At 60.7% G+C, this 115,343-nt stretch carries 99 protein-coding genes and 2 tRNA genes (2 of these 101 only partly in view); 67 read left to right on the top strand and 34 right to left on the bottom strand.

Going from position 1 to position 115,343, the window contains the following annotated elements; all coding sequences use genetic code 11:
* Positions 1-962, top strand: the 3' portion of a protein-coding gene (aroC, locus tag ACSQ8V_RS11880; RefSeq protein WP_436205830.1) for a chorismate synthase. 142 nt of this gene lie to the left of the window's left edge; 962 of the gene's 1,104 nt are visible here — the last part of the coding sequence; its start codon lies beyond the left edge, outside the window; the stop codon is at positions 960-962.
* A 62-nt stretch (positions 963-1,024) separates the two neighbouring features.
* Here the strand turns inward: aroC and ACSQ8V_RS11875 are convergent, their stop codons facing one another.
* On the bottom strand, positions 1,025-2,698 hold the full coding sequence (locus ACSQ8V_RS11875; RefSeq protein WP_436205829.1) for a 4Fe-4S dicluster domain-containing protein: 1,674 nt from the start codon (positions 2,696-2,698) through the stop codon (positions 1,025-1,027).
* Positions 2,699-2,916: 218 nt separating this feature from the next.
* Between ACSQ8V_RS11875 and ACSQ8V_RS11870 the strand changes: the two genes are divergently transcribed.
* Together ACSQ8V_RS11870 and ACSQ8V_RS11865 are read left to right on the top strand one after the other, a co-directional pair.
* Positions 2,917-3,690 (top strand): SDR family oxidoreductase, encoded by a 774-nt coding sequence (locus tag ACSQ8V_RS11870; protein ID WP_089160973.1) that lies wholly within the window; start codon positions 2,917-2,919, stop codon positions 3,688-3,690.
* Positions 3,687-4,166, top strand: a complete 480-nt coding sequence (locus tag ACSQ8V_RS11865) for an acyl-CoA thioesterase (protein WP_436205828.1) — start codon at positions 3,687-3,689, stop codon at positions 4,164-4,166. The genes ACSQ8V_RS11870 and ACSQ8V_RS11865 overlap by 4 nt, the downstream gene beginning before the upstream one ends.
* On the opposite strand, the gene ACSQ8V_RS11860 is transcribed toward ACSQ8V_RS11865, so the two are convergent.
* Complete coding sequence (locus ACSQ8V_RS11860; protein ID WP_436205827.1) at positions 4,163-4,708, bottom strand: LuxR C-terminal-related transcriptional regulator; 546 nt, start codon at positions 4,706-4,708, stop codon at positions 4,163-4,165. The genes ACSQ8V_RS11865 and ACSQ8V_RS11860 overlap by 4 nt on opposite strands.
* A 205-nt stretch (positions 4,709-4,913) precedes the next feature.
* Here ACSQ8V_RS11860 and ACSQ8V_RS11855 point away from each other — a divergent pair, with 205 nt between their 5' ends.
* The 14 genes from ACSQ8V_RS11855 to ACSQ8V_RS11790 all read left to right on the top strand — a co-directional run bounded on the left by ACSQ8V_RS11855 (position 4,914) and on the right by ACSQ8V_RS11790 (position 18,635).
* Complete coding sequence (locus ACSQ8V_RS11855; protein WP_213761702.1) at positions 4,914-5,618, top strand: CoA transferase subunit A; 705 nt, start codon at positions 4,914-4,916, stop codon at positions 5,616-5,618.
* A 2-nt stretch (positions 5,619-5,620) separates the two neighbouring features.
* Positions 5,621-6,262, top strand: a complete 642-nt coding sequence (locus tag ACSQ8V_RS11850) for a CoA transferase subunit B (protein ID WP_436205826.1) — start codon at positions 5,621-5,623, stop codon at positions 6,260-6,262.
* A 275-nt stretch (positions 6,263-6,537) separates the two neighbouring features.
* Positions 6,538-7,455 carry an alpha/beta fold hydrolase gene (locus tag ACSQ8V_RS11845; RefSeq protein ID WP_436205825.1) on the top strand — a complete coding sequence of 306 codons (918 nt, stop codon included), beginning with the start codon at positions 6,538-6,540 and terminating at the stop codon, positions 7,453-7,455.
* A 48-nt stretch (positions 7,456-7,503) separates the two neighbouring features.
* Positions 7,504-7,857: a RidA family protein gene (locus tag ACSQ8V_RS11840; RefSeq protein ID WP_436182044.1), complete on the top strand. Its 354-nt coding sequence runs from the start codon at positions 7,504-7,506 to the stop codon at positions 7,855-7,857.
* A 33-nt stretch (positions 7,858-7,890) separates the two neighbouring features.
* Positions 7,891-10,125 carry a RelA/SpoT family protein gene (locus tag ACSQ8V_RS11835; RefSeq protein ID WP_213761699.1) on the top strand — a complete coding sequence of 745 codons (2,235 nt, stop codon included), beginning with the start codon at positions 7,891-7,893 and terminating at the stop codon, positions 10,123-10,125.
* A 174-nt stretch (positions 10,126-10,299) separates the two neighbouring features.
* Positions 10,300-10,376, top strand: a tRNA-Val gene (locus tag ACSQ8V_RS11830).
* A 280-nt stretch (positions 10,377-10,656) separates the two neighbouring features.
* Positions 10,657-12,564 (top strand): threonine--tRNA ligase, encoded by a 1,908-nt coding sequence (gene thrS / locus ACSQ8V_RS11825; protein WP_436182043.1) that lies wholly within the window; start codon positions 10,657-10,659, stop codon positions 12,562-12,564.
* A gap of 50 nt (positions 12,565-12,614) precedes the next feature.
* Positions 12,615-13,139, top strand: a complete 525-nt coding sequence (gene infC, locus ACSQ8V_RS11820; protein WP_075583340.1) for a translation initiation factor IF-3 — start codon at positions 12,615-12,617, stop codon at positions 13,137-13,139.
* A 227-nt stretch (positions 13,140-13,366) separates the two neighbouring features.
* A complete protein-coding gene (gene rpmI / locus ACSQ8V_RS11815) occupies positions 13,367-13,564 on the top strand; it encodes a 50S ribosomal protein L35 (protein WP_089160899.1) in 198 nt (65 codons plus the stop codon).
* 29 nt (positions 13,565-13,593) lie between these two features.
* Positions 13,594-13,953, top strand: coding sequence for a 50S ribosomal protein L20 (gene rplT / locus ACSQ8V_RS11810; protein WP_007585475.1), 360 nt, complete (start codon positions 13,594-13,596; stop codon positions 13,951-13,953).
* Between the two features lie 210 nt (positions 13,954-14,163).
* Complete coding sequence (pheS, locus tag ACSQ8V_RS11805) at positions 14,164-15,177, top strand: phenylalanine--tRNA ligase subunit alpha (RefSeq protein WP_179258303.1); 1,014 nt, start codon at positions 14,164-14,166, stop codon at positions 15,175-15,177.
* 88 nt (positions 15,178-15,265) lie between these two features.
* Positions 15,266-17,701 (top strand): phenylalanine--tRNA ligase subunit beta, encoded by a 2,436-nt coding sequence (gene pheT / locus ACSQ8V_RS11800; RefSeq protein WP_436205824.1) that lies wholly within the window; start codon positions 15,266-15,268, stop codon positions 17,699-17,701.
* Between the two features lie 46 nt (positions 17,702-17,747).
* Complete coding sequence (locus ACSQ8V_RS11795) at positions 17,748-18,158, top strand: integration host factor subunit alpha (RefSeq protein WP_031359001.1); 411 nt, start codon at positions 17,748-17,750, stop codon at positions 18,156-18,158.
* Positions 18,159-18,245: 87 nt separating this feature from the next.
* The gene (locus ACSQ8V_RS11790) at positions 18,246-18,635 is read left to right on the top strand and encodes a MerR family transcriptional regulator (protein WP_213761696.1); all 390 of its coding nucleotides are present in this window, start codon (positions 18,246-18,248) and stop codon (positions 18,633-18,635) included.
* A 148-nt stretch (positions 18,636-18,783) separates the two neighbouring features.
* Here the strand turns inward: ACSQ8V_RS11790 and ACSQ8V_RS11785 are convergent, their stop codons facing one another.
* Positions 18,784-19,110, bottom strand: a complete 327-nt coding sequence (locus tag ACSQ8V_RS11785; protein WP_436182041.1) for a hypothetical protein — start codon at positions 19,108-19,110, stop codon at positions 18,784-18,786.
* 133 nt (positions 19,111-19,243) lie between these two features.
* Here ACSQ8V_RS11785 and ACSQ8V_RS11780 point away from each other — a divergent pair, with 133 nt between their 5' ends.
* From ACSQ8V_RS11780 to ACSQ8V_RS11760, 5 genes are all read left to right on the top strand, one after another.
* Positions 19,244-20,368: a Gfo/Idh/MocA family protein gene (locus ACSQ8V_RS11780; RefSeq protein ID WP_436205823.1), complete on the top strand. Its 1,125-nt coding sequence runs from the start codon at positions 19,244-19,246 to the stop codon at positions 20,366-20,368.
* Between the two features lie 363 nt (positions 20,369-20,731).
* Positions 20,732-21,199 (top strand): VOC family protein, encoded by a 468-nt coding sequence (locus tag ACSQ8V_RS11775; RefSeq protein ID WP_436205822.1) that lies wholly within the window; start codon positions 20,732-20,734, stop codon positions 21,197-21,199.
* A 128-nt stretch (positions 21,200-21,327) separates the two neighbouring features.
* Positions 21,328-21,801, top strand: a complete 474-nt coding sequence (locus ACSQ8V_RS11770; RefSeq protein ID WP_213761692.1) for a VOC family protein — start codon at positions 21,328-21,330, stop codon at positions 21,799-21,801.
* Positions 21,802-21,933: 132 nt separating this feature from the next.
* Complete coding sequence (locus ACSQ8V_RS11765) at positions 21,934-23,430, top strand: MFS transporter (RefSeq protein WP_436205821.1); 1,497 nt, start codon at positions 21,934-21,936, stop codon at positions 23,428-23,430.
* A gap of 132 nt (positions 23,431-23,562) precedes the next feature.
* Positions 23,563-23,889 carry an NIPSNAP family protein gene (locus ACSQ8V_RS11760; protein WP_213761690.1) on the top strand — a complete coding sequence of 109 codons (327 nt, stop codon included), beginning with the start codon at positions 23,563-23,565 and terminating at the stop codon, positions 23,887-23,889.
* Between the two features lie 127 nt (positions 23,890-24,016).
* Here ACSQ8V_RS11760 and ACSQ8V_RS11755 read toward each other — a convergent pair whose 3' ends face one another.
* Positions 24,017-24,358, bottom strand: coding sequence for a hypothetical protein (locus ACSQ8V_RS11755; protein WP_255631102.1), 342 nt, complete (start codon positions 24,356-24,358; stop codon positions 24,017-24,019).
* Positions 24,359-24,858: 500 nt separating this feature from the next.
* Between ACSQ8V_RS11755 and ACSQ8V_RS11750 the strand changes: the two genes are divergently transcribed.
* A complete protein-coding gene (locus tag ACSQ8V_RS11750; RefSeq protein WP_436182036.1) occupies positions 24,859-25,098 on the top strand; it encodes a hypothetical protein in 240 nt (79 codons plus the stop codon).
* Between the two features lie 159 nt (positions 25,099-25,257).
* Here ACSQ8V_RS11750 and ACSQ8V_RS11745 read toward each other — a convergent pair.
* The 4 genes from ACSQ8V_RS11745 to ACSQ8V_RS11730 form a co-directional block, all read right to left on the bottom strand.
* Positions 25,258-25,334 (bottom strand) — tRNA-Pro (locus ACSQ8V_RS11745).
* Positions 25,335-25,532: 198 nt separating this feature from the next.
* Positions 25,533-25,907, bottom strand: coding sequence for a hypothetical protein (locus ACSQ8V_RS11740; RefSeq protein ID WP_436182035.1), 375 nt, complete (start codon positions 25,905-25,907; stop codon positions 25,533-25,535).
* A gap of 118 nt (positions 25,908-26,025) precedes the next feature.
* Positions 26,026-26,994: a LysR family transcriptional regulator gene (locus tag ACSQ8V_RS11735; protein WP_436205820.1), complete on the bottom strand. Its 969-nt coding sequence runs from the start codon at positions 26,992-26,994 to the stop codon at positions 26,026-26,028.
* Between the two features lie 88 nt (positions 26,995-27,082).
* Positions 27,083-27,883 carry an IclR family transcriptional regulator gene (locus ACSQ8V_RS11730; RefSeq protein WP_436182033.1) on the bottom strand — a complete coding sequence of 267 codons (801 nt, stop codon included), beginning with the start codon at positions 27,881-27,883 and terminating at the stop codon, positions 27,083-27,085.
* A gap of 235 nt (positions 27,884-28,118) precedes the next feature.
* Between ACSQ8V_RS11730 and ACSQ8V_RS11725 the strand changes: the two genes are divergently transcribed.
* From ACSQ8V_RS11725 to ACSQ8V_RS11690, 8 genes are all read left to right on the top strand, one after another.
* Positions 28,119-28,835, top strand: a complete 717-nt coding sequence (locus ACSQ8V_RS11725; RefSeq protein WP_213761685.1) for a 3-oxoacid CoA-transferase subunit A — start codon at positions 28,119-28,121, stop codon at positions 28,833-28,835.
* Positions 28,836-28,905: 70 nt separating this feature from the next.
* Positions 28,906-29,574, top strand: coding sequence for a 3-oxoacid CoA-transferase subunit B (locus tag ACSQ8V_RS11720; protein ID WP_436205819.1), 669 nt, complete (start codon positions 28,906-28,908; stop codon positions 29,572-29,574).
* Positions 29,575-29,598: 24 nt separating this feature from the next.
* Complete coding sequence (gene pcaF / locus ACSQ8V_RS11715) at positions 29,599-30,801, top strand: 3-oxoadipyl-CoA thiolase (RefSeq protein ID WP_436205818.1); 1,203 nt, start codon at positions 29,599-29,601, stop codon at positions 30,799-30,801.
* Positions 30,801-32,186 (top strand): 3-carboxy-cis,cis-muconate cycloisomerase, encoded by a 1,386-nt coding sequence (locus ACSQ8V_RS11710; RefSeq protein ID WP_436205817.1) that lies wholly within the window; start codon positions 30,801-30,803, stop codon positions 32,184-32,186. Before pcaF ends, ACSQ8V_RS11710 begins: the two co-directional genes overlap by 1 nt.
* Complete coding sequence (pcaD, locus tag ACSQ8V_RS11705; protein ID WP_436205816.1) at positions 32,186-32,974, top strand: 3-oxoadipate enol-lactonase; 789 nt, start codon at positions 32,186-32,188, stop codon at positions 32,972-32,974. Before ACSQ8V_RS11710 ends, pcaD begins: the two co-directional genes overlap by 1 nt.
* A gap of 1 nt (position 32,975) precedes the next feature.
* Complete coding sequence (gene pcaC / locus ACSQ8V_RS11700) at positions 32,976-33,362, top strand: 4-carboxymuconolactone decarboxylase (RefSeq protein WP_165091834.1); 387 nt, start codon at positions 32,976-32,978, stop codon at positions 33,360-33,362.
* Positions 33,363-33,950: 588 nt separating this feature from the next.
* Positions 33,951-36,497: a YadA family autotransporter adhesin gene (locus tag ACSQ8V_RS11695; protein WP_436205815.1), complete on the top strand. Its 2,547-nt coding sequence runs from the start codon at positions 33,951-33,953 to the stop codon at positions 36,495-36,497.
* Positions 36,498-36,591: 94 nt separating this feature from the next.
* Positions 36,592-37,656: an OmpA family protein gene (locus tag ACSQ8V_RS11690; protein WP_436205814.1), complete on the top strand. Its 1,065-nt coding sequence runs from the start codon at positions 36,592-36,594 to the stop codon at positions 37,654-37,656.
* A 265-nt stretch (positions 37,657-37,921) separates the two neighbouring features.
* Here ACSQ8V_RS11690 and ACSQ8V_RS11685 read toward each other — a convergent pair whose 3' ends face one another.
* A complete protein-coding gene (locus tag ACSQ8V_RS11685) occupies positions 37,922-39,250 on the bottom strand; it encodes a DUF3443 domain-containing protein (protein ID WP_436205813.1) in 1,329 nt (442 codons plus the stop codon).
* A gap of 8 nt (positions 39,251-39,258) precedes the next feature.
* Positions 39,259-39,753 carry a DUF2844 domain-containing protein gene (locus tag ACSQ8V_RS11680; protein WP_213761678.1) on the bottom strand — a complete coding sequence of 165 codons (495 nt, stop codon included), beginning with the start codon at positions 39,751-39,753 and terminating at the stop codon, positions 39,259-39,261.
* 508 nt (positions 39,754-40,261) lie between these two features.
* On the opposite strand from ACSQ8V_RS11680, the gene bamC reads away from it, so the two are divergent.
* Together bamC and ACSQ8V_RS11670 are read left to right on the top strand one after the other, a co-directional pair.
* Complete coding sequence (bamC, locus tag ACSQ8V_RS11675) at positions 40,262-41,473, top strand: outer membrane protein assembly factor BamC (RefSeq protein ID WP_213761677.1); 1,212 nt, start codon at positions 40,262-40,264, stop codon at positions 41,471-41,473.
* 645 nt (positions 41,474-42,118) lie between these two features.
* On the top strand, positions 42,119-42,406 hold the full coding sequence (locus ACSQ8V_RS11670) for a putative quinol monooxygenase (RefSeq protein ID WP_213761676.1): 288 nt from the start codon (positions 42,119-42,121) through the stop codon (positions 42,404-42,406).
* A gap of 110 nt (positions 42,407-42,516) precedes the next feature.
* Here the strand turns inward: ACSQ8V_RS11670 and ACSQ8V_RS11665 are convergent, their stop codons facing one another.
* The 3 genes from ACSQ8V_RS11665 to ACSQ8V_RS11655 form a co-directional block, all read right to left on the bottom strand.
* Entirely contained in the window at positions 42,517-42,780 is a 264-nt protein-coding gene (locus ACSQ8V_RS11665; protein WP_031358965.1) for a hypothetical protein, read from the bottom strand.
* A 193-nt stretch (positions 42,781-42,973) separates the two neighbouring features.
* Positions 42,974-43,213, bottom strand: coding sequence for a hypothetical protein (locus tag ACSQ8V_RS11660; protein ID WP_213761675.1), 240 nt, complete (start codon positions 43,211-43,213; stop codon positions 42,974-42,976).
* A gap of 291 nt (positions 43,214-43,504) precedes the next feature.
* Positions 43,505-44,233, bottom strand: a complete 729-nt coding sequence (locus ACSQ8V_RS11655; protein WP_436205812.1) for a YdcF family protein — start codon at positions 44,231-44,233, stop codon at positions 43,505-43,507.
* Between the two features lie 304 nt (positions 44,234-44,537).
* On the opposite strand from ACSQ8V_RS11655, the gene ACSQ8V_RS11650 reads away from it, so the two are divergent.
* On the top strand, positions 44,538-44,852 hold the full coding sequence (locus ACSQ8V_RS11650; protein ID WP_213761673.1) for a hypothetical protein: 315 nt from the start codon (positions 44,538-44,540) through the stop codon (positions 44,850-44,852).
* A gap of 343 nt (positions 44,853-45,195) precedes the next feature.
* Here the strand turns inward: ACSQ8V_RS11650 and ACSQ8V_RS11645 are convergent, their stop codons facing one another.
* Both ACSQ8V_RS11645 and ACSQ8V_RS11640 read right to left on the bottom strand, forming a co-directional pair.
* Positions 45,196-45,456 carry a hypothetical protein gene (locus tag ACSQ8V_RS11645; protein ID WP_436182021.1) on the bottom strand — a complete coding sequence of 87 codons (261 nt, stop codon included), beginning with the start codon at positions 45,454-45,456 and terminating at the stop codon, positions 45,196-45,198.
* A gap of 412 nt (positions 45,457-45,868) precedes the next feature.
* Complete coding sequence (locus tag ACSQ8V_RS11640; protein ID WP_213761671.1) at positions 45,869-46,267, bottom strand: transposase; 399 nt, start codon at positions 46,265-46,267, stop codon at positions 45,869-45,871.
* Between the two features lie 413 nt (positions 46,268-46,680).
* Here ACSQ8V_RS11640 and ACSQ8V_RS11635 point away from each other — a divergent pair, with 413 nt between their 5' ends.
* From ACSQ8V_RS11635 to truB, 9 genes are all read left to right on the top strand, one after another.
* Positions 46,681-47,595, top strand: coding sequence for a LysR substrate-binding domain-containing protein (locus ACSQ8V_RS11635; RefSeq protein ID WP_436182020.1), 915 nt, complete (start codon positions 46,681-46,683; stop codon positions 47,593-47,595).
* Between the two features lie 192 nt (positions 47,596-47,787).
* The gene (locus tag ACSQ8V_RS11630) at positions 47,788-49,053 is read left to right on the top strand and encodes a pyridoxal phosphate-dependent aminotransferase (protein ID WP_436182019.1); all 1,266 of its coding nucleotides are present in this window, start codon (positions 47,788-47,790) and stop codon (positions 49,051-49,053) included.
* 433 nt (positions 49,054-49,486) lie between these two features.
* Positions 49,487-50,767, top strand: coding sequence for an SMC-Scp complex subunit ScpB (scpB, locus tag ACSQ8V_RS11625; protein WP_436205811.1), 1,281 nt, complete (start codon positions 49,487-49,489; stop codon positions 50,765-50,767).
* 101 nt (positions 50,768-50,868) lie between these two features.
* Positions 50,869-52,848 (top strand): 23S rRNA pseudouridine(2605) synthase RluB, encoded by a 1,980-nt coding sequence (gene rluB / locus ACSQ8V_RS11620; protein ID WP_436205810.1) that lies wholly within the window; start codon positions 50,869-50,871, stop codon positions 52,846-52,848.
* A 447-nt stretch (positions 52,849-53,295) separates the two neighbouring features.
* Positions 53,296-53,757 (top strand): ribosome maturation factor RimP, encoded by a 462-nt coding sequence (gene rimP / locus ACSQ8V_RS11615; protein WP_047898052.1) that lies wholly within the window; start codon positions 53,296-53,298, stop codon positions 53,755-53,757.
* Positions 53,754-55,229, top strand: coding sequence for a transcription termination factor NusA (gene nusA, locus ACSQ8V_RS11610; protein ID WP_213761667.1), 1,476 nt, complete (start codon positions 53,754-53,756; stop codon positions 55,227-55,229). The genes rimP and nusA overlap by 4 nt, the downstream gene beginning before the upstream one ends.
* Before the next feature lie 93 nt (positions 55,230-55,322).
* Entirely contained in the window at positions 55,323-58,337 is a 3,015-nt protein-coding gene (gene infB, locus ACSQ8V_RS11605) for a translation initiation factor IF-2 (RefSeq protein ID WP_436205809.1), read from the top strand.
* Positions 58,338-58,450: 113 nt separating this feature from the next.
* Entirely contained in the window at positions 58,451-58,870 is a 420-nt protein-coding gene (gene rbfA, locus ACSQ8V_RS11600; protein ID WP_436182015.1) for a 30S ribosome-binding factor RbfA, read from the top strand.
* Positions 58,871-58,873: 3 nt separating this feature from the next.
* Positions 58,874-59,803, top strand: coding sequence for a tRNA pseudouridine(55) synthase TruB (truB, locus tag ACSQ8V_RS11595; protein ID WP_436205808.1), 930 nt, complete (start codon positions 58,874-58,876; stop codon positions 59,801-59,803).
* A 70-nt stretch (positions 59,804-59,873) separates the two neighbouring features.
* On the opposite strand, the gene ACSQ8V_RS11590 is transcribed toward truB, so the two are convergent.
* The 4 genes from ACSQ8V_RS11590 to ACSQ8V_RS11575 form a co-directional block, all read right to left on the bottom strand.
* Positions 59,874-61,433 carry a DHA2 family efflux MFS transporter permease subunit gene (locus ACSQ8V_RS11590; RefSeq protein ID WP_213761663.1) on the bottom strand — a complete coding sequence of 520 codons (1,560 nt, stop codon included), beginning with the start codon at positions 61,431-61,433 and terminating at the stop codon, positions 59,874-59,876.
* Positions 61,434-61,464: 31 nt separating this feature from the next.
* Entirely contained in the window at positions 61,465-62,721 is a 1,257-nt protein-coding gene (locus ACSQ8V_RS11585) for an HlyD family secretion protein (protein ID WP_213761662.1), read from the bottom strand.
* A gap of 42 nt (positions 62,722-62,763) precedes the next feature.
* A complete protein-coding gene (locus tag ACSQ8V_RS11580; RefSeq protein ID WP_436205807.1) occupies positions 62,764-64,296 on the bottom strand; it encodes an efflux transporter outer membrane subunit in 1,533 nt (510 codons plus the stop codon).
* A gap of 133 nt (positions 64,297-64,429) precedes the next feature.
* Positions 64,430-64,951 carry a MarR family winged helix-turn-helix transcriptional regulator gene (locus ACSQ8V_RS11575; RefSeq protein ID WP_213761660.1) on the bottom strand — a complete coding sequence of 174 codons (522 nt, stop codon included), beginning with the start codon at positions 64,949-64,951 and terminating at the stop codon, positions 64,430-64,432.
* A 414-nt stretch (positions 64,952-65,365) separates the two neighbouring features.
* On the opposite strand from ACSQ8V_RS11575, the gene typA reads away from it, so the two are divergent.
* From typA to ACSQ8V_RS11545, 6 genes are all read left to right on the top strand, one after another.
* The gene (gene typA / locus ACSQ8V_RS11570) at positions 65,366-67,192 is read left to right on the top strand and encodes a translational GTPase TypA (protein WP_213761659.1); all 1,827 of its coding nucleotides are present in this window, start codon (positions 65,366-65,368) and stop codon (positions 67,190-67,192) included.
* Positions 67,193-67,505: 313 nt separating this feature from the next.
* A complete protein-coding gene (locus ACSQ8V_RS11565; RefSeq protein WP_436205806.1) occupies positions 67,506-70,364 on the top strand; it encodes a 2-oxoglutarate dehydrogenase E1 component in 2,859 nt (952 codons plus the stop codon).
* Between the two features lie 225 nt (positions 70,365-70,589).
* A complete protein-coding gene (gene odhB / locus ACSQ8V_RS11560) occupies positions 70,590-71,882 on the top strand; it encodes a 2-oxoglutarate dehydrogenase complex dihydrolipoyllysine-residue succinyltransferase (protein WP_213761657.1) in 1,293 nt (430 codons plus the stop codon).
* Positions 71,883-72,011: 129 nt separating this feature from the next.
* Positions 72,012-73,442, top strand: coding sequence for a dihydrolipoyl dehydrogenase (gene lpdA, locus ACSQ8V_RS11555; RefSeq protein WP_436205805.1), 1,431 nt, complete (start codon positions 72,012-72,014; stop codon positions 73,440-73,442).
* 118 nt (positions 73,443-73,560) lie between these two features.
* Positions 73,561-74,658 carry a cell division protein ZapE gene (zapE, locus tag ACSQ8V_RS11550; RefSeq protein ID WP_213761655.1) on the top strand — a complete coding sequence of 366 codons (1,098 nt, stop codon included), beginning with the start codon at positions 73,561-73,563 and terminating at the stop codon, positions 74,656-74,658.
* A 166-nt stretch (positions 74,659-74,824) separates the two neighbouring features.
* Positions 74,825-75,301, top strand: a complete 477-nt coding sequence (locus tag ACSQ8V_RS11545) for a transposase (RefSeq protein ID WP_436182007.1) — start codon at positions 74,825-74,827, stop codon at positions 75,299-75,301.
* Positions 75,302-75,411: 110 nt separating this feature from the next.
* Here ACSQ8V_RS11545 and ACSQ8V_RS11540 read toward each other — a convergent pair whose 3' ends face one another.
* The 3 genes from ACSQ8V_RS11540 to ACSQ8V_RS11530 all read right to left on the bottom strand — a co-directional run bounded on the left by ACSQ8V_RS11540 (position 75,412) and on the right by ACSQ8V_RS11530 (position 80,216).
* Entirely contained in the window at positions 75,412-75,885 is a 474-nt protein-coding gene (locus tag ACSQ8V_RS11540; RefSeq protein WP_436205804.1) for a DUF2147 domain-containing protein, read from the bottom strand.
* 160 nt (positions 75,886-76,045) lie between these two features.
* Entirely contained in the window at positions 76,046-77,749 is a 1,704-nt protein-coding gene (locus ACSQ8V_RS11535) for a ShlB/FhaC/HecB family hemolysin secretion/activation protein (protein ID WP_436205803.1), read from the bottom strand.
* Positions 77,750-78,278: 529 nt separating this feature from the next.
* On the bottom strand, positions 78,279-80,216 hold the full coding sequence (locus ACSQ8V_RS11530) for a collagen-like triple helix repeat-containing protein (RefSeq protein WP_436205802.1): 1,938 nt from the start codon (positions 80,214-80,216) through the stop codon (positions 78,279-78,281).
* Positions 80,217-81,075: 859 nt separating this feature from the next.
* Here ACSQ8V_RS11530 and ACSQ8V_RS11525 point away from each other — a divergent pair.
* The 13 genes from ACSQ8V_RS11525 to ACSQ8V_RS11465 all read left to right on the top strand — a co-directional run bounded on the left by ACSQ8V_RS11525 (position 81,076) and on the right by ACSQ8V_RS11465 (position 94,783).
* Entirely contained in the window at positions 81,076-81,237 is a 162-nt protein-coding gene (locus tag ACSQ8V_RS11525; protein ID WP_213761650.1) for a Flp family type IVb pilin, read from the top strand.
* A 239-nt stretch (positions 81,238-81,476) separates the two neighbouring features.
* Positions 81,477-82,040 carry an A24 family peptidase gene (locus ACSQ8V_RS11520; RefSeq protein ID WP_436205801.1) on the top strand — a complete coding sequence of 188 codons (564 nt, stop codon included), beginning with the start codon at positions 81,477-81,479 and terminating at the stop codon, positions 82,038-82,040.
* 110 nt (positions 82,041-82,150) lie between these two features.
* Complete coding sequence (locus ACSQ8V_RS11515; RefSeq protein WP_436206643.1) at positions 82,151-82,570, top strand: TadE/TadG family type IV pilus assembly protein; 420 nt, start codon at positions 82,151-82,153, stop codon at positions 82,568-82,570.
* Between the two features lie 33 nt (positions 82,571-82,603).
* Positions 82,604-83,569 (top strand): Flp pilus assembly protein CpaB, encoded by a 966-nt coding sequence (gene cpaB / locus ACSQ8V_RS11510; protein WP_436205800.1) that lies wholly within the window; start codon positions 82,604-82,606, stop codon positions 83,567-83,569.
* Between the two features lie 132 nt (positions 83,570-83,701).
* The gene (locus ACSQ8V_RS11505) at positions 83,702-85,225 is read left to right on the top strand and encodes a type II and III secretion system protein family protein (protein ID WP_436205799.1); all 1,524 of its coding nucleotides are present in this window, start codon (positions 83,702-83,704) and stop codon (positions 85,223-85,225) included.
* A 150-nt stretch (positions 85,226-85,375) separates the two neighbouring features.
* Positions 85,376-86,728, top strand: coding sequence for a fimbrial protein (locus tag ACSQ8V_RS11500; protein WP_436205798.1), 1,353 nt, complete (start codon positions 85,376-85,378; stop codon positions 86,726-86,728).
* A gap of 3 nt (positions 86,729-86,731) precedes the next feature.
* A complete protein-coding gene (locus ACSQ8V_RS11495) occupies positions 86,732-88,108 on the top strand; it encodes a CpaF family protein (RefSeq protein WP_213761644.1) in 1,377 nt (458 codons plus the stop codon).
* The gene (locus ACSQ8V_RS11490; RefSeq protein ID WP_436205797.1) at positions 88,101-89,117 is read left to right on the top strand and encodes a type II secretion system F family protein; all 1,017 of its coding nucleotides are present in this window, start codon (positions 88,101-88,103) and stop codon (positions 89,115-89,117) included. Before ACSQ8V_RS11495 ends, ACSQ8V_RS11490 begins: the two co-directional genes overlap by 8 nt.
* A 2-nt stretch (positions 89,118-89,119) precedes the next feature.
* Positions 89,120-90,142, top strand: a complete 1,023-nt coding sequence (locus tag ACSQ8V_RS11485) for a type II secretion system F family protein (RefSeq protein ID WP_436205796.1) — start codon at positions 89,120-89,122, stop codon at positions 90,140-90,142.
* 133 nt (positions 90,143-90,275) lie between these two features.
* On the top strand, positions 90,276-91,094 hold the full coding sequence (locus ACSQ8V_RS11480; protein WP_436206642.1) for a pilus assembly protein: 819 nt from the start codon (positions 90,276-90,278) through the stop codon (positions 91,092-91,094).
* Between the two features lie 11 nt (positions 91,095-91,105).
* Complete coding sequence (locus ACSQ8V_RS11475; protein WP_436205795.1) at positions 91,106-91,507, top strand: DUF3613 domain-containing protein; 402 nt, start codon at positions 91,106-91,108, stop codon at positions 91,505-91,507.
* Between the two features lies 1 nt (position 91,508).
* Positions 91,509-93,254 (top strand): TadG family pilus assembly protein, encoded by a 1,746-nt coding sequence (locus ACSQ8V_RS11470; protein ID WP_436205794.1) that lies wholly within the window; start codon positions 91,509-91,511, stop codon positions 93,252-93,254.
* 137 nt (positions 93,255-93,391) lie between these two features.
* Complete coding sequence (locus tag ACSQ8V_RS11465) at positions 93,392-94,783, top strand: sigma 54-interacting transcriptional regulator (protein ID WP_436205793.1); 1,392 nt, start codon at positions 93,392-93,394, stop codon at positions 94,781-94,783.
* Positions 94,784-94,836: 53 nt separating this feature from the next.
* On the opposite strand, the gene surE is transcribed toward ACSQ8V_RS11465, so the two are convergent.
* The 9 genes from surE to ACSQ8V_RS11420 form a co-directional block, all read right to left on the bottom strand.
* The gene (gene surE / locus ACSQ8V_RS11460) at positions 94,837-95,628 is read right to left on the bottom strand and encodes a 5'/3'-nucleotidase SurE (protein WP_436205792.1); all 792 of its coding nucleotides are present in this window, start codon (positions 95,626-95,628) and stop codon (positions 94,837-94,839) included.
* A 125-nt stretch (positions 95,629-95,753) separates the two neighbouring features.
* On the bottom strand, positions 95,754-95,993 hold the full coding sequence (locus ACSQ8V_RS11455; protein ID WP_213761638.1) for a hypothetical protein: 240 nt from the start codon (positions 95,991-95,993) through the stop codon (positions 95,754-95,756).
* Between the two features lie 201 nt (positions 95,994-96,194).
* The gene (locus ACSQ8V_RS11450) at positions 96,195-97,196 is read right to left on the bottom strand and encodes a DUF1571 domain-containing protein (protein ID WP_213761637.1); all 1,002 of its coding nucleotides are present in this window, start codon (positions 97,194-97,196) and stop codon (positions 96,195-96,197) included.
* Between the two features lie 181 nt (positions 97,197-97,377).
* Positions 97,378-98,691: an acetyl-CoA C-acetyltransferase gene (locus ACSQ8V_RS11445; protein WP_436205791.1), complete on the bottom strand. Its 1,314-nt coding sequence runs from the start codon at positions 98,689-98,691 to the stop codon at positions 97,378-97,380.
* 133 nt (positions 98,692-98,824) lie between these two features.
* Positions 98,825-99,730 (bottom strand): MaoC family dehydratase, encoded by a 906-nt coding sequence (locus ACSQ8V_RS11440; protein ID WP_436205790.1) that lies wholly within the window; start codon positions 99,728-99,730, stop codon positions 98,825-98,827.
* A 2-nt stretch (positions 99,731-99,732) separates the two neighbouring features.
* Positions 99,733-101,163: a 3-oxoacyl-ACP reductase gene (locus ACSQ8V_RS11435; RefSeq protein ID WP_436205789.1), complete on the bottom strand. Its 1,431-nt coding sequence runs from the start codon at positions 101,161-101,163 to the stop codon at positions 99,733-99,735.
* A gap of 37 nt (positions 101,164-101,200) precedes the next feature.
* Complete coding sequence (locus tag ACSQ8V_RS11430; RefSeq protein WP_436205788.1) at positions 101,201-103,705, bottom strand: acyl-CoA dehydrogenase; 2,505 nt, start codon at positions 103,703-103,705, stop codon at positions 101,201-101,203.
* 111 nt (positions 103,706-103,816) lie between these two features.
* A complete protein-coding gene (locus tag ACSQ8V_RS11425) occupies positions 103,817-104,620 on the bottom strand; it encodes a TetR/AcrR family transcriptional regulator (protein ID WP_436206641.1) in 804 nt (267 codons plus the stop codon).
* Between the two features lie 245 nt (positions 104,621-104,865).
* On the bottom strand, positions 104,866-106,092 hold the full coding sequence (locus ACSQ8V_RS11420; RefSeq protein ID WP_213761633.1) for an MFS transporter: 1,227 nt from the start codon (positions 106,090-106,092) through the stop codon (positions 104,866-104,868).
* A 351-nt stretch (positions 106,093-106,443) separates the two neighbouring features.
* Between ACSQ8V_RS11420 and ACSQ8V_RS11415 the strand changes: the two genes are divergently transcribed.
* Complete coding sequence (locus tag ACSQ8V_RS11415; protein ID WP_436205787.1) at positions 106,444-106,677, top strand: helix-turn-helix domain-containing protein; 234 nt, start codon at positions 106,444-106,446, stop codon at positions 106,675-106,677.
* A gap of 1 nt (position 106,678) precedes the next feature.
* Here the strand turns inward: ACSQ8V_RS11415 and ACSQ8V_RS11410 are convergent, their stop codons facing one another.
* Together ACSQ8V_RS11410 and ACSQ8V_RS11405 are read right to left on the bottom strand one after the other, a co-directional pair.
* Positions 106,679-106,930, bottom strand: coding sequence for a hypothetical protein (locus ACSQ8V_RS11410; RefSeq protein ID WP_436206640.1), 252 nt, complete (start codon positions 106,928-106,930; stop codon positions 106,679-106,681).
* Positions 106,931-107,056: 126 nt separating this feature from the next.
* Positions 107,057-107,587 (bottom strand): Lrp/AsnC family transcriptional regulator, encoded by a 531-nt coding sequence (locus ACSQ8V_RS11405; RefSeq protein ID WP_213761630.1) that lies wholly within the window; start codon positions 107,585-107,587, stop codon positions 107,057-107,059.
* A gap of 151 nt (positions 107,588-107,738) precedes the next feature.
* Between ACSQ8V_RS11405 and mdeB the strand changes: the two genes are divergently transcribed.
* From mdeB to ACSQ8V_RS11390, 3 genes are all read left to right on the top strand, one after another.
* The gene (mdeB, locus tag ACSQ8V_RS11400) at positions 107,739-110,459 is read left to right on the top strand and encodes an alpha-ketoglutarate dehydrogenase (RefSeq protein ID WP_436205786.1); all 2,721 of its coding nucleotides are present in this window, start codon (positions 107,739-107,741) and stop codon (positions 110,457-110,459) included.
* Between the two features lie 158 nt (positions 110,460-110,617).
* Positions 110,618-111,388 (top strand): AraC family transcriptional regulator, encoded by a 771-nt coding sequence (locus tag ACSQ8V_RS11395; RefSeq protein WP_436205785.1) that lies wholly within the window; start codon positions 110,618-110,620, stop codon positions 111,386-111,388.
* Between the two features lie 185 nt (positions 111,389-111,573).
* Positions 111,574-112,920, top strand: a complete 1,347-nt coding sequence (locus tag ACSQ8V_RS11390; RefSeq protein ID WP_436181983.1) for a pyridoxal phosphate-dependent decarboxylase family protein — start codon at positions 111,574-111,576, stop codon at positions 112,918-112,920.
* Between the two features lie 497 nt (positions 112,921-113,417).
* Here ACSQ8V_RS11390 and ACSQ8V_RS11385 read toward each other — a convergent pair whose 3' ends face one another.
* The gene (locus ACSQ8V_RS11385) at positions 113,418-114,515 is read right to left on the bottom strand and encodes a DNA alkylation repair protein (RefSeq protein ID WP_436181982.1); all 1,098 of its coding nucleotides are present in this window, start codon (positions 114,513-114,515) and stop codon (positions 113,418-113,420) included.
* 521 nt (positions 114,516-115,036) lie between these two features.
* Here ACSQ8V_RS11385 and ACSQ8V_RS11380 point away from each other — a divergent pair.
* Positions 115,037-115,343, top strand: partial view of a methyl-accepting chemotaxis protein gene (locus tag ACSQ8V_RS11380; RefSeq protein ID WP_213761625.1) — the start only. The gene runs 1,259 nt beyond the window's last position; only the first 307 of its 1,566 coding nucleotides appear in the window; the start codon lies at positions 115,037-115,039; its stop codon lies beyond the right edge, outside the window.

The following is a 115,343-nucleotide window of genomic DNA, read 5'->3' as shown; positions in this document are numbered from 1 at the left end:
GCAAACCGGGTACGTCGCGGCATGTGACGCAGCGTCAGGAAGCCGATCAGGTCGAGATTCTGTCGGGCGTGTTCGAAGGTAAAACGACCGGCACGCCTATCGCGTTGTTGATCCGTAATACAGATCAGCGCAGCAAGGATTACGGCAATATCGTCGAGACATTCCGTCCCGGGCACGCCGATTACACGTATTGGCAGAAGTACGGTATCCGCGATTATCGCGGGGGTGGACGGTCATCGGCACGGCTGACGGCGCCGACCGTCGCGGCCGGCGCTGTAGCGAAGAAATGGCTGCGCGAGCGCATGGGTATCGAAACACGCGGGTTCATGAGCGCGCTCGGCGAGATTCCGATTCCGTTCGTTGCGTGGGAACACGTGCGCGAAAACCCGTTTTTTGCGCCGAATGCGGACATCGTGCCGCGCCTCGAGGAGTACATGGACGCGCTTCGCAAGGACGGCGATTCGATCGGCGCGCGCATCGGCGTGATGGCGACGGGCGTGCCGGCCGGGCTGGGCGAGCCGCTTTATGACCGCCTGGATGCCGATATCGCGAAAGCGATGATGGGCATCAATGCGGTGAAAGGCGTTGAAATTGGCGCGGGTTTCGCGAGCGTCGCGCAACGCGGCTCGGTTCATGGCGACGAAATGACGCCGGAGGGGTTTGCCGCGAACAACGCAGGCGGCGTGTTGGGCGGCATTTCGAGCGGCCAGGACATCACCGTATCGATCGCGATCAAACCGACGTCGAGCATTCGCACGCCGCGCGAGTCCATCGATAAAACCGGTCATTCCGCGACGGTGGAAACCTTCGGGCGCCACGATCCGTGCGTTGGCATCCGCGCGACGCCGATCGCCGAAGCGCTGCTCGCGCTCGTGCTGATCGATCATGCGTTGCGGCATCGTGCGCAGAACGGCGACGTGGTGACGACAACACCTCATATCGCCGCGCATATCGCCAAATAAAATAACGCCGGTTCTGAACTTAAAGAACCGGCGTTATTTTTTAAAGCCTCAAATCCGAACGCTCACATATTCGGATAATTCGGCCCACCGCCACCTTCTGGCGGCACCCACACAATATTCTGCGTCGGGTCTTTGATATCGCAAGTCTTGCAGTGCACGCAGTTCTGCGCGTTGATCTGCAAGCGCTCGCTGCCGTCATCGTTCTTCACAAATTCGTATACCTGTGCCGGGCAATACCGTCCTTCCGGTCCGGCGTAGGTTCTTAAATTCACATCCACCGGCACCGATGCATCCTTGAGCGTCAAATGCGCCGGCTGGTTTTCCTCGTGATTCGTGTTCGATATAAACACCGACGCCAGCCGGTCGAACGTCAGCTTCCCATCCGGCTTCGGATACACGATCGGCTTGCATTGCGATGCGGGTTTAAGTGTTTCGTTATCGGCGTGCTGATGGTGCAGCGTCCACGGCACATTGCCGCCTAACACCTTCTGTTCAAACCCGACCATCAGCGTGCCGAGATACAAACCCTTGCTCATCCATTGCTTGAAGTTACGTGCACGATATAACTCGGTCTTGAGCCACGAGTTATCAAATGCTTCGGGGTAGGCGCTCAGTTCGTCGGCTTGACGACCGGCTTGCACGGCGTCGAACGCGGCTTCGGCGGCCATTTTGCCGGACTTGATCGCGGCGTGACTGCCCTTGATCCGCGATGCATTCAGGAACCCGGCATCATCGCCAGCCAGCGCTCCGCCCGGGAACACCAGCTTCGGCAAGGACATCAAACCACCGGCCGTGATCGCCCGCGCGCCATACGACACCCGCTTGCCGCCTTCGAGGAACGTGCGGATAGCCGGATGCGTCTTGTAGCGCTGGAATTCCTCAAACGGCGACAGGTACGGATTCGAATACCCCAGCCCGACGACAAAGCCGACCATCACCTGGTTATCGTCCATGTGATAGAGGAACGAGCCGCCGTAGGTGTCGTTTTCCAGCGGCCAGCCGGCCGTGTGAATCACGAGGCCCGGCCTGTGTTTCGCCGGATCGATCTGCCACAGTTCCTTGATGCCGAGGCCGTAGACTTGCGGGTCGGCGTCGCGGCCGAGCTTGAATTTATCGGTGAGCTGACGGCCCAGGTTGCCGCGTGCGCCTTCGCAGAACAGCGTGTATTTCGCGTGCAGTTCCATGCCGAGCTGGAAGTTGCCGGTCGGCTCGCCGTCCTTGCCCACACCCATGTTGCCGGTCGCCACGCCGCGCACGGCACCGTCTTCGGTGTAGAGCACTTCTGCTGCAGGAAAGCCCGGGAATATTTCAACGCCCAGCGCTTCAGCCTGTTGCCCCAGCCAGCGCGTGACGTTCGCCAGGCTCACGACATAGTTGCCGTGGTTCTTGAAGTTGTCGGGAAGCAGCCAGTTGGGCACCTGCTTTGCGCTGTCCTTCGATAAAAACAGGAACCGGTCCTCGGTGACTTCCACATCGAGCGGCGCGCCCTGGGTCTTCCAGTCGGGGAGCAATTCGCTTAAACCCCGCGGGTCCATCACAGCACCCGAGAGAATGTGCGCACCGATCTCGGAGCCTTTCTCCAGCACGCAGACACCGAGTTCGACGTCTTTTTCCTGCGCAAGCTGCTTCAGCCGGATAGCCGCCGATAGCCCCGCAGGACCGCCGCCCACGATCACGACGTCGTACTCCATGGATTCACGGGGACCGTACTGCTCGATGAGACTCGCCGGGGTCATCCAATGCTCCTGTCTAACGTTAGAATGCTTTTTTTGGGGATCGCGTATTGTCAGGGAACCCTTCGCAGGGTGCAACCGACGTTCGTTCCTGTAATTAGCACGACCGTATTATTTAACGATAGCATATCGGCTGTCCGGATTCGACGCTGATTCGGAGCGAACGGCATCAACTCGGTTCGATCCCGGGCATCTCAATCGCTTTCAACCAAGGAAAAACAATGGGCCGTTCGATCAACCTGGAAGGCAAATGCGCGCTGATCACTGGCGCCTCCAGCGGACTTGGCAAGCGCTTTGCGCAAGTGTTGTCGCAGGCGGGCGCGCGGGTCGTGCTGGCAAGCCGGCGCACCGAGCGCCTGAAGGAACTGCGCGCCGAGATCGAGGCATCCGGCGGCGCGGCGCACGTTGTGTCGTTGGACGTCACTGATTATCAAAGCATCAAGGCGGCCGTCGCGCACGCGGAGACGGAGGCCGGCACGATCGATATCCTCGTGAACAATTCGGGTGTGTCCACCCAGCAAAAGCTGACGGATGTGACGCCGTCGGACTTCGATTTCGTGTTCGATACCAACACGCGCGGCGCGTTTTTTGTCGCGCAGGAAGTGGCGAAACGGATGATCATGCGCGGCAACGGCACGGTCAAGCCGGGTTATCGGATCATCAACATCGCGTCCATGGCGGGGCTCAAGACCTTGCCGCAGATCGGCATTTACTCCATGAGCAAGGCTGCCGTCATTCATATGACGAAGGCGATGGCGCAGGAATGGGGCCGTCACGGGATCAATGTGAACGCGATCTGCCCGGGTTATATCGATACCGAACTCAATCACCATCACTGGAAAAGCGAGGCGGGCCAAAAACTGCTGGCCATGCTGCCGCGTCGCCGGGTGGGCACGCCTGAAGACCTGGATGGCTTGTTGCTGCTGCTTGCCGCCGACGAGTCGCAATTCATCAACGGCTCGGTGATCGCTGCCGATGACGGGTTTGGCCTATGAGCCAGGTTCTCGACCAAGCGAGCGTAACAACGCCGGCGCCGAACGGTTTTCATCGCGTAATCGATCTGTCCATGCCGCTGCGATGGGGCGACATGGACGCATTCGGCCACGTGAACAATACGGTGTATTTCCGGTTCATGGAGGAAACGCGGATCTCGTGGTTCCGGCAATTGGCCTTGGCCGGCGCCAACGTTGAAGGGCAGGGGCCGGTGATCGTGAATGCATCGATGGAATTCCTGAGGCAGCTCCACTATCCCGGCGATGTCATCGGCAGCATGTTCGTGGGGCCGCCGGGCCGCAGCAGTTTCGACACGCGCTTCGAGCTGTTTCGTGCCGACGATCCCACCACGCTCTACGCCCGCGGCACGGCGAAATGCGTGTGGATCGACTACGCGGCGGCGAAATCGGTGCAGATTCCTGATCTGCTGCGCCATGCCATTGAAACGGCTGCAGTGGGCAACAAAACAGGCGCCTAATCTCCCAGTAGCCGTTGCAGCAGCTCGGTCGCGTTGCCTGTGTCGTATTTGCGCATGAGCCGCGACCGGTAGATATCAACGGTCCGCGAGCTGATATCCAGCGCCCGGCCGATCTGCTTGCTGGTCTTGCCGGTGACGAGCTGCGCCGCGATTTCACGTTCACGCGGCGTCAATTCGATGGCAACCCGCCGCGTCGCGCTCAGATCCTCGAAAGTCCAGACACCGGCGGCGTGCGGCGCGCTCAGATCAAGCGAGCGTCCGGTCACGTGGCACCAGAACAATTCCCCATTTGCGCGTTTCATGATGCGGTCGTCGGCGTAACTGCCCTGGCGCTGCATCAACGCGGCGATGCGCTGGCCGATCCGCTCGAACTCCACCGGCGAGGGATACAGCACTTGAAACGACTGGCCCAGCAAGGCCTCCGGCGCGACGCCGAAAATCGCGCAGAGCTGCGCATTGCAGTCTTCGATGATCCGTTCCCGTGACAACACCAGTCCGACTGGCGCAAGATGAAACGCTGTTTGGTAATCCAGTTGACGCATTTGGCTCGCACGTGTCGGGTTTAACCCGCGTTTAACTATTTCATCGCCGTGCACTACGGCAATTACTTATGTATTTTTGCGTATTGTGCCGGATCGATCCGGCGTCGTACTCTTTTGCCACGTCAGAAATTGTCTAGCGCAGTCGTTTCGCGCGCGAGACGACTCAAATAAACGGATTTCATCCAGATCAGGAAGGGACAAACAGATGAACAAGGTCTATCCCAGCGCGAAAGAGGCGCTCGATGGCATCGTGAAGGACGGGCAGACGTTTGCCGTCGGCGGCTTCGGCCTGTGCGGCATTCCCGAGGCGCTGATCGCGGCATTGCGCGACACGGGCGTCCAGGGCATCACGTGCATCAGCAACAACGCGGGCGTTGACGGCTTCGGGCTTGGCCTGCTGCTCGAAACCCGTCAGGTCAAGAAAATGATCTCGTCGTATGTCGGCGAAAACAAGGAATTCGAACGCCAGTATCTGGCCGGCGAACTCGAGCTTGAATTCACGCCGCAAGGCACGCTGGCCGAAAAGCTGCGCGCGGGCGGCGCGGGCATTCCGGCGTTCTTCACCAACACGGGTTATGGCACGGTGATCGCGGACGGCAAGGAAACGCGTCAATTCGGCGACGACCACTACGTGCTCGAACATTCGCTCACCGCTGACGTGGCGCTCGTGAAGGCGTGGAAAGCCGACAAATCAGGCAATTTGATTTATCGCCGCACGGCTCGTAACTTCAACCCGATGTGCGCCATGGCCGGCAAGATCACGGTGGTCGAAGTGGAGGAGATCGTGGAAACGGGCGCACTCGACCCCGACGCCATTCACACGCCGGGCATCTTCGTGCAGCGCATCGTGCTGAACGCACATCCGGAAAAACGCATTGAACAACGCGTCGTGCGCGCAAAAGGAGACTGATCATGGCATGGGACCGGAACCAGATGGCCGCGCGGGCGGGCAAGGAATTGCAGGACGGCTTTTACGTGAATCTGGGCATTGGCTTGCCCACGCTGGTCGCGAACTTCGTGCCGGAGGGCATGGAGGTGTGGCTGCAATCGGAGAATGGCTTGCTTGGCATCGGGCCCTCGCCGACGGAAGAAGAAGTCGATGCTGACCTGATCAACGCCGGCAAACAAACGGTGACCACGCTGCCGGGATCGTCGATTTTTTCGTCGGCGGATTCATTCGCGATGATTCGTGGCGGCCACGTGAACCTGGCCATCCTTGGCGCCATGCAGATCAGCAAGACGGGTGACCTGGCCAACTGGATGATCCCCGGGAAGATGATCAAGGGCATGGGCGGCGCGATGGACCTGGTCGCGGGCGTAAAGCGCGTGATCGTGTTGATGGAGCACGTGGCGAAGGGCGACCAGCACAAGATTCTCGATGCTTGCACGTTGCCGCTGACGGGTGTGGGCGTGGTTGACCGGATCATTACGGATCTCGGCGTGATCGATGTCACCGATGCCGGCCTGAAACTCGTCGAACTGGCGCCGGGCGTCAATGTGGAAGAGATCCAGCAGAAAACCGGCGCACCGCTGGATGTGAGCAGCGTCAAGTAAGGTTTTTCTGCAGTGGCGCCGGTTTGTTTTTCCGGCCGAAACGGACCGTTCCGACGTGAGTCGGAACGGTTTTTTTTGGTTTATGGTGTTTGCGCAGGCCGGGTGGGCTGTAAAGGATCTTGCGGTTGGTATTTTGGGGCCGCATATCGTGCCTTTGTTCAGACCGTTCGGCTAACGCTACGGCATCGCGCCAAAGCGCAGCCAGTAAAGCGTTTACAATCGATTTCAGTTGAGTCGCTTGTATGCCGCAGCGTCATCGCACCGAGGAAAATCTTATGTCCGCGTCTATCGTCGAAGCTGCGCCTTCGTTTGTTCCCACGCCACGCCAACGCCACGTGCAGTGCATCAGCCCGTCGGGCCTGCATCGCATGGCTTATACCGAATGGGGTGATCCTGCGAACCCGCGCGTGCTCGTGTGCGTGCATGGGCTGACGCGCTCCGGCCGGGATTTCGACGAGGTGGCGAAGGCGTTTGCCAGCGAGTATCGGGTGGTGTGTCCGGACGTGGTCGGGAGAGGTTTATCGGACTGGCTGGTCGATCCCAGGCATTACGCGGTGCCGCAGTACGTAGGTGACATGGTCGCGCTCATTGCTCGGCTGAACGTGGAAACGGTGGATTGGTTCGGGACGTCCATGGGCGGGTTGATCGGCCTGGGGCTCGCCGGACTGCCGAATTCGCCCATCCGGAAAATGCTGCTCAACGACGTCGGGCCGCATATTGAACCGGTGGCGCTCGAGCGTATCGGTACTTATCTTGGCCGCGGCGAGACCTTCGCCACGCTGCAAGAAGGCATCGACAACGCGGCGCAGCTCGCTGCGTCGTTCGGGCCGCTGACCGCCGATGAATGGCGCGCGATCAACACGCCGTTGATGCGTGAGCACGAAGGCCGCTGGGGGTATCGGTACGACCCGAAGATCGCGGTTCCATTTGCCGCGGCGGACGCAAATGCAGCCTCGCTCGGTGAGGCGATCCTATGGCATTCGCTGGCGGCGATCCAGCATCCGGTGCTGGTCGTTCGGGGTGAACATTCGGACTTGCTATCGCGCGAGACGGTAGAAAAAATGGTCGCGAACGGGCAGGCCGTGACGGCCAGGGAAATCGCTGGTGTGGGGCATGCGCCGGCGTTTCTGGCACCTGATCAGATTGCGATTGCGTACCGGTTCTTCTTCGATACCGACACGTCCGAGGCATAATATTGGGCTTCGTGCGGTTTTTTTGACTATTCACTCTCAGGAACACTCATGGCAGTCATTCGTCACCATGTTGGCGCGCGTCTTTCCGAAATCGCGATCCACAACGGCACCATTTATCTTGCCGGTCAGATTGCCGAAGACACCGACCAGGACATCACGGGCCAGACACGCGAAGTGCTCGGCCATATCGACCGTTTGCTTGAGGAAGCCGGCAGCGACAAGACACAGCTTTTGTCGGTCCAGATCTATCTCTCCGACATGGCCCATTTCGCCGCCATGAACGCAGCGTGGGACATGTGGGTTTCGGAAGGCAATGCGCCGCCGCGCGCGACCGTGGAATCGAAGCTTGCCAATCCGGCATGCCTCGTGGAAGTGGTGGTCGTGGCTGCTGTGCGTAGCTAAGCCGGGAACATTTCGAGCACCAGATTAATCCGTATGCCTGATACCGCCGTTTCTCCTGCACTGGTACCCGAGCCGTCCTTCGACGACGCGCTCGCGTTCGTGCGCGAACACGCGGGAGATGCGCGGTTGACCAGCGGGGAATCGCTGGTCGAGCACGCTGCCGGCACGGCGCGGATCATGCAAACGTTGAACGTCGATCCCGCGGCCATCGTGGCGGCGGCGTTGTTTGCCATTGCGCCGCATATCGACGACCCCGAGCGTGTGATCAGTGAGCGTTTCGGCGCGGAAGTGCAAGGCCTCGTCGCGGACGTCCGCAAGCTGTGGCGGCTGGGTTCAGTCAGTTCGCGGGCGACCCAGGCAACGTTGCCGGAAACGGGCCGTGAAGCGCAGGCGGCGCGCCGTGCCCAGGTCGAAGCGTTGCGCAAGATGCTGCTCGCGTTCGCGCAGGATATCCGCGTGGTGTTGATCCGGCTGGCGTCGCGGCTGCAGTCATTGCGCTACTACGCGGCGAACAAGCTCGAGCCTTCGCCCGACGTGCCGCGTGAAACACTCGAGATCTACGCGCCGCTCGCGAACCGGTTGGGTATCTGGCAATTGAAGTGGGAACTGGAGGACCTCGCGTTTCGCTTCGAGGAACCGCCCACCTACAAGCGCATCGCCAAGTTGCTCGACGAAAAGCGTGTCGAGCGCGAAGCGTATGTGACCGACGCTATCGCACGCTTGCAGAAAGAACTGGCCGCCGCGAATATCCGCGCGGAAGTGAGCGGCCGGCCGAAGCACATCTACAGCATCTGGAAAAAGATGCGCGGCAAGGAACTGGATTTTTCCGAGCTGAATGACGTGCGCGCGTTTCGCGTGATCGTCGACGACATCAAGGATTGCTACACCGTGCTCGGTATCGTCCATAACTTGTGGCAGCCGGTGCCACGGGAATTCGACGACTACATTTCACGGCCGAAAGCGAACGGGTACCGGTCACTGCATACCGTCGTGGTGGGCGACGACGGGCGAGCGTTTGAAGTCCAGATCCGCACACAGGAAATGCACGGTTTCGCCGAATACGGCGTAGCTGCCCACTGGCGCTACAAGGAAGCGGGCACGCGCGCGTACGGCGGCCAGGTGACGGCCAGCGACAAATACGACGAAAAGATCGCGTGGTTGCGCCAACTGCTGGCGTGGAAAGAAGACGTCTCCGAGGGCGATCAGCCGGGCGCGCAGCCCTGGCAGCATTTGCGCGAAGCCACACTCGACGACGACCACATCTACGTGCTCACGCCGCAGGCACGCGTGATCGCCATGCCGCAAGGCTCGACCGCCGTGGACTTCGCGTATCACCTGCATAGCGAGCTTGGGCATCGTTGCCGTGGCGCTCGTGTCGACGGTGCCATGGTGCCGCTCAACACGCCGCTGCAGAACGGCCAGACGGTCGAGATCGTGGCGGTGAAGGAGGGCGGGCCGTCGCGCGACTGGCTCAATCCGTTGCTCGGTTATTTGCACAGCCCGCGGGCTCGGCAAAAGGTGCGCGCGTGGTTCAACGCGGTCGATTCCGAGGAGAACATAGCGAACGGGCGCACGCTTGTTGAAAAGACGCTGCAGCGTGAGGGCAAGACGTCCGTCAACCTCGATCAGCTGGCATCGAAGCTCGGTTTCAAGACGCCTGAAGATCTGTACGCGGTCGTCGCCAAGGAAGAGTTCAGCCTGCGCAACATCGAGCAGGCGCTGCACGACACGCCGCCGCCGGAACCCGCGCCCGAAGCGCCGGCGCAATTCGAGAAGCGCAGCAGCGGGCAAAGCGTGGCGCAGGGTGCGTCTACCGGCGTGCTGGTCGTCGGTGTGGACGCGTTGTTGACGCAACTGGCACGGTGTTGCCGCCCGGCTCCGCCGGACCGCATCGCGGGCTTCGTCACGCGTGGCAAGGGTATGTCGATCCACCGCAGCGACTGCGCGACCTTCCGGCGCATGGCTGAGCGTTCACCTGAACGTGTGCTTGAGACCGCGTGGTCCGCCGACGTAATGAGCGGACGCGGATCGTCGGTGTACCCAGTCGATCTCGCCGTGGAATCGAACGATCGGCAAGGCTTGCTGCGCGATATCTCCGAAGTCTTCGCGCGCGAGAAAATGAACGTGACCGGGGTGAAGACGCAGAGCCGGCGCAACGTCGCGTACATGCAATTTACGGTCGAGGTGTCGAGCGCCGCGCAAATTCAGCGCGCGTGCTTGTTGTTGGGTGAAGTGCAGGGCGTGGTGCGCGCGTCGCGGCGGGCCTGAAGCCGCGCGCACGAAAGAAAAATACATGCCCGCTCCTGCACTTAATAGGTTGATAACGCGTTGAATTTGAAGCGCATTGTTAGTGCTTCTTAAACGTATCGACGAATATCTGCAGCGTCATCGCATGAAAGCACTTGCCAAGATTCAAAACGCTCCATATAATTTCGCTTCTTCAGGCTCGTAGCTCAGCTGGTTAGAGCACCACCTTGACATGGTGGGGGTCGTTGGTTCGAGTCCAATCGAGCCTACCAACGAAAGTGGAAATCCGGTTCAGGCTGGATTTTCAAAACTGCAGCAAGCGTCTTGGCGCGAAAGGCAAATGAACAAGATGGCACCGCGAACGTTGACCGAAACAACTTCGGAGCGACGCTAGTCGAGGACCACTTTCGCCTTTGCAGTTGTAGGAAAAGTGAATGCGGCCCCTCAAAATGTGGGGCCGCATTTTTTTTTGCCTTCGCGCGTTCGCCTTGGCGTTTGCAAGGCATTGTTGAATGAACTTGGGCGTCGGCTGCCGGCGTCTTGGAGAACGAAATGGTTTCGATACGTTTGCCCGACGGGTCAGTTAGACAGTACGACCACCCTGTGACGGTTGCGGAAGTCGCCGCGTCGATTGGTGCAGGTCTCGCGAAAGCCGCGTTGGGCGGCAAGCTCGACGGCGAGCTCGTCGATACGTCCACGCTGATCGATCACGACGCGTCGCTCGCCATCGTCACGGAAAAGGACGCTGACGGTCTCGATATCATTCGGCACTCCACCGCGCATTTGCTCGCCTACGCAGTCAAGGATTTGTATCCGGACGCGCAAGTGACCATTGGCCCTGTGATCGAGAACGGTTTCTACTACGACTTCGCGTACAGCCGCCCCTTCACGCCGGAAGATCTCGAGAAGATCGAAAAGCGCATGGCCGAAATCGCGAAGAAGGACGAGCCGGTGTCGCGCCGGGTGGTAACGCGCGGCGAAGCGGTCGATTACTTCAAGAGCATCGGCGAAAAGTACAAGGCGGAGATCATTGAATCGATCCCGTCCACCGACGACATCAAACTGTATTCGCACGGCAGTTTCACGGATCTTTGCCGCGGCCCGCACGTGCCGTCTACCGGCAAGCTGAAGGTCTTCAAGCTGATGAAGGTCGCGGGCGCTTACTGGCGCGGCGACTCGAAGAATGAACAGTTGCAGCGTATCTACGGTACGGCCTGGACGAAGAAGGAAGACCAGGAAGCGTATCTGCACATGCTCGAGGAAGCCGAGAAGCGCGATCACCGCAAGCTCGCCAAGCAACTCGATCTGTTCCATCTGCAGGAAGAGGCGCCGGGCATGGTGTTCTGGCACCCGAAGGGCTGGGCGATCTGGCAACAGGTCGAGCAATATATCCGCCATCGCCTGAACGAAGTCGGCTATCTCGAAATCAAGACGCCGATGATCATGGATCGCTCGCTGTGGGAAGCGTCGGGTCACTGGCAGAACTATCGTGAAAACATGTTCACGACGGAGTCGGAGAAGCGCGATTACGCCATCAAGCCGATGAATTGTCCTGGCCACGTGCAGGTGTTCAACCATGGCTTGCGTTCATATCGCGATCTGCCGCTGCGTTACGCGGAATTTGGCTCGTGTCATCGGAATGAAGCGTCGGGCGCGTTGCATGGCCTGATGCGCGTGCGGGGTTTTGTCCAGGACGACGCCCACATTTTCTGCACGGAAGACCAGTTCATCGAAGAGTCCATTGCGTTCAATACGCTCGCGATGAGCATCTACAAGGATTTCGGCTTCGATCACATCGACATCAAGCTGTCGCTGCGTCCCGATTCCCGTGCCGGTACCGACGAAACCTGGGATCGCTCGGAACAGGGCCTGCGCGACGCGCTAACCGCGTGCGGCCTGACGTGGGAAGAATTGCCGGGTGAGGGCGCGTTCTACGGTCCGAAGATCGAGTACCACATCAAGGACGCGCTTGGCCGGTCGTGGCAATGCGGCACGCTCCAGCTCGACATGGTCCTGCCGGAGCGCCTGGGCGCCGAATACGTGGCGGAAGATAACAGCCGCAAGCGCCCGGTGATGTTGCACCGTGCAATCGTCGGTTCCATGGAGCGTTTTCTCGGCATTCTGATCGAGCACCATGCTGGTGCAATGCCCTCCTGGCTCGCGCCGGTGCAGGCTGTGGTGTTGAATATCGCTGAAAGTCAGGCTGAATATGCACTGCAACTGACCCAATCGTTGCAAAAACAAGGGCTTAGAGTAGAGAGCGATTTGCGCAACGAGAAGATTAGCTATAAAATACGAGAGCACACGTTGCAGAAGGTTCCCTATTTGCTGGTCGTCGGGGACAAGGAGCGTGAGGCACAAACCGTAGCCGTGCGTGCTCGTGGCGGTATCGACGCTGGCGTGATGCCCGTCGATGCGTTCCTTGAGCGTCTGCAGCAGGACGTGCAGGCGTACAAGTAAGCCCACCCGCAGCCCGGCTAGTTTTTTTAGATTTTTAGAGGAAACGTAACATCGCTACTGATAAGTCTGCACATCGCATCAACGGGGAAATCACGGCACCTGAATTGCGCCTGGTCGGAGTGGACAACGAGCCGCTAGGAATCGTGAAGCTTGCCGATGCTTTCCGCATGTCGGAACAGCAAGACGTGGATCTCGTCGAAATCGCGCCTCAGGCTGTTCCGCCCGTCGCCCGGTTGATGGATTACGGCAAGTTCAAGTACTCGGAAGCCAAGAAGCAGCACGAGGCGAAACTCAAGCAGAAGATCGTTCAGGTCAAGGAAGTCAAATTCCGGCCTGGCACCGATGACGGTGATTACAACGTGAAACTGCGCAACCTCACGCGCTTCCTCGAAGATGGCGACAAGACGAAAATCACGTTGCGTTTTCGCGGTCGGGAAATGGCTCACCAGGAAATCGGCATGCGCGTGCTCGAGCGGTTGAAGACCGATCTCGAAGAGCACGGTCAGGTCGAGCAAATGCCGAAGATGGAAGGGCGCCAGATGATCATGGTCATGGCCCCGAAGAAAAAGAAGTAGTTGAAAGAATCGATCGATGGATCGCGCGGCCGGGAAATATTCGAAGGTCTGCGCGGCATCGTTTGTGCAGGTTTCGGGGCGCTGCCGGATAATAGGCGGCGTTCATGAAAAAGCGGTGGCTGTCAAAAATCTGCCGCTCATAAGTGGCATGTGGGTTTCGAAGGGCGGGTCAGGATCGAATGGATCGACCGCACACCCATATCCATCTAATAAACTGGAGTAGTTTCATGCCGAAGATGAAGACCAAGAAGAGTGCTGCAAAGCGCTTCGTGGTGCGTCCGGGCGGTACCATCAAGCGTGGTCAAGCCTTCAAGCGTCACATTCTTACCAAGAAGACCACCAAGGTAAAACGCCATCTGCGCGGTTCCACGGAAGTTCATCATGCAGATATGAACTCCGTGCGCGCAATGTTGCCGTTCGCTTAACCCTTAACTGACACTCACAGGAGCGCACTATGCCTAGAGTCAAACGTGGGGTTACCGCACGGGCCCGTCACAAGAAGATCATCAAGCTGGCCAAGGGTTACCGCGGCCGTCGCAATAACGTCTATCGCATCGCCAAGCAAGCGGTCATGCGCGCCGGGCAATATGCCTATCGCGATCGCCGCAACAAGAAGCGTGTGTTCCGTGCTTTGTGGATCACGCGTATCAACGCGGCGGTGCGTCAGCACGACATGACGTACAGCGTGTTCATCAACGGCCTGAAGAAGGCTTCGATCGAACTCGACCGCAAGGTGCTGGCCGACATGGCTGTGTTCGACAAGGCTGCTTTTGCTGCGATCGTCAAGCAGGTAAAAGCCGCCGTTGCAGCCTGATCGAGCTTGTTAGCAAGATTGGTACTGCGTAGTTCGTTGTAGTGCTGTCTCTAAACGGACAGCGCAACAACTAAAAAACGGGGCTCTTGTCGAGCCCCGTTTTTGTTGGTGAAGCCGGTGAAGATGGGTTGGAGCGCGAAGATACCTAGGTCGCGCACACATCGGCCCGGGAACGATCAGAAGAACTTTGACGCTGAAATGATGGGATCAATGGATCTGGACCAGATTGTCGCCGACGCGCGAAATGCCTTCGAAAACGCCGCCGATGCGGCTACGCTCGAAAATGAAAAAGCCCGCTTTCTTGGTAAGTCCGGGGTGCTCACGGATCTGCTGAAAGGCTTGGGCAAACTCGATCCTGAGGCCCGCAAGACCGAAGGCGCACGCATCAATGCGGTCAAGCAGCAGGTGGAAGCGGCACTGAACGCGCGCCGTCAGGCGCTGGCGGACGTGTTGCTGAATCAGCGGCTTGCGTCGGAATCGATCGATGTCACGTTGCCTGGCCGCGGTCTTGGCGCCGGCAGCCTGCATCCGGTGATGCGTACGTGGGAACGCGTGGAACAGATTTTCAGCACGATTGGTTTCGATGTGGCCGACGGCCCCGAAATCGAAACCGACTGGTACAACTTCACTGCGCTGAACAGTCCGGAAAATCATCCGGCGCGTTCGATGCAGGACACGTTTTATATCGACGGGAAAGATGCGGACGGGCGGCAACTGCTGCTGCGCACGCATACCAGTCCGATGCAGGTGCGTTACGCGCGCATGAACAAGCCGCCGATCAAGGTGATCGTGCCGGGCCGGACGTATCGGGTGGATAGCGACGCCACGCATTCGCCAATGTTCAATCAAGTCGAAGGTTTGTGGATCGACGAGAACATCAGCTTTGCCGACCTGAAGGGCGTGTACTCTGATTTCCTGAAGAAATTTTTCGAGCGCGACGACATTCTCGTGCGCTTCCGGCCGTCGTATTTTCCGTTCACCGAACCGTCGGCCGAAATCGACATGATGTTTGAGCACGGCAAGAACGCCGGTAAATGGCTCGAAATCTCGGGTTCAGGGCAAGTTCATCCGAACGTAATCCGCAACATGGGACTCGACCCGGAACGGTATATCGGCTTTGCATTCGGCAGCGGCCTCGAACGCCTGACGATGCTGCGCTATGGCGTGCAGGACCTGCGCCTGTTCTTCGAAAACGATCTGCGTTTCCTCGAGCAATTTGCCTGAATGCACGTTGCTGCGAGCCGTTGTCTGGACGGTTACGTCCAGACGCAGACACGACTTATGTCGAACCTCATTTCGAACCTAGACACACATGCAATTCCCGGAATCCTGGCTTAGAACTTTCGTCGATCCCAAGCTCTCGACCGATGAACTCTCGCACGCGCTGACCATGGCGGGTCTCGAAGTGGAAAGCCTCGCGCCCGTCGCGCCGCCGACCACGAAGATCGTCGTCGGGCAGGTGCTTGAAGTGGCGAAGCATCCGAACGCCGACAAGCTGAACGTTTGTCAGGTCGACGCCGGCACCGGCGAGACGCTGAACATTGTGTGCGGTGCGCCGAACGTGTCGCCGGGAATCAAGGTGCCGGTTGCACTGGTCGGCGCTGAATTGCCGCCGGCCGAAGCCGGTGGTGCGCCGTTCGCGATCAAATTGTCCAAGCTGCGCGGCGTTGAAAGCCAGGGCATGTTGTGCTCGGCACGCGAACTGAAGCTGTCGGAAGATCACAGCGGCTTGCTGATCCTGCCCGCCGATACCCCGATTGGCCAGGACATTCGCCAGACGCTCAACCTCGACGACACCGTTTTCGAGATCAAGCTCACGCCGAACAAAGCCGATTGTTTGTCGGTATTCGGCGTGGCGCGGGAAACCGCCGCTATCACGGGCGCGGCGTTGCATGCGCTCGAGATGCCGCCGGTTGCTGTCACTATCGATGAAATATTGCCGGTCAAAGTATTGGCGCCGGATTTGTGCGGACGTTTTTCGGGTCGAGTGATCCGCGGCGTGAACGCGCACGCGAAGACGCCGCACTGGATGGTCGAGCGTCTCGAGCGTTCGGGACAGCGCAGCATCTCCGCGCTCGTCGATATCTCGAATTACGTGATGCTTGAACTCGGCCGGCCGACGCACGTGTTTGATCTCGACAAGATCCACGGCGGTATTGAAGTGCGCTGGGGAAAAAAGGGCGAAACGCTCAAGCTGCTGAACGGCAACACGGTGGAACTGGATGAAACCGTTGGTGTGATCGCCGACGACCGCCATGTCGAAAGCCTTGCCGGGATCATGGGCGGCGACAGCACCGCCGTGTCGCTCGACACGACCAACATTTACCTGGAAGCCGCGTTCTGGTGGCCGGACAGTATCCGTGGCCGCGCGCGCAAGTACAATTTTTCCACCGATGCCGCCCATCGCTTCGAGCGCGGCGTGGATTATTCGACGACCGTCGAACATATCGAGCGCATTTCGAAACTAATTCTCGATATTTGCGGCGGTAACGCTGGTCCTGTAGACGACCAGATGCTCAACGTGCCGACGCGCGAGCCGGTGAGCATGCGCGTATCGCGGGCGAACCGGATTATCGGCGTGGCTATTGGCGCCGAGGAAATTGCGCAGATTTTCACGCGACTTGGCCTGACGTTCACGCACGATGGCGACACGTTCGCGGTCACGCCGCCGCCGTATCGCTTCGATATCGAGATTGAAGAAGATCTGATCGAGGAAGTTGCGCGCATTTATGGCTTCGAGAAGATTCCGGCGCGTCCGCCGGTTGCGACCAGTGAAATGCGTCCGACCAACGAAACGAAGCGTTCGATTCACGTGCTGCGCCATGCCGTGGCCGCACGGGATTACGCGGAGACGGTGAACTTCAGTTTCGTCGATGCCGAATGGGAAGCGGATTTTGCCGGCAACACGAATCCTGTGAAGCTGCTGAATCCGATCGCGAGCCAGCTTTCGGTCATGCGTACCACGTTGTTTGGCAGCCTGATCAGCGTGCTGCGTCACAATCTGAACCGGCGCGCGGACCGGATTCGCGTGTTCGAGGCGGGCCGCGTGTTCCTGCACGATCCGGCAATCAAGGCTGGCGAACTGGCTATTGAAGGTTTTGACCAGCCGAAAATGATCGGCGGTTTGGCTTATGGTCCGGCGTTCGAAGAGCAGTGGGGCGCGAAACCGTCCCGCAGCGTCGATTTCTTCGACGTAAAAGGCGACGTGGAAGCGCTGTTCGCGCCGGTCGTGCCGCGTTTCGTGAAAGCGGAACACCCGGCGCTGCATCCGGGGCGCAGCGCACGGATTGAAATCGACGGCCGGGCCGTGGGCTGGATCGGTGACCTGCACCCGCGCTGGATGCAGAAATACGATTTGCCGCACGCGCCGGTTTTGTTCGAAATCGAAGCTGACGCTTTGATTCAACGCGCATTGCCCGTACCGTCCGACGTGTCGAAATTCCCGCCGGTTCGCCGCGATATTGCGATTGTCGTGGACCAGAAGGTCGAAGTGCAGGCGCTCATCGACGAGCTGGAAAGTGCCCGTTCCGAGCCCGCCTGCAAGCATGTCACCAGGGTTGCTTTATTTGACGAATTTCGTCCAAAATCAAGCACTTCCGGTGGGTTGGACGCACATGAGAAAAGCCTTGCCTTCCGTGTAACGTTGCAAGATACTGGCGGGACGCTTCAGGACGAAACGGTCGAAACGGCCATCAAAACATTGGTGGAACGCTTGGCTCGAGTACATGGCGCGCGATTGCGCGGATAGCCTGCAGTTGGCCCCTCCGTCTTCATCGGCACGCCATTTTTTCGATATGAACCAAATGAACTCGAGTGATTTCGAAGCCCTTCTTTCGGCGCAACGCAGCGCCATGATCCGAGATGTTCCCACTTCGAACGGTGCGGCAACGGCAGAAACGCCTACGCTGACAAAAGCCGAATTGGCCGAAATGCTATTTGACCATGTCGGGTTGAATAAGCGCGAAGCCAAAGACATGGTGGAAGCATTTTTCGAGGTCATTCGCGACGCGCTTGAAAGCGGCGACAGTGTCAAGCTATCCGGCTTTGGCAACTTTCAGCTACGCGACAAACCGCAGCGTCCCGGACGTAATCCAAAAACGGGGGAAGCCATTCCCATCGCGGCGCGTCGTGTTGTCACGTTTCATGCGAGTCAGAAGTTGAAAGCGCTGGTCGAAGCCGGTGCTGAAAACAGTTTCGGCCGCTGAAGTGACGGGCATTTGCCATTTGCTGCCCGAGCGCTTATTAGCGGCATTCGCCCCATTCGCGACATTCACCACGATGGTTGATTGACGATGGAAAAAGTCGTCCTGCCTCCAATCCCGGCCAAGCGCTACTTCACCATCGGTGAGGTCAGCGAGCTATGCGGCGTCAAGCCGCACGTGCTGCGCTACTGGGAACAGGAATTCACGCAGCTGCGGCCGGTAAAGCGGCGTGGCAATCGCCGCTATTATCAGCATCACGAAGTACTGCTGATCCGCCGCATTCGTGAATTGCTTTATGAGCAGGGTTTCACGATCAATGGCGCGCGTAATCGGCTCGATTCACATGGTCGTCCGAACGGTTCGGCTGGCGATATCGAGGACACGCAGGAAAGCGGTGCGATTCCCCAAGTGAATGCCGGGGTCGATGTCGATCAATTGCGCAAGGACATTCTGCAAGTGATCGATTTACTGGGCGGATGACGACTTGCGGGAATCACCCGCTGGCATCAAGCAGAAACAGAAACTCAAGCAAAAAGGCGTCGTGATTAATCAGCGACGCCTTTTTTGATTTTGATCGGAGCGAGAGCATACGCTCGGTTTTACGGGCTTTAAGCTTCGTCCAAAGCCGTTATTTTCGCGCGTTGTCGCGTTTGAATTCCAGGATCGGCAAATCCGGTTCTGACAGCATCGCCTTCAGTACGTCATTCGCAAATTCCTCAACCACCGCGTGCCATTCGATCGTGCCAACCGGAAAATCGCCGGGGCATTTTTTCCCCTGCGCCTTCCGGATTGCGCCGACGCTCAGACTCAACGCCCGCGCCCTCTGGAAGGTGGGATCGTTCGAGTCGGCAGGTGGGTTGATTTCGTGGTCCATAGATGGGCTTTCGGCAACGGGTGGAAAAACTTTAGGGTGAATCTGGCGAAAATATTTGCGCGCCGGAAGTCGCCGGAACATGAGTGTACACAAGCAAAACAGGGGCGGAAGAGCACAAAACAGGGACATAACCCGTAACAGCACGAATCCCCTGATTGCTCCAATCCGCGATCGGCAGGTATCGTGCTTCAAGAAAACGAGTAGGGAGCGCAGCATGGCGGAGACATTGGGCGTTGCAATTATCGGCGCGGGCATGATGGGCGAGGTTCACACGCGAGCGGCACGGCTCGCCGGCGCAACGGTGCGCGGCATTGCGTCATCGAGTGCAAGCCGCGCGACTCAGGCGGCTACCCGGTTGGGGATCGAACGGGGTTACGCCTCGGCGGAAGAGGCAATTGCGGATCCGTCGGTATCGGTCATTCACGTGTGCACACCGAACGCCAGCCATTTTTCCCTCGCGATGGCCGCGCTCGGCGCCGGCAAGCACGTCATTTGCGAGAAGCCGCTGGCAACCCGCGCGAGCGATGCCGAAGCGCTGGCGCTCGCTGCGCGCAAGTCGGGTCGTATTGCGACGGTTCCGTTTGTTTATCGATATCACCCTATGGTTCGGGAAGCGCGTGCGCTCGTGCAGGACGGCAGCGTGGGGGCGCTGCAACTGATCCATGGCAGTTATCTCCAGGACTGGCTGCTGGGCGTCGACGACACCAACTGGCGCGTGGATGCGGCGTTGGGCGGTCCGTCGCGGGCGTTCGCGGACATCGGCTCGCACTGGTGCGATCTGGTGGAATGGATCAGCGGCGAGCGCTTCGATGCTGTCGTGGCGAGCTTGCAGACAACGATCGCCGAACGTCCGGCCGGCTCGGTGCAATCGTTTACCGCGGCAGCGAAAGGCGGTCCGACCCAGACGGTGGGGACGGAAGATGTCGCCGGCGTTTTGCTGCGCACCAGGAACGGCGTGCTCACGACGCTGACGGTGAGCCAAGTGTCGGCGGGGCGCAAGAACCGGCTGTGGTTCGAGATCGATGGCGCAAAGACGAGCCTGGTGTTCGATCAGGAAAATCCGGAGCGGCTGTGGGTCGGCGAGCGCGATTCCACGCGACTGCTGGTGCGCGATCCGTCGCGGGGAAGCGCTGAACAGCGCCGCCTCGCCACCTTGCCGGCAGGTCATGCGCAGGGTTATGCGCAATGTTTCGAGGCGTTCGTGGCGGACACCTACGCGGTGATTCGCGGCGAAACGCGCGAAGGTTTGCCGACATTCGAGGACGGCTGGCGCTCGGCGTGCATTGTGGATGCTGTGCTGGCGTCGTCGAAGGCGAATGGCTGGGTGCGGATTGAGTAACGGCGTGTTTGCAGGAAATACGCGCAGGTTTATCGGCATGGCAGGGAAGCTCGAATGAACCTGCTGACGAAGTTGTTTTAAGCGGCTTGCTCACACCGCGATATCAAAGAAACGACCGGTTCGTTGTACGACAATGGGCGCACGAACCGGTTCGTTAGAGACACTCGCTGGCCCCTTGCATCGGCGTCACGACGTCGCGCGCCAACAATCCCGCCTGCCTTGGCAACCCAACATCGGTTTAAACAAAAAAGTCTGCCCGACGTGTCGATTTGCGGGCTGATCGCACGTCGTATCGAAAGAGGGCGCTGTTCGGCGCCGTCTCTCCAGTTAGTTGGTCAACCCGTTACATCCAGGAGCAAAGCAATGTCGACTTCAGCTGTCAAACCGATCCCGGAAGGGATGCATACGATCACGCCTCACCTGGTTTGCAAGGGCGCATCGGACGCCATCGAGTTCTACAAGAAAGCATTCAACGCGGTCGAGCAAATGCGTCTGCCGACTCCCGACGGCACGGTGATGCACGCCATGCTGAGCATCGGCGATTCAACACTGATGCTGGCCGAGGAATTCCCGAATTGTCGTAGCGGACCGCTGACGCTGAAAGGCTCGCCGGTCACGCTGCATTTGTATGTGAAAGACGTCGATGCCGCCTTCGCGCAAGCCGTCGCCGCCGGTGCAAAAGTCACCATGCCCGTCGCCGATATGTTCTGGGGAGACCGCTATGGCCAGATCGAAGATCCGTTCGGTCATCACTGGTCGCTCGCAACTCATACCCGCGATCTCTCCGCCGATGAGATCCGCGAAGGCATGCCTAAGGGCATGCCGACGTAATTTCGGGCGAGTTCAACTGCAATAGGCAGCATGACGCCGCGTCTGAAGCGTCAGTCCGCGGCGTCATACCGGCCAGCACTTTTGTGGGTTAAGCGTGTTCGCTTAACCCACAAACCTCAGGAGTTTCCGTGCAGAAAATCTCTCCTTTTCTATGGTTCAACAACAACGCGGAGGAAGCCGCTCAGTTCTACACGAGCATCTTCAATCACTCGCGAATCCTGTCGGTGATGCGCTTCGGCGACGCGGGCCCGGGGCCGAAGGGCGCGGTCATGGGCATTGCATTCGAACTGGAAGGCCGGGAGTTCAAAGCGCTGAACGGCGGCCCGGTGTTCACCTTTACGCCTGCTATCTCGCTTTTCGTCGACTGCGAGACTCAGGAGGAAGTCGATAATTTGTGGGCCCGGCTCGGCGATGGCGGCGAACCGCAGCAGTGCGGCTGGATTAAAGACAAGTTCGGTGTGTCGTGGCAGATCGTGCCTGTGGCGCTCGGAAAAATGCTTCAGGACCCGGACGCGGAGAAATCGTCGCGCGTCATGCGCGCAATGATGGGCATGGTCAAGCTTGATATCGCGGGGCTCGAGCGGGTTTATCGGGGCGAGTGACCCGGGACCAAGCGGGGCGTCATGAGCGTTCTGTCGGCCGTCATTCGACAAATAACAAAAATGAATTTGGGATGATGCGCGTACGCCGGTACGATCGCGCGTTCCGCAGCCTCTGCAATTGCCCCCCGTCCCATGTCGATTTCCTTTGCGCCCGAGCCCGCCGTCGCGTCCGCATCCGCGTCAGCCGCCGCCGCGCGCCCCGTTATCCGCAGCGCAGCCGATGTCTCGCAGCTCGTCAATCGTGGCGCCGCGGTCGGCAGCGACGCGCGCATCGTTATTGCCATTGCGCTCGGTGGCGTGTTCCTCGACGCCTATGATCTCGGCGCGCTCGCGTTCGGGGTGAAGGACATTGCCCGCGAGTTTTCGCTCACGCCGGCCGCGACCGGTTTTGTCGCTTCAGCGATTACGTTCGGCGCGATCATCGGCGCGTTCCTGGGCGGGTATCTGACCGACAAGATCGGCCGGTATCGCGTTTTCATGGCCGACATGTTCTTCTTCGTGGTCGCCGCGATTGCGTGTGGACTCGCGCCCAATGCCTGGGTGCTCGGCGGGGCGCGTTTTGTCATGGGATTGGGCGTGGGCATCGATTTACCGGTCGCGATGGCTTTCCTCGCGGAGTTTTCGCGGCTGAACGGGCGCGGCAACAAGGCGGCGCGCATCGCGATGTGGTGCCCGACCTGGTACGCCGCGATCAGCGTGTCCTATTTGCTCGTGCTCGCGTTATACGCCGTATTGCCTGCCAGCCATTCCGGCTGGTTGTGGCGGCTGACGCTGGGTTTCGGCGCGCTGCCGGCGCTCGTGATCATTGCGATTCGTAGCCGATATATCAGCGAGTCACCGGTCTGGGCCGCGAATCAGGGCGACTTGCGTGGCGCGGCGCAGATCTTGAAGCGCTCGTACGGCCTTGATGTCGAGGTCGATCCGGCCGCGCTGCAAAGCGCCAAAAAGCCCGTGCATAAAGCGACATGGAGCAATTACGGCGCGTTGCTGCGCGGCGTGTACCTGCGGCGTACGGTGCTTGCAACTGTCATCGCGGTGGCTTCGTCGTTTGCGTACAACGCGGTCGCGTTCGGATTGCCGGTCATCATTTCCAGCTTCCTCGCGCAGTCGATGCTCACTACCATTCTCGCCGCGCTCGCGTTGAATCTGTGTTTTGCTTTCGTGGGGGGATTGATTGCCGTGCGGACGGTGCCGAAGGTCGGCGCGTGGAAGCTGACCGTGCTGGGTTACGCGTTCCAACTGGCGGCGTTGATCGGGCTGGCGGTGGTCGGCCGTCCTGCGGGCGTCGCGCAGGTCGCGCTTGCAATCGGGTTTCTCGCGGTTTTCCTGCTTGGGCAAGGCTTCGGTCCCGGTTCGCACAGCATGACGTTTGCATCGCTCAGTTATCCGACGTCGTTGCGTGGTGTGGGCGTGGGTTTCAATCAGACGCTGATGCGCGCGAGCTCAACCGTTTCGCTGTTCTTGTTCCCCGTGCTCTCGGCGGCGCTCGGCACCAAGGTCTTCTGGATTATCGCGATCGCGCCGCTTGCCGGTTTGATCGCGCTGCTGGCAATTCGGTGGGAACCGTCGGGCTATGACGTCGATGCCGAGGATTTCGATACGGCTTCCGTCACCGTCAAACACGCTTGATGGCGGCGCGGGGCAGGCGAATGTTTGCTTCGTCGCGTGCGGACTGCGCCAAACGCCGGTACGATCCCTCATGGCGAATTCCAACCGCAGCGGGTTTGATCGCTGCATTACTCCATGTCCATGAGGAACAAAATGATCGTTGAAATGCGTATTTATCACTGCGCGCCGGGTCGTCTGCCCGCATTGAACGACCGGTTCGCGAACATTACGCTCGGCTTTTTCAAGAAATACGGAATCGAACCGATCGGGTTCTGGACCACGCTGGCCGGTCCAAGCAACCACGCGCTGACGTACTTGCTGAAATGGGAAAGCCTGGCCGAGCGCGAAATCAAGTGGAACGCGTTCCAGGCCGACGCCGAGTGGATCGCCAAGCGTGCCGAGACCGAGGCGAAGGCGCCTATCGTCGAGCGGATTGAAAATCACTTTCTGTCGCCGACGGCTTATTCCGCTTTGCGTTGATGCCATGATGTAGCGATCAGCCCGGTTATCGGATTCGATAACCGGGCTTTTTTGTAACTGGCTCGCGAACGTGCGCTTCGTGAACGCAGGGCGCGCCTGGTGCGGCTCAAACCCCGGTTTCCATCTCTTAGCCTAGCGGTTTCAACAAAATCGCAAGGGCCTCACCGGCCGTGGCTATCGCAACGGCAGATTCGACCGGGTTCGTGTTGAAGAACGTCCACGGGCCGATATCGTCTCTGAACTGATTCCACGTTCCGATAAAACCGAGCGACAGAATCAGCCCGAAGAGCAGGCTGAATGCGATTGCCGCGGACAACCACTTGTTGTGATTAAAACTGTCCGGTGAAAACGCGAACACGCTCAGACAGAGCAACTGCACGGCAAGAACCACCAGTACTCCTGGATGGTATTGGATACCTTTGTATGTGAACGAACGCGACATGCGCGAGCGTTCATATCTGTTTCCCATGGCTCGTCCTCCTTGAGTCGTGGACTTCCGACCCGTTCATGGATCACTCTATAGCCGCGGCGCTCCCGTCAGGATACGCGGCGCGGCCCCGGCTGTCCGGCGCCAGGTCCCGGGCCGGGTCGGTGAGCGCGATGCGGTCGCTTTTAAGCACGTATGCTCTGACCGATGAGACCGCTGGCGGAACAGGCAGCGAGGGCGTCGTCAATCACGTCCGGGTGCGAGCCTGATCTGACTGTCAGCCCGCGTGGTGGTTCTTACACCTTTAAAACGTCTGCTCTGCAATCTGGTGCCGGTCGATGCGGTGCGTCCCCGGCAGCACGGCTATTGTGTCCCAGAGGGGGCTGCCGCGATCGTCGGGGGAAGGGGGCACCGCAGATCGCGGGGCAAAGCGCCTTTGTTACACGCGGGGCGGAACTGGCGCCAGCTTCGCCGCACTGTGGCTAAAGTTTTCCCAATTCTTGTCGTCATACAGAGCGCTACCTATTACACCGGAGACCGCAATGAAGTCGGTAAGCGCAGAAATCGACATGGTGGAAAAGACGCTGCATGAACTCGTTCGGCGGCCACGTTTGATTCGTGGCATCTACTGGTCTACGCACATAGAGTGCCTTCTGGCGCGCCCGGGACTCCGGGCTCAAGACAAAGTACGGCTAGCCGCTCTGCTCAACTTGATCAGCAGCGTAGCGCCAACCGTTGAGCTCTCCCAGGATTTACGAGTTGATGCTTTGATTGCGACCTGAGCCGGGACCGCTGCTGTCTACGAACTGACCTGATCGGCTCTGACTTCGGCTCTGACTCAAACGGTTCACGCGAATGCACTCGGAGTGGAGGAGTGCGTGAGCAAAGAAAAAAGGACTTAGCCCGTTAAGGCTAAGTCCTTGATTTCCCTACCACTATCTTGGTCGGGGCGACAAGATTTGAACTTGCGACCCCCTGCACCCCATGCAGGTACGCTACCAGGCTGCGCTACGCCCCGAAAGATCAAAAGTATATCAGAGACTCTTGGATTTTAGAACCTGCAGACTCATCTTCGAAGCAAAGCCCGTCAGTTTCACTCTTCCAGCGAGCAAATGGCGTTCATTCCGCCACCGCGCCGGATGCCGGAACTCGACTCCGCGGTTCGGGGCGGCGGCGCCAGGGCCTATAGCCTTATGGCTTGCAAACTCAAGCAAACTCAATACCGCAACTCGGACTGTGTGTACTCGGACGTATGGATGGTCACTGATGGCTCGACGGGGCTTCTCCTCGCGCGAAACCTCAAAGCCATCACAGCGGCAACGACGCAAGGAATTGCGTAAGCCACTGCGCGTTCGCCACAAGCGGACAACGACGATAGATCGATGTATCGCTCACGATCGGTCGTGGTAGCTGAAGCAAAAACGAAAGTCAGCGTGAAATCCAGCAGCATTGCCAGACCGCAGAAGCCAATGAAAATGAGCGCGCCGTTGAACACCGGCGCGCGGCGGCCGGCGTTCAACGTGTTGCAGACAAACACAAACGCCCCCAACAACGCGAAATTGAGGATCAACGGAAACCAGGGGAAATTCATCACACGCCCGCTCGGTGGTCTTGTTAGAAGGAAAGAGCCATCGATCGCCGGCTCCGGAGAGCCCAACGAGCGAAGTGGCGCGATCTTCACATGAGCGGTAGCGTGATTTGAATACGATTTATCCTAGTTTTCGAGGCGTCGGCGAAGATCCACGCGAGCGGGCGGGGGCAACCTGATGCGGCATGGAACGGTCGACGGAATCATCGGCGGCGAGTGCTGCCGAGATGAAATCGATGAAAGTACGCACCTTGGTCGTCATGTATTTGCGGCTCGTGTAGACGGCGTATACGCGCGGTGCGAACGTGGTGTAGTCGGGGAAAAGGCGCGTCAGAACGCCTGACGCCAGTTCCTGCGCCACGATCCATTCGGGAAAGTAGGCGAGGCCAATTCCAGCGCGCACGAGTTGCAGCATCATGGAGCTGTCGTTGGTCTTGAGTACGGCGCTGTTTTTCACCGTGAAAACGCCGTCGGGACCGGAGAACTCAACGGTGTCCACGCTGGTGTACGTCGGCAGAACGATTTCATAACGTTCGCTGAGTTCGCTGGGATGCCGCGGATAGCCCCGCCGCTTCAGATAGTCCGGCGAGCCCACGAGCACGAACGGCACTTTGCAAAGCGGTCGCACGATCATCGTGGGAGAAGGTTCTGACGTTGCCCGCAATGCCATGTCATAACCTTCTTCCACCAGATCGACGAAGCGGTTTTCCAGCCGCAGATCGATCAGTACGTCCGGATAACGCGCCCGATAGGCGACCAGGATATCGGCGAACTTCGCGGTCGCGAACCAGCCCGGCGCCGTGATCTTCAGCACGCCTCGCGGTTGATCGGTTTGCGACCCGACCGCGGCTTCGGCGGCCTGCAAAATATCCAGCGCTTCCCGGCACTGCTCGTAATAAACACTGCCGGCTTCCGTCAGGCTCAGATGACGCGTGGTCCTGTTCAGCAAGCGAACACCCAGTTGCCGTTCGAGATTGGCGACGTGCTTGCTGGTCATCGCGGTGGAAATATCCAGCCGCTCGGCGGCTTTGACAAAGCTGCCGGCTTCGACAACATCGCGGAATACTCGCAGGCTGGTTAATGCATCCATGACTCGGCATCCATGACACTTTCCTGGCAGGAAACAAAGTGCTCAGTTTAGCGGCGTTTGTCTTCATGCCGCGTTCATCGGCCTCCGCCTAGCCTCGTCTCGCCACCATCTCGGAAACGCGTTGTGCCGCGTCCAGCAGCGGGTCGAGAAATGCCTTCACCATCTGCTTCGCGTTTTTGCGCTGCGCATTGCCGCTGATATTCAACGCCGCGATCACGCGTCCCTGGCGGTCGCGGATGGGCGCGGACATCGAAATCAGGCCTTCTTCCAGTTCCTGGTCGACGATCGCCCAGCCTTGCTTGCGCACCACGGTCAGCGCGGCTTTCAGCGCGGTTTTATCGGTCAGCGTGCGGGGCGTGCGGGCTTCCAGCGGACTGGCATCGAGCACGGCGTCGAGTTGGTTTTCGTCGAGCGAGGCCAGCAGGACGCGTCCAAGCGATGTGCAGAACGCGGGCAAACGGCTGCCGATAGACAGGTTGATCGTAATGATCTTATGCGTGGGCACGCGTAGCACGTACACGATCTCCGTGCCGTTCAACACGGCGGCCGAACAACTCTCGTGCACCTGGCCGACCAGCTCTTCCATCACCGGTTCGGCCAGGTTCCAGAACGGCATCGATGTCAGGTAGGCAAAACCAAGGTCGAGGATTTTCGCGGTCAGCGTGAAATAACGCCCGTCGGCGTCGACGTAACCGAGCGCCTGAAGGGTAAGCAGAATGCGGCGCGCGCCCGCGCGGGTCAGCCCCGACGCGGCGGCGACCTCCGACAAGGTCTGCGCCGGACGCGTGGCATCGAAGGAGCGGATTACCGACAAACCGCGCGCAAACGACTGCACGTAAGCATCGCCGGGCCGCGAGGGAGAATCGGCTTCGGCAGGGGACGTGGTCATCGCTATTGGTCCTATGAATCGAGCACATTGCGAGTGCATCGGTACAAACCCGAGGATCATTGACAGCGCAACGAATGCGGGAATACCATGACGTTTGTTCGCTAAACGAATCGATGTTCGCACAGCGAACTTAAAAATGCAAGCGACGCCGGGCAAGATCAAGTCACCCGGCGCGCTTTGTTTCAGTTGCAATGCGGCTTCGATGCATTCGGCATTCGTCAAAGGAAGAGACGGCATGATCAACAAGATTTTCGACTCGCTGAGTTCAGCGGTGAAGGACGTTCAGGACGGCGCGACCGTGATGATCGGCGGGTTCGGCACGGCGGGCATGCCGTCGGAACTGATCGATGCGCTGATTGAACAGGGCGCACGCGAACTGACCATCGTGAACAACAATGCAGGCAATGGCGAGACGGGCCTCGCGGCGCTATTAAAAGCGAAACGCGTGCGCAAGATCATCTGCTCGTTTCCGCGTCAGAGCGATTCGCAAGTGTTCGACGGCTTGTATCGCGCGGGCGAACTCGAACTTGAACTCGTGCCGCAAGGCAATCTCGCTGAGCGCATTCGCGCGGCGGGCGCGGGCATTGGTGGATTTTTTACGCCGACGGCCTACGGCACGAAGCTGGCGGAAGGCAAGGAGACGCGTTTTATCGATGGCCGGCATTACGTGCTCGAAGCGCCGCTGCACGCCGATTTCGCGCTGATCAAGGCGTTCAAGGGCGATCGGTGGGGCAACCTGGTGTATCGGAAAACGGCACGAAACTTCGGCCCAATCATGGCGATGGCAGCGAAAACGGCCGTCGTGCAGGTATCGCAAGTCGTGCCGCTCGGCGGGTTGGACCCGGAAGATATCGTGACGCCAGGCATCTTCGTGCAGCGCGTGATTGAAGTGCCGCAAGCGGTGCACGCGGCAGAGCTGGCGGCAGAGACGGCAGCGGCGAAAGCGGCTTGAGCGAGTGCCGCTTAGCTGCAAGCCTTTTAGCCCAGCCGCAACAACGAATGCATCAAGCAAGGACATCGACATGAAAAAACTGACTCGTGACGAAATGGCGCAACGCGTCGCCCGTGACATTCAGGAAGGCGCGTATGTGAATCTCGGCATTGGCGTGCCGACGCTCGTCGCCAACCATCTCGCGGCGGATCGCGAAATCTTCCTGCATAGCGAAAACGGTCTGCTCGGCATGGGCCCGGCGCCGGAGAAGGGCGCGGAAGATGACGAACTGATCAACGCCGGCAAACAGCACGTGACGCTGCTCACCGGCGGCGCGTATTTCCACCACGCCGATTCGTTCGCGATGATGCGCGGCGGCCACCTCGATATCTGCGTGCTCGGCGCGTTCCAGGTGTCGGCCAAAGGCGATCTCGCGAACTGGCATACCGGCGCGCCCGACGCCATTCCGGCTGTCGGCGGCGCGATGGATCTGGCGATCGGCGCGAAGAAGGTCTACGTGATGATGGAACTGCTCACCAAGCAGGGCGAAAGCAAGCTGGTGCCCGAATGTTCCTATCCGGTGACGGGCGTGAATTGTGTGAACCGCGTGTATACGGATCACGGTGTATTCGACGTGACGCCGAATGGCTTCGTGGTGCGGGAAATTATCGAAGGGCTGTCGTTCGACGAATTGAAGAAACTGGCGCAGGTGCCGCTGACGTTTGAACCGCTCGAAGCGGCTACCACGCTCGAAGCGTAATCAACGCTTAATCAGGGAGATAGCATGAAAGAAGCTTTTATTTGCGACGCGATTCGCACGCCGGTCGGCCGTTACGGCGGCGCGTTGTCCTCAGTTCGTGCCGACGACCTCGGCGCCGTGCCGTTGCGCGCGTTGATGGAACGCAATAAGGACGTGGACTGGAACGCCGTCGACGATCTGATCTTCGGTTGCGCGAACCAGGCGGGCGAGGATAACCGCAACGTCGCGCGCATGTCTGCGCTGTTGGCCGGTTTGCCCGACGGCGTGTCCGGCTCGACGATCAACCGCTTGTGCGGATCGGGCATGGACGCAATCGGCGTGGCCGCGCGCGCGATCAAGTCGGGCGAAGCGGCGCTGATGATTGCGGGCGGCGTGGAAAGCATGAGCCGTGCGCCGTTCGTGCAGGGCAAGGCGACCACGGCATTTTCGCGTCAGGCAGAGATCTTCGATACGACCATCGGCTGGCGTTTCATCAATCCGCTGATGAAGAAGATGTACGGCGTGGATTCGATGCCGGAAACGGCCGAAAACGTCGCGACCGACTATAAGGTGAGCCGCGAAGATCAGGACGCGTTTGCTGTGCGCAGCCAGCAGAAAGCGTCGCGCGCTCAGAAGGATGGCTCGCTCGCGCAAGAGATCGTGCCGGTTTCCATCGCGCAAAAAAAGGGCGATCCGGTGCTGGTCTCGCAGGACGAACATCCGCGTGAAACGAGCATGGAAGCGCTCGCGAGATTGAAGGGCGTCGTGCGTCCGGATGGCACGGTGACGGCGGGCAATGCGTCGGGCGTGAACGATGGCGCGGCGGCTTTGCTTATCGCCGATGAAGACAGCGCCAAGCGTTTCGGCCTCGTGCCGCGTGCGCGCGTGTTGGGCATTGCAACCGCCGGCGTGCCGCCGCGCGTGATGGGCATTGGTCCGGCGCCGGCGTCGCAAAAGCTGATGAAGCGCCTGGGCATGACCATCGATCAATTCGATGTGATCGAGCTGAACGAGGCGTTTGCATCGCAAGGTCTGGCTGTGCTGCGCCTGCTCGGCATTGCCGACGACGATCCCCGCGTCAATCCGAACGGCGGCGCAATCGCCCTCGGCCATCCGCTCGGCATGAGCGGCGCGCGCCTGGTGACGACCGCGACGTATCAGTTGCATCGGACCGGCGGACGCTTTGCGCTGTGCACGATGTGTATCGGCGTGGGTCAAGGCATTGCGATCGCCATCGAGCGCGTGTGATGTCTGAGCCGACATTTTCGGCGGCGGGACGGCTGACGGACCTGATCTGCGGCACGCGCGAGATGAACGCCGTGTGGTCCGCGCGCCAGACCGTCCAGTCGATGCTGGATGTGGAGGCGGCGCTCGCGCGGGCATCGGCTGAGCATGGCGTGATTCCTTCTAGTGCAGTGGTGGCGATCGTGGCCGCTTGCAACGCTGATCTGATTGATCCTGACGCGTTGATGGCCGGCGCCGCATCCGGCGGCAATCTCGCGATTCCGCTGGTGAAGTTGCTGACCGCGGCGGTCAAGCTTAAAGATGCCGACGCCGCCAAGTACGTGCATTGGGGCGCGACGAGCCAGGACATTATCGATACCGGTACTGTCTTGCAACTGCGTTCCACGTTCGACTTATTGGACGCGGGTTTGAACGAGGCTTGCGACGCGCTCGCCAGTCAGGCGCAGACATATCGGACGACGCCGGCAATCGGCAGGACCTGGCTTCAGCAGGCGTTACCGATCACGCTCGGTCTTAAATTCGCTCAATGGCTCGATGCGTTGACGCGGCATCGCGAGCGTCTTGCGCAGTGCCGTTTGCGCGTGCTCGCGCTGCAATTCGGCGGCGCGGCGGGCACGTTGGCGAGCCTGCGGGACAAGGCGCCGTTGGTCGCCCAATCACTCGCCGATGACCTCGGCCTGCAACGTCCTTCGTTGCCATGGCATACCCAACGCGATCGCATAGCGGAAGCGGCGGCCTGTTTCGGCATGCTGACCGGTACGCTCGGGAAAATCGCCCGCGATATCTCGCTGCAAATGCAGACGGAAGTCGGCGAACTGGCCGAGCCGGCCGCAGCGGGCAAGGGCGGTTCATCGACGATGCCGCACAAGCGCAACCCCGTGGGCTGCGCTGCTGTTTTAACGGCTGCCATGCGCGCGCCGAATCTGGTTGCGACCGTGTTCAGCGGCATGGTTCAGGAGCATGAACGGGCGCTCGGCGGCTGGCAGGCCGAATGGGAAGCGCTGCCCGATCTTGCCCGCCTCACGGGCGGCGCACTCGCGCAGATCACGGCGATTGTCCTGGATATCGAAGTGAACAGCGAGCGGCTCGCAGCCAATCTGGATCTCACGCATGGACTGATTCTCGGCGAAGCGGTGATGCTCGCGCTCGGCGACCGAATTGGCCGACTCGACGCGCACACGCTCGTGGAACGGGCGTCGAAGCAAGCCGTGGCAACGGGCGCGACCCTTTACGACGTGCTCGCGAACGACGCGCGTGTCGCGCAACATCTCTCTCTTGTCCAACTGCAAGCCCTGCTCGATCCGGCGAACTACGTGGGTCAGGCGCATGCTTTTGTCGATGCCGCGCTGCGCGTGCATCGGCTCCCTTCATCCAGGAGTCTTCCGTAATGCCTTTTGCCGCCGTCAACGGTATTCAACTCTTCTATCGCATCGACGCCACCGCCGGGAGCGATGCACCCTGGCTCGTGTTGTCGAATTCGCTCGGCGCCGACGTCTCGATGTGGGCACCGCAAGTCGAAACGCTCGCCGCGAAATATCGCGTGTTGCGTTACGACACGCGCGGTCACGGCCGTTCGGACGCGCCCAAGGGTCCGTACACACTCGCCCAACTCGTGGGGGATGTGATCGGTTTGCTCGACACGCTCGGCATCGAGCGCGCGCACTATTGCGGCCTTTCGATGGGCGGGCTGACCGGCATCGCGCTCGCCGCACGCCACCCGGAGCGCTTCGCGCGCGTGGTGCTGTCGAATACGGCGGCGCTGATTGGCTCGGACGCGGTATGGACGCCCCGGGCGGCGAAGGCCCGCGAGGAGGGCGGCATGCCTGCATTGGCCGATGCCGTCCTGCCGCGCTGGTTCACGGCTGGCTTCATGGCGGCGCACCCGCTTTTGCTGTCAGGTATTCGCGACGTGTTCCGCCACACTTCCGGCGAAGGTTACGCGTCGAATTGCGAGGCGATCCGCGACGCCGATGCACGTGAAGAAGCGAAGACCATCAAGGTGCCGGTGCTGGTTATTTCGGGCACGCATGACCAGTCCACGACCGCTGCGCAAGGGCGCGAACTGGCCGGGTACATTGCGGGCGCGCGTTATGTCGAACTCGATGCCGCGCACTTGTCGAATATCGAGCAGGCGGACGTCTACACTAAAACGTTGCTGGATTTCCTGGGAGCCTGACATGACCGAAGACGAACGTTACGAAGCGGGATTGAGCGTGCGCCGCGCGGTGCTTGGCGATGCGCACGTCACGCGCTCGCTTGAGAACCGCACGGATCTCACGACCGAATTCCAGAACCTGATAACGCGCTACGCATGGGGCGACATCTGGACGCGGCCCGGCTTGCCGCGCCATACCCGCAGCCTCCTGACCATTTCGATGATGGTCGCGCTCAACCGCAGCGAAGAACTGGCGCTGCATTTGCGGGCAGCGAAAAACAACGGCGTCACGCGTGAGGAAATCAAGGAAGTGCTGCTGCAGACCGCCATTTACTGTGGGGTACCGGCAGCAAACTCGGCGTTTCATCTGGCACAAAAGATCTTCGATGAGGACGATCGCGCGGCGTAGCAGTCGTCCTGGCAGTCAAACGAGATTCAGAAGCAGGGTGGAGATGAGCATGGCCTGACAAGGTGCCGTGCTGGATGTGTGGCGGTTGGTTGGATGTTGTTTGCATTTTGTTTGATCAGGACGGCGACGTGGTGAACCACGCCGCCGTCTTTGCATTTGGGGTAGCGGGTTTTGGTTTTTCTGACCTTGCGTGTCTGAACACGCGCTCGACGTTTTAGCTCATTCAGGATACTCGCAAGGCGCGTCCCGGGATATCTCATCCTGGGCACTGGTGCCAAATAAACACGAATAGTCCGGATAAAATGCTCGAATCCTCTATCGAATGGCCTATCTCCCGTCGTTTTAAGAGTTTACTGATAGGGGAAATTTATCTTGACCTGTCACAGTGGCACACGAGCGTGCTACCGGCTTTCTGCCTGACGGGAACCACATTGATCCGTGTCTGCTGGCTGCCGAGGCAAATCGGCGGCCATGTGCGTTCCTGCGCACGCTCAAGTCGCTGGTCCTGATCGATCGACCACCCGGGACCCGATGCCAAATGATTCCGAGGGCGCGTCCGCGCGTCCAAGACCTGAGAGAGCAAAAAAAATGAACAAGACGCAGCGCGTGGTATTGAAGAAGCAAAATGAGGTGTCCACTGGCCTGCGTGAGGCTGGCTCGCACGGTCTTTCGAAGATCGCGTGCTCCAGTCGGCGAACGAAAAAGGGCACCGCGATATTCCTGGCGCTCGCTCCATTCTCCTTGATGGCGGTGCCGCAAGTATCGAGCGCAGTGCTTGTCGACAACCTGGCGAAGGGTTCGAGCGAACGTGCTCAGGTCTATTCATCACAAGTGCGCGAGGCATTGAGCGCTGTTGCGCCACGTGCTTCCGGGCCGGGCAGTGAAGGTGCCGGCCGGGTTGCGGCGGTTGCCTTATCCGCGTCCAGCCTTACACCGGATCAGCTGATCGTATCCGGGCCAATCGACGGCTCAACGCCTACCGTAGCGACCGGTACGAACGCGGTTGCAATCGGCGTGAACGCGCACGCGAACGGGGACTATTCCGTTGCTGCCGGCTCATATGCGAGCGCGGCGACAGGCTCGGTGGCGCTCGGAGCAGGGGTGTCGGCATCGGGCAGTGAATCCACTGCACTCGGCGTTCGCACCAGTGTTTATTCGGACCATGGACTTGCCATGGGCTGGCGCACGTCCGTCAATGCAGACGCCACGGATTCCCTTGCAATTGGCTCGGGTGCGCAGGTTTATTCGGCGGCTGCCGGAGCGATTGGCAAGGATAACTCCGTGAATGGCGCGGGGACCTACGTGATTGGAAACAGTAACGTAGCATCAGGCGCGGATTCGTTCGTCCTGGGCAGCAACGTAACCGCGAGAGGACAGAACAGCATCGTGCTTGGCGCGAACAGCGACGGTTCGCTGGACAACGTGGTATCCGTGGGTGACGTCGGGTCGGAAAGGCGAATCGTGCATGTGGCGCCTGGGATCAGTGCAACGGACGCAGTCAACATGAGCCAGTTCAACGCGCTGGGCGAGAGGGCCAATGGATTTGTCGCGTATGACACTGCGGACAAGAGCATGGTGACGCTCGGGGGCCAACCGGGCGCACCTGCGGTAGCGCTCACCAACCTGAAGGCGGGCGCGTTGAGCGTACAAAGCAGCGACGCCGTCAACGGCGCCCAACTGAACGCGACCAATACGAACGTACAAGACGTTGCTGCCTCGCTCGCCACGCTGACCCGTGCGGAACCGTTGAAACTGTCGTACACGGACGACAGCAAATCGAACGTCGTGCTGGGCGGAACCGGCGGCACGATCTTGTCGAACGTGAAGGCGGGCGTCGCGGATCGGGACGCCGTGAACGTGGCGCAACTGAAAAGCGCAGGTCTGATCGACCCAACGGGTAATACGGTTGCTGCCATTACCTACGACTCAAAAGCGGATGGCTCGGTCAATCGAAGCAGCGTGACGCTGGGTGGTTCGGACGCCGTTTCGCCCGTCGCATTGCACAACGTCGCGGCCGGAGCCGTAAAAGCGGGCAGCACGGACGCGGTTAACGGTGACCAGTTGTTCCAGACGGCGCAACTTGTCGACGGCTTGCAGAACGGCGCCGCGCTCAAATACTTTGTATCGAACACAACGCTTGCCGCCGCATCCGCAAGTGGCCTCAACGCCACTGCGATCGGCGGTAATGCGCAAGCTGTTGCCGGCAACACGGTTGCCCTCGGCGCGAACTCGGTGGCGGACCGCTTGAATAGTGTGTCGGTGGGCGCGGCGGGCAATGAGCGGCAGATCACCAATGTCCAGGCAGGCACTGCCGACACAGATGCGGTCAACGTTGGGCAACTGAAGAGTGCCGGTCTGGTCGATCAGACCGGCAAGGCAGTCACCGCGTTGGCTTATGACAAGAACGCAAGCGGTGCGACGGATTTCGGCAACGTCACGCTCGGACAGGGCATTGCCGGCGGCACGGCAATCCATAACGTAGCCGCCGGCACGCTTGCCACAGACGCCGTGAACCTGGGTCAGTTGAACGATATCGTTAGCCATGTCAGCAACTTCGTGACATCAAGCAGCGCGCTTTATAGCGCGGCCGGCGATACATCAACCGAAGCGGCGACGGCGAGCGGCACGCATGCCGTCGCGATGGGCGCGAACGCCACGGCCAGCGCCGCTAATTCGGTGGCGCTGGGGGCGGGCTCGCTGGCGGATCGCGCGTCGTCGGTATCGGTGGGAGCGGTGGGCAGCGAGCGGCAGATCACCAACGTAGCGGCCGGTACGTCGGCAACTGACGCCGTCAACCTGAGCCAATTAAACCAGTCAGCCAGTTCCACGCTCAATCAGGCCAACAGTTATACCGATCAGCGCTTCAATAATACCGACCAGCAAATTCGCGACCTCGACCGCAACACGCGCAAGGGGATTGCGTCCGCGTCGGCGCTCAACGTCGTGACGCCGTACCTGCCGGGACGAACGACGCTGAATGCGGGTGTCGCGGCTTATCGCGGGCAGGCGGCAATGGGTATTGGCGTTTCGCGCTGGAATGACAAGGGCAACATCAACTTCAATGGCGGAGTGTCGTCGTCGGGTGGCAACAGCACCATTGTGCGTGCGGGCGTGGGTTACGTGTTCGGCAGCTGACCAGCGTAGCGAATTGAACATTGCCGCCGTCACGGGCGGTACGCACAGCAAGTCCACGGAGCTCGATGCGCCGTGGATGTCACCGGGTCGAACCATGAAAAACATTATCCTCGCCGCAGCCTGCATCTATGCGCTGGCGGGCTGCGCCAACACGGAATTGCGTGACAGCCTGGGCATCCAGGATCCAACCGTTCTGCAAACGGGGTTCGGCACGCAGCAAAGCACGCAAGCGGGTGCGGCTGTTGAGCCTTGGGCGAGCGTCTACGGGCAAATTGAGAAACCTCGTGAGGTGCTTGTACTACTGCAAGCACGACTCGACCAACTGGATGAACGCAAGGCCAATTATTTTGGCTACAAAGACCAATGCTGGATCGACGTGGCAAAAAGCGAGATCGATGCGGGAGATCGTTGGGGCTTTGTAGAAGAGTCTATCGGCGAGGCTGCGCACCTGACCGCCGGACTTGAAGGTACACAGCCGTTGTCGCCCGATAACCCATCGCTGCGGACGGTCGCAGTGCTGCGTCCGGACCTGACGACGAGTCTGCAGGCGATCATTGCCGATCCGCGGTTTATCTATTGCCCGCAGGCGCAAAAGCAGACAGCATGCGCCGAAGTCAAGTTGATGCACGCGGGCCATGATGCGTGGACCCGCCAGTTCGACAAGGCAAAAATCAAGGTCGACATGGTCGAGTCCACACTGGGTGAAGCGCGGCAGAGTCTTGACGGCTGCGTGATTCCGCGAGAGGACGTGGGTTCGTCCGACCCATTGCCCAAGCTGGTTGCGTTACCTGTCGACGCGTTGTTCGCGTTCAACGGCAGCAGCGTTGAATCCATCACATCGGAAGGCCGGGAGAGGCTCGATGGTTTGATCGCGGACGTGAAAGGAGACGGCGCCGTGTCGTCGATTACCGTGTCGGGTTTCACTGACCGCTTAGGCAGCGGGGCCCACAACCGGCGGCTCTCGCATCAGCGTGCCGAGACTGTCCGGCGTTATCTGGTATCGGGCGGCGTGACGACTGTGGTGCAGGCACGAGGTTACGGCCGGGCATCGCCGGGAACGGATTGCCGGATGCGCGACCGACGTGCGCTGGTGACTTGTCTGGCAAACGACCGGCGTGTCGAGTTGCGCTTTTTACACAAGGAAGATCAGGGGACGTGAAGGGGGGCGTGAAGGCGCACGTGAAGGCGCACGGATTCACTCATCCACGCGCGTGTCTCCGGGACGGTTAGTTTGAAACGTATTTTTGGAGGACGTGGACGTTGCTGTGCAGGACGGGCAAGCGGCGCTATTGGTGGTCGCACATATGCATGCTCGCGAGCACGCGGAATCGTGAGAACGCGAGCGCATGCTAATCGCGGCGAAGCCTTCGACGTATGCAGCGGCGGCTCGGCTATCAGGAGCCGCCGCAGCACATGCTCAGGGCCTAGAACGCATAGTAAGGACCATTGCCCGCTGGTGTCGCACTCGCTTCGATCGCGGTAAAGACGCGTCTCCCGAAGAAGAAGGGCAGGCCCCAGTCGAAGTAGTTGCTTGCGGGTCCCGCCAGATTGCTGAGCGCGCTGTTGCCGGTTGCGAATAGCGACGTTGCGTTGCCCATTGTGAACGTCACGTTGCTCGTTGCGCCATTGATGCCGGCAACAGTCGCAGTCAGGCTTTGCACGGCGGTTGGACAGAACCAGAAGCCGCACGCCGGCACGGAGCTCAGCGCGAAGAACAGGCCATTCGATCCGCTGTCGATGAAACTCGTGCTGTAGGTTTGCCCCTGAAAGGCGGTCGAAACAAATCCTGTTATCGAGTTGCTCGGGAGGACCTGAGCGCTGCCAAGCAGATTGTTCGACTGTGAGCCGATTCCGAACGTCATGGTGCCGGTGACACTCGCTGCGCCGGTGGCGGCGACCGCGGGAAGGTCGATGACAAGGCCGTTGTTGTCGGTGGCGAATCGGCTTATTGGATTGGTCACCTGCTGTGCAACCGGCAACGTAGCTGCTACGCACGCGCCCGACGAGCAGCCGTAGTACCAGCGTGGCAAGGCGGTCGTGGCGCAGCCGCTGCCGCAGTCGGCGGTGAACGGCCCTACGCCGAGAATACCGTTGCTTCGCAGCGCCGTAGCGGTCAGCATCGGCAGGCCCGAGTTACTGCAGTCCGTGGGCACGGCCGGAATAGCCGGGTCCGCGATGACCTGGATCGATGTCGCCGCTGCCACCTCGCCGGCCAGATGCACGTCGGCGGTCCGCACCGAACCCCATGTGTAACCCGAGCCGAATACGGTACAGCTTGCCGCGGTCGAACCCGAGCTGGCCGCAACGGAGGGCAGCACCACAGTTGGCGCGAGCGCGGAAGCAAGGATGCGTAATCCCTGCGATCCCGTATCCACCTGGATATTGTCGATCGTCTGGCATGTGCTTGTTCCCGGAACGCAGATCGTCACGCTGGTTTGCAACATGTTGCGAGTACCGGTCGCGATCTGTGCAACGGTAATAGGCAGCACGTTAGGCGTGGTCGACTGAGCGACCGTGTTGTTTGGCGCGCTCGCAGGTGCAGCAGGTTGGGCGGGTGTCGCGGCAGTAGGCGTGCTGGCAGCGGATGCTCCGCTCGATGCCAGCGGAGCACTTGCGGCAGTCGGGGAACTTGCCCCGGCTGCCGCGGCGCTCGTTGAATCATTACTGCCACCGCCGCCGCCACCACCGCAGCCGGACATCGTGACGCTAACGGCAACGATCGCCGTGATAAGTACGCAGGTCAGGTTTCGCATGGTTACCTCTAGTCAATGTCTGCTGCCGTGACGCCGGCCGGCAACGCGCTGGGGAGCCAGGCACGGCCGCTGAAGTCGCGCAAGCGCACTGCCGTTTCCACCATGAGATCACTGCTGCTCACCCTTGATGAGTGCAGCCCGCTCGCATTGGGTAGCGCCGCGCTCGCTTCTTGCGTATACCGGCCGAACCAGGTGCCGAGCAGTACCGCGATATCGGGCATGGCCGGGCCGTCCCAACTGACGGCATAGACCTGTCCCGAGGAAGACACGTACTGGCGCACACGAATCTGATTGGCATCGGTCGATTCCTGCCAGCGCGCCGCGCTGTTCGCGGCTTGATGCAATACCGGAGGAGCGGCATCCGCTGTGTTTGACGAACTCGATGTGCCCGTTGCAACGATCGCGACGGTGGCGCCAAGTTGTGCGTGTGCCGGTCCGCTTGCCGCAATCACCAGCGCGGCAGCAGTTGCCCGAAGAGGGGTGAGGGACTTGATGTGAGGCATGGTGTTACTCCGTTCTCGTGGCCGTTCTTGTTATCTATAATTAATTTTAGGATATGAGTGCCTCAAAAAACATGGATAGGAATTGTCTTGTGTGGTCTTTAAAAACGTCTCAAAAATTAGTTAAAAGTGCTTATTAAACAATGCGTTGGTTGCGAAAATTAGGCTAGGACAAAGCAAGAGCAATTGTCACAAATTGTCTTGATGGTCATCGCGAGAGCGATTTATGAGATTGAAGGTGGACTTCGGCGGACGAAAAAAGGAAGCCGGGCAGCACGTCGGAACGCATGTTCGGAAGCGTGCAGGAGTGGCCTGATTCGCCTGTCCGGATGCGCGATGCCCGTTCAAATTTCCCGGCATGGAATTCATGCCCGGGCGACCTCGCGGGTGCCGTGTCATCCGGGCCGTACAACGTCAGGGACACTGTTTTTGCACGACGGCGCGTCGGACCGGTAAAATGCTTGGTTGATCCACGGAAAACGCCGTGGCGTAGCGGAAGGATTTCCCAAACATGACAGATTTTCGTGTGAACAAGCCCGCTTTGAAGGTCGCAGCCCTCTTGATGGTGGGAGGCCTTGTTGCCGGATGCGGTACGTCGTCTCCCGATGCAATCAATTACAAGAGCGATGCCCGGGCAAAACAGGCTTCCCTAGCTGTTCCGCCCAATCTGCTCGACGAAACGGGGGATCAGCGCTCTTTGCCGCCGCAGGGCGGGCAGGCGTCGCTATCGGACCTCCAGCAAGTGCAGAAGGTCGCGCCGAACGCGCCTACGGTCATCCCGCCCGTGTCAGGCATGCATATTCAGCGTGATGGCACGGAGCGCTGGCTGGTCATCGACACCAGGGCGCCAGATCAGGTCTGGCCGCAGATTCGTCGTTTCTGGCAGGAACAGGGCTTCCTGCTCGTCGTGGACGCGCGTGACAAGGGCGTCATGGAAACCGACTGGAACGAAACCCATCCGCAGATCTCGGACGGGCTGATTCGCAATACGCTTTCAATGGCAACAGGCAACTCATACGTTGCCGCCGAACGCAACAAATACCGCACCCGGCTCGAGGCAGCGCCGAACGGCGGAACGTATGTGTTCATCAGTCAGAAGGGCATGCGCGAGGCGCTGACGGGAACCAATAACGATCAAAGCCAGTGGCAGGCCAAGCCTAACGATCCCGCCCTGGAAGGCGAATACCTCAAGCGCTTGATGGCTAACCTTGCACTGGCCGACGCGCGTCAGGCCAGCGGCCAGACCGGCGCGACCGACGCTGCCATGGCTGCGGCCGCGGCAGCGAGCTCGCCCGCGTCCACTACTGCAGCGCAGAGGGCGGCACAGAACGTCGCCCTCGCGGCGCAGACGCCGATCCAGGAAGACGTGGTGCCCGAAGCCAGCTCGGTTGAGATCAACGTGCCGGAGCCCTACGATCGTGCCTGGCTGCGTGTGGGTCTGGCGCTCGACCGTACGAACTTCACCGTCGACGACCGTGATCGTGGCCGCGGCATTTATTTCGTCCGGTATGTCGACCCGAAGGACATGACGTCGGCGGAGCAGGGCTTCTGGAACCAGGTGTTCCACGGTAAGAAAGAGAAGCTACCCAAGAACTACGAGATCAACGTGCGCGCGCTGACAGAGACACAGACGCGTGTGTCGATCATCGACAGCAAGGGTAACGTCGATTCCTCGCCGCAAGCGCGCCAGATCATGGGCTTGCTCGACGACCAGTTGCATTGAAGCGCACCGCAGAGTTTCTGCGGACTGGTTCAGGAGGCTGAGTCAGCAGGTTGAATCAGTAAGCTGAATGTCACCGAAAGACCGCGCGTAATGCTTGACCCGCGACTAACCCGCCTGAAGTTCAGGCGGGTTTTTTTGCGTCCGAAATTAGTTGAAGCACTTGATGAAAATGCCTTTTGCGTTCAAATGCGCGGTAACGCGCGCGAGTGAACATGGTCTCCGCGTTACGCTTCGGGCGAAGGACCTTTGAGGGAAGGAAGCGGATCTTTCATGATGCCGGTGTCACGTTACAGCAGTAGTTACATTGTTCGGTCGGGCGCTGTTTCTACTTTTTTATGTGCGGGAAAGCTTATAGGAATCAATCGCATAGGGATTACATTGCATCTGTGGCATGTAATCTGCATGGTGCCTGCGCGAAGCGGCGTACGTGCTTCACGTCGCCATATGTCACCAATTTTCTTTTCACGAATTGCGGTCCGCTGGCCAAGCGGATCTCGATGGCCCCGTCGCCTATCCTCGTAGGGCGACGGCTTTTGCCCGCGCTCCCCAAAGGGAACGCGGGCTTTTTTCTGGTCCATTCAAAAGCCGTTTCAGCGAGCGTGTGACGTCGACGCTATGCTTGATCCTTTAATCTGGAGTCAAGTCATGACGGAAATCGCCGTGGTCGCAACATTCGTCGCCAAACCGGGCAACGAAGACAAACTGAAGGAAGCGCTACAGGGCATCGTGGCGCCGACGCTCAAGGAACCAGGCGCGGTGCAATATGACCTGCATCGCGACATCAAGGAACCACGTCGGTTCGTATTCTTCGAGCGCTGGCTAAGCGAGGCGGCTCTGGCCGAACACAATCAAACGCCGCACATCCAGGCGCTCGGCAAAACACTGCCGGACCTGATCGAGCACGGTGAAATTAACGTAGTGGCAAAGCTCTGAGCCGCTGAATCGGGCACGCGGTCACCGGTGCGTCCGCGCGGCAATGTCTCCGTGCTTGGTGGCCCTAACCCGCGGCCCTGACAACACCACAGCCTTTACCTCGCCAGCCCTTAATGAGTCTCGTGCGGCACGTCGAGAATCAGGATGATGGTCCAGTCGGCGTCGCCGTCATGATGGTACTGACGTTCGGCCACGATAAACGGCTGTTGTTTGCCGTCCGGGCCAAGAAACAGCACGTCGCCTTCCATGGGCAGGCACTCCACGGGCGGCAGCGCGAGATATGCGTCCTTGTCCTTTGCGTTACGCGGCATCAGCTTTTCAATCTTGCGTGATGCTGCTTCGGTCCATTCAATATCCAGCTGGATGTTGCTCATACGATCCTCCGCACACGGGTGCGATTCAATTTATCGACGCGGAATGTAGCATACGCCGTGGCGGTGAACGCATAGTCGCCTGAAGTCGTCGATAACGAACAAAAGCCGGATACAACGCGTCGTGCGTCGTATCCGGCTTTTTTCGTCCAACGGCTAACGTTTGCGTGCCGTTGCGACGCATAAACGCGATTGCTTATTCGGCCGTGCCTTTCGAATGCTTCATGCCCGACTTCTTGTGATGCGTGGCGCCCTTGTGCATCGGCATTTCGGTCTGCATGTTCGACTGGCGTGCCTGCAGGTCCTGCGCGCGCTGCTCGATATCCGAGATTTTGGCCGGATCCGTACTCATCATGACGCCCTGATCGGATTGCGCAAACGCCGCGCTGGTCATTGCGCTCAGGGAAAACAAGACTGCCAGGGACATTTTCTTCATTGTTACCTCCATAGACTCGTTGAACCCGGGTTGGCCTGTCCCGATTGGCGAGACATTACACGCTGCGTAGCAAATACCGATCCTGCCCGCGAATCGTTACATGTAGTTACAGTGCCGTCACATTTCAGCAATGACACTGCGGTTCGACTCTAACAGAGCATCAGCCCGGCCAGTCGATTGACTGAACCGGCGATAATACCGGCGAAGCGCATTGCTTTCTAGTACTGAATTTCGAGATGGGTAACGACCTTGACACATGACCGATAACACCAGGTCGCTTCAAGCTTCGATTCAATATAGCCCCAATCTCCGGTACACCCGAAAGCGTGCGACGCCGACCAGTTCATGCAGGGCAGTTTCAGTATCGATGAAACCGCGCCGGCGGGGAAAGAATGTCGCTTCGGATTGCCGCACATTGCTGGTGAACGCTTGCGTGTCGAGGCCAAAAGCGCTGAAGGCAAGCAATGACCGTTGCATGTGATAAGCGGACGTAATCAGCACCAGGGTTTCGTCGCGTTCCGGCTGCACGATGCTCGCGACATTGCGAGCGTTCTGGTACGTATTGAGGCTTTCGTTTTCGAGCACGAGATCGCTGGCGCTTACGCCGCGAGCGAGCAGGAAGGGCGCATAATTATCAGCTTCGGCTTGTTCATGATGCTGTGGATTGCCGCCGCTTACGATCACACGGCAGGCGCCGCCCGCGCGCCGGCACTCACGATACAGCTCGGCTGTGACAACAATACGCGTGAACGCATCACGTTTTGGAACCAGGCGTTTGTCGTCGTCGTAACGCGTGCCGCCGCCCAGCAGGATAAAAGTCGTTCGCGATGCGAAATGCACGTCCCGCGGTCTCGACTTCTCTTCGAACCCGCGCTGCGCAAGGTGAAGCAGCGGCGCCGCGAGCCAACTCGCGCCCAGCGCCCAGAACAGCACGGCGCAAACAAGCGCGACCGCGCGCCGGCGTTGTCGCCAAACTGCGAACAGTGCAAAGAAAAGCAGCAATAAAGTTATAAGAACCAATTTGGTTTGAGGTAACGTATAGGTTTTCGAGATAATCCGCTTCGTGGTCATCGCATTCGTGAGAATGCATCGCCGGAACTGCGGAACGCGTGGTGTAGTGCGCGTTTAACGGGCGCTCGGAATTATAAGTAGCGGTAAGCAGAAATAAGCAGCACCTAGCGCAAGCGGCGGCTGCGAGTTCCGGTCAGGGGCCGCGAAGTCGGCATTTTGACTGGTTTCGGGGCGTGCCGCGTTTAGTCGGTGCCGCTGGCAGTCAGTTACTGCCATGTGGCGCCGTCACGGCTGCACTGGAAGATATAACGAGATGACCACGTATTCAAACGAAGCCGTACTCGAAGCGCTCCGGCGAGCTCAGTATCGTCAAGTTCCGTGGGCAAGACGCCCTAACGTTTTCAGCCATCTACGCGACCTGGGCCTGCTGGAACTGGTCCGGCAACGCACCGTTGCACCCGCTCCCGGTTTTCACGCGCCCGTGGACATTGCGGTAGTAACCGAGCGGGGCAAATTCGAATTTTCCCGGCTCGCGCGAGACGAGCGTTCGATGGACTGGGACCTGCATCGCGCAGCGCCTTATTCTCCGGCCGTCATTCAGGAACCCCTGGCCGAAGCACGCGCTTAAAGCGCTTCCAACCTTCGCGCTGAAGCAGTCTCGCGCGTCGAGCGCTCCAGTGCCGGGCAAACGGTTGCGGCCGCGGTAGCGCCACTTCTGCGTCGAATGGGTCAGGCTGTGAAAGCGGCACGCTCATGACAGCGGCAAAATTCCGACAAAAAAAAGCCCGTATCACGAGGATACGGGCGTACCGGATCTACTGCTGCCACGCTGTGCTCATGGCATAAGGTCGGACTGGCGCGATGAGGAAGGGTTCCCGGAAGGGCACTCCATCGACCGAATATGATTTCATTGCGCAGTATGCCGGTGGCTTTGCACGCTTGTCCGGTGACTTGTGCGTTTCGACCGCTCCTCAGTGCTTACGCGGGCGACCTCCGCGATCCGGTTCCGGCCGTGCTCGCGCATTACTCGCGATATCGCCTCGCAAATCCCCGCGCGGCGCGGTTTCGGTCATATCGCTGCCACGCACTGGCTCCTTCCTCCAGGCTTGCGGACTGGCTTGCGTATCCGCGCGCAGCGCGAAGTTGCCCGCAGCCGGTTCCGCGTGCACCGTAATTGCCGCCCCCAGCGATGAAAGCACAATGCCGCATACCACCAGTGACATTGGTTTCATGATGAAAACTCCCCTTCGGACCGGTATTGGTCCGCTAGCCAATTTCACAAGCTATGCCAGCGCACGAAAGCATGCTGTAAATATTGGTAAAGAGTTGTTTCCCGGGTTTCCTGGCTGGGCGCAACAAATCGTCGCGGGGCGCATGTTTGAGCGACCGCAACGTCAATGTGCGTGGAGATAGTGCACGCCATGCGCTCCCTTTCGATGAACGAAAGGCGAGCGCCTGCCGGCAGATTTTTGACTGACTAAACGGTCTGCGAGTGCAGACCGGTGGCTCATCACTCGAGGAGAGACATCGGTGGGAGCCGGGATAAAACGCAGGAAACCTGCGCGCGGGTGCTTCGCATAAATTTAGCCGCACAGCCTGGCCGTACAGCGACCGACCATGCCGCTTACCGCATTGGGCCGGCTGTCAGGCCATCTTGACCGGCGCGCGCCACGATTCCGGATTCGTCCAGAATGCGCCACGCAGACGGTCGCGGCTCGGCGGTGCAGGCGGTTTCGCGGCGGTGGAACCGATCCGGCCCCGCAACGACACCTCACGACCATTGCTGCCCAGCCGTTTCACGATTTCGGCGAGCGTACCATCTGCTTGCCATTCGTCGAACCGTCGACGGCAAGTCGGCGGCGACGGGTAGCGGCCCGGCAACTTCGACCAGCCTTCGCCCGTGGACAGGACCCACAACACGGCATTGACAACAGCGCGTGCTTCCACACGCGGACGGCCGCGCCGTTCGCTGCGTGCCGGTTCTGCGCAAAACAAGGCCTCTACCAGCGCCCACTCGTTATCTCTTAGATCGTCGAACATCATGTTTCACCTCAGCGAAGCTAACCCCGGTGCGCTGCCCCGCGCCGCGCACTCTGGTCGGAATTCGAAGATCGAACCCAGGTAAGGTCGGAGCAGACATTGCGACGGACGATTTGCGTTTAAAACTGCAATGGCGCCGACCTCTGCGCAAGTAAATGCGAGAACCGTGCCATGCGTGTATCGATCGGCCGGAAAGCCTCGCGGCAGTAGGCTGGCGCGGTGCCAGCATGGGCCGTATGAGACGCTATAAGTGCAGTTAATGAAATCGGGACAATCACCAATCAAGTGCAATAAGCCCATCCTGCGTGCGCGAATGCATTTCTGCTGCACCGCAGCGCGCCCCTTGATGAAACCGTTTTCTTGACCGACCTTGATCTACAATTTGCATCTATGAGATGGATTGATGAGGGAAGGGTATGAGCCGAGCGCTCAATGTGACGTTGCGCCAGCTACGCGTGTTTATTGAAGTCGCCAGGCTGCAAAGCTTTAGCCGCGCCGGCGATGAAATCGGCCTGACGCAGTCGGCGGTGAGCCGGTGCGTGCGTGAGCTCGAGGGGGAAATCGGGCTGAAGCTGGTCGACCGGACCACCCGCGAGGTGCAACTCACCGACGTTGGCACGAATCTCGTGGGCAGCGTGTCGCGGCTGCTCTCGGACCTTGATGAAGCACTCCGCGAAATCCGCGATCTCGGTCAGCAACGGCGCGGACGGGTCATTGTCGCGGCCAGTCCGACCGTGGCGTGCCGTCTGATGCCGCTCGTCATTTCGGCCTGTGTCCGGGAATTTCCGTTGATTTCACTGGGTTTGCGTGACGACCTCCAGAGCGACGTGATTCGCAAGGTCAAATCGGGCGAGGTCGATTTCGGTGTGGCGATCGGCCCCTACGCCAATGACGACCTGTATGGGGAAGTCGTGATGACCGACTCGTTTTGCGCGGTTGCGAGACGGGATCATCCTCTTGCCGCGGCGCAGGAGGTACCGTGGGCCGCATTGTCCGGCGAACGTCTGGTCATGCTGGACCATGCTTCCGGAAGCCGTCCGATTATCGATGCCGTGCTGCGTGAGCATCATGTCATTGCCGACGTGGTGCAGGAGCTGGGTCATTCCGCTACGGTGTTCGGGCTGGTGGAGGCGGGTGTCGGCATTAGCGTGCTGCCGTGGCTGGCCCTGCCGTTGCCGGCGAACTCGTCACTGGTCGCGTTACCGTTGGTGCCGCGGGTCGAGCGAACCGTCGAGCTGGTGCGGCGGCGCGACCGGTCGTTGTCGCCTGCCGCCGAGTCGGTGTGGGGCCTGGTCGCCGGATTGCCGAAACGCGTTGAAGAACTGGCTTAGCCGATCGCTCGATCGGGTTGGTCTCCAAGTGAGTGGGCCATTCCCGCGCGATATCAGCGGTTTGCGCTATTGCAGATCAACCCAAGCCCGCGAAAGGGTGCAAGAACTGGCCTGATGGCTAACGCGCGCTCCGTACAGCGCTTTTCGGAGGTCATCGCGTTAGACTTTCGCTTTATATCGGTGGAGGCGGCAATGAGCGAGTCTGAAGGGGCGGTTATCTCGGAACTGGGTGCGCTGGCAAATGCACATACAAGCGCACATGTAAGCGCACAGGCCGAAGGCGAACGTGTGCCGAATGCACGTGACGCCGTCCGTGCGTTGCGCCCGTCGCAGATTCGTGAGGTCGCCAATGCGGGTTTCGGTGTCCCGGACGTGCTGCCTTTCTGGTTCGGCGAATCCGATCAGGTCACGCCGCTGTTCATCCGCGACGCCGCCAGCCGTGCGCTTGCCGACGGTGCAACCTTCTATACGCACAATCTGGGCATCGCGCCGCTGCGCGAAGCGCTTGCCGGCTACGTTGGCAAGCTGCATGGCGCCACCCGGCCAGCTGAAATTGCCGTGACAAGCGCTGGCGTCAACGCACTGATGCTGGCGACGCAGCTGGTCGCAGGCGCAGGCGACCGTGTGGTGGCGGTCACCCCGCTGTGGCCGAATCTCGTGGAAATTCCCAAGATTCTCGGCGCTACAGTGGAAACGGTCGCGTTGACCTATGGCGCCAACGGCTGGACGCTCGATCTCGACCGGCTGCTGGCTGCTCTCACGCCCGGCACGCGCATGTTGATGATCAACTCGCCGAATAATCCCACCGGCTGGGTCATGACACGCGAGCAGCAGCAGGCAGTGCTTGACCGGTGCCGGCAGCTTGGCATCTGGCTGGTCGCCGACGAAGTCTACGAGCGCCTCTATTACGGCGATGACGCCGCGGTCGCTCCTTCGTTCCTCGATCTGGCAAGCCGTGACGAACGGGTAATAGCAGTGAATTCGTTCTCGAAGGCCTGGCTGATGACGGGCTGGCGGCTCGGCTGGATCGTCGCGCCCGAGCGCCTGATGGAGGATCTCGGCAAGCTGGTCGAGTACAACACCTCTTGTGCGCCTTCGTTCGTCCAGATGGCCGGGATCGCTGCGGTGCGGGACGGCGAGCAATTTACACAAGCGCTGGTCGCCGACTTGCGCGCCAGCCGCGATTACCTTGTGACGGCATTGCAGCGGATTCCGGGTATCGATGTGCGGGCGCCAGCCGGTTCCATGTACTTGTTTTTCAGGCTGCCGGGTGCGAACCGCAGCCTGGAGCTGTGCAAGGCGCTTGTGCGCGAGAGCGCGCTCGGACTTGCGCCTGGCAGCGCATTCGGTCCAGAAGGAGAGGGGTTTGTGCGCTGGTGCTACGCTTGCGACACTGCCCGCCTGGACGCCGGGGTTGCACGTCTGCGAGCGTTCATGGAAGCGCACCCGGCCGGGTGAGCGGGTACGCGGCTAGGGGCTGCAGGTTGGCGGAGAGCAAGGGGCGGGGTAATACAGGGACAGGACAAGGACGGGGGGCAGGGTTTCGGTTTCGGAAGGCCACCAGACGTGAGTCTGGGGGCGACCCAATGTTTCACCTTTACGCACCGTTTGTTTTTGCGTAATATGCGTCCAGTCACGCGCTTCCGCCTTGGAAAGCGCTGCTTCGTCCGGCTGGGAAAAGCTCGGCGATCAGTATCTGATCCCGTGTTTGGCCTCCCCCCGGTGCGTGCTCCCAATCAATATGACCGATCAGAAATCGGGCGAGCGCGTCGTCAGTATCCTCGTCCACGGTTTTCCAGTCTGAGCGTTGCGAATGGTTCGAGTAGTCGGCGTCATTCGATTCGGTCTGACTTGACCGGTTCATAGACCATACAGGGTCCTATCTAGCTGCATGAATACCCAAGAGGCGAAGATCGTCCTCGAGACTGCCTTGATCTGCGCGCAGGAGCCGCTGAAACTCGCCGAGTTGCGCAAGCTTTTCGCCGACGAAATCTCGGCCGACACGGTTCGCACCTTGCTCGACGCCCTGAAGCAGGATTGGTCGGGACGTGGCGTGGAACTTGTGTCGCTTGCGTCCGGATGGCGGTTTCAGAGCAAACCTGCAATGCGGGCCTATCTCGATCGGCTACACCCGGAAAAGCCGCCCAAATATTCGCGGGCCGTACTCGAAACGCTCGCGATCATTGGCTACCGGCAGCCTGTGACGCGTGGCGACATCGAAGAAATTCGCGGTGTCACGGTGAACACGCAGGTCGTGAAGCAACTGGAAGACCGCGGCTGGATCGAGGTGATCGGTCATCGCGACGTGCCGGGCCGGCCAGCGCTCTACGCCACGACCAAGCAGTTCCTGGATGACCTGGGCTTGAGCGCACTGGATGAACTGCCCGCACTCGACAACCCGTCGGCGCAGCTGGAAGCTTCGTTGCTCGCGCAGCATGCAATCGATTTCCCCGGCGACGATGCCGCCGCAATCGGTGCCGCGTTGGTGCAAGGGCTGGAATCGAAGGGTGGACCCGCTTTGCTGCCGGACGCTTCGAGCGCGGACGCATCGCCGTCATCGGCGCTTTTGTCCGGCGTTGACGAGGCCACAACCACGACGGTTATCGCCAAAGAAGAGCCGGATGGCGAGCAGGGTGCGGTTACTCACGTTTCCGGGCCTGATACGTCGGACGCGTCGAACACGTCGGACGCATTCCCGGGCGCGACCACGCATGAGGAGACTCAGTCGCTGTATTCGCAGGAACCCGTGGCGGCCGAAGCAGTCCATCCGGAAGATGAACCATTTTTGCATTCACAAGCCGGCGCTGACGAGCCTGTGAACGAGAAGAACGCCGATGCGCGAACGAACGCACCGGTGCAATTCGAACCGTCACAAGCGGTGTCCCTGACCAGTTCGGAACCGCTCGAAGCGGTTGCAGATATTAGCCGGGACCCATTACAAGCAACGCCCGGCGACGCGGTCAACCGTCGCGAGGCGGCGCCGGATGCCGGCGCATTGACAAGCGACGCTGCGCGACACGCCTTACCGCGCGCCGCAGATGAATCCGATAGCGCTGACAACGCGAATACACCGGATGCATCGAAGCTATTCGACGCATCGAATGCGCCGGACGAATCAAACGAAACCGACGAATTCAACGCACCGGACGACCAGACTGCGCGCCGCGCCTGAGGCCTGTTTGCCCGAACCTTCATTCGGCTGCTAATCCACCATCGGCCGGATTTTTTGACGCGCCTGCGACGGGCGCGCGACCCGACATAATTGAGGTTGTTTTGACACATTCCCACGACAGCGATTCGCCCGAATCCGAGCGCCCCGTTCGTGCCGATGAAGCACATGGCCAGGCCGATGCAGGCGAACGCACACGCAACGACGAACCCGCCGAGGGCGAAGATCGTCCGCGTCGCGGCTTGCGGCGCGGGCCTCGCAGCCTGATCGCCCGCCGTCGCGCCGTCGCCAAGACGAAGGGCGCCGACGGTGCGTCGTCCGCGGCGCCGGCTGGCGTGATCGCTGAGACACCCCCGGATGGCGTGGTCGCGGCGCAAGTGCGCATGCCGCGCAAGGATGCAGGCTCACGTGGGCCGCGCAACGGCGCGGGTGGTGGAGACGGCGCACGGGCCGGGTCGGCGGCCAAGCCCCGCGTTCCGCGTGAAGGTTCGGCTGAAGGTGCTCGCGAGGGCCAGGCGCCGCGTGAGGCACGCGAGCCACGTGAAGGCGGCCGTCGCCCGGCGCGGCAGGCTCAACAACCCGGACAAGCTCAAAAGCGCGGTCGCCGCGATGACCAAGCAACACCAGCAATGCCCGCTGCAGCAACCGCCGCGGCCGGTACCGAGGACGACGTTTTCGCATACGTGACATCGCCGGCGTTCGACGCCGACAACACCTCGGGCGACCTGCGCGCTCCCATGTTGCGTCGTGGCCGCCCCGCCCCGCAAAAACGCGTGCTCGAAGCGGACGACGATACGCCGAAGCTGCACAAGGTGCTCGCCGAGGCGGGCATGGGCTCGCGTCGCGACATGGAAGAGTTGATCGTGGCCGGCCGGGTGTCGGTGAATGGTGAGCCGGCGCATATCGGCCAGCGCATCATGCCGACGGACCAGGTCCGTATCAACGGCAAGCCGGTCAAGCGCAAGCTCGCGAGCAAGCCGCCGCGCATCCTGCTGTATCACAAACCGACAGGCGAAATTGTCAGTCACGCCGATCCGGAAGGCCGTCCTTCTGTCTTCGACAACCTCCCGCCGATGAAAACGGCCAAATGGCTTGCGGTCGGACGGCTCGACTTCAACACCGAAGGGTTGTTGCTGCTGACTACGTCGGGCGACCTGGCCAACCGGTTCATGCATCCGCGTTACAGCGTCGAGCGTGAATACGCGGTGCGGGTGGTGGGCGAATTGTCGGAAGGCATGCGTCAGAAGTTGCTGCACGGCGTGGAGCTGGAAGACGGTCCGGCGAACTTCCTGCGTATCCGCGATGGCGGCGGTGAAGGCACGAATCATTGGTATCACGTGGCACTGGCTGAAGGCCGCAACCGCGAAGTGCGCCGCATGTTCGAAGCGGCCGGCCTCATGGTGAGCCGGCTGATTCGTACCCGGCACGGCCCGATCGCGTTGCCCAAGGGGCTCAAGCGTGGCCGTTGGGAAGAACTCGAAGACAGTGAAGTGCGTGACCTCCTGGCGTCGGTCGGACTCAAGGCGCCGGTGGAAGAGCGGGGCGCGCGTAGCGCCGCACCGCGCATTCAGCCCGATCCGCTGCAAACGTCGATGGGCATTATCACGCGTGAACCGGTGCTCAGTTCGCACGGCCGTTTCGCCCAGACGACGCCTACACGCGGCGGCCCTGGCGGCGCGGGCGGCCGGCGCGGCGCCCCCGGCGGTTTCGGTGGCGGTTCCGGTTCTGGCGGTGGTTACGCAGGCAACGGCAGCGGCGGTGGTTACGGCGCGCGCGGCAGCAATGGCGGCCGGGAAGCAAACGGCAATCGTGCGGGCGGCGAAGCGAATGGCAACCGTGCGATCCCGCGTCCAGGCGGCTCCGCTGGCGGTCCGCGCGGCAGCCGTCCGCCCGGTTCACCTGCCATGGGTAGTGGCAATGGTGCAGGCGCACGCTCGGCAAACGGCGGCGGCAAGCGCCCCGGCCCGGGAGGCCGCCAAGGCCCGGCCGGTGCCGGCGGCGCACAAGGTAGTGGCGGTAACGCGGGAGGAGCCGCCCGTGGCGGCGCTCGCCCGGCACCGCGCAACCGGACGCGCGGACGCTAAGTTCAGGTGCCGCGTTTTCGAGCACTAGTGTGTGGTGTGTTCGAAAGCGCGGTACGTGAGTCGTACGGACGGGGTGGGGCCTGCGGACAATCGGATCGCTCGCTTGGCCCACTCGTCCATTAAATTCAGCACGATGACTTTAGCCTCGGGGAAAGACCGGCAAAGCGTGACGAATGCTTTCGATTTGCCTTGTAAATGGCCGTCATATGGCTATATACAGGGCGCATTGGTTGCGTTTATCCCGAAAAATGGCTAAAATCACGAAGTCGCTGGGCATGGTGTTTGTTTCGCCGCCCGGATGTGATCTCGGTACAGAAGGATGGGCGTTGCGCCCATTTTTTTTTGGCCGTTCGGTTCAGCATCTTGGGGCAACGAAAGTGCGCCAGCTCAAGGCGCGGTCCGCAGGTGTTCGGCGTGGAGCGCGCGAACATCTTGGAGTCTTTCACTGTGCAACTGACGGAAATCATCGAAACCACGGTCTCGGGCCTGGGCTACGAACTTGTCGATATCGAGCGCGCGGGGGGCGGTTTGCTGCGTATCTCCATCGACCAGCCCGCCGGCATCGCGATTGAAGACTGTGAGAAAGTCACACGTCAGCTTCAGTATCTGTTCGAAGTGGAGAATATCGATTACTCACGGCTCGAAGTCGGGTCGCCGGGTCTCGATCGTCCGCTCAAGAAATTGGCGGATTTCGAACGCTTCGCAGGCAGCGAAGTCACTATCACATTGAAGAAGCCGCTGGACGGGCGCAAGTCGTACCGTGGCATCCTGCATGCCCCGGACGGCGAGTCGATCGGTTTGGAATTCGAAGGGAAGGACGGCGGCGCTGCGATGCTCGATTTCACGCTCGCAGACCTCGATAAAGCACGTCTCGTCCCCAAAGTTGACTTTAGGAGCCGCAAACAATGAGTCGCGAAGTTTTGATGCTGGCGGATGCGCTGGCGCGCGAGAAGAACGTCAACAAGGACGTGGTGTACGCAGCGCTCGAAGCAGCGCTTGCTTCGGCAACGAAGAAGCTGTTCGAGGAAGACGTGGACATCCGCGTGGCAATCGACCGTGAAAGCGGCGAGCACGAAACCTTCCGTCGCTGGAAAGTGGTGCCGGACGAAGCCGGCCTGCAGGAACCTGACCAGGAAATCCTGCTGTTCGAAGCGAAGGAAGAGAAGCCAGACGCGCAAATCGACGAATACATCGAGCAACCCATTCCGTCCATCGAGTTCGGCCGGATTGGTGCGCAGGCTGCCAAGCAAGTCATTCTTCAGAAGGTTCGCGACGCTGAGCGCGAGCAGATCCTGAACGACTTCCTCGAACGCGGCGAAAAGATCATGACCGGCGCGGTGAAGCGCCTGGACAAGGGTAATTTCATCGTCGAATCGGGTCGTGTGGAAGCGCTGTTGCGCCGCGACCAGTTGATTCCGAAGGAAAACCTGCGGGTCGGCGACCGGGTTCGCGCCTACATTGCGAAGGTTGACCGTACGGCGCGTGGTCCGCAGATCGAACTCTCGCGCACGGCGCCCGAGTTCCTGATGAAGCTGTTTGAAATGGAAGTGCCGGAAATCGAGCAGGGCCTGCTCGAAATCAAGGCGGCCGCGCGCGATCCTGGCGTGCGTGCGAAAATCGGGGTGATTGCTTACGACAAGCGCATCGACCCTATTGGTACCTGCGTCGGGATTCGCGGTTCGCGGGTCCAGGCGGTGAGAAATGAGCTCGGTGGCGAGAACGTCGACATCGTGCTATGGTCAGAGGACCCCGCTCAGTTCGTGATCGGCGCGCTCGCGCCGGCCGCCGTACAGTCGATCGTCGTGGATGAAGAGAAACACTCCATGGACGTCGTCGTTGACGAGAACGAACTTGCGGTTGCCATTGGCCGCAGCGGCCAGAACGTGCGTCTTGCCAGCGAATTGACCGGCTGGCAGATCAACATCATGACGCCGGACGAGTCCGCGCTGAAGCAGAACGAAGAGCGTGGCACATTGCGCGGCCTGTTCATGGCGCGACTCGACGTTGATGAAGAAGTGGCCGACATTCTCATCGACGAAGGCTTTACCAGCCTCGAAGAGATCGCGTATGTGCCGCTCAACGAAATGCTCGAAATCGAAGCCTTCGACGAAGACACTGTTCACGAGTTGCGTAACCGCTCCCGTGATGCGCTTCTGACGTTGGCGATCGCGAATGAAGAGAAGGTCGAGGGTGTGGCGCTCGACCTGAAGAGCCTCGAAGGTATGACCGACGAGTTGTACGCGAAGCTCGAAGAACATCAAATCCGGACACGCGACGACCTCGCGGAGCTGGCTGTGGATGAACTGGTCGAGATGACCAGTATTGAAGAGGATGCCGCTAAGGCGTTGATCATGAAAGCACGTGAACACTGGTTCCAGTGAGAAATGACCATGGCGCACTGACATATCGCGGCCGTTAGGCCGCATGACCCCGATCAAACAGCAGGGAATTTGTCCTTGCATCAAGAGGAATGAATGGCGAGTAACAACGTAGCCCAATTTGCCGCGGAACTCAAAATGCCTGCGGGCGTCCTGCTCGAGCAGTTGCAGGCGGCTGGCGTCACGAAAGCGAGCGAGGATGACGATTTGTCCGAGACGGACAAGTCGCGCCTGCTCGAACACTTGCGGAAGTCCCACGGTTCCGCCGATGCCGACAAACGCAAGATCACTTTGACCCGCCGGCATACGTCGGAAATCAAACAGTCCGACTCTACGGGTAAAGCTCGCACCATTCAGGTCGAGGTCCGCAAGAAGCGCGTGTTCGTGCAGCGCGATCAGAGCGGTGTTGAACAGGTCGTTGAAGGTGCGAACCACGTCGAAGAAGACGAAGTGGACGAAGCCGAATTGCAGCGTCGCGACGAAGAGGCGCGTCATGCGGCCGAATTGCTCGAGAAAGAAGCGCTGGAGTTGAAGGAACGCCAGGAACGCTTTGAGCGCGAAGAGGCTGAGCGGGTCGCGCGTGAAGCGGCTGCTGAAGCCGAGCGCCGCCGTGCCGAGGAAGAAGAGGCGAAGCGTGCTGCCGCTCAGGCGGAAGCCGCGGAAATCTCGCGTGCTGCTTCTACAGCGCGTAAGGAATCCCGCACGGAGTCGAAGACGGAACAGGTCGCTGACGAACCGGTGAAGGCTGAAGTCGTGGCGCCTCAGGTCGACGAGAAGGCCGCCGCCGAGCGTGCCGCTCAACGCGAAGCCGCGAAGAAGGCGGAAGACGCCGCGCGCGCCGCGACCGAAAAGGCGCGTGCCGAGCACGACCAGATCGCGAAACGCCGTGCAGCGGCAGAAGCCGAAGCGCGCGCTATCCGCGAAATGATGAATACGCCCCGTAAGGCTCAACAGGCGAAACCGCCTGAGCCGTCGCCCGCCGTCGTGGCTGCCGCCGCGGCAGCAGCTGCGGCAGCAGCTGCGGCCGCCGCCAAGGTGGCGGAAGGCGCGAAGGCTGCGGAAGCCAAGGGTACGCTGCACAAGCCAGCACGGCCGGAAGGTTCGGCGCCGGCACGTCCCGCAGTCGCGAAGAAGCCGGCTGCAGGTGCACCGGCGGCCACCACGCCGTCGTTGGGACCGGACAAGAAGAAGGCCGGTGGCAAGAGCAGCTGGCAGGACGATGCAGCCAAGCGCCGCGGTATCAAGACGCGTGGCGACACCAGCGGCGGCGTGGATCGCGGCTGGCGCGGCGGCCCGAAGGGTCGTGGCAAGCATCAGGATCAGACCAACTTCCAGGCGCCGACGGAACCGGTGGTGCGGGAAGTGCACGTGCCGGAAACCGTGTCGGTGGCGGATCTGGCGCACAAGATGTCGGTGAAGGCGTCGGAAGTCATCAAGGTGATGATGAAGCTGGGCCAGATGGTCACGATCAACCAGGTGCTGGACCAGGAAACGGCGATGATTGTCGTCGAAGAACTGGGTCACAGCGCGGTTGCGGCCAAGCTGGACGATCCGGAAGCGCTGCTCTCCGAAGGCGAAACGCAGGAAGAAGTGGGCGAACGCCTGCCGCGTCCTCCGGTCGTCACGGTCATGGGTCACGTCGACCACGGCAAGACCTCGCTGCTCGATTACATTCGCCGCGCGAAGGTCGCGTCGGGCGAAGCGGGCGGGATTACGCAGCACATTGGCGCCTATCACGTGGAAACGCCTCGCGGCGTGATTACGTTCCTGGACACGCCGGGTCACGAGGCCTTCACGGCCATGCGTGCTCGCGGCGCAAAGGCAACGGACATCGTGATTCTGGTGGTCGCAGCGGACGACGGCGTGATGCCGCAAACGAAGGAAGCCATCGCTCATGCGAAGGCGGGTGGCGTGCCTATCGTCGTGGCGATCAACAAGATCGACAAGCCGGGTGCGGCTCCTGAGCGCGTGAAGCAGGAACTGGTTGCCGAAGGCGTCGTGCCGGAAGAATACGGTGGTGATTCGCCGTTCATCGAAGTGTCGGCGAAGACGGGTGTTGGCATCGAAAGCTTGCTGGAAAACCTTTTGCTGCAAGCTGAAGTGATGGAGCTGAAAGCGCCTATCGATGCACCTGCCAAGGGTCTCGTGATCGAAGCGAAGCTCGACAAGGGCAAGGGTCCGGTTGCGACCATCCTGGTGACGTCGGGCACGTTGAATCGCGGCGACATCGTGCTGGCGGGTTCGGCCTTTGGTCGAGTCCGGGCCATGCTCGACGAAACCGGCAAGCCGATCAAGTCGGCAGGTCCGTCGATTCCGGTCGAGATTCAAGGTTTATCGGAAGTGCCGGGCGCGGGTGAAGAAGTCATGGTCCTGCCGGACGAACGCAAGGCGCGCGAAATCGCGTTGTTCCGTCAAGGCAAGTTCCGCGACGTCAAGCTCGCGAAGCAGCAGGCAGCGAAGCTCGAAAACATGCTCGAGTCCATGACGGAAGGCAACGTGCAGAACCTGCCGTTGATCGTCAAGGCCGACGTGCAAGGTTCGCAGGAAGCGCTGGTGCAGTCGCTGCAAAAGCTCTCGACCAACGAAGTGCGCGTGCAGATCGTGCACAGCGCGGTCGGCGCGATCAGCGAGTCGGACGTCAACCTGGCAACGGCGTCGAAGGCGGTCATCATCGGCTTCAACACGCGGGCCGATGCTCAGGCGCGCAAGGTGGCGGAGTCGAACGGTATCGACATTCGTTACTACAACATCATCTATGACGCTGTAGATGAAGTTAAGGCGGCCATGTCAGGCATGCTGGCACCGGAGAAGCGCGAAGTGATCACGGGTATGGTGGAAGTGCGCCAGATCATCCGTGTGCCGAAGATCGGTGCGATCGCGGGTTGTATGGTCACCGACGGCGTGGTCAAGCGGAACTCGATGGTGCGTGTACTGCGCAACAACGTGGTCATCCACACCGGCGAGATCGATTCGCTCAAGCGCTTCAAGGACGACGCGAAGGAAGTGCGTCAGGGCTTCGAGTGCGGTATGTCGCTGAAGAATTACAACGACATGCTGGAAGGCGATCAGTTCGAGATCTTCGAAGTCACCGAAGTCGCGCGTACGCTATAAAAGATTCACCGCTGGACTCGAGGGCGGAGGGGGCTTCACGCCCGCTCCGCCCTTTTTATTTGCCTGGGCGACCTCGCGCATGAGTCCGGCGCATACAAATTTATGGAAACATCATGGCCAAGAAACGTACTTCACCCAACCGCAATGTGCAGATCGCGGATCAGATCCAGCGCGATCTCTCCGAACTGGTGCGCGATGTCAAAGATCCGCGCATTGGCATGGTGACGTTTCAGAGCGTCGAACTGACGCCTGATTACGCGCACGCGAAGGTGTATTTCACGACGCTGACCGGCGATCCGAAGGAAACGGAAGCCGGGTTGAATCACGCGGCGGGGCATTTGCACAATCTGCTGTTCAAGCGTCTGCATATCCACACGGTGCCGACGCTGCATTTCCACTACGACCAGACGGTCGTGCGGGCGGTGGAAATGTCGAAGCTGATCGATGAAGCGAATTCCACGCGCGCGAAGGACGACGAAGTAGACAACGCCGTCGAAGAAGAAAACAAAGCCGACGACGAGAAGGGCGCCTGATCGATGAACGGTTCTACCCGCCCGAAGATCCCGCGTCGTCTGCTGGATGGCGTGTTGCTGCTCGACAAGCCGCTCGGACTGTCGAGCAATGACGCGCTGATTCGCGCCAAGAAAATCTATCTCGCGAAGAAGGCCGGGCATACCGGCACGCTTGATCCGCTTGCGACGGGTTTGCTGCCGTTGTGTTTCGGCGAAGCGACGAAGTTTTCGCAGGATTTGCTCGAAGCCGATAAAACCTACGAAGCGACCATGCGTCTCGGCGTGCGCACAACCACCGGGGATGCCGAAGGCGAAGCGCTGCAAACACGCGATGTAACCTGCGACGAAGCCGCGATCCACGCCACCATGGCGCACTTTCGCGGCGAAATAGCGCAAATTCCGCCGATGTATTCAGCGCTCAAGCGCGACGGTAAGCCGTTATACGAGTACGCACGCGCCGGGCAGACGGTCGAGCGCGAAGCGCGCAACGTGACCATCCACGCGCTTGATCTGATCGAGTGCGCGTTGCCGGATGTGACATTTCGCGTGACGTGCAGCAAAGGCACTTACGTGCGGACGCTTGCCGAGGATATGGGTGAGACGCTGGGATGTGGCGCACATCTGGTTGCTCTGCGACGAACCGGAGTGGGAGCGTTGACACTCGAACACGCAGTCACGCTCGACACGCTTGCAGAAGCGGCGCCCGCCGAGCGTGATAGCTGGCTGCAACCGGTGGATGCGTTGTTGTCGACGTTCCCGGCCGTTCATCTCGACGCCGATGCCGCGCGTCGTTTCGTGCAGGGGCAGCGGCTGAAGTTATCGGATATTGCGGATGCACCCGCTGAGGCGGACCGCGTGCGTGTCTACGCACTCGACGACAAGCGTCTGCTCGGTGTCGCGCGAGCGGGTGAAGGTGTGTTGGCGCCGGAGCGGCTGGTGGTATCGGCGGCCTGAAGATCGGCTGAAGGAACAAAAAAACGCCACGAAATTTCGTGGCGTTTTTTTATTGCGAATCAAACAAGCTTCAATGCGCCGCCGAAGCCGCAGCCGCCGAATCTCCGCCACCGGATCTCTCCGGTTTCGTGATCCAGATCAGCGCGATCAGCGCGACGAAAATTCCCGCCGATATATAGAACAAGTCGTTTACGCCCAACTGCGCGGCCTGCTGCGTGGCCATGCTGTTGAAGAGCCCATAACCCTGCGACTGGCTGAAGCCGGCCGCACCGAACTGCTGCATGGAAGCAGTGAAGTTCGGGTTATACAAATTGGCCTGCTCCACGAGTTGCGCGTGATGAATATTCGACCGATGGTCCCAAGCAGTCGAAAAAATCGATGTGCCAATACCGCCGCACATGATCCGCACGAAGTTCGATAACCCCGATGCCGCTGGAATCCGGCTTCCCGGCAGCCCGGACAGCGTGATCGACACGAGCGGGATGAAAAATCCAGCCATGCCAATACCCTGGATCAAGGTCGGCATCATCAGCGAGAAGGTATCGACGCCGGTGGTATAGCGCGAGCGCATCCAGAATACGAGCGCGAACACGAGGAACGCAGCGGTTGCGATCTTGCGAGGATCGATGCGTGGCAGGAATTTGCCCACCACCGGCGAGAGCACGACCGCAAACAGGCCGACTGGCGCAAGCACGAGGCCGGCATCGGTCGCCGTGTAGCCAATGTCGGTCTGCAACCACAGCGGCAGCAGCACGAGATTGCCGAAGTACAGGCCATACCCGATCGCGAGCGCGATCGTCCCGCCCGTGAAGTTGCGCAGCTTGAAGAGCGACAGGTCGACGACCGGATGTTCCGCCGTCAGCTCCCACACGATAAAAAACGCCAGCGCGATCACGGCGATCAGCGTCAACACCACGATAGTGGTCGAGTTGAACCAGTCGAGATCCTTGCCCTTGTCGAGCATGATCTGCAGCGAGCCGACCCATAACACGAGCAGACTGAGACCCACGGTATCGATAGGCGCCTTGCGGATCACCGAATCACGATCGCGGAAGATCACGAACGTAGCAATGGCCGCGACAAAACCCACCGGAATGTTGACGTAGAAAATCCACGGCCAGGAGATGTTGTCCGAGATCCAGCCGCCGAGGATTGGCCCGGCGACTGGCGCGATCAGCGTGGTCATCGACCACATGGAGAGCGCCATGGGCGCTTTCGCCCTGGGATAACTCGCGAGCAGCAAGGTTTGCGAGAGCGGGATCATCGGGCCGGCGACCGCGCCTTGCAACACGCGCGCGGCGAGCAGGAACGGCAGGGTCGGCGCGAGCCCGCACAGCCACGAAGCGAGCACGAACAAGATGATCGACGTCATGAACAGGCGTACCTGTCCAAAGCGCTGCGTGAGCCAGCCGGTCAGCGGCACCGAGATCGCATTGGCGACCGCGAACGACGTGATCACCCACGTGCCCTGATCCGACGATACCCCGAGGTCACCGGAGATCGACGGAATGGACACGTTGGCAATCGACGTATCGAGCACGTTCATGAACACCGCGAGCGACACCGCGATCGTGCCGATCACGAGTTTCGCGCCCTCTAGCGGCGGATGAACGGCGTTTGGTTGAGACATAGGACGGTTCCGGGAAAACTTGTGCTGGCGCTTACATCAGCTTGGCGAGATCTTGCTTCGTCGCCGGCTGCACGTTGTCCTTCGACGTCTTTTGCGCGCCGCCCGTCCCCGGGCCCGAACCGCCTTCGTTCGCCTCGATAATGCGGGCGATCTCGGCGTCGGCCTGGTCGCCGTACTTGGCGAACACGTCGGTCTGATACACGGTGTTCTGCGCGGTGCCGAGCTGGCCGCCGTTCTCGTCCTTGATCGTCACGTCCACGTTCATCGACAAACCGATGCGCAGCGGATGCTTCTCAAGTTCCTGCGGGTCGAGTCCGATCCGCACCGGCAGACGCTGCACGACCTTGATCCAGTTGCCGGTCGCGTTTTGCGCCGGCAGCAGCGAGAACGCCGAGCCCGTGCCTGCCGAGAAGCCGATCACCTTGCCGTGGAACACGACGCCGGAGCCGTACACGTCGGCGGTGAGTTCAACCGGCTGGCCAATGCGCATATGCGTGAGCTGCACTTCCTTGAAGTTGGCATCGACCCATACGCCGTTCAGCGGCACGATCGCCATCAGCGGATTGCCCGGCGAGACGCGCTGGCCGACCTGCACCGAACGCTTCGCGACATAACCCGTTACCGGCGCCGGCATGGTGTTGCGTGCATAGTTGATGTACGAATCGCGGACCTTCGCGGCAGCGGCGAGCACGTTCGGATGGCTGGCGATAGTCGTGTTCGAGGTGAGCGAACGATTCGACTGAAGCTCTTGCTGCGCGGCGTTGAGCGAGGCTTGCGCACCCCGCACGGCATCTTTGGCGTGCGAAATTTCTTCGCCCGAGACGGCGCCCGTCTGCGCAATCATCATGCGGCGGCGCAAGTCGTCCTGTGCACGCGAGAGATCCGACTGACGCAGCGCGACTTGCGCCGCGTACTGGTTGTCGTTGACGAACAGCGTGCGCACCTGGCGCACCGTCTGCGCGAGGTTCGCTTCGGCGGAATCGAGCGCGACCTTGGAGTCGGCGGGATCGAGCACGACGAGCGGGTCGCCCATCTTCACGGTTTGCGTGTCGTCGGCGTTCACCGAGATCACCGTGCCGACCACTTGCGGCGTGATCTGCACGATATTGCCGTTCACGTAGGCGTCATCCGTGCTTTCGTGGAAACGCGCGATCAGGAAGTAGTACAGCCCGTAAGCAATAGCCGCGATGATCACGACCAGCACGATCAGGCTCATCAGTACCCGGCGCTTGGTGTTGTTGGTTTTGGGCGCCGGCGCTGCTGCGGCGTTTTGTTGAGGGTCGCTCATGAATGGCTCCGTATTCTCTGTCTTGGGTTGCTGCTAGTCGATTCAGTTGGCTGTCTTGGTCGCTGCCGACGCGGTCTGCGACGGCGCGCTTTTCGACGTTTGCCCGTCGATGGCCAGGTTTGTATCCGCGGCGTCAAAACCTCCGCCCAGCGCCTTGATGAGACCAAGTTGCAGGTCACGGCGCTTCATGCGCAGATTCGTCACGGTTTGCTCATTTGCCAGCCGGTTTTGATCGGCGGTGAGCACTTGCAATTGCTGCGATAAACCCGCTTTGTAGCGAATCACGGCGAGCTGATACGCGTGCGTCGAGGCATCGAGGGCGCGCGCGGCGTCGCTTGCTTGCTGATCCACCGAACGGATCGACGCGATCTGCGTGGCGACGTCATTCAGCGCGTTGATCAGGGTCTGGTTGTAGTTGGCTACGTCCAGGTCAAAGTCCGCGTAACGGCCTTTCAACTGCGAGCGCAATGCGCCGGCATCGAAGATCGGCAGGTGTATGGCTGGCCCCGCGTTGAACTGGCGGCTGGTGAAGTTGAGAAAGCGGCCCCACCCGAACGCATCAAAACCCGCCGCCGCTGACAGATTGATGTCAGGGAAAAACTCGGCCTTCGCTTCCTTGATGTCCGACGTTGCGGCTTCCACCTGCCAGCGAGCCGCGACAATATCCGGGCGGCGCGAAATCAGATCGGCGGGCACGTTGTCCGGCAGCGTGACCTCGATCTTCGTATTGAGCACCGGCGTGGCGATCTTCAAGCCACGATCCGGACCCTGGCCGAGCAACGCGCCCAACTGATAGCGCGTGGTCGTGATCTGGCCGTCGAGTTCGGACAGGTTCGTCTGGCTCGTCGCGATATTGCCTTCGGCGGTGCGGCTTTCCACGTTCGTGTCGAGGCCCGCCAGCACGCGGCCGTTCGTGATCCGTCCGATGTCCGTCCGGTTCGCGATCTCGCGCTGCGCAACCTCGCGCAGCGCGTAGAGCAGGGCGAGCTGGTTATAGGTCTGCGCAACGGAGGCGGCCAGCGTCACGCGCGCCTGCTGCATGTCGGCCTCGGCGGCCTTCTGCTGCGAAACCGCCTGATCCAGCCGTGCGCGATTCTTGCCCCACAGGTCAAGGTCCCACGACGCGCTCACGAGCGCGTTGTTTTCGCTATACCACGAGCCGCCGTACGGAGGCGGGTAGAGCGCGTTGCCGGAGTACAGTTCGCGCGACCAGGAATACGAGCCGTTCACCTTCGGATAAAGGCTGGAGCGCGAGGACTCAATATAGGACGACGCTTTCGCAATGCGCGCTTGTGCCTGCGCAATCGACGGATTGCCGGCCAAGGCTTCATCGATCAATTGAGGCAATTGCGGGTCGCCGAATTGCTTCGCCCAGTCGAGCGACGGCCACTGGCCGCCTTGCGACGGCAGGCTTTGCGCGGCTTGCAGTGCGTCGCTTTGCGGCTGGGCGATTTGTTTGTCGCTTTTAATGCCGGCGTAGTTCGCACAACCTGCAAGGGCGAACGCTGCCACGGCGGCAGCCAGTGCGCTGCGCGCAGCGACGGGCGCGGGCGCGGACGAATAAAAGAGTTTCATCGCTCGGCTCTTTGATAGGGAATGTAAAGATGGACGCTGCAACTAATTTCTTTCATTTTTATTACGATACCGGCCGGGCGACGGGAAAGTGCCGTCATTGTGCGGGCATCATTCAGCGGCGCGCGACGGATCATCAATAGGAGGATTTAGTAGCGGATTTTTCTTGCATGCCGAGCAGCGCCGCAGACACGGGGTCACCCGAATTCAACAGGATTCGACGCAGCATGCTTTTCAGGAAGCCTACTTCCTCTGGCGTAAATCCGCAGAGCAGCTTGTCGAGAACGTTCGTAAAAATTGCCGGAATCTGTCCGGCAAGCGCGCGGCCTTCTTCGGTCAGCGCCAGCCGGACGACCCGCCGGTCTTCCTCGCTGCGCAAGCGTGTAATGAGTCCGCGTTTTTCCAGACGGTCGATCAGCCGGGTCACGGCGCTCGCGTCGATCCCGTATTCGCGCGCCAGATCGGCGGCGGCGAGGCTCCGGCCGCTTGCCAGCATGAACATGATGCTGGCTTGCGTGCTGGTGATGCCGAGATCGGCCATGGTGTGTTGCGTGACGTTGTTCCACAAGGTCGAGCGGACGCGGCTAAGCAGATAACCCACGCTTTCGCTGAGTTCGTAATTCGCAATTTCGGGAACCGGCTGGGGGGTGTCGCTCATGGATTCTCGTGCGCTTGCAATAATTGACTATGCAAGATTATAGAATCAGATAGTTGACCCGGCAAGCACCTCGGCATGCATGTTAAGAATCTTCTTAATTTGATGCCGTTGCCACGGGTGTTGTTATTTTGAGATTCGCGCGACGCCCGCTGAGGCCTGACGGTAGGCGTTGACGCCGGTTTTCGGCTGTCTTGAAATAGGAAACCGGTTCCGGGTTATGTCCTATTGCACGATGGGGAGGAAGAGGACACGCCGGCGTGTTACACTCTCGGGTTCCCATCGCGCCGAGTGCGGGGGGCGTGGAGGTTTCTTTCTGAGTTGACTTTTTAAGTCGACTTTTTGAGTTGGCCCCGCGGCCTGCTGCTTGCACCCACCCACGGCGCTCAACTGTATGTACAAGCTCCTCAGCCTCCTATGACTCGCGCCCTCCGCAATATCGCCATCATCGCCCACGTCGACCACGGCAAGACTACGCTCGTCGACCAATTGCTCCGCCAGACGGCCACGTTCCGAGAGAACCAGCAAGTCGTCGAACGCGTGATGGACTCGAACGACATCGAAAAGGAACGTGGCATCACGATCCTTTCGAAGAACTGCGCGGTCGAGTATGAAGGCACGCACATCAACATCGTCGACACCCCGGGACACGCCGACTTCGGCGGTGAAGTGGAGCGCGTGCTGTCCATGGTCGACTCCGTGTTGCTGCTGGTGGACGCCGTTGAAGGCCCCATGCCGCAAACGCGCTTCGTGACGAAGAAGGCGCTGGCGCTCGGACTCAAGCCGATTGTGGTGATCAACAAGGTTGACCGGCCGGGTGCGCGGATCGACTGGGTGATCAACCAGACGTTCGACCTGTTCGACAAGCTGGGTGCGACTGAAGAACAACTCGATTTCCCGATCGTGTACGCATCGGGCCTGAATGGTTATGCCGGACTGAACCCGGACGTGCGCGAAGGCGACATGCGTCCGCTGTTCGACGCCGTGCTGGAACACGTTCCGGTTCGCCCGGCTGATCCGGAAGCGCCGTTGCAGCTCCAGATCACGTCGCTCGACTTTTCGTCGTACGTCGGCCGTATCGGCATTGGCCGGATCACGCGCGGCCGCATCAAGCCGGGCATGGCCGTCGCCGTGCGTTCGGGTCCTGACGGCGCGATCCTGAACCGCAAGATCAATCAGGTTCTGTCGTTCAAGGGCCTCGAGCGCGTGCAGGTCGAAGAGGCTGAAGCCGGCGACATCGTGCTGATTAACGGTATCGAGGAAATTGGTATCGGCGTGACCATTTGCGCCGTTGACACCCCGGAAGCGCTGCCCATGATCACCGTGGACGAACCCACGCTGACCATGAACTTCCTGGTGAATTCGTCGCCGCTGGCCGGCCGTGAAGGCAAGTTCGTCACGAGTCGTCAGATCCGCGACCGCCTGTTCAAGGAACTGAACCACAACGTGGCGTTGCGCGTGAATGAAACCGGCGACGAAACCACGTTCGAAGTCATGGGGCGCGGCGAACTGCACCTGACCATTCTTGTAGAAAACATGCGTCGTGAAGGCTACGAACTCGCCGTGTCGCGTCCGCGCGTGGTGATGACGGAAGTCGACGGCGTGAAGCACGAGCCGTACGAAAACCTGACTGTCGACATGGAAGATGCAAACCAGGGCGGCGTGATGGAAGAGCTGGGCCGCCGCAAGGGCGAAATGCTCGACATGGCGTCGGACGGCCGCGGCCGTACGCGTCTTGAGTATCGTATTTCGGCACGTGGCCTGATCGGCTTCCAGTCGGAATTCCTGACGCTCACGCGCGGTACGGGCCTGATGAGCCACACGTTTGATTCGTATCAGCCGGTGAGGGAAGGCGGAGTGGGCGAGCGTCGTAACGGCGTGCTGATTTCGCAGGATGACGGCGCGGCTGTCGCGTATGCATTGTGGAAGCTGCAGGATCGCGGCCGCATGTTCGTGTCGCCGGGTGACGCATTGTACGAAGGCATGATCATCGGTATTCATAGCCGTGACAACGATCTGGTCGTGAACCCGATCAAGGGCAAGCAGTTGACCAACGTGCGTTCGTCGGGAACGGATGAAGCGGTGCGCCTCGTGCCGCCGATCCAGATGTCGCTGGAATACGCGGTTGAGTTTATCGACGACGACGAACTGGTCGAAGTGACGCCGCAATCCATTCGTCTGCGTAAGCGTTACCTGAAGGAGCACGAACGTCGCAGCGCCAGCCGTAAGGGCGCAGTGGACTAAATTCACGCGAGTTTGCGTGTGGGAAAAGCCGCCTTCGGGCGGCTTTTTTATTGCGTCAGCGTCACACAAATGCCTAGCGTTTACTGCGTCCCTTATTCGCGAAAGGTCCCCGAAAGCCCGCTGGATAAGCATTCCGGGTGCGGCTATCGGCGCGTCGACGTATTGATCTGTGCTATGCTAGAGAAAGTATTGCCAGTTTTAGGTCCTTCCAAGCAGACTTGATTCGCGCAATCCGCTAAACGGTCAGGCCGTGTTGCGGAAGGTTGAGTAACCCGCTATTTCTCGAGAAACTCGAAGAAAGGTGAGCGTAAAAATGATGAAGAATTCCCAGCTGAACTCCTATTTGTTCGGCGGTAATGCCCCGTACGTCGAAGAACAGTACGAGGCATATCTCGATAATCCCGCGTCAGTGCCCGAGACCTGGCGTACCTATTTCGATGCGTTGCAGAACGTGCCTGCATCGGATGGGACGAATCACAACGACGTGGCCCACGGCCCTATCGTCGAATCGTTCGCGCAACGCGCGAAATCGAACGGCTTCGTGCCGCGCGAGAGCAGTGGTGATCTGGCGACCGCGCGCAAGCAGGTCTACGTCCAGTCGCTGATTGGCGCCTACCGTTTCCTCGGCTCCCAATGGGCCAACCTCGATCCGCTGAAGCGCCGCGAGCGCCCGGCCATTCCTGAGCTCGAACCCGCGTTCTACGACTTCACCGAAGCCGACATGGATCAGATGTTCCATGCGCAGAACCTGTATTTCGGTTTTGAACAGGCGTCGCTGCGCGAGATCGTGAAGGCATTGCGTGACACGTACTGCGGCACGATCGGTGCCGAGTTCATGTACATCAGCGATCCGGAACAGAAGCGCTGGTGGAAAGAAAAGCTTGAATCGATCCGCTCCACCCCGAATTTCTCCCCCGACAAGAAAAAGCACATTCTTCAGCGCCTGACGGCGTCCGAAGGGCTTGAGCGTTTTCTGCACACGAAATACGTCGGCCAGAAGCGTTTCTCGCTGGAAGGCGGCGAAAGCTTCATCGCGTCGATGGACGAAGTCGTCCGCCACGCGGGCGCGGCCGGCGTGCAGGAAATCATCATCGGCATGGCTCACCGCGGACGTTTGAACGTGCTGGTGAACACGCTGGGCAAGATGCCTGCTGACCTGTTCGCTGAATTCGAAGGCAAGCACGTCGACGACCTGCCGGCCGGTGACGTGAAGTATCACAAGGGTTTCTCGTCGGACGTTTCAACCGATGGCGGCCCGGTGCACTTGTCGCTCGCGTTCAACCCGTCGCACCTTGAGATCGTGAACCCGGTGGTCGAAGGGTCGGCGAAGGCACGGATGGATCGTCGCGGCGACGTCGACGGTCTGCAAGTGCTGCCGGTCCAGATTCACGGCGACGCGGCGTTTGCCGGTCAGGGCGTGGTGATGGAGACGCTGAACCTCGCGCAAACGCGCGGTTACGGCACGCACGGCACGCTGCATATCGTCATCAACAACCAGATCGGCTTTACGACGTCCGACCCGCGCGACGCGCGTTCGACGCTGTATTGCTCGGACGTGGCGAAGATGATCGAAGCGCCGGTGCTGCACGTGAACGGCGACGATCCGGAAGCGGTCGTGCTGTGCACGCAGCTGGCTATCGACTACCGCATGCAGTTCCACAAGGACGTGGTTGTCGACATCATCTGTTTCCGCAAGTTGGGTCACAACGAGCAGGACACGCCGGCGGTCACGCAGCCGCTGATGTACAAGACGATTGCGAAGCATCCGGGTACACGCGCGCTCTACGCTGAAAAGCTCGTGCAGCAAGGCGTGATCACGGCTGAAGACGCCGATGGTTACGTGAAGGCGTATCGCCAGGCAATGGACGACGGTCACCACACGGTTGATCCGGTGCTCTCGAACTACAAGAGCAAGTACGCGGTGGACTGGGTGCCGTTCCTGAACCGCAAGTGGACTGACGCGGCTGATACGGCCGTGCCGCTCGCAGAATTGAAGCGCCTCGCGGACCGTATCACCACGGTGCCCGATAACTTCAAGGTGCATCCGCTGGTCGAGCGCGTGATCAACGACCGTCGCGCGATGGGCCGTGGCGATGCAAAGCTCGACTGGGGCATGGGCGAGCATCTCGCTTACGCGTCGCTGGTGGCATCGGGCTACGCCGTGCGTCTGACGGGCCAGGACTCAGGCCGTGGCACGTTCACGCACCGTCACGCTGTGCTGCACGATCAGAACCGCGAACGCTGGAACGACGGTACGTACATTCCGTTGCAGAACATTGCCGAAGGTCAGGCGAAGTTCACCGTGATCGACTCGGTGTTGTCCGAAGAAGCGGTGCTCGGTTTCGAGTACGGTTATTCGACCGCGGAACCTAACACGCTCGTCGCGTGGGAAGCGCAATTCGGCGACTTCGTGAACGGTGCGCAAGTCGTGATCGACCAGTTCATCTCGTCGGGCGAAGTGAAGTGGGGCCGTGTTTCAGGTCTCACCATGCTGCTGCCGCACGGTTATGAAGGTCAGGGTCCGGAGCACTCGTCGGCACGTATCGAACGGTTCCTGCAGCTTTGCGCGGATCACAACATGCAAGTGGTCCAGCCGACCACGCCGGCGCAGATTTTCCATCTGTTGCGCCGTCAGATGATCCGCTTGTTCAGGAAGCCGCTGATCGTCGCTACGCCGAAGTCGCTGCTCCGTCACAAGGAAGCGGTGTCGGATCTGTCGGAACTGGCGAAGGGCTCGTTCCAGCCGATCATCGGCGAAGTGGATGACACGATCGAGCCGAAGAAGGTCAAGCGTGTGATCGTGTGCTCAGGTCGCGTGTATTACGACCTGGTGGCGCATCGTCGCGAAGCGAAGGCGAACGACGTCGCGATCATCCGTATCGAGCAGTTGTATCCGTTCGCCCACAAGCAGTTCGACGCGGAAATCAAGAAATACGAACACGCGACCGAAGTGGTCTGGGCACAGGACGAGCCGCAGAACCAGGGCGCCTGGTTCTACGTCGAGCATCATCTGCGTGAAGGCATGCGTGATGGACAGAAGCTGGCTTACAGCGGCCGTCCGGCATCGGCATCCCCGGCAGTCGGTTACTACGCGAAGCACTACGAGCAGCTGAAGGCGCTGATCGAAGGCGCGTTTGGCCGGCTGAAGGGCGCGCAGACGATCTCGAAATAAACGGCTGTGACCGGGGAGCGCGGCTTTTGGCGGCTCCCCGGTTTTTCATGCGCTGTCCTGTGATTCGAGTTTCGATTTTGAACGTGGAATGCAGACGCAGCGCTCGCGACCGGTCATACCCGTTAGACGCGCGCTGCATTGACACGCTCTGGTCACCCAGGAATTGACGGCGTCGAACTCTCCAAGAATTGACGTTGTACCCAGATACATTCAGGAAAAAACATAATGTCTATCGTAGAAGTCAAGGTTCCCCAGCTCTCTGAGTCCGTGTCGGAAGGCACTTTGCTGACGTGGAAGAAAAAGCCGGGCGAAGCAGTTGCTATCGACGAAATTCTCGTCGAAGTCGAAACGGATAAGGTCGTGCTGGAAGTGCCGGCACCGGCTGCAGGCGTGCTGGGGCAAGTGATCAAGCATGACGGCGATATCGTGACGGCCGAAGAATTGATCGCGACGATCGATACGGAAGCGAAAGCGGGCGCAGCACCGGTTGCCGCCGCAGCAGGCGCTGCTGAAGTGCAGCCGGCACCGGCCGCTCAGCCGCAACAGGAAGCCGCACCGGCAACGGCTGCTGCTTCGAACACCTCCGCATCTCCCTCTGCCGCCAAGATCCTGGCTGAGAAGAATGTCTCAAGTGACCAGGTTTCGGGTTCAGGCCGCGATGGCCGTATTACCAAGGGTGACGCACTGGCTGCCACGCAAGGCGCGCCGGTGGTGTCCGCTTCGGTTTCCGCGCCTGCTGCAAAGGCAGCGCCGGCCAAGGCCGCACGTCCGTCCCTGCCGGATGTAAAGGCGCCGGGTGCGGATCAATGGCTGAAGGATCGTCCGGAACAACGCGTGCCGATGTCCCGTCTGCGCGCACGTATCGCCGAGCGTCTGCTCGAGTCGCAGCAGACCAACGCCATCCTGACCACGTTCAACGAAGTGAACATGGCGCCGGTCATGGACCTGCGCAACAAGTACAAGGACAAGTTCGAAAAGGAACATGGCGTGAAGCTCGGCTTCATGTCGTTCTTCGTGAAGGCTGCTGTCCACGCACTGAAGAAGTACCCGCTGGTGAATGCGTCGATCGACGGTAACGACATCGTTTATCACGGTTACTTCGACATTGGTATTGCAGTGGGTTCGCCGCGTGGTCTCGTGGTGCCGATCGTTCGCAATGCGGATCAATTGAGCCTGGCTGACATCGAGAAGAAGATTGCTGAATACGGCGTGAAAGCGCGCGACGGCAAGCTGTCGATCGAAGAAATGACCGGCGGTACGTTCTCGATCTCGAACGGCGGTGTCTTCGGTTCCATGTTGTCCACGCCGATTATCAACCCGCCGCAGTCGGCCATCCTGGGCGTGCATGCAACGAAGGAACGCGCGGTGGTCGAGAACGGCCAGATCGTGATTCGTCCGATGAACTACCTGGCGCTGTCTTACGACCACCGGATCATCGACGGCCGCGAAGCCGTGTTGTCGCTGGTCGCGATGAAGGATGCGCTGGAAGATCCGGCTCGCTTGCTGCTGGACCTGTAAGTCCTTGCGTTAGCCCCTGCGTAAGCCCTTACGTTAGCCCTTTAAATCAGGCAGTAAAACCTTATTTGGGACTCATGGCGCGTTCGGTAGACCCGGACGCGCCGTGTATCCAACAAGAGAAGGATAGTCATGTCCAAAGAATTTGACGTCGTCGTGATTGGTGCAGGCCCTGGCGGTTACATCGCGGCGATTCGTGCGGCGCAACTCGGCAAGTCGGTTGCGTGTATTGAAGGCTGGAAGAACCCGGCCGGCAATCTGAAGCTCGGCGGCACGTGTCTTAACGTGGGCTGCATTCCGTCGAAGGCGTTGCTGGCTTCGTCGGAAGAATTTGAAAACGTTTTGCATCACCTCGGCGACCACGGTATCAATGTGGGCGACGTGAAGCTCGACCTCTCGAAGATGCTTGCCCGCAAGGAAGGCATTGTCGAGAAGATGACGAAGGGGATCGAGTTCCTGTTCCGCAAGAACAAGATCACGTGGCTGAAGGGTCATGGCAAGTTCACCGGCAAGACAGCCGCCGGCGTGCAGATCGAAGTGAGCGGCGAAGCAGAAACCGAAACCGTGACGGCGAAGAACGTGATCATCGCGACGGGATCGAAAGCGCGTCATCTGCCGGGCATTACGGTCGACAACAAGATTGTCGCGGACAACGAAGGCGCATTGTCGTTCGATGCTGTGCCGAAGAAGCTCGCTGTGATCGGTGCTGGCGTGATCGGTCTGGAACTGGGTTCGGTGTGGCGTCGTTTGGGCGCGGACGTGACCGTGCTCGAAGCGTTGCCCGCGTTCCTCGGCGCGTGCGATGACTCGTTGGCCAAGGAAGCCGCGAAGCAATTCAAGAAGCAAGGTCTCGACATTCACCTCGGCGTGAAGATCGGCGAAGTGAAGACGACGGATTCGAGCGTTTCAGTGGCCTACACGGACAAGGACGGCAACGCGCAGACGCTGGACGCTGACCGCCTGATCGTGTCGATCGGCCGCGTGCCGAACACGGATAACCTCGGTCTGGAAGCGATCGGCCTGAAGACGGACGAACGCGGTTTTGTTCCCGTCGATGACCACTGCGCGACCAGCGTGCCGAACGTGTACGCGATCGGCGACGTGGTGCGTGGCCCGATGCTCGCGCACAAGGCGGAAGACGAAGGCGTGCTGGTGGCCGAGATTATCGACGGTCAGAAACCGCATATCGACTACAACTGCATTCCGTGGGTGATCTACACCGAACCGGAAATTGCGTGGGTCGGCAAGACGGAACAGCAACTCAAGGCCGAAGGCCGCGAGATCAAGACCGGCCAGTTCCCGATGATGGCGAACGGTCGCGCACTGGGTATCGGCAAGGCTGACGGGTTCGTGAAGATGATCGCCGATGCAAAGACCGACGAACTGCTCGGTTGCCACATCATTGCAGCGAACGCGTCGGACCTGATTGCTGAAGCCGTGGTGGCGATGGAGTTCAAGGCGGCATCGGAAGATATCGGCCGGATCTGCCATCCGCACCCGTCGTTGTCCGAAGTGATGCGCGAAGCCGCGCTCGCCGTCGACAAACGCGCGCTCAATATGTAATTGCGGCATCGGTTGAGCAGCAGGACGAAGGCGGGCGGGAGTTTTCCCGCTCGCCTTTGTTTTGTCCACGGCCTTCAGGCTTGTCAGGTCATATTCAAGGCACCCACTCCCTCGCACCATGAACGTCAACGAATACTACGAACACGAACTGCAGACGCGGGGTTATCAGTCGGACGCGGCGCAACTGGCGGCGGTCGAACGCTTGCAACGTTGCTACGACGAGTGGGTCGCGTACAAGGCGCGCCGCTCGAACGCGTTCAAGAAGCTGATCTCGCATCCGGAGTTGCCGCGTGGCGTCTACATGTGGGGCGGCGTGGGGCGCGGCAAGAGCTTCCTGATGGACAGCTTCTTCGCGGTCGTGCCGGTGCAGCGCAAGACACGCCTGCATTTCCACGAATTCATGCGCGAGGTGCATCGGGAGCTGGAAGAGTTGAAGGGCACGTCCGATCCGCTCGATGAACTCGCGCGACGCGTGGCGAAGCGTTACCGGCTGATTTGCTTCGACGAGTTTCATATCTCGGATATTGCCGATGCCATGATTCTTTACCGGTTGCTCGACCGCTTGTTCGGCGCCGGCGTGCAGTTCGTGATGACGTCGAATTACGACCCTGACTTGTTGTATCCCGATGGTTTGCATCGTGACCGGTTGCTGCCCGCCATTGAGCTGATCAAGTCGAAACTGGACGTGATCAATGTCGACGCCGGCACGGACTATCGTAAGCGTACTTTGTCGCAAGTGACTGCTTATCACACGCCGCTAGGCGCCGCCGCCGACAAAGCGCTGCGCGCCGACTTCGCGAAGCTTGCCGCGGTGCCGGACGAAAGCCCGATCCTGCGGATCGAGAAACGCGAACTCAAGGCGCTGCGCAAAGCCGATGGCGTGGTCTGGTTCGACTTCGCCACGCTCTGCGGCGGCCCGCGTTCACAGAACGATTACCTCGAACTGGCGAGCCGCTTCCATGCGGTGATTCTCTCCGACGTTCCAAAGATGTCGCCGCGCAATGCGTCGGAGGCGCGGCGTTTTACGTGGCTGATCGACGTGTTCTATGACCACAAGGTGAAATTGCTGATGTCGGCGGCGGTGCCTGCGGAAGAACTGTACGTGGAAGGTCCGATGGCCAACGAATTCACGCGCACGGTGTCGCGGATCACCGAGATGCAGTCGAAGGAATATCTGGAGTCGGAGCGTCGGCTGGTGGACACGTCGCTGACCTGACGCAGCGTTGGCCAAACGGGCGAATTGACAATGCGAGACTCATAATTTCGCCGAGAGCTTACTGCTGTAAGGCTCTGAACGGTATTTCAAGATTCGGACATGTCTTATTCCGGGGTCTCCGGCAGATCGGTATCTTCTAATCACTTACTTGTGATTGGAGAGAACCATGAAGCCTTACCGCGATATGTCCGACGAAGAATGGCAAATGGTCGCGCCTTTGTTGCCAGAGTTGCGACCCCGTTCCGAGTTGCGCGGACGACCGCTCGCCAACACCCGTGCCGTGCTCAACGGCGTGCTCTGGGTGATGTACAGCGGTGCTTCATGGTCAACGTTGCCGCGTAAATACCCGTCGTATCAGACGTGTCACCGCCGCTTCAAGGCGTGGCACGACTCCGGTGTGCTCGGGCGGGTGATGCAGCAGTTGTTCGGCGTGGCGAGTGAAGGTTTGTATTCGTTGATGACCTCGCGCATGCGAGTGCCAACCGAGTTGCCAGAGGGGTTGGGCGGCCATGCGGTTGCGGCGGATACCACCCGGCCTGCCGAGATGCATGGCGACGCACGGCCAGTGCTTATGCCGCTCGTGCCGCTTACCCCGGCCGAAGCGGTTGAATACCCACGAGGCGGTGTGCGTCACGCGGCTTGATGTACGGCTTGATACGCGTGTGAAGATCGCTCGTGCATAAAAAACCCGTCTGGAGACTTAGAGCCTCCAGACGGGTTTTTTTGTACGCAACGCATTCGGATGCTGCGGTTTTATTGCTGTCGGATCCAGGTTTGCGAACGTCCGAGCAGCGACACGCCAATATATCCGCGGACCACGAGTTTCTGTCCGCCATCGTCCAGGTGCATCTTGCATTTGTACAGCTTGCCGTTCTCGGGATCGAGGATCTGGCCGCCGTCCCACGTGTCGCCATCGGGTTTCATGCCATTGATGATAGTCATGCCTTTCATCAACTGGTCCTTGCGTGAATCGGTGCAGGCCGTGCAACGGCGGGTCGGATCGTTGCTGCTGCCGAGCCCGGTGAGGATCTTGCCGGTGAATGTACCGTCGCCGTCCTGGATAATTTGCACCAGCGCCTTGGGCTGACCGGTGTTGTCGTCGATGGTTTGCCAGAGTCCCGTAGGCGACGCAGTTTGCGCCATGCTTGTTGCGGACGCGGCGAGTAGTGCACCGGCAAGCAGGATGCGTCCGGCATGCCGATGCACGCGTTGGGTAAGTCTCGTCATGCTTCCTCCTTGAGGTAAAACGTCTCTTGATCTGTTGACCATGTTGTCATTATTGCCGGCTGCGCAGGCGCCGCGTGCCGGACAGAATACGACAAAGCATGGGGAGCGTTTTGTACAAACCCTCTAGTCGGGCAGCTGCTTCGCTGCGGTCTGTCCCCTGTCAATTGAATTGGTAGGAAAAGGTCGCGTTTACGCGCGGGCTCCGCGATCCGTTGCCTTCCACCGGGGCATCGCCCACCGGTTTCGCCAGCGATAAATCCAGACTGTAGTACTTGGCATCGGAGATCCGGAAGCCTATGCCTATCGATGCCAGGCGGCTCGGTTTCGAACCGGCAGCGTGGAGATAGGTGTGGGCGGTATCGACGGAAACGTAGGGTGTGAAGGTCTTCATGAACGCCAGTCCGATCGCAAAGGGCCGGTTGATTTCCGCCGATGCGGCCCAGCCCGAATCGCCCGATACTTCTCCCGGCTCATAGCCAAGCGCGAAGCGCTGCCCGCCAAACGCGATCTGCTCGGAGGTCGGCAGGGAGTCCGCGCTGTACTGCCCGGTTGCTGCAATCGAGGTGCCAATCTTGAACGGCCATTCATTGGTCTGTGAAACCGTAGCACCCGTGCGCACGAACGTAAGTGACGCGGGGTTGGTTGTGATAACCCCGGGAATGTTGGTGTCCGCCGACTTCGACGCCCCAAGCACATCGAATGCTTTCGCCACGTTGAGGCTTGCGCGCCTGACGGTTCCCGTATCCACGCCGGTGTAGTCGAGTTGCAATGTAGTCACACGCACTTGCGAACGCTGACCAAGTTGTGCGCCCGTGATGGTGTTCTTGTAGCGGTCCTCGTCGTGCGATGCGTATGCGCCCGCCGTGCCGATCAGGCTGCGCGTGTTGCTCAGCACGAACGGATACGACGCTGACAAGCCTGCTTTGTCGTTGACGACGGTGCGCTCGACGTAGGAGGGCAGGCCGGGGTTATCGACGGGATGTCCGTAGTAGTGCGATGCATCGGCCTTGAGGGTGAAGCCGTCGGTACCTATGGGCAATGAGCCATTGACGTCGAAATAGGTTTGATCGTCGCGACCCTTCGGCAGGAGTGCGGCGACGCCCAGCGTCTCGCCTTGGCCAAGAAGGCCATTCTCCGTCGCGGTGACAATGCCCTGCACACCAGGATGATTCATATCGATGCCGGTCGCGATAGTGAACGGCTTGCGCTCGACATCGAGATCGAGCGTGGTCGCGCCGTCGGTGGTCTGCGGCGGCGCGACAGTCGCCGCGATCTTCACGCCGGGGGTGAGGCCAAGCACATTGACGTAACGTTCGAAGGTGGATTGCCGCAATGGCCGGTCGGCGCGAATCCGGTCAGCGATCGCGCGAATGCGTTTTTCAGCGGTGCCGGGATCGCCCTTGATCTTGATATCGGCTACGTAACCTTCTACCACCGTGATGCGCACCACGCCGTTTTCGAAGGTCTGTGCGGGCACGAAGGCGAAGGAGAGCGCGTAACCCCGTTCCTTGTAGAGCGCGGTCACGCCGTTCGCCGTCTCCATCAATTCGCCGATGGTGACGTCCTTGCCCACCAGTGGATTGAAGTGTTGCGCGACTTCATCGAAGGGAATGGCTTTTACGCCTTCCACCTCGATCTTTTTCGGCGTCAGGTGACGCGCAAGCAGTTCCTGGATCTGCGGGGTTTGCGGCTGGACATCGACGGTAACGGCCGGTGGTTTTTGCGGCGCGTTCACTTGCGGCAACGCGTCCAGTGGATTGCCCGCCAGCGCCGGCCGCGCAACCTGTCCGCTGGTCTGCGCCTGGGTGGCATGCGCCGCCACCGCCGCAAGCAGCAGCGTCCATTTCCATTCCTTGATATTCACGGTACGGCCCTCGTTGGCTTTTTTCGTGCGAACTGCGGAGGAGGCCGGATCGACACGACCCGAGGTCCTGCTGCGTTCGTCATCGTTTGATGCTGGGGTTTGATGCTGGGTGTTGCTTCTACTGCATATCTTTGTATTACGGCTCTTTGCGGTCGTAACCTTTGGCCTTGTTCATTCCTGTCTCAATCTATTCTTGTTCATGCCTATGTGTCGTAGGTATTTTCATCGGTTGTCCTTGTGATATTTTCTTGTCCGGATTTTGTCTCGGGTCGTTGTATAGGCGCAGAAACATCCGGCCGGATGCGAAACCGGCGCCGAGGGCGGCGCCGGGGAACACGTGGTTTACCAGACACTGAAAGGGATCATTGAGGGGTTCGGTACCCGACCCTCCTCGTCGCGAGGACGTAACGAAAGGATGTTTCAAACCGTGAACCCGAACCTGGGGCGGTCCGGGTCACGGACCCGGTCGCCTCGAGTTATCGCTCCAGGCGAAAAGCCTCGAGGCTCATGCGTTGCGGCAGCGTCTGTATCACTTGTTATGCGCACCGAGCAGGCCGCCCAGCAGCGAGGTCACGCTGCCCAGCGGGTTGCCCGGCGAGCTGCTGCCAGCGCCACTGCCTGTGGTGCTCGAGAGGCCCACCCCAACGCCTACGCCGGTAGTGGTCGTCGTTGCACCGGTCGACGGCGATTTCGTCGTCGTGGTCCCCGCGCCTACGCCTGCACCTATGCCTGCTCCGGTGATCGACGCGAGCAGCCCGCCAACCGGGTTCGCTGCACCCGTACCCGCGCCCGTGCCCGATGCCGCGCCGGTCAAGGCACCCGTCAAGCCGCCGACAAGGCCGGTGACCGATGCCAGCGGATTGCCCGCCGATCCACCCGAGCCACCTGATGCCGCGTTGGTCAGCGCACCCGTGAGGCCGCCCACCACGCCAGCCACGGGCGTCACTACGCCGGTGGCTACCGTGCCCACCGTGTTCGTCAAGCCGCCGAGCAAGCCTGCGAGCGGAGCGAGCGGGCCTGCGCCGGGTGTCGAGCCCGCGCCGCCAATAGCGCCCGTCAAGCCGCTGACCAGGCCTGCAACAGGCGCCAGCGGACCGGCTGAGCCCGGCGCCGCGCCAAGGCTGGCGACCGTGCTGGTCAAGCCGCCGACCAGACCCGTGACCGGAGCCAGAGGGCCGCCTGCGCCGCCCGCGCCGCCGATGCCCGTCAATCCTCCCGTCAAGCCGCTGACGAGACCCGTGATCGGGGCGAGGGGGCCGCCTGTGCCACTCGCGCCGCCTAAACCGCCTGTCAGGCCGGAGAGAATGCCGCTGATCGACGATAACGGATTCGTGCCCGGAGTGCCGTTCACAAGGCCGCCGGCCGATGCAAGCGTGGTTCCTGTCGCGGACACTACGCCGCCCAGACCGGTCGAGATGGGGTTGTTACCCGTCGATGCCACCGTGTGCCCCGCCGAGTCCAGTACGCCACCGAGCGTGGTGAGCAGGTTATTGATCGGCGCGCCAAGACCGGTGGCCGAGCCGACGGTCTGTGTCAGCGAGCCGGCCAACGCCGTGATCGGTGTGATTGCCGTGCTGACCTGCTGCGTGATCTGGCTGACTGCGCCCGTCGAAAGCGTCGTGCCGAGCGCGCCGCCGGTTTGTGTAACTGCATCGCCGAGCGTGCTTACCACGTTGCCCAACGGCGTTGTCACGGGTGCGAGCGGGGAGAGCGCGCCGCTGCCGACGCTTGTTACGAGATCGCCAGCGCTGCTGACAGCAGCACCCGCCTGCTGAACGACGTTACCGGTGCTGGCGAGCGTCGTGCCCACCGGGTTGACACTCGAACCGATCTGGCCGAGGCCTTGCGAGACGCCGTTGCCCAGGGCATCGACGGCATCGCCGAGATGCGAGACGACACCGCCTGCCGCCTGTGTCGTGGCGGGGCTGACGCCGGGAATGTTGGCGTTGCCGATGACCGTGCCTACGCCCGTCACTGCATTGCCCGCTGCAGATACAACGTTGCCCGCTCCGTCGGCTACGGCTGCAACGGGGGGCGTGACCGGCGTGCTGCCGCCTGTTCCTCCGCCTGTACCGCCACCGGTTCCTCCACCCGTACCGCCGCCTGTACCTCCACCCGTTCCACCGCCGCCGATGACCGTTCCACCGCCCGATCCGGTACCGCCGCCGCCCGTGCCGGCGCCTCCGCTACCAGCGCCCGACCCGCCGCCATTGGCGCCCCCGCCAGCGACCGTTCCGTCTCCAGTTCCTGTTCCACCTGAACCGGTGCCACCGCCCGAGCCCGTTCCGCCACCTCCAGTCGTACCGCTGCCGCCGCCGGTTGTCGGTATCCCGCCGGTTCCAGCGCTGCCTAATTGCTTGCTGGTTGAACCTGAACCGCCGCAGGCACCAAGGGTCAGCATGGTCGCGACTGCTGCGGTGAGGAGGGTGACGCGCAATGCGCCGCTTTGGATTTGGATGGTCTTCATAACGCCCTCGGATGGTATTTAGTTTTTTGCTTTTTGAACTGCCATCGTCTTATTGCAGGACCCGTGCCATTTGTATCAAGGAGGACGAAGGGTTGGCGCGCACAACGGGTTAACCAGACGGTATAAGGCCTGGCATGGCTTTGCCGGTAGTCGGGAGGTCTGGGGAAAATGAAGCGATGCCGTGCTGAGGGTTCACGTAACGTAACGTGGGGTGAAGGTCGTTACGTCTCAAGCCGTAACGCGCGTTACGCGTTCTGCAACACACTCGACGTTTAATGCGCACGTGGTCATGCACGATCACACTGCTTGTCTCCCGCGTGCAATGGCAGGCAGTCATTTAGCGGTAGTGCGAACGATTGCCAATATGGAGCCGTCACTGAGCCGTCATTTAGTCAACCGAATAATGCGTTTGAACTAGAGAGTACACGCTGGATAAAAAAATCATAAAGTTAATGAGAGGTCTTCCGTTAACTAGATGGTTAGCTGTCGGATCGTTTGGCTAATTAGACAAAAAATGACAGGTGGCGGTAAGTGTTTGACTACAAAGCCTTGTTGCGGCACAAACCTTACCGATCAAGGGTAACAACCGATGAAATTATTGCTTGGCACCCGTTGATTTCGAGATAACGTTCGGCTATAAATCGTTTCAAGGATGCATCATTTAACATCCTGACTGATGGAGGCACCATCGACTACACATCTGGAACCTGAGAGAAGCGGCAAATAAATCGCGCGCAACGACGCGCATCCAAGGCAAGCGGAGCTACGCCCGCGGGGAAGAGAGAACCCGCGGGCGGCGACCCAGAAAAATGCCGGATCATTTGTCACATGGCCATTAAAAATATCCGAGGAAAGCATCATGTCTAATTTGATCAAGCACTTCGTCAAAGACGAACGCGGCGTCACCGCTATTGAATACGCGCTTATTGCAGGGCTTATTGCGGCTGCACTCGCGGTGTCGATAGGTGACGTTGTCACTAAACTGCAGACCGTGTTCACGAATATCGTGACCGCGCTTTAGCGGAACGGGCTTCGCGCCGCCGGGCATCAGGCGTCACATTCTTCTCGCTAGCAATTAACTGTCTATGCCGGATTATTCGCCGGTATGGCTGGATCACTGCGTGTTGTTGCATTAGTTGCATTAATGCGCACACACGCAGGGGATCTGCTGCGCGCAGGCGTGACGTCGAGCTTTTCCAATCGGCTGCTTTAAATAGCGGCCGGCGGGATTAGTTTGCCTGGTCGAAGCGAGTTCACATCATGATTAACGCCGCGTTATTCATTAGCTGGGCGCTCGCGGTCGTTTTATTCGATTGCCGGTTGCGCCGCATACCCAACTGGCTCGTTATTGCGGGACTGGCTGTAGCTTGTGTGCTTGCCGCAAGCGGCCATTCCCCCTTTCACATCGACGTATCCGATGCCGCGCTAGGTCTCCTGGCCGGGCTCCTTGCGCTCTCGCCGTTCTACCTGATTGGCCTGATGGGCGCCGCCGACGTCAAGGTGTTCGCCACGCTCGGCGCATGGTGCGGCTTTCACGCGTTACCTGCGCTGTGGATCGTGGCCAGTATTGCCGCTGGTGTTCACGCGCTGTATTTGCTTGCGTCGGCGGTGATCGAGGGGAGGCGCCAGAGCGCTGAAAGTTCGTTGGAGTCCTCACCAAATACTGATGGTTACGTGAGCCGCCCTCGCGATGTCACCGGCGTTGAACGATCATCCCCGTACACCTTCATGGTCGGAGGCCGCCGCGCAACACCGTACGCCGCGTTGCTCGCCGTGTCCGCAATAGGAAGCCTGACGCTGCAAGTCTTTGAGGCTGCCCGATGACCCTACTCAACTCCGCGCGGCCCGTCTCGCCCGCCTGCCGGCGTGATCACGCACATTCCCTCGCACATGCCAAGCCGCTCGACGCTCGACGCCGCGCGCAGCGCGGAACCATGGCGGTGGAATTCGCCATCGTGTTTCCGCTTTTCTTCCTCGTGTTCTACGCGATCGTCACCTACAGCATGGTCTTCGTCGCGCAGCAGTCGCTCACGCTGGCTGCGTCGGAGGGGGCACGGGCGGCGCTGCGTTACCAGCCCGGTGCAACCAGCGCATCCAGCGCGCTCGCGCTGCGCGCGAGCGCGGCTTGCGCCACGGCAACGGGTCTGGTGAACTGGCTAGCGGGCAGCGCTCCCTGCACCGCGACGTATGCAGGATGCAGCTTCGACGCCACGATGCAATGCGTGAACGTCGCCCTCAACTACAACTACGCAAGCCGGCCGCTGGTGCCTCCACTGCCTTTGATCGGGTTGCCGGTGCCAGCAAGTCTCACTGCAAGTGCGATGGTGCAACTGAACCCGGAGAACCTGTTTTAAGCGGCTTTCACGTTTGAAACGACCAAGACGATCATGGCTAACATTACCCGCATCCTCGCTGTTTCCCTGATCGTGCTCGCCGCGTTGCTTGGCATTTTCGCGTGGTCGCTCTCTCGTCGTCCTCCGGCGCCGGTACCGCAAATCGTGCAGGGTCAGGCCAGTTTCCCGGTGGTCGTCGCCACGCGCGACCTCTCCGCCGGCAAGCCGATCGACGCCGATGCCCTGACGCTGCGGATGGCGCCGTCGCGCGGAGCCGGCGAGTTCGCCGATGCTACCGGCCTTGTCGGGCGCGTGCCGCTCGTCGCAATTGCGGCCAATACGCCGATCTCCGAGGCCAACCTCACCACCGGACTCGCCGATGCCATCGCGCCCGGCGAACGGGCCATCGCGGTGCGGGTCGACGAGGGCAATGCGGTGGGCAACCGGGTGCGGCCCGGCAATTTCGTCGATGTGTTTTTCATGCTCAAGCGCGATATGTCCGCCGGCCCGGGCACGGATGCGGAAGTGGAGGCAACGCAAGCACGGCTGTTGTTGTCGAGGGTCCGTGTGCTCAGTTTCGGCGATGCGACCCTTCCCGGCACGTCGGACGCAGCCGACGCCGCGGCTAACGCGGCCAATGCCCCGCGCGGTGCGGGGGCGCGTACGGCGGTGCTGGCCGTGCGCACTGCGGATATCGACGCACTCACGCTCGCCGAAGGCGCGGGGCGCCTGGTACTGGCGCTGCGCAATCCCGCCGATACAGACACAGCCGAACCGATTGCCATGGCGCCACTTCTCGCATCGATAAGGATATCGAACGATAGTGCGTCGCGTGCAGCCGCTGGTCTGTCGCTTCAGGCGCTGGCGGGTACCCATGGCGAGCGGTCGGCGCGCATGCCAGTCATCGCTCCGTTACCTGCCATGCCCTCGATGCCTGCGGCGCGTGCGCCGCGTGTCCAGGCGGTGTCGAATGATCTTGAGTTGATTCGCGGCGCGCATAGGGAAAAAGTGGCGTACTGAAAATGATCGCCGTGCCGTAAACAAATATAGAAGGGAGTGCAGAAGGACAAGTAGCAGCCAGCATCAAAAGGAAGTTCGGGGCCATGCCGCCGTATGGCGACAACGCAGTACGCAGTCGATATATAAAAAATCATGAAAGCCAAGGGTTTCTATCGAGGACGCAGCGTCTCTGGCGCACGTCGACTATTGCTCGCCGCGCTGGTATGCACGTGTGCGGCGGCGCCGCTCGCTGGCGCGAAAACTGCCGGGCCCGCAGCAGGCGCGACCGACTTCGCGTCGTCGCGGGTTATCGACATCGTGGTTGGCGCGCAGAAGCAGATCGCGATGGGACGCACGTTGCAGCGCGTAGCCGTGGGAGACCCCGCGGTCGCGGACGTGCTTTGGCTCAAGAGCAGCGGTGGCGCCAACGGCGGTTTATTGCTGGTCGGAAAAAGCGCGGGACGCACCGAGATGATGATCTGGGAGCGCGGTCAGAGCACGCCGCAGACCTACACGATCAACGTCGCTACACTGGCCGCCCATGAGTTGCTCGGCAGCGATACACCCGAGGTGGACGTGCTTGGCGGCACCGCGGTGGTCACGGGGTCTGCCGCGAGCATGGAATCGCATCAGCGCGCATTGACTGTAGCGAGGGAGTCGGTTGCGAGAACCGCAGCTTCATCCGAATCGTCATCGGGCGCATCCGGCAAGGGTCCGGGAGGGCAAAGCGGGAATTCACCGGACTCCTCTGCAACCGGGGACGGCAGGGGAGCCAGTACGAAGGACGGCGATGTCCTCGATGTCTCCACCGTAGCGACAAGTCCTGTCGTGCAGGTCGACGTGAAGGTGGTCGAGTTCAGCAAGGCCGTGCTGAAGGAAGCGGGTTTCAATCTCTTCAAACAGAACAACGCGTTTGCATTCGGCACCTTCTCGCCTTCGTCGCTGACATCATATACGGGCGGCGCGACCCCGAATTTGCAGGTCACATCCACGTCGCCAATCAGCAGCGCGTTCAACTTGATGGTGAACCTCGGTACTCGCGGAATTTTCGCGAATCTCAGCCTGCTCGAATCGAACAATCTGGCGCGCGTGCTGGCTGAGCCGACGCTTGTCGCGTTGTCGGGGCAGAGCGCGAGCTTTCTCGCCGGCGGCGAGATCCCGATACCGGTGCCGCAGTCGCTTGGAACAATCAGCATTGTCTATAAGCCCTACGGCATCGGACTGACGGTCACGCCGACCGTTCTCGGGCCACGGCGGATCGCGCTGAAAGTCGCGCCGGAAGCGAGCCAGCTCGACTTCACGCACGCGCTGACCATCAACGGTATCTCGGTGCCGGCCATCACCACGCGGCGCGCGGACACTACGGTGGAACTTGGCGACGGCGAGAGCTTCGTGATCGGCGGCCTGATCGATCGCGAGACGGCATCGAACGTCGACAAGGTGCCGGTGCTCGGAGATTTGCCGATCATCGGCGCGTTCTTCAAGACCTTGCAGTACACGCAGAATGATCGCGAACTGGTGATCATCGTGACACCGCACCTCGTTTCTCCGATAGCCAAGGGCGCTGTGCTTCCCGCGACGCCCGGCGAGCAATCCGAGCAGCGCGACGGCCCCGTGTGGCGCTCGTTCGTGGGTGGGATTGCATCGGGCGACGCGGTGCCGGGGTTCTCGAAATGACGGACGCAAGCGCTGATGGAGAGGGTGGCAGGCAAGTAGTGAAGACGCGTGCAAGTCCGTCCGCAACGATAAGCGCGGCGAGGTGTGCTGGCAGCGTTGCCCGCGCCGATGTGGCAGGAGAAAGCGGCGATGAACGCAAGAGTTCTATCTTTGACTGACGTAGAAGCGCGCTCTCCGGGCGTCCGGTTCCTGTGCGTCTGCTCGGATGCGGGACGCCGGGCCTGGCTCGCGCGCGCGCTGGGCACGTTGGGCGCGCTTGAACACGTGCCTTTCGACGCTGTCGCCCTGATGCCGAAGATATCGACGCTGGGCGCCACGATGGTGTTCATCGACTTCGCCCGTGCGCCGCTTGAAGCGCCCGAAGCCAGCATCGCAAGCGCGACGGCGATGGCAACCGCGGTGCACGATGCATTCCCGGGCTTGGCCATTGTTGCGCTCGGTTCTCTGCAGCAGTCGGCCAGCGCGATTGCTGCATTGCGCGCCGGCGTGCGTGATTTTATCGATGTTGAAGGGGAGCCTGACGAGGCACTTCGGATTGCGAAACAACTGATCGAGCAAGCCAACCAGTCCGCGAAGACGGAACACATTTCCAACCGGCACGGCCAGGTTACGGTGCTGCTTGGTGCGCGGGTCGGCATGGGCGTGAGCACGCTGGCGGCGAACCTGGCGGTGAGGTTGCAAAAACGTGGCGCGGCGGCGTCGAAGACCTCCGCGCTGCTCGACCTGGGCATCCCCGCCGCAGACAGTTCAGTGCTGCTCGACACACAAAGCGAATTCAATTTCGTCGATGCCGTGCGCAACCTGCGCCGCTTCGACCAGACCTTCGTTCATACGGCCTTCGGACGCCACGCCAGCGGCCTCGCGGTGACCACATTGCCGCCGGATCTAGGGGCGATGCGCGAGGTGTCGTATGCGTCGGCGGTGAATCTGGTGAACCGGCTGCGGACTTTCTTCGATCACCAGATCGTCGATCTCGGTGGCTTTACGAACCTCGAGTTCGTCGCGCAAATGGCGCGCGCCGCGGACAATGTGTGGCTGGTCTGCGATCCGAACGTGGCGTCCGTGGTGTCCGCCATGGAGTTGCTGGAAGGCATGCGTGTTCACGATGCCGCCGATGCGCCGCAGAAGTTGCATCTGGTCGTGAACAAGTTCGACGCGGCGCTGCAATTTGGCGCAGAGCAGATCGCGGAGCGGCTTGGGCTACCGTTGCTTGCGGTATTGCCTGCCCGCGCGCAGGCGCTTGGACGCGCGGTGAACCAGGGGCGCCTGCTGGCGGATATCGCTGAGCGCGATGCTTATGTGCGCGCGTTGGACCCGCTGATCGCGCGGCTTGGCGGTCACAAGATGGCCGCGGCCGACAGCATCACGCCCACATTCGTGCCGTTGCCAGACGGCATGGACGCCGATGCACTGAAGCAGAATACGGCGGATTTCGCCGGCGCGCCGGGCGGCTCAAAACAGTTCCTCAAGCGGCTCTTTCCCACTTTCACCAAGCGGTCATAGACGATGGCAAAAGACATCGAGTTCGCCGACGACGCCACTTCGTTCGCGCACACGCAGCAGTTCCAGGACATCAAGAACGCGGCGCACGAGCATCTGCTTACGCGGATTGAGGAGCTGGGTGCCGAGTTTGGACGATGGTCGCGCCAGGCGATCCAGCAGTTCGTTGACCTGGAGATCGACGGCTTCGTCCGGATGCGGCGCATTCCGCTGAACGAGAGCGAAGTGCGGCTGATCGCGGAGGCCCTGACGAAGGAGTTGGCGGGCTTCGGGCCGATCGAGGATCTGCTCGCGGATCCTGCGGTGGAGGATATCCTCATCAACGGCTTCGACGACGTCTACGTCTCGCGTCACGGCATGCTTGTGAAAATCCCGGTGCGCTTCGCAGACAACGCGCATTTGCTGCGGATCGTGCGGCGGATTCTCGCTCCGATCGGGCGGCGGCTGGACGAATCCAATCCCATGGTCGATGCGCGCCTGCCCGACGGCGGCCGGGTGAACGTGGTGATCGAACCGCTGTCGCTCGACGGGCCGGTGGTATCGATACGAAAGTTCCGGCGCGACCCGCTGCGCCCCGACGACCTGCTCGCGAACGGCACCTTCGATCAGGAGATCTGCGGGTTGCTCGACGCGGCGGTCGCTGCGCGCTGCAACGTGCTGGTGTCGGGCGGGACGAGTTCGGGCAAGACCTCGCTGCTCAACGCGCTCGCGTTTTTTATTCCGAAGCACGAGCGCGTGGTGACGATAGAAGACACCGCTGAACTCTCGCTCAATCACCCGCACGTGGTGCGGCTCGAAAGCCGTCCGGGCGGCTTCGACGGCGCGGGCGTGGTGTCGATTCGCGACCTCTTGCGCAACACGCTGCGGATGCGGCCGGACAGGATCATCGTGGGCGAGGTACGCGGCGGCGAAGTGCTGGAAATGCTGCAGGCCATGAACACCGGCCACGATGGTTCGATGGGCACCGTCCACGCGAGTTCGGCACGCGAATGTCTTTACCGGCTTGAGATGCTTGCAGGTTTTGCCGGCTTCCAGGGCACGGAGTCGAGCTTGCGCCGGCAGATTGCGAACGCCATCGACTTCATCGTGCAGATCGGGCGTTTGTCCAATGGGCGGCGGCGGATTTTGTCGGTGACGGAAGTGACGGGGCTCTCGGACAACATTGTCGCGACGCAGGAGTTGTACCGCTACGAGCCGATCATGGAAGGCGGCGAGGAACAGGACAACTGGGTCTCGCTCGGCATTCATCCCAGCTCACCCAAGCTTGCCAAGTACCGCCAGTCCCTCGGCAATGACAGGGGCGTAGACAGCTTCAACGACGGCTTCGGGCGAGGTGGCGGTGGCGGCGGTTTCGGCCGCTCCGGAGGAGGCTTCAATGTCTAGCGGTATCGGCCTCGTGCTGGTCGTGGCGCTGCTGTGCGCGGCCGGCGGGCTGCTGCTGTGGCAACGCGCGCAGGACAACCGCGAACGCGCGTTGACAGACCGTTTTGTTGATCGGCGGGTAGCGTCGGTACAGGGTGCAATGCCGGGCGCAACAACAGGCGCAACGCCTGCCCGGAACAGCCAGCGCACGCGTTCTGCCGCGCCCTCCGCTTTGCCGCCGAACGCCATGCAGCACGGCGTTCGCGAGCATACGCGCCATCTGCAGGCGCGCATGGCTTATGGCTTCGGCAATCTAATGAGCCGCGCGGGCATCGCCAGTTCGCGCACCTTTTTGTTGAGCACCGGCGCGGTGATTTTGCCTGGCGCGTGCTGGGTTGGTTTGCGTACGCATTGGCTGGTTGCGCTGGGTTTCGTCGTCTTCGGCGCGCTCTGCGCGTTTGCATTCCTCTCATGGCGCGCACAAAAACGTTATCAGCGGATCTCGCGCCAGTTGCCTGTATTCCTCGATGGCATCGTGCGGCTCATCACCATTGGCAACAGCGTGCCGGCCGCGTTCCAGGCCGCGTTGACCACCACCGATGCGCCGTTGCGCGACTGCCTCGACCGGGTCTCGCGGATGCTGCGCTCGGGTGTAGAAATAGACGTGGCGCTGAAGCACGTGGCCTCGGTGTATCGCGTGCGCGAACTGGAACTGGTCGGCTCGGTGCTGCGCATCTCGGTGAAATACGGCGGGCGCTCCGACGTGATGCTCGATCGCATGGCGGCGCTGATGCGCGATCTCGAACAGGCCGAGCGCGAACTAATTGCGCTGTCCACCGAGACGCGTTTGTCCGCCTGGGTGCTCGGGTTATTGCCGGCGCTGCTGGGCGGCTTCGTGATGATCTCCAACCCGTCGTACTTCCAGGCGATGTGGTCCGATTCATTTGGCCAGCGTCTTGTGTACGTGGCGGTGGTGCTGCAAGTGCTCGGCGCTTTCCTGCTTTACCGGATGGCGCGCCTGAAGGATTGAACATGACCGCTCACACTGTGTTCGCTCTTGCTTTGCTCGTCGCCGCGCTCGGATGCGCTTTGCTGGGCGTGCTCGCATTCACGGGCCTCGCGCGCATGCAGCGCGGCGCGCGTACGCTCGACCACGCGCTCGATCAACGCGCGGCCAGTTCGGCGGCACGCGCGATTGCAACGGGCAAGCTGGCGCCGCAGACAACAGACGCGAAGAATACGAGCGAGGCGAGGCGCGGGCGGCCCAAGGGTGGCCGCCTGTCGCGCCTGGCCGATGCGTTCAGCCATACGCTCAGCCTTATGGCGATGAGCTGGCTGGACACGCCGTTCGGTGCCATTGTGGTGGCGTCTGAAGACCGGCGATTGCTGGATCGATGCGGTTTCCTCAGTGCCAACACGCGCGCGCGTTTCTTCGCAGCGCGGATTGGCAGCGCCGCGCTGCTGCCGATGCTTGTGCTGGTCTGGTTCAACGGCGAACCTCGCCTCGCCATGTGGATGATCAGCGCACTCGGTCTCGGGTTCATGTTGCCGAAGTGGTTCGTGCGGCGCCGCGCGAAGGCGCGTCAACGCTCGGTAGCAAGCGAGTTGCCGATGTTCGTCGACTTGCTGCGTTTGCTGCAAGGCGTCGGCCTGTCGCTCGATCAGAGCCTGCAGGTAATGATCAATGACTTCGCGACAGTCCTGCCGGTGCTCTCGCAGGAACTCGCGCTGGCCCATCGGCAGTTCACCACTGGACGTACGCGTGAGCAGTCGCTGAGCCGGCTCGCGACGAGCTATGAGAACGACGACCTGAATGCCGTGATGCGGCTGGTGGTCCAGGTCGACAAGCACGGTGGCGCGGTACAGGAACCGCTGCGCCAGTTCGGCGACCGGTTGCGCGAGTCGCGCCGCGCGACGCTGCGTGAACGGATCGGCGCATTGACCGTAAAGATGACCGGCGTGATGGTGGTGACCTTGCTGCCCGCCCTGTTGATCATGACAGCCGGTCCGGGATTTATCGCCGTGTTCCATTCGCTTTCCACGATACATAAATAGACGTTGAAGAGACGTTGAAGAGAGTGACACCATGAAATCGATCGTAATTGACGCAACCAGGAACCGCCTGCCCACCGTTGTCCTGACGCTTGCCTGTACCGTTTTCGCGGGGCTGGGCGGCTGCGCATCGAAGATGGACAGCGGTTATGGGGTTGGCATACAGGCGGAGCGCGAGGCAGCGCTTCAGCAGTCGCAGCAGAAACAGGACGCGCCCGATACACCCGGTATGTATCTCGCGCTGATCGACCGGATGCAGTCGCAGGGTTTGTTCTATGCGTCGCTTGCGCACATTGACGCGTACGAGAAGCAGTATGGCTCGACGCCCGACACGACTCTGCTGCGTGCCGACGCCCTGCGCCAGACTGGTCAGGCCCAGGGCAGCGCCGATGCATACACGAAGTTGCTGAACACGCCGCTGGCAGCGCGGGGGTATCGCGGGCTCGGTTTGCTGGCGGGCGCGGCAGGAGAATTTGGTAAGGCATCCGAAGAGTTTGACGCCTCCACGCGCCTGCAACCAACCGACGCGCTCACACTATCGGACCTGGGTTACGCGCGCTTGCGTCTCGGTGATGTGGCGGGCGCTCGCGTACCGCTGATGAAAGCCGCGGAGCTGGCGCAGGACAACCCGAAGATCCTGAGCAATGTCGCACTGTTCCTGCTAGCCGAGGGGCAACCTGCCGCGGCGCAAGGGCTGATCGCGCAGCAGAAATTTTCGCCGGAAGTGCAGCAGGCGATCCGCACGGATGCGCAGCGCATTGCGGCGGCCTCGACACAGGCTACGCACGCACGGGCGGCCGAGGTTGCGGTGGCGACAACCGAGCAAGCGCGTGTTCCTATGGTCCGCGCGCCGCGGACGGTCGATTCGCTGCTCAACGCGCAATTGCCGCTGACCCAGACATACGATCAACCCGCCGCGATGTCGGCCAATCAACCGCAACTGGTCGTACGGTGAAGGAACGAACCATGAATGAGTATCGGACGGGGCGAGGGCGGGCCAGAGCGGCGAGTCAGGCTGCGGGATTGATGGTCGCGTTGGGCTTGATGTCGATAGCCACCCACTCGATGGCGCAGACGCAAACGCGTTTGACAGAGCAGCCCCGGGAGCAACTCCAGCAGCAAGCATCGGAGGCGCCAGCGGTTCAGGTAGCGCAGTCGCACACGGACGCGCCTGTCACGCAGATCGGTGACGCCGCCCACTCCCTGCTCGCGTTGCAGCGAAGCGGCCAGTTGGCGGCGCCGGCACAGCCAATGCTGGGTGTGGAAGCGAGTGCCGCGTACGCGCGTTATCTGAAGTCCTTCGACCACCCGATTCCTGAACATCTGGATTCATCGGTGGGCGCGGTAGGCGGTGGAGCATCGAACTGACATGGACCATCTGCCGACATCGCCGGGCAGACCGACACCGCGTGGCCGCAAGCGCCAGCGTGGCGTGGCAAGCGTGTTGGCGGCGTTCTGGCTGCTGGTAGCGGTCGCGGCGCTGGCTGCTATCGATGTGGGTAATGTGTTTTATCAACGACGCGTCATGCAGAGCGTGGCGGACATGGCGGCGAATGCGGGCGCCCAGGTCGTCGACAACGCCTGCTCGCGCGCCCCGGCCACCGCGCTCGGCAGTGCGGGCGCGAACGGCTTTAACGCGTCGGCGCCAGGCAACTCGATCACCACGACCTGCGGGCGCTGGGCCCCGACGCTCTATGCCGGCCCGAGCTACTACGCGGCGAACGCTACCCCGAGTAATGCGGTGCAGGTGACGGTGTCGAAGCAAGTGCCTTATTTCTTTCTGGGAGCAGGGCGCATAGTCAGCGCGACCGGACTTGCGCAAGCGGTCAACGTGGGGGCATTCACTATCGGCACGACTACGGCAAGCGTCGATCCTACCGTCATTACCGGTCTGCTGAACGCCATGCTCGGGACGAATATCAACGCGTTGCAGATATCGGCGGCGGGTTACGCGGGTCTTGCCCAAGCGCGTATTCAGGTAGGCGATCTTGTCACGGCAGCGGGCGTGGGTACCGTGAACCAGTTGCTCGCGACGAACGTTACCGCCGGGCAATTCGTCAATCTCATGCTCACCGCGTTGCAGACCACACAGGTTGCGAACGCGAATTTATCGGTGGCGCTTGGCGCGTTGCAGGCCGTCGCGAACGCGAATATTCCTGGCTCGCAGACCTTCGCTATCGGTGCGGTGAATGGAGGAACGGGTCTCCTGCAAGTTGGCCTTGCTGACACGCAGTCCGCGCTCAGTGCAACCATCAGCCCGCTGGACGCATTGTTTGTCGCGGCCGACATCGCACAGGCTGGAAAGTCCGCCGTGAACGTGTCGACGGTTCTGAACCTCGGGGTGGCGACGGCGACATTGCAGGTGCAAGTGATCCAGCCACCGGTCCTGGCCGTTGGTGAGGCCGGGAAGACGCCGGCAGGCGCATGGCGCACGATCGCGACAACAGCGCAGGTGCGGGCGTTTCTGAAGGTGACGCTTGGCGCGTTACCGGGACTGCCGTTGGGGCTTGGCGCCCCGATAGTGACGTTGCCGGTCAACGTGTACGTGTCGCCGGGAACGGCGTGGTTGAGTTCCACGCAGTGCTTGTCGACCAAGGCATCAAGCAACTCGGTGGTCGGTGTTCAGACCGGTCTTGCGAACGTGTGCATAGGCGATGCGCCCACCAACCTCTCCGCGTCCACGCCCTACAGTTGCGCGCCCGCGACTCTTGTCAACGTGCTCGGTCTTATCACCGTTCAGATGGCCACATCGCTTCCGGCTGTGGTACCCAATGCTGCATCGATGACATTCGATGGCATTGTTGGCAATGCTGACGATTATCAGACGACGAACTCGAACCAGGTGGGGGGTGTGCTGTACAACGCGACGACGGGTTTCGCCACGCAGTTGTCCGCCCAGAACGGACTGACCGTGACGGTACTCGGGATCAAGCTGCCGCTTGGTTCAGCCGTTGGCCAGATACTGATAGGTTTTGTCGTGCCGCTGCTGACGCCCGTATTCAATGCCTTGGACACGGTTCTTATGCCCGTGCTGCAACTCCTCGGCGCACAGATCGGCGTGAGCACCGTGCATGACCTGTCGCTGACGTGCGGCCAGTCGCAGCTTCAGTATTGAACGCATGACTGAACCCGCGGCCCGCCGTTGCCGTTAACAAAGTAACAATGTAACGAATGCAAGTAACCAACGTCCACGCGATGAACACCCGCAACGGGCGGCGAAGCCACAAGATGCAAGCCATGAGAATCGAGAGAATGAGACCAGCGACAACAATCGATGACCTCGATATTTACGTGTGGGAAGGCAAGACGGATATCGTCGAGCAGGTGGTGCGCTGCATGTCGGGTTTCGAAGTCGATGTGATCCGCGCCGACGGCATGTCGATTGCTGTGGGCCAGGATGCTCAGCGCCAGGCAATCGCGGTGGTGAGCGTCAGCGTGATCGACACGGGCGCATTCGCATTGCGCGATTGGGAAGCGCATCGCGGCATGCCGGTGATCTGGGTGGGCGCGGCGCCGCGTGAGCGCGACACCAGCGTTTTCCCGACCGACTACTCGCATATCCTGCCGCTCGATTTCACCGGCGCCGAGTTGCGCCGGATGGTGGCGAAGCTTGCCCAGCAATTGCGCGCGCATGGGGAGCAAGTGCAGGAATCGAGTGCGCTGATCGCGAATGCGGAGTGCATGCAAGCATTGCTGCGCGAAGTGCAGACCTTCGCTGATTGCGACACCAGTGTGCTCGTGCATGGCGAAACCGGTGTGGGCAAGGAACGCATTGCGCAGATGCTGCACGAACAGCACAAGCGTTATTCAGAGGGACCGTTCGTGCCGGTCAATTGCGGCGCGATTCCCGATGGCTTGTTCGAATCGCTGTTCTTCGGTCACGCGAAAGGCTCCTTCACCGGCGCCGTGATCGCGCACAAAGGCTACTTCGAGCAGGCAGATGGCGGCACCCTGTTTCTCGATGAAATCGGCGATATGCCGCTGTATCAGCAGGTCAAGTTATTGCGCGTGCTGGAAGACAGTGCGGTCACGCGGATTGGGTCGACCATGCCGGTCAAGGTGGATTTCCGGCTGGTCGCGGCGACCAACAAGAGCTTGCCGCAACGGGTGAAGGACGGTGATTTTCGCGCGGATCTTTACTATCGGCTGGCAGTGATCGAGTTGAAGATTCCGTCGCTGGAGGAACGCGGGGCGCTCGACAAGATTGCGTTGTTCAAGTCGTTCATCGCGCAGGTGGTGGGGCAGGAAAAGCTCGCGACCTTGCCCGAGTTGCCGTACTGGCTGGCCGATGCTGTCGCTGATAGTTATTTCCCCGGCAACGTGCGCGAGTTGCGCAATCTGGCGGAACGCATAGGCGTGACCGTGCGGCAAGTGGGCTCATGGGACACCGCGCGCCTGCAGCGCCTGCTCGCGCTTGCCCGCACCTCGCAGCCGGTGCCGCCGGAGCTGAGCGCTGAAGTGATTGTTGACCGCAGCAAGTGGGATATGAACGAGCGCAACCGCGTGCTGGCCGCGCTGGAGGTGAACGGCTGGCGTCGTCAGGACACGGCGGGTTACCTGGGCATCAGCCGCAAGGTGCTGTGGGAAAAAATGCGCAAGTTCCAGATCTTCGACGAAGAACCTGAAACGCGCATTGTGAGTTGAGACGTTGCAGGCGGAGGTATCGAATCCAACGGTCTCGCCGCTTAGTTTGACGTCTACGCCAGCGCCGCCGTCAACGTAGCGAACGTACGTTCGTCGGTGCGTTCGAATTGCAGCGGCGTCACCGATACGCGTCCCGATGCGACCACCGCCGTCTCGCTGTCGGCTGCATTTTCGCGCGGACCGCGCTGGAAACGCAGCCAGTGATATTGCAGGCCACGCGGATCGATTTGCGGCAGGACGTCGATACCTTCCACCAATCCCACGCCCTGGCGAGTCGGGGTTAGCGGGCCGGCCAGCGCGGCGTCTATATCCGGAAAATTCACGTTGAAGCAGGTCGGCGCATTGTGTTCGATGGCGAGCAGCGAGCGGATCACGCCGGGCGCGAGTTCGCGCGCGGTATCCCAGCGCACGTTGTCGCGGTCACTGAAAGTCTGGCTCAATGCAATGGATGGCAAGCCGAGCAGCAAGCCTGTCATGGCCGCGCCGACCGTGCCGGAAAACATGGTTTCCACACCCAGGTTCGCGCCGCGGTTGATACCCGACAGCAATAGCGTGGGGGGCGCGTCCCGCATCAGATGCCGCACGGCCATCACCACGCAGTCACCCGGGGTGCCGAGCACGCCGAAGCGACGCTTGCCATGCTCGCTCACGCGCAGCGGCGAATGAAGGCTGATGGAATGCGACGTGCCGCTTTGGTCATGCTCCGGGGCGACGATCCACACTTCGTCCGCGAGTTCGGCGGCTACCGCTTCGAGCACGGCGAGGCCGGGTGCGTCGATACCATCGTCGTTGGTCAGCAGAACGCGTGCAAATCTGGTCCGGGAAGCGGGTATTGCAGCGGGCATTGCAAATCTCCTTTCGATTGAGGGAAAGCGTCACTCAATCGATTATTCCAGAGATCGCGATGCGGGGTGAAAGCGTGAGCGGCCAGCGTGAACGAGTGCGTTTGTGAATAGCGTCCTGGCTGGATCTACTTGATGCCGAGTCCGCGCAGCACTGCGTTGCCGTCGTCGGTCAGGCGGAACTTGGATTCGCCCGGCGTGGGCGATACCATCTCCACGTAGCCGTATTCGCTCAGCGAGGCAACGTCGGGAGGCGCGGCCATTGCGTCGATCGGCGCATGCAGCAGCAATAGCAGCGTGGCGATCTCGTGGTGGCTGAGTAATCGTTTGATGGCCCGTACTGGAGCCGATGCGTCGCGGAGGTTCATGACGAACTCCTTTCGTTAATGCTTTGTCTTTGTGTATCGTGCAGCGCGTCGATCGCACCATGTCGCACCACGCAGCGGCGCGTGAAGTTTCGATGAAGTTGGGGCAGGGTATCGGTCAAGTCTTAGGCGAAACTTAAAACAGACCAAAAGCCACGTATGCCCCCGGTCTGAACACGCGCCATGAACGCAATCGAGTGCGGGCTAAAAATTGTAAGCCGGGTTAACGGGGCTGAACGTGGTGTCGTCGAATGTCTTCGGTACGATGGTCTGGAACACGATGCTTTCGAAGATATTGCCGTCGTTGTCGAAGGATTCCGCCGTCCGGAAATATGGCCGCCTCAGGTCCAGTCCCAGGACTTCTTTCTTGGCGTAGAACTCGGGCTGTCCAGAAGGGGTTTCGTAAGTGAAGGCAACCACGCGGGCACCATCAATCGTTTTCACTTCGATGTCCTCGGCGCGCATGACTCCGGCGTCGGCGAATTTCTTGCCTTCGGCGAGGAACTGCTGCGTGATGTATTCGGTACCGAGATCGCGGACCGAATGGCGCGATTGCGAGCGCGCGAGCGCGCCGTTGAGTGAAGTCCAGAGTGCAATCACCTTTAGCAAACCGCCTAGATGACCATACATTTCATCGGGGCGAGCAGTTTCGTCGTAGAGAATCTCCTGACCCGCGTGTGCGCCGTCCGGCAGCCATTTTGCGTAGACCCGCAGCGGGTCGCGTGTCACGCGCACCAGCATGTGGTCGGCCTGATCCGGCCATTGGCCATGGATACGCTCACGACGAAGCATGGTGAACTCATACGACGGATAACCGTTCGGGCCGTCCTTCAGATAGCGCGGCAGCGCCAGGGGATCAAGCGATTTGAACAGCGAAACAAGCGCCGGGTCACTCATGTTGGCCAGCATCCCGCTCCGCGCGGCGCGACTCAGCCAGCGCACCTGGCTATCGAGCGGGAGTTTGCCGACCTGCGCCGCGGGCGTCTTCGGCGGCGTACTCGTTGCGCCGGCGGAGAGCGCCGGACCGGCTGCGGAGGTGGCGGCGGACGTCGGCAGTGCGATCGTGGCCGTTGCCGTGCTCACCGCCTCCTGCGCGCTGGCGGACACGGCTATGGCTGACAGGGCGAGGGCAGCGAGCAGACTCGAGACCCAGGCGCTTGCGCGGATCAGCTTGCGGTTTTGGCGGCGCCGTCGTGCTCGGTGCATGAAGTTCTCCGTGGTCCGTTCGTTCTGCTTTGGCTGCTTTGCCGTTGCGCAGTTCACGGCGAAAACCTTTCCATGTCTTAGAACGCATCGGGGAGACCGGAAATTCCGGCGCGTTGCGTTTTTATCTTCAGATTCTTCAGATGGATGCCATCGACAAATCCTGCCGGGTCGTCAGCCGGTATCAACGCTCGAGAATGGCGACCACCCCTTGTCCGCCTGCCGCGCAGATGGAGATAAGCCCACGGCGCGTGCGCGTGTCGCCTGGCTCCCGTGCTGGTATCGCCAGCATTTTGGCAAGCGTCCCCACGATCCGTCCACCTGTCGCCGCGAACGGATGACCCGTTGCCAGCGACCCGCCATTGATGTTCATGCGGCTGTGCTCGATCGACCCGAACGGGCCGTTGAGCCCAAGTTGCGTGCGGCAGTATTCCTCGTCTTCCCACGCCGCGAGCGTGCACAGGACCTGCGCCGCGAATGCTTCATGGATCTCGTAGAAATCGAAGTCGGGCAGCGCCAGTCCCGCGCGTTCGAGCAAACGCGGGACGGCATAAGCAGGCGCCATCAGGAGACCTTCTTTCTTGTCGAAGAAATCGACGGCCGCGGTTGCCGAGAACGTGAGATAAGCAAGCACAGGCAGGTTGCGCGCCGCCGCCCATTCTTCGGACGCCAGCAGCACCGCTGATGCGCCATCGGTGAGCGGCGTGGAATTGCCGGCCGTGAGCGTCCCGGCGTCGCGGTCGAAGACGGGTTTCAGCGCAGCGAGTTGCTCGGGCGTGAGATCCGGCCGCAGGATGTTGTCGCGTGAAAGACCTTTGTACGGTGTCATCAGGTCGTTGAAAAAACCGCGCTCGTACGCGGCCGCCAGCTTTCGATGACTGTCGAGCGCAAGCGCGTCCTGCGCCTCGCGCGATATCTTCCAGCGCTTGGCCATCAACTCGCAATGTTCGCCCATTGAAAGGCCGGTACGGGGTTCGCTGTTACGCGGCAGCGCGGGTTTGATCAACATGCCGGGACGCAGCTTCGCCAGCGCGCTCATGCGCTGTGCCGTGGACTTGCCGCGGTTCGCTTCGAGCAGGATCTTGCGCATCCGTTCGTTCACGCCAATAGGCGCGTCGGAAGTCGTATCCACGCCGCCCGCAATGCCTGCGTCGATCTGTCCGAGCGCAATCTTGTTCGCGACCAGGATCGCGGTTTCAAGGCCCGTTCCGCACGCCTGGCTCACGTCGTAGGCGGGCGTTTCCCGGGCAAGGGTGGTGGACAGCAACGCCTCGCGCGTGAGATTGAAGTCGCGTGAATGCTTGACCACTGCACCCGCCGCGACTTCGCCGAGCCGCAGGCCGTGCAGATCGTATCGGTCGATCAGGCCTTGCAGCGCGAACGTCAGCATGTCCTGGTTCGATGCCGTCGAGTACGCCGTGCCGGAGCGGGCGAACGGGATCCGGTTGCTGCCGAGGATCGCCACGCGACGTACGGCGGGAGGGGCGCTCACAGTCATGATGAGGTCTCGTCGAAGGATACGGCGGGCGCTTCAAGATCGGCTTCAGTCGGAACGGGTAGTTTAGGATACCGTATGATTTTGTACAAAGCGCGGACCGCATCGCAGCGTTCGCCCACGACGAGCGCCGGAATCATGGCAATTCCCATTCGAAGCGGCCGCGCAAATGAAGTCGCTCACCTGCCAGATCGCGTACTTCAAAGTCACGTCCTGCCGCCGATAAAGCCGCGGTCCACAACGTGGTTTCAGCGGGCAGGAAAATGGGTGACTTGAAGTCGCCTTGCACATCAGCGGCACCGAGCTGCTTCGACGGTTGCAACGCCGAGAGCGCACGCCCAAGCGTCCACATGCCATGCGCGATGGCGCGCGGAAAGCCGAACGCTTTCGCCGCAAGGGCGTGCAGATGAATAGGGTTGAAGTCACCGGACGCTTTTGCATAGTCGCGGCCGAGTTGTGCGGGAAGCTGCCAGCGCGCTTCACGGATCAGTGCGGGCGCAGTGGAGTCGGCCTGAGGAGCGGAGGCATGACGGTGACCCGGAACACCCCGCTTCAGATACACACTGTCCGCATCCCAGACCGCCTCCCCACCGCGATAGATGCGCGTATGCAGCGTGAACGCCTGCCCCTTGTCGTGAGCCACCAGCGCGCCGCTTTCTACTTCGATGCGTAATGCCTGTCCCGAGTACAGCGTACGCCGCAAGCGCACGCTGTTCGATACATGCACGAGACCCATCGCGGGCCATGGAAAAGCGGGATCGGTGAGCAGCATAAGGTGCAGCGGAAACGCGATCACGTGAGGGAAGGTGACAGGCACGCCTTGCTCGGGGATAAAACCGCATACGCGCGCATAGCGGCCGATCTGTTCAGCATCCAGCGCCACGCTTGGACGCACGAGGCGCAGCGGCGGTAGTTCCGCAACCCCGTCTGCGCGCTTGAAAATACCCTGCAGCGCACGGCCATAGAGTTTTGCGGGCGGCGGCAGCGACTCGATGATCACCGTGCGCATGCGCGGCGAGTTTGACGGAACCGGCATGCCCATGGTCATGCTCCGATCAGGCTTTGTCCGCACACGCGCACCACGTTGCCGGTGATGCCGGCGGAAGCCGGACTGGCGAGCCACGCGATCGTCTCGGCGACGTCCACAGGCTGGCCGCCCTGGCTCATCGAATTCATGCGTCGTCCGGCTTCGCGAAGTCCCAGCGGAATCCGGGCGGTCATCTGCGTTTCGATAAACCCCGGCGCCACCGCATTGATCGTGATGCCCCGTGCGCGCAGTGGTTCCACCATGCTTTGCACGCGGCCGATTACGCCGGCCTTCGAGGTCGCGTAATTGGTCTGGCCGAGATTGCCGGCAATGCCGCTGATCGACGATACCCCTATGATCCGGCCGCCCGCGTGCAGCACGTTATGATTGAGCAACAAATCGTCTATGCGCTCCTGCGCCGAGAGGTTCACATCGATCACGCTGTCCCACGCGGCCTCCGTCATCTTCGCGATGGTCTTGTCGCGCGTGATGCCGGCGTTGTGCACGACGATATCGATACCGCCCACGGCCAGCAGCGCGGCCGCGATGGTCTCGGGCGCTTCAGGCGCGGCGATATCCACAGCGAGCGCCGTGTGCGCCCCTTGCGACGGCCATGCATCTTCCAGCGCGAGCATGGTCTGGTCGAGCGCGTCCTGAGCCTGAGGGACATCCAGCCCGATCACGTGTGCGCCACGATCGGCGAGCACCTGCGCAATCGCCGCACCAATCCCGCGTGCCGCGCCCGTCACGAGCGCACGTTTGCCCGCGAGCGGCTGGTTCCAGTCGGCGGGCTGCGTGACCGGCGTGGTGTCGATATGCACGACCTGACCCGATACATACGCCGAGCGTGGCGAAAGCAGAAAACGCAGCGCGCCTTCAATATCGGCGCCGGGTTCTACCTGGACCAGATTCGAAGAGATGCCGCCGCGCGCTTCCTTGCCGAGTGAACGTGTCATGCCTTCCAGCGCCCGTTGCGCGGTCCATGCTCGCGGTGATGTGCAGGATTGTGGCTGCCGTCCGAGGACGACGATACGGCCGCTCTTCGCCACCGACCGGATTGCATCGTGGAAGAAGCTGTAAAGCGCATGCAGTTGCGTGCTGTCGGTGATACCTGTTGCGTCGAAGATCAGCGCCTGTACGCGATCGTTCGGCGCCGCGCCGGGCGAGCGCGGTTCGAAGCGTCCGCTCATGGCGCCATGTCTTGCCGCGACGGACAACCAGCCGAGCGCGCTTTCGTGAGCGACGCTCGTCATGCCGATGGAAGTCAGCAGCGTAATCAACGGCTCGAACAGCGTGGGCGACGGACCCGCTCCGATCGCTGCTATACCGCCGAATTCCGGGCGTCCCTGCGCATGCCGCCGCAATACTATCGGCTGTGGCAAGCCGATGGAACGCGCGACGCTCGCGCCGAAGGGAGAATTGACGAAGTCGAGATAGCGATCTTTCATGCCTGCCTGAAAATCGGTTTAGCGCTTGTGTATTGGATCACGCATGGATTTCCTCGGGCTCGTTCGCCAGTGCTTCCTGACGTTTCTTCAACGCATCGAGCATACCGAAATCCGCGCCGAAGTCATCGACCTTGACGACTTCCACGCCGTAACGCGCGTAGTCGGAGAGTACCTGACGTTCGGTCGCATCGATCAAACCGCGCGTTTCGCAGGCAGAGGCCCACGCGTCGAGATCGGGCAGGCTTTGCGGCATCGGCGGGAGCTGCCTGGCCTTAACGGCATCGCGCAGCTTGTGCTCGATCTCGGCATAACGCGGACTGAGCGCGAACATCAACTCCCCGTAACCGAGCGGATCGATATGCACGGGCGGCGCGTACGAGTCCGCAATCAGACGTTCGCGGGCGTCGCCGGGGGTTGTCATCAACTCGGCAATAGCGCTCCCCAGCCGATCCCCCGGTACGCGGCGCGGCATGCCGAAAGGAAACGCAAGTGCGCGCACGAAGCCTGCTGCGAGCGGTTTCGGATAGTTGGAAAGTACGCCTTCGAAGGCCGTTTGCGCTTGATGCAGCGAATCTTCGACACCCCAGCGCACGAGCGGAAGATCGGCTTCTGGACGGCCATCGTCTTCGAAGCGCTTGAGCGTGGCCGAGATCAGGTAGAGCTGCGAGAGGATATCGCCGAGTCTTGCCGAGAGGCGTTCGCGCCGCTTCAATTCGCCACCGATCGCGAACATCGATACGTCCGCGAGCAGCGCGAATGCCGTGGCGAAGCGAGTAGCCGCGCGATAGTAGGGCACAAGACGCGTGTCGGCGCGGGTGGGTTTGGGAATCAGCACGCTGCCGCCGAACGCGAACACGAAGCTGCGCACTGCATTCGATGCCGTGAAATTCGCGTGACCGAAGAAGGCGTTGTCGAAATCACGCAGACCCTTGGCGCGGTCGGGATCGCGTGTCGCGGTCATCTCTTTCAGCACGTACGGATGACAGCGGATCGCGCCCTGACCGAAAATGATCAGGCTTCGCGTAAGGATGTTCGCGCCTTCCACTGTGATGGAGATAGGCACTTGTTGATAAGCGCGGGCGAGGAAATTCGACGGTCCCATGCAGATGCCCTTGCCCGCGACTACGTCCATACCGTCGTTGATCACTTTGCGCGCGCGTTCGGTGATGTGATATTTCGCGATTGCGGAAATCACCGATGGTTTCTCGCCAAGATCGACGCCTTGTGCTGATAAGCGGCGTGCCGCGTCCATCACATACAGGTTGCCGCCCATGCGCCCGAGCGCTTCCTGCACGCCTTCGAACTTGCCGATAGCGGTACGGAACTGCCGCCGCACGGCGGAATAAGCACCGGTGCCGCGCACGGCCAGCTTCGCCATGCCCACGTTCGACGATGGCAACGAAATGGCGCGTCCCGCTGCGAGGCATTCCATCAGCATGCGCCAGCCGTTGCCGACTTGTTCGCGCCCGCCGATGACCCAGTCGAGTGGAATGAAGACATCGTTGCCCCAGTTAGGACCGTTCTGGAACACCGCATTCAAAGGCCAGTGACGGCGGCCGATATTCACGCCCGGATGATTGGTCGGGATGAGCGCGCAGGTGATGCCGGCTTCATCGGCGGTACTTAGCAGATGGTCGGGATCGAGCGCGCGAAACGCGAGGCCTAGCACCGTCGCTATCGGCCCAAGCGTGATGTAGCGCTTGTCCCATGTCACGCGAAAGCCAAGCGTTTCGCGGCCCTCATGCACTCCTCTGCACACGATGCCCACGTCGGGGATCGCCGCTGCATCTGACCCGGCGTAGGGACTGGTCAGCGCGAAGCAGGGGATTTCATCGCCACGAGCGAGACGCGGCAGATAGTGGTTCTTCTGTGCTTCGGTGCCGTAGTGCATCAGCAATTCGGCGGGGCCAAGCGAGTTGGGCACCATCACCGAAACCGCTGCGGCAGAGCAGCGCGTGGCGAGTTTCATGATGACCTGCGAATGCGCGTAGGCGGAGAATTGTTTGCCGCCGTACTGCTTCGGAATGATCATGCCGAGGAAGCCCTTCGACTTGATGAATTGCCACGTTTGCGGCGACAGGTCTTGCCAGATCGCTGTTGTTTCCCAGTCGTTCGCGAGATCGCAGAGCTGCGTGCATTCCGTGTCGATGAAAGCGCGCTCTTCGGCCGTGAGCACCGGTGCGCCGAGTGCAAGCAGCGTGTCCCACTTCGGGCGTCCCGAGAACAACGCTGCATCCCACCAGACCGTGCCGGCTTCGATCGCATCGCGTTCGGTCGGCGACATCTCCGGCAGGATCTTGCGGAACAGGTCGAAGACAGGTTTGGTCAGCAGTACACGGCGCAGCGGCTTGATGGCAAGCACGAGCGCGGGCAGCACGAAGACGATCGCAAGGAGCGCTGTGACGACCGGCCCGGTCACCCCTGCGAACCAGCCGGCCGCCACCCAGATCACTGCCCATGCGAGCCAACCAAGGGCGGGCGCTTGCATATACAGCAAAGCCCCGCTCACGATAAACAGTGCGACCACGAAGCTGGCTGTCATGACGACCTCTCCCGATGTTGTTCGATAGTGTGCGCGAGAACGGCATGGAGGCGGTGTGCATCGGCAGCTTATTGTTCAGCACATTACATACCCGGCGCGTGCGTCCTCAATTCAGGCGGTGGCATGTTGCGACGCGTCATCGTGCGCGAACGGACCCGCGCTTAAAGGGTCCGGCGTCAAGGCTGCTGCGCTATCGGAGACCGGTTCGCGCTCGGCGAACATGGAGGCGAACGGACAGGCGCCGTTGGGAGGAGACAGCGGCGCTTTGAGCGCGGCCACCATGACCAGCGCGAGACGGCCGATCAATTGCGAGTCCTCCAGGCGCTGGCCCTGCGTGAAATCGGCGATAAGGCTGGTCGTATCGGCCCCGGCGAGAATGCCGCTGAGCGAGCCGATGCAAAAGTGCAGCCGCCAGCCAAGTTCTTCGCGAGGCAAATGAGGAAGGACAGTTTGAAACGCGCGGAAGAAACGCTCGGCGACATCCGCATAGATTCCGCGCAGGAAATTGCGAATGAACGGCGACGGATCGGTGTAGGCGCGGCCTAGAAGGCGCAGCAAAGCAGGGCCGCTTTTCTCGACGCAGCGGGATTGCTGGAGCGCCGGGATAAACATCGCGCCGAGGATGTGCTCGCAGGTGAGTTGCGAACCCAGCGAGGACTGGAAGCGTTCAAGCAAGGCCAGGCGGTTCTGATTAAGACCGTCGAGGCGACGAGTGAGCATGGCGTGGATCAGCGCGTCCTTGCCGCCGAAGTGATAGTTCACGGCGGCCAGGTTGGCATCGGCGCGAGCGGTGATGAGCCGCATCGACATGGCTTCGTAACCAGCGTCAATGAAGAGCGCTTCGGCGGCGTCGAGCAAGCGAGTCTTTGTATCGCCGGACGCGCGTGATGGCGCGCGACTGGAAACGTTAAGCATGGAACGGGTAGGCACAGGCGTCTCCGGGACCGTCGTGGCGGTCCGCATGGTGGCAATTATCGATTAAAAGCTTTTGATTAAAACGGGTGTTCTAATCAAGATAAAAAGCTTTGGTGAGATCGACAAGCCATTTTGTGGAGCGCGCTCTCTAGAAAGAGAACGGTCGTGCGAGAGAGGGTGCGGAAGAGATGGGAGTCGAGTGAGGAAAATGGGGACGCAAATGTGTCCCCATTGGATAAAAACCCTTAAACCGAACTCGTCGCCCCGACATGCTGGGCCGACTCGGTCATGTCGATGCCTCGTCGCTCGCGGCTAAAGAAAATAAGCGCCGCAATCACCACGGCGACCGTGCCGCCAACCAGCGCCATGGCGAGTCCATAGTTATTGCCGTTCTTGATGGCGATAGATGCCTGCATGGTGGCATTGACCGAAGCCAGCAGATTGCCCAACTGATAAATGAGGCCGGGAAACGTGGCGCGGATCTCATCGGGCGAAATCTCGTTCAGATGCACCGGGATCACTCCCCAGGCCCCTTGAACAGAGATCTGCATCAGAAAAGCTCCGGCGGCGAGCGCTACCGGGCCACTTGAGAACGCCCAGAGCGGCAATACCGGCAACGCGATTAAAGAGGCAATAAAGATTGCCCAGCGGCGCCCGATCTTCTCCGACATGGATCCGAAGAACAGGCCGCCACAGATCGCCCCGATATTCAGAACAATGGTAATGAGCGCAACCGTGTGCGGATCGAAGTGATGCTGTTCGCGCAAGAAAGTCGGATAAAGATCCTGGGTGCCGTGCGAGAAGAAGTTAAACGCGGTCATCAAGACAATTGCATAGATGGACAATTGCCAGTTCTGCCTGAGCGTCTTCAGCAAGCCGGGGCGGGGCCGCTTCTCCATGGCCTTCCATGCCGGCGACTCAGGCACGTGCGCACGCACATATAAAACCAGCAGCGCGGGAGCCACGCCGATAAAAAACATCCCGCGCCAGCCGACATACTGATACGCGACGCCGAACACAATTGAAGCCAGCAGATACCCGCTCGGATAACCCGCTTGCAAGAGACCTGATACAAAGCCACGCGCTTTGGTCGGCACGGTTTCCATCGTAAGGGCTGAACCCACGCCCCATTCACCGCCCATCGCAATACCGAACAGCGAGCGCAACACGAGCAACGTAAAGAGATTCGGCGAGAAACCCGACAGCAGTTCCAGCAGCGAATAGATCGCGATATTGACCATTAGCGTTGGACGCCGACCGTATTTGTCGGCGAGACGGCCGAAGATCAGCGCTCCGAGAGGGCGCATTGCGAGCGTCAGGGTAATGCCAAAAGCGACCGCCGGAATCTTCGTATTGAATTCCGTGGCGATGTCTTTCAATATGAAAACCATTAGAAAGAAATCGAAGGCATCGAGTGTCCAGCCTAAATAGGCCGCAATCGTCACGTTTCTTTGTTCTCGCGTCCAGCTCATTACCGTAATCTCCCCATTCGCGTAATTGATTAACCATGACGACGTGACCGAGCTCTTCTCTGCGCCGCGCCGAATAAGGCGCTCGGCTGGTGTCGGCAGGTTGGAGTGTACGCCGCTGTTTAATTCGATGCTCGCAACGATCGGCCAAATTGGTATTAACCCCGGTATGATTTGGTGTTTGCGGTGCGCCGCATCATCGGATAGCTTTCGATTAAGCTGATAAATTAAAGTAAATGAAAGTTAATTGAATTAATTTTGTATTAAATGGTTCGAGGGGAGGGTCGTGGGCACTTCACCTGAGGGCAGGAGATCGGTTCACTTACGGACAAGCGTGTTGACTGGCCAAAATTGATGCCGGCCGCATCGAAATTAGATCGGCCGAGTTCCCATGTCCGCCGCTCCTCGCGCCCGTTGGCCTTATGTTTTCATCTCGGCCGCCGCGATGACCTGGCTAGTCCGATCCGGGCATCGCTGTCGATAGAGAGGATAGCTTATCGAAATGGCTTTAACGATCCCACGCATTTCAGCCGGCGTTTTCGCGCGGCGTCCGGAATGTCGCCGCGGGACTTCCTGCGGGTTCGATGAGCTAGTGTGAGTCGACCAGCGCTTGCAACCCCGCGTCTCGGATCGCCAATACGTCGAACAAGCCAAGCGCGCGTAATGCGGGCAGGGCATCGACAATATCGTTTTCCGCCGTTGTACGCTCGTTCGCGGACGTCAAGGGATCGGCCCAGACTCGCGCGTTAGCGAGGAACGCACCGACGGTGCCTTTGCGAACGGAGACGCCGTTGAACGTGCCGTCGTCGAGGTGATCGGGAAGAATATCTGCAGCGCGCATCATGTACTCCTGGTGTGTGGTTGACCTCTCCACTTTAGCGAGCGGCAAGCGCACGCGCTGCGGCGTACATGCCATTCGATACGCTTTCCACGCCAACGGGACTTGTTCAACGAGCCATAAACCCCATTAACTCCACTCCATATCCGCGTTCTCGTCCGGGTCGTGCAACGTCAAGCCGGAAAGCGGCAGCGGCAGCGCCGTCTTATACCGCACCTGCTTGAGCGCAAAGCTCGATCGGATGTTCGAGATGCCCGGGATCTTTGTCAGCCGTTCAATGATGAAGCGTTGCAGAGACTGGATGTCCGGCATCACGACGCGCAGCAGGTAGTCGGCGTCGCCGGTCATCAGGTAACACTCCATGACCTCAGGCCGCTCGCCGATCGCTTCTTCGAAACGCCGCAGCGCGTCTTCATCCTGTTTCGTCAGGCTGACCTGGATGAACACGTTGATCCGAAGCCCAAGCGGTTCGGGGTTCAGCAACGTGACCTGCTGTTTGAACAGTCCCAATTTTTCGAGCGCCCGCACGCGGTTAAAACAAGGCGTCTGCGACAGATTTACTGCCTGCGCCAGTTCCGAATTAGTGATGCGCGCATTCTGCTGCAACTGGTTCAGGATGCCGATGTCGATACGGTCCAGGCGTTTAGGCGATGTCGTCATAGCTCGAATATTCTGGAGAAGGGGGCGTACGTGGAATAAATACACTATCCCGGAGCCTGATTAAAAGCAAATGAGAGGCACATTCTGCGGCGCAATAGTTAAGCTTATTGAAAAGCCAACGCTATTCCCCCATTCAATGCGGAGCCGTGCCATGACCGATTTATCCAGCGGAAGCGAACAGATTCTGTCGATAGCCCGAGGTCGCGAAGACACCGATCCCGAGGAAACCGCCGAATGGCTGGAGGCGCTGGACGCAGTCACCGAACACGTTGGCCGTGACCGCGCGCAATACCTTTATGACCGGCTGGCCGAGCATGCGCTGTCGCTGGGTATCGAGTCGTCGCGGGCGCGTGTCACGCCTTATATCAACACCATTCCTGTTGCAGAGCAGCCGCGCTATCCGGGCAATCTGGAGATCGAGGAAAAGCTCGCCGCTGCGTTGCGCTGGAACGCGCTCGCGATGGTCGTGCGCGCGAACAAGGCTTACGGCGAACTCGGCGGCCATATTGCGAGCTATGCCTCCGCGGCCGATCTCTTCGAAGTGGGTTTCAACCATTTCTTCCGCGCTGCTGCGCCGGATGCGGGCGAAGGCACGGGGGCAGATCTCGTGTATTTCCAGCCCCATTCATCGCCGGGTGTTTATGCTCGCGCGTTCCTTGAAGGCTTTCTTGGCGAAGAGCATTTGCAGCACTATCGGCAGGAGATAGTCGGACCCGGGCTGTGTTCGTATCCGCATCCGTGGCTCATGCCGGATTTCTGGCAGTTCCCCACGGGCTCGATGGGCATCGGTCCGATCAACTCGATTTATCAAGCGCGTTTCATGCGCTACCTGCAAAACCGTGGCCTTGCAAAGACGCAGGACCGCAAGGTGTGGGGCTTCTTTGGTGACGGCGAGATGGATGAGCCGGAATCGATCGGCGCGCTGTCGCTGGCTGCGCGCGAGCAACTCGACAACCTCGTGTTCGTCATCAATTGCAACCTGCAGCGGCTCGACGGTCCGGTGCGCAGCAACGGGCGCATTATCGATGAGCTCGAAGCGCAGTTCATCGGCGCGGGCTGGAACGTGATCAAGGTCTTGTGGGGCTCCGACTGGGATGCGCTCTTTGCACGCGACCAGACCAACGCGTTGCTGCGTGCATTCGCGCATACGGTCGATGGCCAGTTCCAGACTTTCTCAGCGAACGACGGCGGGTATAACCGCGAGCGTTTCTTTGGCCAGAATCCCGAGCTTGCCGCATTGGCTTCGCATCTGAGCGACGAGGATATCGACGGCCTGCGTCGCGGCGGTCACGACGTACGCAAACTCCACGCAGCTTACGCGAAGGCGCTCAGTCACCGAGGCCAGCCGACCGTGATCCTCGCCAAGACAATGAAGGGCTTCGGCATGGGTACGTCGGGCCAGGGAAGAATGACGACGCACCAGCAAAAGAAGCTTGGCTTCGACGACCTCAAGGCGTTTCGCGATCGCTTTCGCCTGCCGCTGTCGGACGCCGATGTCGAGGCGGTCAAGTTCTATAAACCTGCGGAAAACAGTCCGGAGATGCAGTACCTGCACGCACGACGCGCAGGCCTTGGAGGCTATCTGCCCAGAAGGCGGAGAGCGGCGTCGAAGGGGCTGATCGTCCCTTCGATTACTACCTGGGGCCAGTTCGCAATCGATGCGGCAGGCAAGGAAATGTCGACCACCATGGCGATCGTGCGCATGTTCGGCACGCTGATGAAGGACGCAACGCTTGGGCCCCGCGTGGTGCCGGTGGTTGCCGATGAGGCGCGCACCTTCGGCATGGCGAACATGTTCCGGCAGGTTGGCATCTATTCACCGCTCGGGCAGTTGTATGAGCCGGAAGATCTCGGTTCCATGCTCTATTACCGCGAGGACACCAAGGGACAGATTCTCGAAGAGGGCATTTCAGAAGCGGGCGCAATGTCGTCATGGATCGCCGCGGCGACGTCCTACAGCGTGCACGATCTGCCCATGCTGCCGTTCTACATCTATTACTCGATGTTCGGCTTCCAGCGTATCGGCGACATCATCTGGGCGGCGGCTGACCAGCGCGCCCGCGGTTTCCTGATCGGCGCGACCGCGGGCAAAACGACGCTTGGCGGTGAGGGTCTGCAGCATCAGGATGGCAGCAGCCATCTCGTGGCATCGACGATACCGAACTGCCGTGCATACGATCCCGCGTTTGCCTATGAAGTCGCGGCTATCGTCGATGAAGGAATGCGCGAGATGGTCGAGCGCCAGCGCGACGTGTTCTATTACGTCACCGTGATGAACGAGAATTATGCGCAACCATCGGTGCCCGGCGGCGATCTCGAGACGCTGCGCGAGGGCATTCTCAAGGGCATGTATCCGCTTGCGGCGGAACCGGACGCTACGGCGCAGGTGCAGTTGCTCGGTGCCGGCGCGATTCTCGGTGAGGTGATCGCGGCGCAGCGGATGTTGCGCGACGAGTGGGGCATTGAAGCGGCGGTATGGAGCGTGACGAGCTTCACGGAGTTGCAGCGAGACGGTATGGTATCCGAAAGACTTTCACGGCTCGGCGAGACAGCCCCTGCGCCGTATGTGGGCACGATGCTTGGCGCGTCGCGCGGCCCGGTGATCGCGGCAACGGACTATGTTCGCGCCGTGCCCGAACTGATCCGCGCTTACGTGCCGCGTCGCTACGTGACGCTTGGCACCGACGGTTTCGGCCGTAGCGACACCCGTCAGGCGCTGCGCGAGTTTTTTGAGGTGGATCGCGCATCCATTGTGATCGCAGCCTTGAAAGCGTTGGCCGACGACGGCGAGATCGATATCGCCATAGTGCGAAAAGCGTCACAGCAGTATGGCAAGGCAGCGTCCGCGTCGGGCGCTCCCTGGCAGAGGTAGAAGCCGAGGGCTGGCCATTGCGGCAAAACCGGGCGGATCGCAGGCCCATTCGGATCGGATGACTTGCGCGTTCAACCCGCCGCACGATGCTGGGATTTTTATGTTGTGCGGACACTCTGCGCTGCGGTATAAAAGCCGTTCCAGAGGGTTTCCCGGTCATGTCCGCTCCGCTTCTCGATTCCGCAAAAATTCATTCGGCCGATGGCCCGATCCTGTTCGCTGTCGAGCTGTCCGGCGATGTCGCGCGTGTCACCGGGACTCATCGCCACGCCCGTGGCCAGATCTTCGGCGCGGTTCGCGGGTTGCTGTCCGTTGGAACCGACGACAGCCAATGGGTCGTGCCGGCAATCCATGCAGTCTGGCTTCCGCCCAACCGCGCGCATTCTCTTCGTTCACACGGTGCGTTTGCGGGCTGGAGCGTCTACGTCAGCGAGAGCGCCTGTACGGATCTTCCGCATGAGCCTTGCACAATCCGCACTTCCGGCCCGTTACGCGAGGCCGTGAACCGAGCAGCAAGCTGGGACAGCAAGACACTGGATGAGGCGCAGATGCGCCTGGCGGGTGTCATACTCGATGAAATTCGCTCGTTGCCGCGTGAGGCTTTCGGCTTACCTATGCCGCGTGATGTACGCGTGCTGCGGATCGCGCGCGCACTTGCTGACAATCTCGCCGATAACCGCCGCCTGGAAGAGTGGGCTGACTGGGGTGGCGTTGCGTCACGGACGTTGACCCGACGGTTTATCGACGAGACGGGGTTCAGCTTCTCCGAATGGCGCCAACGAGCGCGCCTGATGCGGGCACTGGAGATGCTTGCGTCGGGCACGGCCGTCACGACTATTGCACTCGATCTCGGCTATGAAAACGTCAGCGCGTTTATTGCCATGTTTCGCCGGACCTTCGGCGTGACGCCAACCCAATATTTTGTCTAGCGGACGGATGCTCCGCGAACGATCGAACGTATTGATCAAGCGTCGGCTTCAATGTCCGAAAGGCTGCTTGCCCGGCGCCGGCACAAGCCTGCTTGCGCTGGTATTCTGGCGGTTGACATTGCGATACGTACATCGAAAGAACCATGATCCTGTTCGCACCACTTATTACTTTGGCGGAAATATAGATGAACGAGATAACCCTGCTGACCGAAGCCGACGATCGCGCCCGACGCTATACCGAGTCCATCCCGGAACGACGCGTGTTTCCCGATCAAGCGGCGCTGCAGGCGCTCGTTGCGTTCAACGAGCCGCTACCGGCACGCGGGTATGCGCCAGAAGACGTGCTACGGATGTTGGACGATATCGGTTCGCCCGGCACGGTAGCGTCGAACGGGGCTCGGTACTTCGGCTTTGTGATTGGCGCAGCACTGCCGGCGGCTGCGGCAGCAGAACGCCTGATGCTGGCATGGGACCAATGCGCGTCGTCATTCGACAATTCCCCGGTCGCGGCCACGCTCGAACGGGTCGCGGCGGGCTGGGTGCTCGAGGCGCTGGACCTGCCTCGCGAAAGCGCGGTGGGGTTCGGTACCAGCGCCACGGCTTGCACGCTGAGCTGCCTTGTTGCCGCGCGCCGCATGCTGCTCTTACGCAAGGGCTGGGACTTCGACAACGACGGACTGACAGGTGCTCCCGAGGTCAAGGTCGTGGTGTCCGAGCTTGTGCATATCACCGTGAAAAAGGCGCTTCGCCTGCTTGGTTTCGGCATGAACAAGATACTGTTCGCACCGGTAAACCATCATGGTCAGGTGGACCCGGAACGCTTGCCGCCACTCGATGACATGACCATCCTTTGTTTGCAGGCGGGCGAGGTCAACACGGGTGAATTCGATCCATTCGACATGCTTATTCCTCAGGCCAAGGCTGCCGGCGCCTGGGTTCATGTGGATGCGGCGTTCGGCTTGTGGGCACGCGCGTCCTCGCATGCGGAACTGACGAAAGGGATAGAAGGGGCCGATAGCTGGACAACCGACGCCCACAAATGGCTGAACACACCCTATGACTGCGCGATGGCGATCTGCCGCGATAGTGAAGCGCTCGCGGCCGCAATGAACAGCGATGCGGTCTATTTGAGCGGGGCGAGGGACGCGCAGAAAAACCTGACCCTCGAGTTTTCGCGAAGGGCTCGCGGCATACCGGTGTGGGCCGCGTTGCGGACGTTAGGGCGTGAAGGCGTGGCTTCATTAGTGGACCAGCACTGCGCGCTCGCGCGGCGCATTGCACAGGGTCTGGCGCAGGCGGGGTTCGAGATACTAAACCGTGTCACGCTGAACCAGATTCTGGTTCGCGCGCATACCGATGAACTCACGGTTGCTGCCCGTGAAGCGGTCCAGGCATCGGGCGAGGCCTGGTTTGGCGCAACCGTCTGGCAAGGGCGGCCGGCCTTCCGGATCAGCGTGTCATCCTGGCGGACGACGGAACACGAAGCGGACGCACTCGTGCAATTGTTGACCGGGCTTGCCAAACCACGCTGAGCAATGCGGCATTCGATATCGATATCGGGCGCGGTTTGGCCAAGCTACCGATGCCGATCGAAAAGCGCGCGAAGATTAATCGCGAGGCTGGCCAATACCGCCAGCGCGCCCAGTGTTTCGAGTAATGCCGAGAGCATCGCGTCAGATCTCCCAGAGGGTCGAAGCCGGTGGCATGCTACCGGCTCGACGCTTAGATGAAATGTCGTAACAGCAGTCGAAGATCGAGCGTCAGCGTGCAGGTAAAGAACCATCAGCGGAAGGTCGTAGGGCTGATAGTTGATACGGCCGCGTATGCGTTGACCGATCCACATACCTGGCAAGACCGGGACGACAGCAAACTGCGTGCTTGCGATGTGACCGAAAGCGAATTCATTTTCCCGTGCAGGCCCGATCGCCAACGCCGTGGTCGATACCGTAAATAATAGTCCGAGGGCCTGGGCGAGATCTTATTTTTTTGGATCGAGCGCTTGAAGATAGGGACCGTGAGGGTTCAATGCTCAACAACTCAGATCGAAATATCCCTCGGCGAGGCATACGCCGTTCACCAGGATCTCGACGTCATGCCGCCCGGCGTAATGCACGCGCGTGGTGAAGTCCCGGATGTTCTGCGTGCGTTCTATCGCTACCGTTTGCCCGCCGTCCAGTGTCAGCTCCTTCAGCTTGAATACTTTCGCGGCCGTCACGCCCGATTTTTTCACATAATGCATCCTGTAGTCGATCACGAGCCGCTGGCTTTCGGGGCACTTCGATGCAAGATCGAATGACAAGGTCACACGCTCGCCTAATGCAACCTGGCGTGGCGTCACGGCGAACTTGCTGAGCTTCACATCGGGCGCGCCGCCCGCGCCGATCAGCGCCAGCGCGCGGCCGTTGCCGGCCTTGATCAGGGAGCGCAGGGCGCGCTTCGCAATCCAGGCCGTGTGGGGGTTTTCAATCGGCCACGTCGCCAGCCGGTCCAGCACCCACTCAGGATGCGATTTGGTGACATCGTTCAGATGATTGGCGACTGACTTGCGGACATACAGGCTCACGTCCGAACGCAGGTTCTCCAGGATGGGCGCCGCCAGCGAAGGATCAGCCAGAATTGCGTCGAGCCGGAACGACCACGGCAAGCGTGGACGGCTTCCTTCGCTCGCGAGTCGACGCACGGCGTCGCTGTCATCGCGTGACCATACTGTCATGATGGCCAGCGCTCGCTTCAGATCCTTGCGCAGGAATTCGCGCACAGCGAACTCGGAGGTGCCGAAGGCCGTGAAAAACTTGAGTGCGTCCATCGATACATCGAAGTCGTCCTGGCCGTATTGTCCGACGTAGTCGGGAAGGACCAGCGTCGCAAATCCGTTCCCGATCCGCAGCGCCAGCGCACGAAGAATCTCGAGTGCTTGACCGTAGTCTGCGGGAAGGGTTGCATGCAGCGCCTGAGTCATGCGGCGCAGGCGTTGCATCAGGGTCAGGTCGTCAAGCCCGGCTAAGGAAATCTTGAGGAAACGCCGCGCGTCGAATGGGGGATAAACCGCTTTGACGTCGAGCGCCATGTCGCGGAACCGGCGGTCGTTGAAGATCTCTTTTAGTGCGGTGTTTTCGGTGTCCGGCATCGTTATCGTTTTCTTGTTGGAATTGCGCTGGAGTTGCTGTCGGCTGCAATGGGTGTTTCGGCTGGTCTATAGCCGTCCAAGGCGCGGTTCAGTGCGCTCAATCATATCGCCGAGCAGGTAAGAACTTGTTGACGATCTGTGCCAGATTTCGTCATAAGAGCGTCGCTCACGCCGCCGGAAAGGAAGCATATCTGTCGGTCCTGTCAGATCTTGTCAGGAGCCGCATTTTTAGGGTCGATTCAGTAGAAATTGAAAGACTTTCGGGCCTTTTTTGTAAGCTTAAGTATCCGTTGATGCCGCCGTTAACAAGGGGCCAGCCTGTCAGGTTTCAACGCTGTCTTAGATCACTCGACGACCATCCGGCAATAGCGTTTTCGACCCGCACCCAATGACACTCCCGCTCCTTTCGCGCTCTCGCGAACGGGCGCGGCCGATGGGTGCTGCGGAAGACATTGATTGTTTGACACGCTAAGACACGTTGAAGGGCCATATCGAGTTCAACGTTACGAAGAGTCGTCAATATGCTTAAAAAAGCGAGTGTTTCCACCAGCCTTCTGGTCGTTCTGGTCGTGTTTTGTCTCTTCCAGATCGTCACGGAAGGGCTTGGTTTCTGGTCGTTGACCGCTACTCATAAGGATGTAGGCAACCTGTCGGACATCGCGCTCAAGCAAGTCAACGCGGTCAACGAATCCACTCAACGCCTGATGGATGCACGGATCAACCTGTCGCGGGCCGGGACGCGCATGGCACGCGGCGGCACGGAACCGGTCGACATCGTCCAGCACGCGCGCGAGCAGTTGGCGCTTGCGGATCAATCGTTTACCGCTT

This window comes from Caballeronia sp. LjRoot31, assembly GCF_964253885.1.
Lineage (GTDB): Bacteria > Pseudomonadota > Gammaproteobacteria > Burkholderiales > Burkholderiaceae > Caballeronia.
The sequence above is the reverse complement of the archived record's forward strand: the minus strand, read 5'-3'. Positions and strand labels throughout refer to the sequence as shown.

What these genes read in the sequence shown, in the direction of transcription:
- ACSQ8V_RS11875 (WP_436205829.1), bottom strand. Translation starts at nt 2,698, where the DNA reads ATGACCCCGGCGAGTCTCATCGAGCAGTACGGTCCCCGTGAATCCATG.
- ACSQ8V_RS11870 (WP_089160973.1), top strand. Translation starts at nt 2,917, where the DNA reads ATGGGCCGTTCGATCAACCTGGAAGGCAAATGCGCGCTGATCACTGGC.
- ACSQ8V_RS11865 (WP_436205828.1), top strand. Translation starts at nt 3,687, where the DNA reads ATGAGCCAGGTTCTCGACCAAGCGAGCGTAACAACGCCGGCGCCGAAC.
- ACSQ8V_RS11860 (WP_436205827.1), bottom strand. Translation starts at nt 4,708, where the DNA reads ATGCGTCAACTGGATTACCAAACAGCGTTTCATCTTGCGCCAGTCGGA.
- ACSQ8V_RS11855 (WP_213761702.1), top strand. Translation starts at nt 4,914, where the DNA reads ATGAACAAGGTCTATCCCAGCGCGAAAGAGGCGCTCGATGGCATCGTG.
- ACSQ8V_RS11850 (WP_436205826.1), top strand. Translation starts at nt 5,621, where the DNA reads ATGGCATGGGACCGGAACCAGATGGCCGCGCGGGCGGGCAAGGAATTG.
- ACSQ8V_RS11845 (WP_436205825.1), top strand. Translation starts at nt 6,538, where the DNA reads ATGTCCGCGTCTATCGTCGAAGCTGCGCCTTCGTTTGTTCCCACGCCA.
- ACSQ8V_RS11840 (WP_436182044.1), top strand. Translation starts at nt 7,504, where the DNA reads ATGGCAGTCATTCGTCACCATGTTGGCGCGCGTCTTTCCGAAATCGCG.
- ACSQ8V_RS11835 (WP_213761699.1), top strand. Translation starts at nt 7,891, where the DNA reads ATGCCTGATACCGCCGTTTCTCCTGCACTGGTACCCGAGCCGTCCTTC.
- thrS (WP_436182043.1), top strand. Translation starts at nt 10,657, where the DNA reads ATGGTTTCGATACGTTTGCCCGACGGGTCAGTTAGACAGTACGACCAC.
- rpmI (WP_089160899.1), top strand. Translation starts at nt 13,367, where the DNA reads ATGCCGAAGATGAAGACCAAGAAGAGTGCTGCAAAGCGCTTCGTGGTG.
- rplT (WP_007585475.1), top strand. Translation starts at nt 13,594, where the DNA reads ATGCCTAGAGTCAAACGTGGGGTTACCGCACGGGCCCGTCACAAGAAG.
- pheS (WP_179258303.1), top strand. Translation starts at nt 14,164, where the DNA reads ATGGATCTGGACCAGATTGTCGCCGACGCGCGAAATGCCTTCGAAAAC.
- pheT (WP_436205824.1), top strand. Translation starts at nt 15,266, where the DNA reads ATGCAATTCCCGGAATCCTGGCTTAGAACTTTCGTCGATCCCAAGCTC.
- ACSQ8V_RS11795 (WP_031359001.1), top strand. Translation starts at nt 17,748, where the DNA reads ATGAACCAAATGAACTCGAGTGATTTCGAAGCCCTTCTTTCGGCGCAA.
- ACSQ8V_RS11790 (WP_213761696.1), top strand. Translation starts at nt 18,246, where the DNA reads ATGGAAAAAGTCGTCCTGCCTCCAATCCCGGCCAAGCGCTACTTCACC.
- ACSQ8V_RS11785 (WP_436182041.1), bottom strand. Translation starts at nt 19,110, where the DNA reads ATGTTCCGGCGACTTCCGGCGCGCAAATATTTTCGCCAGATTCACCCT.
- ACSQ8V_RS11780 (WP_436205823.1), top strand. Translation starts at nt 19,244, where the DNA reads ATGGCGGAGACATTGGGCGTTGCAATTATCGGCGCGGGCATGATGGGC.
- ACSQ8V_RS11775 (WP_436205822.1), top strand. Translation starts at nt 20,732, where the DNA reads ATGTCGACTTCAGCTGTCAAACCGATCCCGGAAGGGATGCATACGATC.
- ACSQ8V_RS11765 (WP_436205821.1), top strand. Translation starts at nt 21,934, where the DNA reads ATGTCGATTTCCTTTGCGCCCGAGCCCGCCGTCGCGTCCGCATCCGCG.
- ACSQ8V_RS11760 (WP_213761690.1), top strand. Translation starts at nt 23,563, where the DNA reads ATGATCGTTGAAATGCGTATTTATCACTGCGCGCCGGGTCGTCTGCCC.
- ACSQ8V_RS11755 (WP_255631102.1), bottom strand. Translation starts at nt 24,358, where the DNA reads ATGGGAAACAGATATGAACGCTCGCGCATGTCGCGTTCGTTCACATAC.
- ACSQ8V_RS11750 (WP_436182036.1), top strand. Translation starts at nt 24,859, where the DNA reads ATGAAGTCGGTAAGCGCAGAAATCGACATGGTGGAAAAGACGCTGCAT.
- ACSQ8V_RS11740 (WP_436182035.1), bottom strand. Translation starts at nt 25,907, where the DNA reads ATGAATTTCCCCTGGTTTCCGTTGATCCTCAATTTCGCGTTGTTGGGG.
- ACSQ8V_RS11735 (WP_436205820.1), bottom strand. Translation starts at nt 26,994, where the DNA reads ATGGATGCATTAACCAGCCTGCGAGTATTCCGCGATGTTGTCGAAGCC.
- ACSQ8V_RS11730 (WP_436182033.1), bottom strand. Translation starts at nt 27,883, where the DNA reads ATGACCACGTCCCCTGCCGAAGCCGATTCTCCCTCGCGGCCCGGCGAT.
- ACSQ8V_RS11725 (WP_213761685.1), top strand. Translation starts at nt 28,119, where the DNA reads ATGATCAACAAGATTTTCGACTCGCTGAGTTCAGCGGTGAAGGACGTT.
- ACSQ8V_RS11720 (WP_436205819.1), top strand. Translation starts at nt 28,906, where the DNA reads ATGAAAAAACTGACTCGTGACGAAATGGCGCAACGCGTCGCCCGTGAC.
- pcaF (WP_436205818.1), top strand. Translation starts at nt 29,599, where the DNA reads ATGAAAGAAGCTTTTATTTGCGACGCGATTCGCACGCCGGTCGGCCGT.
- ACSQ8V_RS11710 (WP_436205817.1), top strand. Translation starts at nt 30,801, where the DNA reads ATGTCTGAGCCGACATTTTCGGCGGCGGGACGGCTGACGGACCTGATC.
- pcaD (WP_436205816.1), top strand. Translation starts at nt 32,186, where the DNA reads ATGCCTTTTGCCGCCGTCAACGGTATTCAACTCTTCTATCGCATCGAC.
- pcaC (WP_165091834.1), top strand. Translation starts at nt 32,976, where the DNA reads ATGACCGAAGACGAACGTTACGAAGCGGGATTGAGCGTGCGCCGCGCG.
- ACSQ8V_RS11695 (WP_436205815.1), top strand. Translation starts at nt 33,951, where the DNA reads ATGAACAAGACGCAGCGCGTGGTATTGAAGAAGCAAAATGAGGTGTCC.
- ACSQ8V_RS11690 (WP_436205814.1), top strand. Translation starts at nt 36,592, where the DNA reads ATGAAAAACATTATCCTCGCCGCAGCCTGCATCTATGCGCTGGCGGGC.
- ACSQ8V_RS11685 (WP_436205813.1), bottom strand. Translation starts at nt 39,250, where the DNA reads ATGCGAAACCTGACCTGCGTACTTATCACGGCGATCGTTGCCGTTAGC.
- ACSQ8V_RS11680 (WP_213761678.1), bottom strand. Translation starts at nt 39,753, where the DNA reads ATGCCTCACATCAAGTCCCTCACCCCTCTTCGGGCAACTGCTGCCGCG.
- bamC (WP_213761677.1), top strand. Translation starts at nt 40,262, where the DNA reads ATGACAGATTTTCGTGTGAACAAGCCCGCTTTGAAGGTCGCAGCCCTC.
- ACSQ8V_RS11670 (WP_213761676.1), top strand. Translation starts at nt 42,119, where the DNA reads ATGACGGAAATCGCCGTGGTCGCAACATTCGTCGCCAAACCGGGCAAC.
- ACSQ8V_RS11665 (WP_031358965.1), bottom strand. Translation starts at nt 42,780, where the DNA reads ATGAGCAACATCCAGCTGGATATTGAATGGACCGAAGCAGCATCACGC.
- ACSQ8V_RS11660 (WP_213761675.1), bottom strand. Translation starts at nt 43,213, where the DNA reads ATGAAGAAAATGTCCCTGGCAGTCTTGTTTTCCCTGAGCGCAATGACC.
- ACSQ8V_RS11650 (WP_213761673.1), top strand. Translation starts at nt 44,538, where the DNA reads ATGACCACGTATTCAAACGAAGCCGTACTCGAAGCGCTCCGGCGAGCT.
- ACSQ8V_RS11645 (WP_436182021.1), bottom strand. Translation starts at nt 45,456, where the DNA reads ATGAAACCAATGTCACTGGTGGTATGCGGCATTGTGCTTTCATCGCTG.
- ACSQ8V_RS11640 (WP_213761671.1), bottom strand. Translation starts at nt 46,267, where the DNA reads ATGATGTTCGACGATCTAAGAGATAACGAGTGGGCGCTGGTAGAGGCC.
- ACSQ8V_RS11635 (WP_436182020.1), top strand. Translation starts at nt 46,681, where the DNA reads ATGAGCCGAGCGCTCAATGTGACGTTGCGCCAGCTACGCGTGTTTATT.
- ACSQ8V_RS11630 (WP_436182019.1), top strand. Translation starts at nt 47,788, where the DNA reads ATGAGCGAGTCTGAAGGGGCGGTTATCTCGGAACTGGGTGCGCTGGCA.
- scpB (WP_436205811.1), top strand. Translation starts at nt 49,487, where the DNA reads ATGAATACCCAAGAGGCGAAGATCGTCCTCGAGACTGCCTTGATCTGC.
- nusA (WP_213761667.1), top strand. Translation starts at nt 53,754, where the DNA reads ATGAGTCGCGAAGTTTTGATGCTGGCGGATGCGCTGGCGCGCGAGAAG.
- infB (WP_436205809.1), top strand. Translation starts at nt 55,323, where the DNA reads ATGGCGAGTAACAACGTAGCCCAATTTGCCGCGGAACTCAAAATGCCT.
- rbfA (WP_436182015.1), top strand. Translation starts at nt 58,451, where the DNA reads ATGGCCAAGAAACGTACTTCACCCAACCGCAATGTGCAGATCGCGGAT.
- truB (WP_436205808.1), top strand. Translation starts at nt 58,874, where the DNA reads ATGAACGGTTCTACCCGCCCGAAGATCCCGCGTCGTCTGCTGGATGGC.
- ACSQ8V_RS11590 (WP_213761663.1), bottom strand. Translation starts at nt 61,433, where the DNA reads ATGTCTCAACCAAACGCCGTTCATCCGCCGCTAGAGGGCGCGAAACTC.
- ACSQ8V_RS11585 (WP_213761662.1), bottom strand. Translation starts at nt 62,721, where the DNA reads ATGAGCGACCCTCAACAAAACGCCGCAGCAGCGCCGGCGCCCAAAACC.
- ACSQ8V_RS11580 (WP_436205807.1), bottom strand. Translation starts at nt 64,296, where the DNA reads ATGAAACTCTTTTATTCGTCCGCGCCCGCGCCCGTCGCTGCGCGCAGC.
- ACSQ8V_RS11575 (WP_213761660.1), bottom strand. Translation starts at nt 64,951, where the DNA reads ATGAGCGACACCCCCCAGCCGGTTCCCGAAATTGCGAATTACGAACTC.
- typA (WP_213761659.1), top strand. Translation starts at nt 65,366, where the DNA reads ATGACTCGCGCCCTCCGCAATATCGCCATCATCGCCCACGTCGACCAC.
- ACSQ8V_RS11565 (WP_436205806.1), top strand. Translation starts at nt 67,506, where the DNA reads ATGATGAAGAATTCCCAGCTGAACTCCTATTTGTTCGGCGGTAATGCC.
- odhB (WP_213761657.1), top strand. Translation starts at nt 70,590, where the DNA reads ATGTCTATCGTAGAAGTCAAGGTTCCCCAGCTCTCTGAGTCCGTGTCG.
- lpdA (WP_436205805.1), top strand. Translation starts at nt 72,012, where the DNA reads ATGTCCAAAGAATTTGACGTCGTCGTGATTGGTGCAGGCCCTGGCGGT.
- zapE (WP_213761655.1), top strand. Translation starts at nt 73,561, where the DNA reads ATGAACGTCAACGAATACTACGAACACGAACTGCAGACGCGGGGTTAT.
- ACSQ8V_RS11545 (WP_436182007.1), top strand. Translation starts at nt 74,825, where the DNA reads ATGAAGCCTTACCGCGATATGTCCGACGAAGAATGGCAAATGGTCGCG.
- ACSQ8V_RS11540 (WP_436205804.1), bottom strand. Translation starts at nt 75,885, where the DNA reads ATGACGAGACTTACCCAACGCGTGCATCGGCATGCCGGACGCATCCTG.
- ACSQ8V_RS11530 (WP_436205802.1), bottom strand. Translation starts at nt 80,216, where the DNA reads ATGAAGACCATCCAAATCCAAAGCGGCGCATTGCGCGTCACCCTCCTC.
- ACSQ8V_RS11525 (WP_213761650.1), top strand. Translation starts at nt 81,076, where the DNA reads ATGTCTAATTTGATCAAGCACTTCGTCAAAGACGAACGCGGCGTCACC.
- ACSQ8V_RS11520 (WP_436205801.1), top strand. Translation starts at nt 81,477, where the DNA reads ATGATTAACGCCGCGTTATTCATTAGCTGGGCGCTCGCGGTCGTTTTA.
- ACSQ8V_RS11515 (WP_436206643.1), top strand. Translation starts at nt 82,151, where the DNA reads ATGGCGGTGGAATTCGCCATCGTGTTTCCGCTTTTCTTCCTCGTGTTC.
- cpaB (WP_436205800.1), top strand. Translation starts at nt 82,604, where the DNA reads ATGGCTAACATTACCCGCATCCTCGCTGTTTCCCTGATCGTGCTCGCC.
- ACSQ8V_RS11505 (WP_436205799.1), top strand. Translation starts at nt 83,702, where the DNA reads ATGAAAGCCAAGGGTTTCTATCGAGGACGCAGCGTCTCTGGCGCACGT.
- ACSQ8V_RS11495 (WP_213761644.1), top strand. Translation starts at nt 86,732, where the DNA reads ATGGCAAAAGACATCGAGTTCGCCGACGACGCCACTTCGTTCGCGCAC.
- ACSQ8V_RS11490 (WP_436205797.1), top strand. Translation starts at nt 88,101, where the DNA reads ATGTCTAGCGGTATCGGCCTCGTGCTGGTCGTGGCGCTGCTGTGCGCG.
- ACSQ8V_RS11485 (WP_436205796.1), top strand. Translation starts at nt 89,120, where the DNA reads ATGACCGCTCACACTGTGTTCGCTCTTGCTTTGCTCGTCGCCGCGCTC.
- ACSQ8V_RS11480 (WP_436206642.1), top strand. Translation starts at nt 90,276, where the DNA reads ATGGACAGCGGTTATGGGGTTGGCATACAGGCGGAGCGCGAGGCAGCG.
- ACSQ8V_RS11475 (WP_436205795.1), top strand. Translation starts at nt 91,106, where the DNA reads ATGAATGAGTATCGGACGGGGCGAGGGCGGGCCAGAGCGGCGAGTCAG.
- ACSQ8V_RS11470 (WP_436205794.1), top strand. Translation starts at nt 91,509, where the DNA reads ATGGACCATCTGCCGACATCGCCGGGCAGACCGACACCGCGTGGCCGC.
- ACSQ8V_RS11465 (WP_436205793.1), top strand. Translation starts at nt 93,392, where the DNA reads ATGAGACCAGCGACAACAATCGATGACCTCGATATTTACGTGTGGGAA.
- surE (WP_436205792.1), bottom strand. Translation starts at nt 95,628, where the DNA reads ATGCCCGCTGCAATACCCGCTTCCCGGACCAGATTTGCACGCGTTCTG.
- ACSQ8V_RS11455 (WP_213761638.1), bottom strand. Translation starts at nt 95,993, where the DNA reads ATGAACCTCCGCGACGCATCGGCTCCAGTACGGGCCATCAAACGATTA.
- ACSQ8V_RS11450 (WP_213761637.1), bottom strand. Translation starts at nt 97,196, where the DNA reads ATGCACCGAGCACGACGGCGCCGCCAAAACCGCAAGCTGATCCGCGCA.
- ACSQ8V_RS11445 (WP_436205791.1), bottom strand. Translation starts at nt 98,691, where the DNA reads ATGACTGTGAGCGCCCCTCCCGCCGTACGTCGCGTGGCGATCCTCGGC.
- ACSQ8V_RS11440 (WP_436205790.1), bottom strand. Translation starts at nt 99,730, where the DNA reads ATGGGCATGCCGGTTCCGTCAAACTCGCCGCGCATGCGCACGGTGATC.
- ACSQ8V_RS11435 (WP_436205789.1), bottom strand. Translation starts at nt 101,163, where the DNA reads ATGAAAGATCGCTATCTCGACTTCGTCAATTCTCCCTTCGGCGCGAGC.
- ACSQ8V_RS11430 (WP_436205788.1), bottom strand. Translation starts at nt 103,705, where the DNA reads ATGACAGCCAGCTTCGTGGTCGCACTGTTTATCGTGAGCGGGGCTTTG.
- ACSQ8V_RS11425 (WP_436206641.1), bottom strand. Translation starts at nt 104,620, where the DNA reads ATGCTTAACGTTTCCAGTCGCGCGCCATCACGCGCGTCCGGCGATACA.
- ACSQ8V_RS11420 (WP_213761633.1), bottom strand. Translation starts at nt 106,092, where the DNA reads ATGAGCTGGACGCGAGAACAAAGAAACGTGACGATTGCGGCCTATTTA.
- ACSQ8V_RS11415 (WP_436205787.1), top strand. Translation starts at nt 106,444, where the DNA reads ATGCCGGCCGCATCGAAATTAGATCGGCCGAGTTCCCATGTCCGCCGC.
- ACSQ8V_RS11410 (WP_436206640.1), bottom strand. Translation starts at nt 106,930, where the DNA reads ATGCGCGCTGCAGATATTCTTCCCGATCACCTCGACGACGGCACGTTC.
- ACSQ8V_RS11405 (WP_213761630.1), bottom strand. Translation starts at nt 107,587, where the DNA reads ATGACGACATCGCCTAAACGCCTGGACCGTATCGACATCGGCATCCTG.
- mdeB (WP_436205786.1), top strand. Translation starts at nt 107,739, where the DNA reads ATGACCGATTTATCCAGCGGAAGCGAACAGATTCTGTCGATAGCCCGA.
- ACSQ8V_RS11395 (WP_436205785.1), top strand. Translation starts at nt 110,618, where the DNA reads ATGTCCGCTCCGCTTCTCGATTCCGCAAAAATTCATTCGGCCGATGGC.
- ACSQ8V_RS11390 (WP_436181983.1), top strand. Translation starts at nt 111,574, where the DNA reads ATGAACGAGATAACCCTGCTGACCGAAGCCGACGATCGCGCCCGACGC.
- ACSQ8V_RS11385 (WP_436181982.1), bottom strand. Translation starts at nt 114,515, where the DNA reads ATGCCGGACACCGAAAACACCGCACTAAAAGAGATCTTCAACGACCGC.